This window comes from Agarivorans sp. D1326 (assembly GCF_056958115.1).
Genome location: NZ_JBTWEN010000004.1, coordinates 179,023 through 294,365, shown reverse-complemented (window position 1 = coordinate 294,365; position 115,343 = coordinate 179,023). Strand labels below are relative to the sequence as shown.

Here is a 115,343-nt window from a genome sequence, read left to right as displayed (position 1 = left end):
ACCGTCTCTCTATCTAAGCAAGAGACTTGGTTTAACGGGGCCTGCTTATTGTATTTCAACTGCCTGTTCATCAAGTGCGAAGGTATTTTCTTCAGCTAAAAACCTTTTAGCTAGTGGTTTGACCGACGCGGTTATTTTGGGAGGAGTTGATAGCTTGTGCAAATTAACCTTGAATGGTTTTTTTGCCCTAGAGTCAGTGGCTAAAAATGATGCTCAACCCTTTGGTGAAGCTAGAGATGGAATCAACATTGGTGAAGGTGCAGCATTATTCATCATGACTAAAGCAGCTGCAAAGGTGAATTTATTGGGAGTAGGAGAGAGCTCAGATGCTCATCATATGTCGGCCCCTCAGCCCGAGGGTTTTGGAGCCGAAAGCGCCATGCTGGCGGCGTTGCAAGAGGCCGAGCTTGAGCCCGCTCAAATTGATTATATTAACTTGCACGGCACAGCGACTCCGTTGAATGACCGAATGGAGTCATTAGCGGTAGAGCGAGTTTTTGGCAATGCTACATATTGCTCTTCGACTAAGCATCAAACTGGTCACACCTTGGGAGCTGCGGGCGCTATAGAAAACGCTTTATGCTGGCTGCTGTTAAATTCAACGTTTAATGGTAAATCGCAAATACCAGCAATGCATGCTGATTATGCTTTAGACCCTCAGCTGCCTTCAATTAATTTGGTTTTTGAACAAACCCTTACCGTAGAAAGCAAAAAAATAAGTACGACTCTAAGCCATTCGTTTGCGTTTGGTGGGAGCAATGCCGTGGTATGTCTAGGCCTTAAGGATATTGAAAATGAGTGAACCCTTACCAAGCATTGCTGAAGTATTACCTCACACAGCACCGATGATTCTTCTCGATAGAGTAGTAAGCTGGCAGGCAGATAAAATTTATTGTGAAGTTGAGATCGGCGAAAATAGTCACCTTTTCAATGATTTGAAGCAAGCTGTTCCTAGCTATGTATCAATAGAATATATGGCTCAAGCTGTTGCAGCGTTGGCTGGTTTAGAGGCTAAAGCTAAACAGCAAGAAGTTGAGGTTGGGTTTCTTATCGGTACTCGAAAATGTCAGCTTAAACGTAGTGAGTTTTCACTGGGCACAAAGCTGACCATATCAGCAGAAAGAATATACGCCGAAGAAGATGGATTAGCGGTCTGTGCATGTGAAGTTATTGACGAAGATGGCTCAATGTTGACCAGTGCACATTTGAATGTTTATCAACCAAAAAATGCGGTTGAGTTTGTTAAGGGAAGTTAATATGAGTGATAAACCGCGCGTATTGGTTACGGGAGCAAGCCGGGGTATAGGAAGGGCAATTGCAATTCGACTGGCTAAAGAGGGCTACCAAGTTGTTATCAACTATCGGGGCAACCATGAAGCCGCAAAGCAAGCCTTAAGCGCTGTTAGCGAGTTCTCGGCTACCAGCTACTTACTTCCTTTCGACATCAGCCAACGAGAGTTATCTAAACAATCTATCGATGAGGATATTGCGGAAAACGGCGCCTATTTTGGGGTAGTACTGAATGCGGGAATTGCTCGAGACAATGCGTTTCCAGCAATGACCGAGCAAGAGTGGGATGGTGTTATACATACCAACTTAGATGGCTTGTATAACGTGTTACACCCATTGCTTATGCCGATGATTCAAACTCGAAAAGGTGGTCGAATCATTACTTTGTCGTCACTGTCAGGCGAAGTGGGTAATCGGGGGCAGGTTAATTATAGCGCTGCTAAAGCAGGCATTATTGGAGCTACTAAAGCCTTAGCCTTAGAAGTGGCCAAAAGAAAAATCACCGTAAACTGCGTGGCTCCAGGCTTAATTGATACTGACATGATGGCCGATTTGCCACTGGACGAGCTTAAGAAGCAAATTCCTCTGCGTCGCCTAGGTGATGTGGAAGAAGTCGCCGGTACTGTGGCGTTTCTTATGTCTAAAGATGCCGCTTACATTACTCGTCAGGTCATTTCAGTAAATGGAGGCATCGCGTGAGCCATCGAGTTGTTGTTACTGGAATGGGCGGCGTTACTGCTTTTGGTGAAAGTTGGGATGACATTCAGGAGAAGCTTAAGTTAGGCGAAAATGCAGTGCGTTATATGCCCGAGTGGGAGCGCTTCTCAGATATGCATACTAAGCTAGCTGCGCCTATTGACGACTATGAGTTACCCAAATACCCAAGAAAGAAAGTTAGAAGCATGGGGCGTGTTTCGTTATTGGCAACAAGAGCGACAGAGTTAGCATTAACTCAGGCTGGCTTGCTAGATGATGAGAGGATTAAAGACGGGCGAATGGGCGTTTCTTATGGTTCGTCAATTGGCAGCACAACACCGATTATGCATTTTGGCGATATGCTTAAAAATGGTAACTGCAAGGGAATATCTTCAACAACTTACATCCAAATGATGAGTCATACAGCTCCGGTAAACTTAGGGGTGTTCTTTGAGCTAAAAGGTCGAGTTATTACTAGTTCGAGTGCTTGTACCTCAGGCAGCCAAGGAATTGGCTATGCCTACGAAGCCATTAAGTCAGGAGCTCAGCAACTTATGGTAGCTGGAGGAGCTGAAGAGTTATGCCCCTCAGAAGCAGTAGTGTTTGATACTCTTTTTGCAACTAGCACTCAAAATCAAAGCCCTAAAAACACTCCTCGCCCATTTGAAAAAAATCGTGACGGTTTAGTGATTGGCGAAGGTGCAGGAACACTAATTTTGGAGAACTTGGAACACGCTAAAGCACGTGGCGCCAAAATATATGCTGAGTTGGTGGGGTTTGGTACTAATTCTGATGGGACTCATGTTACTCAACCTCAAAGCGCGACCATGAAGATTGCGATGGAGATGGCAATGCAAGATGCTGGAGTGAGTGGTGAGCAGATTGGGTATGTAAGCGCCCATGGTACAGCAACTGATAAAGGTGATATTGCAGAGAGTTACGCAACGCATCAAGCCTTAAATAAGCAGGTGCCTATTAGTTCAATGAAAAGCTTTTTTGGACATACCTTAGGGGCTTGTGGAGCCCTTGAGGCGTGGTTTGCTATTGAAATGATGAACAGTGGCTGGTTTGCCCCCACCGTTAATCTTAATACCGTTGACCCTGAGTGCGCCAGCTTGGATTACATTACTGGCTCAGGACGAAACATAAAGACCGACTTTGTTATGAGTAATAACTTTGCTTTCGGCGGAATAAACACCTCTCTCATATTCAAGCGCTGGATGTGTTAAGAAAACATTAGGAAGTAGTACGTGGATTTTTATACAAAAGATAAGTTAAAAGCAGTGGATGCTATTGAGCAGGCGCAGCGTTTGGCTTTTGCTCCTGTCGCCTTTCACACTGCACGAAGCCTGCGAGATTTGGGAATTCTTAGTGCACTGGATGATGCTGGGGATAAAGGCTTAAATGCAGAAGATATTACTCAACTATCAGGTGTGAGTACTTACGGCGTTAAGGTTTTACTTGATATGGGCTTAAGTGCAGGCCTGGTGACCTGGAGCGCAGATAAGCAAGTTTATGCTCTGACTAAAATGGGCTACTTTATCGAGCATGACGGCATGACTAGGGCAAACATGGATTTCACAGCTGATGTATGTTATGCCGGCTTACAACACCTTACTGAAGCCATTAGCGAAGGTACTCCCGCGGGATTAAAAGAACTTGGCGAATGGGACACTATATACGAAGGCCTATCGACCTTGCCGGAGCCTGCAAAGCAGAGCTGGTTCAACTTTGATCACTTTTATTCCGATAAAGCATTCCCTAAGTTGCTTGAAATTGTGTTTGCGAATCAACCTTCAAAGATAGTAGATATCGGGGGTAATACTGGTAAGTGGGCGATTAAGTGTTGTGATTACAATGCTGATGTCTCTATGACTATTGTTGATTTACCTCAGCAATTGGCAATGGCAAAAGTAAATGCAGCTGAACACGGCTTTGCTGACCGCATAGAAGGTGTGGCGTGCAATATGCTGGATCCTAGCTGTGAATTACCTAAGCATGCGGATGTTTATTGGATGAGCCAGTTCTTAGATTGCTTCTCACCAAAGGAAATAGTATCTATTTTGAGCCGGGTTAAATCGGCGATGAGTACCTCTAGCAGTATCTATATCTTGGAATTATTTCCCGATAGACAAAGCCATGAGGCCGGTGCTCATAGTTTAAATGCAACTTCTCTTTATTTTACTTGTTTAGCCAATGGCAACAGTCGCTTCTATAGAGCACAAGATTTTGTTGAGTGTATTCACGAAGCAGGTTTAGAGATAGCCGAACAGATAGACAATATTGGCTGGGGACACAGCTTAATCAAGTGCCAGTTACCAACAGAATAACCCTAAATGATCTACAACAAGGACGAAAAATGATACGCGCAATTAGTATGTTATCTATAGTGGCAACGCTATTTCTCACCCCTCTAGCTGTCATGGCTGAATCTAACGAAAAGGCTGTTGCGCCTAAGCCTTTATTGAATCAGTCTATTCCGGATAACCTGACACAAGATGAAGTAAAATCACTTATGGTAAAGGCTGGCCTAAAACGTAATTGGGTCATTAAAGAAGAGCAAGCAGATTTAATGTTTGCAGAGATTTACGTGCGCTCGCACTACGTTGCGGTAGATATTAAGTTGCACGATGGGCAGTATGACATTTTATATCGTGATAGTGACAACATGAAATACAACCCAGCCTCTGGATATATTCATCGCAAATATAAGGGGTGGGTAAAAAACCTTAGCGGTGATATTCAAACAGAACTAGGTAAAGCCTCTATTCAAAAATAAGCCTTAGCGGGGTTGACGAATATGTCGACCCCCTTAGCTCTTCCCACAAGAGAATCATGGATGACACAGCTCTATTTTCGCGCAGTACTACTGTTAATCTTCAGTATGAAAGTGACAGCTAATGACACAAATTTCATGAGTGTTAATGTTGGCTATGGGCCTCAACCAAGTGCAGAAGTTAGTCAGCGCAACTACACGGTCGGGCTAGACTACGAGTTCTATCGTTATAAGCGTAGTGAAAAGCAATGGTTAAGCCTAGGTGTTGGATACAGCTATGTGGGGACAGACTATGAACATAATCGCTCTTTACACGCAGTCTCTTTATATCCTCAGTTAACCTTATTGGCGACCCCTTATGGTGAGTGGCAACCTTGGTTTTTTGTTAGGGCGCTAGCACCTACCTATCTTAGTGAGAAGAATTTAGGGACTAGAACTCAAGCTAAGCATTTTGCATTTCAAGCTCAGGTTGGTTTAGGGCTAAATCATCAGCCTAGTAATTGGAACTTGGCTTTGTCTTACAAGCACTTCTCCAATGCTAATCTTTATCAACCTAACGATGGAATTGATATCCCCTTAGTTTTCAATTTTGGAAAGAGATTCTAACGGGATGTTTTCATCCGATATCTCATCAAAGTAACTCAATAATAGTGGTCTGTTTGAAGCCGATTCCGGTGTAAATGTTCTAGCGTGGTTGCAGCCTTCTAACAGCTCGAATGACTTTTCTACTTTACTACCTTGATACATCTTTTCACTAAACTGCCAGGGAATTAACGCGTCGCTTTCGCAATGCACAAATAGAATCTGAGTATCACTTAATAGATGAAGTCTTGGTAATGGGTCGTGAGAGGTATCAATAACTAATGGTATTAACCAAGAGCCAAGAAACCCTAAACTGTTCTGCTCTACCACGTGTTTAGCCACCTCAGGAAAGCTGTGGAAAGATGAGTCAACAACTACGAGGTCAAACAACTCGCGTTGTTGAGAGTCCAATAAACCATCAAGCATTACTGCTCCCCCCAGAGAAGTGCCTATTGAGATAAGTTGATAATTTTGAATCGCTGAAAACTGTTGTTCTACAAAGCGGAATATAGTTTTCGCGTCTGACCTTAGGTTATCGAAGTTGGGTACTCCGCTTGAGTTGCCGTAGCCAGAGTAGTCAAACAGTAGCAAGTCGTAGTTTTGTTCGGTTACCCAAAGGTACTTTTCTACTGTTTCGCTAAGGTTGCCAGAGTTTCCGTGAAAGTGAACAACAATGCCTTGGCTGTTCAATGAGTCGGCGGAAACAAGTACTGTATGTAGCTGGTTACCCGAGTCTGACTCAATAAAGAAACTGTCATATTCTTTGCCAGGTAGATTAATTTCACCGCCTAACTTGGGGTTGTAGTACGGAGAATGGCTACAACCGATTAAGCCTAAACAAGCTGCAATTACAATCAGAAAACTTTTCATGCTCTCACCATCATCTCCGTAAGTCTCTGTATTAATTACTCGAGATACTTACGGATAGATCAGTTTGGTGAAGTAGTTAATTTGTTTCTGAGTTGTCGTCTAGCTTATTAGCGTGGTGAGTCCATGGTTAAACACCCACCGCTAAACAGGACTCCACTAAACGTGGGATAAAGGTTTTAGCTAAACCTGCTACGTTTATTCTGCCACCACTCACTATGTAAATAGCGTGCTGCTCGCGCAGTTGCTCAAGTTGTAGCTGGTTAAACCCGGTTAACGAAAACATGCCTTGATGCTGGGTTAGATAACTAAAGCGCTCGCTGCCCGATTGCAGGGCAAACTCCTGCACTAAGCATTGGCGTAAATCACGCATGCGTTGGCTCATTTGATTTAGCTCTTGCTGCCATTGTTGGCTTAGCAGAGCATCGTTTAGGATCTCGGCCACAATAGCTGCGCCCCAGTTGGGTGGCATGGTGTAGCTGCGACGTGCTAGCTCAAATAGTTTTCCGCGGGCATTGGTGGCTTGTTGTAAGGTTTCTCCCACTACTATGGCTACACCACTGCGTTCACGATACAAACCGAAGCTTTTTGAGTTTGAGCTGGCAATCAGCAGCTCCGGGACTTGTTGAGAGAGGTGTTGTAAGCCTTGGATATCTTCGATTAAACCTTGGCCAAAGCCTTGGTAAGCCAAATCAACAAAAGGCAAAAAGCCATTTTTGAGTGCAAGTTCAGCAATGCTTTGCCAAGCAGAAAAAGAGATGTCAGCGCCAGTGGGGTTGTGACAGCAACCATGTAATAACAATACGTCATCGGGCCCTAGCTTAGCGATTTGCTCTAACATCGCTGGCTCGTCAACTTGCTTGCTAACAGGGTCGAAATAGGGGTAAAAGCCCACATCCAAACCTGCTGCTTGCATTATGGGTTGGTGGTTCACATAGCTGGGGTTAGACAGCCATACTTTGGCGTTCGGTTTGGCACTGGCGATAAGATCGGCCAGTAAACGTAATGCGCCACTGGCCCCTGGGGTTTGCATGGCTATCGCCCGTGAAAAAGCGTCGGTGCCCTTAAGCAATAAGCCTAACATGGCTTGGTTGTAACTGGCGTTCCCCGCTAAGCCAATATAGGCCTGAGTGGTTTGCTGATCCAATAAACGTTGCTGAGCAATACTTACCGCTTTCATTACCGGCGTAGCGCCATGCTCGTTACGGTAAACCCCTATGCCTAGGTCAATTTTGTTGTTGCGAGGGTCATCTTTAAAGGCTAAGCCTAATGACAAAATAGGATCATCTTTTGCGGCCGGAAGATTAGCAAACATGGTTATTCCTTAAGGTGTAAAGCAAGCACTTTGCTCGGCTTATATCCACTGGCAATCACAACGCCAATGACAGTGCTTATAATACCGAATATTGTTAGTGGGTCGAGGTTTTCAGCAAACAGCCAAAAGGCCAGCAGCGATGCTAATACTGGGGTGAGTGAGCCCAAGGCCGAACTTAATTCTGCACCTAAGCGGCTAATGGCAAAGCTATAACAACAGCTTGCTAGTAGCCCAACAATAATACCTTGAATCAGCATGTGACTGAGCAACTCGGAAAAGGGAACGTGCCCTGCACCCCAGTTATGGTTTGGGTTTAGCCAAGTATAAATTATAAGTATGAGGGCATTAGGAACGGTAATTACCGCTGCTGTCTCTAGTGGGCTAAGACTACTTTGGCGGGCAGACAAAGTAAAAATTGCCCACAACAAGCTCGCGCATAAAAACATTGCTTGCCCAAGCAGCTGCTGGCTGCTGGATTGGCTAAAGCTGTTAGCTAACAGCAGCAATACTCCAACAAAGATGGCGGTTAAACCCATTTTCTTATAACGCTCAAAGGGCTGCTTAAACACCAGTACAGCAATGGCAGTAACAAAAAACGGAGCAACACCTGGCACAAGTGTGCTGCCTTGAGCCACGGGTGTATAAGACATCGCAATGGCGGAGCACAAGAAAAATGGCAGTCCAGCTCCGGCAATCATCCCCAACAAATAAGGCCAAGCTACCCCAGTAATTTTAGCCCAACGTTTTATCAACAGTGGGCATAGTAGAACTGCTGGAATGACATAACGAAATAAGCTTATTTCAAGCACGCTAAGCGGTGACAAAGCACTACTGCGCAAAGATAGAAAGTAAATGGACCAAATAACAATGGTGGCAATCGCTGCAATAAAGCCTGAGCGTCTTTGCCGGCGGGTGCATGAGAGTGGAATAACCTGCAAGTTAGCTAAGCTTGCAGTGGGGCTTATTGTTGCCATGATTCATATCCTTATGGAGATAAGGTATTGTTGCTAATGATGGCTGGTTAAAGGAGGCTTAACTCATGATTTTTGGCTTCATTGTTAGCTCAGCTTGCTAATGTTTAAATAATTTTTGGTTTTATTTGCTGGTGGTATGAGATGAATAAAGTTGATCGAGAGCTATTACATTTGATTCAGCGAGACTGTCGGCTTACTACAGCCGAGTTGGCGGAACAAGTGGGCTTGTCGGCGTCTCCGGTAGCTAGGCGTTTACGCTTACTTGAGCAGCAAGGCTATATCGAGGCTTATCGCGCTCACCTCAATAAAGCCAAGCTAGGTTTGCAAATTATTACCTTTGTTCACGTGCGTTTAAAGGAACACCAAGATGCACCGGTAATGGCCTTTGAAGCGGCAGTAAAAGACATGCCGGAAGTGGTCAGTTGCCATACTGTCTCAGGCGCCTTTGATTACTTGCTTCAAGTATTAACCGCAGACTTAGCTGCCTATGAAAAGTGGGTGAGGGAGCTACAACGCTTAACTATGGTAAGCCAGTTAGATAGTAGCTTTGCTATACGTGAAGTAAAAAATCATCAGCCTTTACCGGTTTAAAGCTCTGTAAGATGGCTGATTGCTGGTAATCCTAGATAATAACTAACACCACAAGGCTACACTATTACGCTTAAGTTTGAGCGTGACAGTTAACAGCTACTCTCAATAGCTTGTTGTGTGCTGAACAGACCTTACAAAAAAAGGCGCAGAAGGTATTAACCTTCTACGCCTTTGTATATGGTGGCCCTTCACAGACTTGAACTGTGGACCTAACGATTATGAGTCGTGTGCTCTAACCAGCTGAGCTAAAGGGCCAAATTGGGTGTTGCGAGCTTAGCTCAAACAACGAGGCTGGATTATAAAAAATCATGTCAGCCTTGTCTATGCGTTTGAAACTAAGCGCTTATTTATTCGCCGTTTAGCTCACCTATTCGTCTAAGAAGCTGCGTAGCTGCTCAGAACGAGAAGGGTGACGAAGCTTACGCAGTGCCTTGGCTTCAATCTGACGAATACGCTCACGGGTTACGTCAAACTGTTTACCAACTTCTTCAAGAGTATGGTCGGTGTTCATTCCAATACCAAAACGCATGCGTAGTACTTTAGCTTCACGTGGGGTTAAGCCTGCTAGTACTTCTTGAGTGGCAAACTTGAGGTTTTCGCCTGTTGCTGCATCTACTGGCATCGACAGGGTGGTATCCTCAATAAAGTCACCTAAGTGCGAATCTTCATCATCACCGATTGGTGTTTCCATGGAGATTGGCTCTTTAGCAATTTTAAGTACCTTACGGATCTTGTCTTCTGGCATTAACATGCGCTCCGCCAACTCTTCTGGAGTAGGCTCACGACCCATCTCCTGAAGCATTTGACGGCTAATACGGTTTAGCTTGTTAATGGTTTCGATCATGTGAACCGGAATACGAATAGTACGTGCCTGGTCCGCAATAGAACGAGTAATAGCCTGACGGATCCACCAAGTTGCGTAAGTAGAGAATTTGTAACCACGACGGTATTCAAATTTATCTACGGCCTTCATTAGGCCAATGTTACCTTCTTGGATAAGGTCTAAGAATTGCAAACCACGGTTGGTGTATTTCTTCGCAATAGAAATTACCAAACGTAGGTTAGCTTCAACCATTTCTTTCTTAGCACGGCGAGCTTTTGCTTCACCAATGCTCATACGACGGTTGATGTCTTTAATGTTGTTAATGGTTAGGCCAGTTTCTTCTTCAACACTTTTTAGTTTGAAGATACAACGGCGCACTTCTTCGTCTACTTCCATTAACGCGGGGGCGTAATCTTTAGCAGAGGTTTTGTGCTCGTTAAACCATTCTTCACTGGTTTCGTCTTTAGAGAAGGCTTTTACAAATGCTTGTTTTGGCATTTTGCCTTGCTCTACACACAGCTTAAGAATTAGACGTTCTTGAGTACGCACACGTTCCATCATGGTACGCATGCTGGCTACTAGCTTGTCGAACAGTTTTGGCACTAGGCGGAAAGTATGGAAAATTTCGCTTAGCTCAAAAATCTCTTTAGTGGCACGGGCAGACATACGGCCGTGCTTTTCGATAGCTGCGTGAGTTTTTTCGTACTGCTCACGTAAGGTGTCGAAGCGCTCTTTTACCAACTCTGGGTCAAGACCAGTGTCTTCTTCTTCCTCGTCTTCATCTTCGTCTTCGTCTTCAAGATCTTTTTCTTCAAGCTCTGAGCCGATGTGAGTCGCTGTTGGTGCGGCTTCGGCTACTTCGTCTTCGTCGATGAAGCTGTTTACAATATCGCTAATTTTTAGTTCTTCTGCTTGGTACTGGTCGTACATTTCAAGCAAGATAGAAATGGTTTCTGGATACTCAGAAACACTGCGTTGAACTTCGTTAATACCTTCTTCAATGCGCTTGGCAATGTCGATTTCGCCTTCGCGGGTAAGTAGTTCAACGGTACCCATTTCACGCATGTACATACGCACTGGGTCGGTGGTGCGGCCTAATTCTGATTCTACCGTAGCAAGTGCTTGGGCTGCCGCTTCGGCGGCGTCTTCGTCGGTAGTATTTTCGGCCAACAATAAGTCATCGGCATCAGGTGCATTTTCATGTACCTGAATACCCATGTCGTTGATCATTTGAATGATATCTTCAACTTGATCGGAATCTACGATATCAGCAGGTAAATGGTCGTTTACCTCTGCATAAGTTAAGTAGCCTTGCTCTTTACCTTTTGCGAGAAGGAGTTTGAGTTGAGACTGTGGGGTTTGTTCCATAGATGTCATCCGAAGTAGATTAAGCTAGCAAAACCATAAACGTAAGCGCTGCAAGCGCAAACGAAGAATTATATCAAGTATGGGTTAAAATTTCTATATCAAGGGCATTTAACCAAAAACTTTTTGTTTATTCCTTAAACAAGCCAATTAAGGCTTTAATTCCACTACTAATTGCTGCATTTCGTATTTCTCTTCTACGCTAAGTGTACCTTGCAGTGACTTAACATTGAGTTGCTCGTAACGCTGCAACAGCAGTTGCTCCACAAAACTGGCAATAATATCTTGCAACTCGTCTGGGTAGCCTGATTCGTCAATTTCTAAATTATAGCCTGCCAGTGCACTCAAATGTTTTTGCTCAGGCTGTTCGCGCCAGCGTTCAATTAGCTGGCCAGTGGTTATCTCGGGTTTTTTGTGTATTTCGCCAATGAGCGCTAATAACAGTGGCATGCCTTTAATGTTAACTTGCTTAAGCTGCTCTGAAGGCGGCAATTCATTAGCAATATCAGGTCGTTGCAAAATCATCGCAATAGCTTTTCGCATTGGGGTGATTTTGAGTGAGTTGGCCTGTTTGTTTTGGGGCTTGGGGTCGCTTGCGGCAAAAAACTTAGTTAAGCGGTTACTATCCCAGCGCAACCATTTGGCCAACTCGCCCTTGAGCATTTCGCGATAAAATTCAGCTTGGACCGGCTTAATTAGCTCAGAGGCGCGGGCTGCTAAATGGCTTTTGCCCGCATCTGTAGTGACGTCGATTTCTTGGCTTAAACGCTCAAACATAAAGCGTGATAAAGGCATGGCCTTGTGCATGCGTTGTTCAAAGCCGTCTTTACCTTCTTGGCGAACCAAAGTGTCTGGGTCTTCCCCGTCAGGTAAAAACATAAACTTAAGTTCTACGTTGTCGCGTAAATGCGGTAGGGCATTTTCTAGGGCGCGCCACGCTGCATCGCGGCCTGCACGGTCGCCATCGTAGCAACAAATAATTTGGTTGCTGGTTCTAAATAGCGTTTGTAGGTGCTCTGGGGTGGTAGAGGTACCTAGTGAGGCAACCGCATAGTCAATCTCAAATTGGGCTAAAGACACCACATCCATATAGCCTTCTACCACTAGTATTTGTGGTATTTGCTTATGCGCTTGGCGCACTTCGTAAAGGCCGTAGAGTTCACGCCCTTTATGAAATACGCTGGTCTCTGGTGAGTTTAGATACTTTGGTGTGCCGTCACCAAACACTCGCCCGCCAAAGCCAATATAACGACCACGTTTATCACGAATTGGAAACATCACTCTATCGCGAAAACGATCGTAGCGGCGGCCTTTGTCGTTTTCTATCGATAATCCGGCATCGACAAGTTGTTGGCTGGCCTGCTTAGAGCCACCAAGGGCTTTACCTAGCGCATCCCACTCATCGGGCGCATAACCAATGGAGAAGCGTTGTACCACCTCGCCACTTAAGCCACGGCTTTTTAGGTAGTCGATAACCTGTTGTTTGTTGGGGTTAGTACGTAGTTGCTGCTGAAAAAAGCGGCTGGCGTGGCCAATCAGTTCGTATAAGTCTTTACTGGCTTGGCGTTGTTGTTGGCTTTTTTCTTTATCAAATTTACTGTTGTTGCTGTTTTCTCGCTCTACTTCCACACCCATTTGGCTGGCCAAGTCTTCAATGGCATCTACAAACTCCAGTTTGTCGTATTCCATTAAAAAGCTGATGGCATTGCCGTGGGCACCACAACCAAAGCAGTGATAAAACTGTTTGTCTTGGCTTACGGTAAAAGAGGGGGATTTTTCATTATGAAAAGGACAGCACGCTGAGTAGTTTTTGCCGGCTTTTTTTAAACGCACACGTTGGTCGATAAGGCTTACGATATCGGTACGAGCCAATAAATCATCGATAAACTGTTGCGGTATTCTTCCAGCCATTCACTACCATCTTCAGCGAAAATTAAAAACAAACAAGCCGTGAACTCAATGAGAACACGGCTTGTTCGAGTATTCTAAGGGACGAGCTTAGGCTAGTTTACTGCGGACAGCGGCGCTAATAGCACCCATGTCTGCACGGCCTTGTACCTGAGGTTTCAGGATGCCCATCACTTTACCCATATCTTGCATTCCAGCAGCGCCTGTTTGAGCAATAGCGGCTTCGATTAACGAGGCTACTTCTTGTTCGCTAAGCGCTTGAGGAAGGAACGCTTCCAAGATTTCAATCTCGGCAAGTTCTTTATCAGCTAAGTCTTGACGTTCGGCAGCTGTAAATTGTTCAGCTGCGTCTTTACGCTGTTTTACTTGTTTAACAATGATGCTCAGGATCTGGTCATCATCTAAAGTAATGCGCTCGTCAATTTCTACCTGTTTAACAGCCGCAAGCAACATACGCAGTGTGCCAAGACGAAACTTGTCTTTGGCGCGCATTGCTGCTTTTTGCTCATCTTGTAAGGTTGCTTTTAATGACATAGGTTATTAACAGCGCTTAGTACAAGCGAACGCGACGTGCGTTTTCACGAGCCAATTTCTTAGCGTGACGTTTAACAGCAGACGCTTTAGCACGTTTACGAGCTGTAGTTGGTTTTTCATAAAACTCGCGACGGCGAACTTCAGAAAGAATACCTGCTTTCTCGCAAGAGCGCTTGAAACGACGTAGAGCTACGTCAAATGGTTCGTTTTCACGTACTTTAACGATTGGCATATGCCTATCACCTTCCGGTTTATTAACGGCCGAACAAAAATCAGCCTGAGTGTTTAAAAATGGTGCGGAATTTTAAGCCGAACTAGGGGGCAATGTAAAGCCTATTTGTAATCCTCTGGTGAAATAAGCCGCTAGCAAGTAATATAGCTGCGATTTTAAGCGGGCTTAAGCATTAAAAACACCTATTTTTAAGCCAGTAACTAAGCAGGAAAAGCAAGATTATGCGTGTACTAGGTATTGAAACGTCGTGTGATGAAACGGGCGTGGCCATTTATGATGACCAACAAGGTTTATTGGCCGACGTTCTTTACAGTCAGGTTAAATTACATGCCGATTATGGTGGAGTAGTACCAGAGTTGGCCTCGCGCGACCACATTCGTAAAACCATTCCTCTTATAAAAGAAGCGATGGCGAATGCCAAGTGCACGGCAGATGATATTGATGCAGTAACATACACCGCTGGCCCAGGTTTAGTAGGGGCTTTATTGGTTGGCTCGCTAACAGCGCGCAGTATTGCGATGGCGTGGAACAAACCTGCTGTGCCGGTTCACCATATGGAAGGGCATTTGTTAGCCCCAATGCTAGAAGACAACCCACCAGAGTTTCCTTTTTTAGCCTTGCTGGTTTCCGGTGGCCACACTCTATTAGTAGAAGTGGACGGCATTGGTGAATATCAAATTCTCGGTGAATCTATTGATGACGCAGCTGGAGAAGCCTTTGATAAAACCGCCAAGTTATTAGGTTTAGATTATCCAGGTGGCCCAGCGCTAAGCCGTTTGGCTGAAAAGGGCACACCAGGCCGCTTTACTTTTCCTAGGCCAATGACTGATCGCCCTGGTTTAGATATGAGCTTTTCCGGCCTTAAAACCTTTGCTAAAAACACCATCGATGCCGAAGGCAAAGATGAACAAACCCAAGCAGATATTGCCTTAGCATTCCAACAAGCCTTGGTTGAAACTTTAATCATTAAGTGTCGTCGCGCCTTAAAGCAAACTGGCTTAAAACGCTTAGTGATTGCCGGTGGTGTAAGCGCCAATAAATCATTGCGAGAGCAGCTGGGTGAGTTACTAGAATCGCGTGGGGGTAAAGTGTATTACCCGCGGCCAGCGTTTTGTACCGACAATGGCGCTATGATTGCTTACGCAGGTATGCAGCGTTTTAAAGCAGGCCAAACCGAAGGTTTATCAGTAAAAGCGATGCCTCGTTGGCCGCTTGATGAGTTACCGCCTGCTAAAGCGATTTAGATGTTAAAAAGCGCCTTAAATAGGCGCTTTTTTATTGGTCTTTATTGACTACTTTGCTTTCGGTGTGATTGCGCAGGCGGGTAATGTTGCCCTGGTGGCGAATAATAATAAGGCAGGCTAGCATCGCTACGGGGAGAGTGTATTCAGGTTTGATTAACCAAGTGTATAAAGGCGCTAAACTTACACTCACAATAGCAGCTAACGATGAATAGCCGCGCAGTTTTAAGGTAATAATCCAAGTTACTATCAGTAAAGCTGCTAAGTCTAAGCCAATTGGCAGTACGCCACCTAAGGCTGTTGCGACACCTTTGCCACCTTCAAAATGAAAGAAGATGGGGTACATGTGGCCTAAGCATGCAGCTATACCTACAAATCCCAATACTATTGGTGCTAGTCCCGCGTAGTAACCCATCCAAACTGGCACCATGCCTTTTAATAGGTCACATACTAATACTAATGCTGCAGGAATTTTGCCGCCGATGCGGTAAACGTTGGTGGCACCTGGGTTGTTTGAGCCGTGTTGGCGAGGGTCGGGTAAGCGGTAAATTCGACATATTAGTACGGCACTGGATATAGAACCCAGCAAATAAGCTGCCGTAATAAAAAATAAACCGAGTAAACCCATTAGCTTAGAAGCATTCCACCAATTGCCGAATTGCGGTATTATCGCGCTCTCTCAAAGGTCAAATCATACGCTGTTTTTTTAGCTAAGGCTAATAAGCACGTTTGCAGCACAGCAGCCAGAACTATGGATAAAGTATTTATTAAAGATCTCACCGTATTAGCCACCATCGGTGCTTACGAGTGGGAAAAAGAGATTAAGCAAAAGTTGCTTATCGATTTAGAAATGGCATGGGATAACAAACCTGCCGCACAAAATGATGATTTATCGCTAGCGCTCGATTACGCCTCGGTGAGTCAAGCGGTGAGTGATCTCGTTACTGGGCAAGCTCACGAGTTAGTAGAAACCGTGGCTGAAAAAGTGGCGAGCTTAGTGATTCAGCAGTTTTCTGTGCCGTGGCTTAAGGTCACTATCAATAAACCCGGAGCCGTTCCATTTGCTAGCAACGTGGGTGTGCAGATTGAACGTGAGCAAAAGGATTACGCTTCGTAATGGCCGATATTTTTGTAGGCATTGGCAGTAACATTGAACGTGAGCAATACATCAAACAGGGTGTGGCTGCATTACGCGCACAATTTGGCGAGTTAACTTTAAGCCCGGTTTATGAAAGCCCGGCCTTGGGTTTTGATGGGCCCGAGTTCTATAATTTGGTGGCTAAATTTACTAGCCCTTTATCCTTACAAGCGGTGTTTGAAGCGATTAAACGGATTGAATTTGAACACGGGCGGGCAATGGATGCGCAAAAGTACTCGTCACGCACCTTAGATATCGATATTCTTTTATATAACCACTTAGTGGTAGATTCACCCTGTGTATTACCCAGAGCCGAGATAAGTAAAAGTGCTTTTGTATTAAAGCCGCTGGCAGATATTGCTGGCGAGTTGGTACATCCAACGCTTCATCAAACTTACACGCAACTATGGCAAGATTTTGATCATAGTAGCCAAGTGCTCACTCTTGTAGAGAGTTTCAACTTTTAATTTTTTAGCAGCAAGGAACCAAGAATGAGTACATTTGAGACCATTTTTTTGGCTTTGATCCAAGGTTTGACCGAGTTTTTACCTATTTCCAGTTCTGCCCATTTAATTTTGCCCTCGCAGATTTTTGGTTGGGATGATCAGGGGATTGCCTTTGATGTAGCGGTGCACGTAGGTAGTTTGTTTGCCGTATTGGGTTACTTTAGAAAAGAAGTATGGGCCATGCTTAAAGCGTGGTTAAGCTCGTTTACTGGTAACCGCAGCCCCGAGGCTGTGCTTGCTTGGTTAATTATCTTAGCCACTATTCCTGCGGTACTGTTTGGCGGCTTGTTTAAATCGTTGATTGAAGAGTACTTGCGCTCTGCGTATGTGATTGCAACTACCACCATCGTATTTGGTGCTTTGTTATGGTGGGCCGATTCGCAAGCTAAGTTAGTGCACGACGAGTACAAAATTGGCTGGAAACAAGCGCTGTTTGTGGGTGTTGCACAAGCGATAGCGATTATTCCTGGCACTTCGCGTAGTGGTATAACAATTACTGCAGGCTTAATGTTGGGCTTAACCCGTGAAGCCGCGGCGCGTTTTTCATTTTTAATGTCTATTCCGGTAATTGTTGGCGCTTGTGTTCTTATGGGCAAAGACATGGCTGATAATCCGGTGGATATCGATTGGTCGGCGATGTCGCTGGGTATATTGGTGTCGTTTATCAGTGCTTATTCTTGTATTCACTTGTTTATTAAGTGGGTTAACAAGGTAGGTATGAAGCCGTTTGTTATCTACCGAATGCTACTGGGTATTACTTTGTTTGCCTTTTTAGCCTTAAGTTAAACGACCTTTAGTTCGAACAAAAAAAAGCACGCCAATGGGCGTGCTTTTTTATTGTAATGAATTGCTTGGCTTGGTTACTGTTCAATCAGCTTATTGCTCAAGATGCTGTAAATAACGCTGTTTTTCTTGCTTAATCAGCTTAAGCCGCGCTAGGTGCACCTGTTCGCGAATCTCTTCACCTTTATAACCTTGTTGCACAATGGCTTGAATGTTCACACTGTTGGCTACCTCGAGTTGCGATAGCAAATAGTTGTAAGCAGGGTAATCGTTTTGTTCAAAACCTAAACGACCACGAATATCGGCCACGCCAGCTTCTAATATTTGGGTAAAGCGTTCTGGCTTGCGCCAAGCATCGCAGCGGTTAAACAGCTTTAATACGGTTTCGGGACGAAGTTCCAAAGCGCTGTGAATGGTAATGTGGTGCTCAGCGACAAGTAGCGCTAAATCTCGGTACTCGTTAGGTACTTTGATGCGTTGGCAAAAGGCTTTGATTAACTTTACACCCTTAGGTCCGTGGCCTGGATGAGAAGGTAGCTTTTCTTCAGGGGTTAAGGCTTTGCCAAAGTCGTGGCACAAGGCTGCAAAGCGCACTAGGTCGCTATAGCCATGTTTAGCACTTTGCTCTATTACCATTAAGGTGTGAATACCGGTGTCTATTTCTGGGTGCCATTTGGGACTGGCTGGTACTCCAAATAAATCATCCAGTTCTGGTATCAAGGCTGCCAGAGCGTCTGCTTCTCGCAATACCGCAAAAAATACTTGTGGTGATTGGCTGCCAAGCGCTTTTTCTAGTTCTCGCCAAATACGCTCTGGAGTTAAGCTGGTTAATTCGCCCGAGTGAGCAATTTCTCGCATTAACTCGATGGTTTCATCAGCAACTTTAAATCCTAGGTGATGGAAACGCGCGGCAAAGCGGGCCACTCGTAATACTCGCAGCGGATCTTCTACAAAAGCGGGCGATACATGGCGTAGTAGCTTCGCATCTAAGTCGCGTTGGCCACCGTAAGGGTCAATTAGCTCACCATTTTCTGAGCGGGCAATGGCATTTACGGTAAGGTCGCGTCGTAAGAGGTCGTCTTCTAAGCGAATATCATCGGAAAAATCACAACTAAAGCCGGTGTAACCAATGCCTTGTTTACGCTCAGTGCGCGCCAATGCATATTCTTCTTGGCTGTGAGGATGCAAAAATACTGGGAAATCTTTGCCAACTTGGCTGTAGCCAAGTTGCAGCATTTGTTCGGGAGTGGCGCCAACCACAACGTGATCGCGGTCTTTTACCTGTAAACCTAGTAGTTGATCTCGTACTGCTCCGCCGACTAAATAGGTTTCCACTTATCACTCCTCGTTAACTAATATCCACAAACGCCTTGCGTGGGGGTATTATACACCTATCAATGCTCAATAGGGCTTGGATTGCGACTTGTAATATAAGTGGCAGCCATAATCGGTGAAAGGATAGCGGTTTAATGTATTTGGATTACTTTGGCTTAAAGGAAAGTCCCTTTTCGATAGCGCCAAACCCTGATTTCTTGTTTATGAGCGAGCGTCATAAAGAAGCCTTGGCTCACCTTACCTTTGGTTTGGGCGAGACTGGTGGCTTTGTGTTGCTTACTGGTGAGGTTGGTACCGGTAAAACCACGGTGTCGCGCGCCTTGCTTAAACAAGTGCCCGAAAACACCCAAGTGGCCTTGGTGTTAAACCCAAGTCTTACCGAACTAGAGTTGTTAGCCACAGTGTGTGACGAGCTGAGCATAGATTATGATCGTGACTCTTTTAGCGTAAAAGACTTTGGCGACGCGATTCGCCAGCGTTTGCTAGAGAACCACTTCCAAGGTGGCAACACCATGCTGCTGATTGATGAAGCGCAGCACTTGTCGGTAGAAGTCCTCGAACAATTACGGCTATTAACCAATTTTGAAACCGATACACGCAAGTTATTGCGGGTGGTATTAATTGGCCAACCCGAACTGCAACAAAAGCTTAAGCAACCTGTTTTACGCCAATTGGCTCAGCGTATTACCGCTCGCTATCACTTGCTGCCATTAACGGTAAATGAAGTAGAAGCCTACGTGCGCCATCGCTTAATGGTGGCGGGGTGTGAGCGCCCTCTATTTGCTCCCTCGGTGATTAAGCAGTTGTTTAAGGCTGCTGACGGTATTCCGCGAGTGATTAACTTGCTATGCGACCGTGCGCTGTTAGCCGCCTACGGCCGCGACCAAATGCAGGTAGACAAAAAAGCGCTTAACCAAGCGATTGAAGAAGTGGCCTTGGGCGAGCCTAAGTCTCAAGGCTTTAACCTTAACTATATATTGAGTGGTGCTTTATTAGGCTGCTTGATCGTGGCGGCTTGGTTTATCTTGCAGCAAACGCCAGCAGTTGAAATAGAAAACCAGCCGATAGCTGCGCCAGTTGTTGAGCGCCCAGCTGAGATTGTTGCTGTAGAACCTGCTCCAGTGCTTGAACAAAGCGAAGATGACATTCAAGCAATTAAACAAGAGTGGCTGCAACTACGAGCCAACAACAGTTTGCCAGCGCGCTCTTGGCAATTATTGTTGCGTACTTGGGGTTACGATGTGGCGAATGCGCAAGCAAACTGCAACCTAGTCACAAGCTTAGAACTATATTGTTTAAACCTTACTGGCGGCGAGCGGGCTTTGCGTGAAGTGAACCTTCCCGCGGTAGTTGAGCTAGAGGAAGATGGTCACTATTTTTATGCGGTGGTGCGTCATTGGGGACCTAAATTAGAACTATGGATGGGTGACCGTGCAATTATGGTTAGCCGATCTTGGTTTGGCCAACGTTGGAATGGCGAGTTTCAAGTACTCTGGAAGCAACCCCCAGGCTTTACTGGGGTGCTTAAACAGGGCAACCAAGGCGAAGCCGTTTATTGGTTGGAACAAAGCTTGTCGTTAATCCAAGGACAGCGTCCACGCAAAACCTTTAATTTTGATGCCCAGTTAAGCCGTCAAGTGCAGCAGTTCCAGCAGCAAAATCGCCTAAGTGCCGATGGCATAGCTGGTGTATTTACTTTATTACGTCTTAACCAACAGATTTACGTTGATCAACCGCGCTTGCAGGAGTTGAACTAATGTCCAGTATTTTAGACGCACAGCGCCGCAGTCAGCCAAACGAAGCGGTTGCTTTAGTTGCGCCCTCGCCAGTTAATCCAGTATTAACTGCAGTGCTAAGTTCGGTTCTCACCTTATCTTTAGGCGCTGGCGGTTTTTGGTTGTGGCAACAATCAAACAAAGATACCGCGCCGGCTAAAGTGGAGGCTGCGGTTCAGCCTGTAACTAAAGAGCTTGAAACCAAACCAATAATGCGGGTCTCTCGGGTGGTTGAACCTAAGTTAGAGATTGAGCTGTTGCCTTTGCCTCAATTAGAAGGGCTAGAAAAGGTTGATTTGCTAGCGCTACGCCAAAAGCAGTTTGAAACCTTATTAAATGCACCTATTCCGCAGTATCAAGCGCCAGAGCCAGTGGCTACGCCAAACTCCAGCTCTACTGTGGTGGCCAGTAAGCCTGCGCCAGTGCAGCAGTCAGCACCTGCCAAGCCTAGCTCGGCAGAAGAAAAGGGCTTAGAGCAACGCTTTGCAGCGGCTGTGCAAGCAACCAATACCTTAAGCTGGGACGCGGAGCTTGACCCAAGTACCTATGACGACGCCCCCATGGTTGGGGCGCTAGACCCAGAGGTGCAAAAATTGGTACCGGCCATTACTTTTAATTCGCATGTATTTTCGTCAGATCCGAACCGTCGTTATGTCACCCTTAATGATAAAGAGTTGGTAGAAGGGGATTTTGTTACCAAGAACATCGAGTTAGTGGCGATTCGTCTTGATGACATTGTGCTGCGGGTAGCAGGTAACTTATGTCGACTGAATGCTTTGTCAGATTGGGGTTAACAAAAAAGGCGCACTAAGCGCCTTTTTTAATGGGAAAAGCAACAGTGATTACATCCACTGATTATCGCGCTTTTTGCGACGTGGGATCATTGGCAGCAATATGCCTAGAATTAAACCAATACCCGCTACACCTGCGCCTCGCATAAACCACTGCATTTGCACCGCTTCATCTTTGGTGTCTAGCTCATGTTGGATGGCATTATTTTGCTGGCTAATTTGAGTAAGCTGCTCGTTTAACTGATCGTTAGTAAGCTGAAGTTGTTCTATTTGCTGTTGCTGGGCGTCAATTTGCTCAGCTTGTTCGGCAGAGGCTGCGCCGCTGTCTTGTTGTTGCTGCTTAAGCGCAGTTTGGCTTTTTTCCAACTGGCTTTTCACTTGTTCTAATTGAGCGGCTAAGCCTGGAGAGCGATTAAGGTATTTAGCTTCTACCCAGCCTTCGCGGCCATTCTCTAAAACAATTTTGGCGTATTTGTTTTCTTGGTTGAATTCAACCTGATTGATCTTAGTACCTGCGTTAACGCTACCCACAATTCGAAATTGGTTGCTAGGACCAGAATGCATGAAGACATATAAGTCGTCAGAGATGTAACGAGTTTGAGCAAGAGCAGGGAAGGCGAGGGCAAGCGATAAAAAAGCAGCAGATAATGTTCTGACAATCACGGCGTATCTCTTTATTTAGAATAGTTTCGCCGTTAGTGTACGAAACAACGTTGCTAGTCTCAACCAGCAACGTTGTTAATGTGAGTAAAGTTAACTAGTTTAGTGAGATACTAGTTAAAAATAGCCAACATAATGTAGTAGAACACGATAGATAGTGCTGCACCAGCAGGTAGTGTTACTACCCAAGATACTACAATACTACGTACTACGCCGAGGTTAAGCGCGGCAATACCACGTGCCATACCCACACCTAACACCGCACCTACTAGGGTTTGAGTGGTAGAGATTGGCAAGCCAGTACCCGAGGCAACTACTACTGTTGTTGCAGCAGCGAGTTCAGCAGCAAAACCACGGCTAGGTGTAAGGTGGGTAATACCTTTACCAATAGTGGCAATTACGCGATGACCAAACAGGGCTAAACCAGCCACAATACCTAAACCACCTAGTGGTAAAATCCACCATGCTAGTGAGGCTTTAGCGGCAATTTCACCGTTGTTATTTACTACGCTAACTACTGCCGCCAATGGACCGATAGCATTTGCTACATCGTTTGAACCGTGAGCAAAAGCCATACAACAAGCGGTGATTACCATTAGTACCGCAAATACTTTTTCTACGTTGGTGTAGTGCATTTGACGGTCGGCTTTAGGGTCGATTTTTAGGCGGCTAATAATCACCTTACCTACAATAGCAACCAATACGCCAACGGCTACTGCCCAAACGTAACCTTCAACACTGCTTAGCTCTAAACCAATGTGCTTGAGGCCCTTTTTGATGGTTACTAGCGCCATCATAAAGCCAGCTAAGAACATGTAACCTGGCACGTAGCGCTTAGCGGCTTCTAGTGGGTTATCATGTTCAAAAATAAGCTTCTGGGCGCTCACAAAGATTAAGTAAGCAAATACACCTGAAATAGCCGGAGTGATAATCCAACTACCTACAATGCCGCCCACTTTGGCCCATTCTACAGCTTCTGTGCCTACACCTACTGCGGCGAAACCAACAATGGCACCAATAATAGAGTGAGTGGTTGATACCGGCCAGCCGTTGTAAGAGGCAATTAATAGCCACGTACCAGCAGCAAGCAGCGCGGCAATCATACCGAATACTAATAGCTCGGGAGTGTTAACAAACGCGCCAGAATCAATGATGCCTTTACGTACGGTATTGGTTACCGCACCACCGGCCAAATAAGCACCGGCAAATTCAAAGATCATCGCGATAATAATCGCTTGTTTAATGGTAATAGCGTTAGAGCCTACCGATGTACCCATAGCGTTGGCTACGTCGTTGGCACCAATACCCCACGCCATAACAAAGCCAAAAACGGCCGCAATAATAATCAGCGTAGTGCCGTAAGTTGCAAGAATTTCCATTGGAGTTACCTAAGTATTTTCTTTGTTTAGCGATAGATCATCAGTTCTAAGCGAGCACCAACGCGCTGCGCTTGGTCGGCTAGTTCGCCGATAGCTTCAATGATGAAATATAGGAACATTGCGTCGATAGGGTCTAGTTTCTTCTCTAGCTTTTGTAATTTTCGACGAATTTTGATTTGCTGTGCGTCGGTATCGTCTTCGATAATATCGAGTTCGTGTACCATTTTTTTCACTAGGTCTACTTCACGGCCTTTAAAGCCTGTTTCTAGTAGATCTTCCAGTTCGTTGATTACTTCTTTAGCTTTACCGGTTGCATCTAAACAACGCGCTAAGTAAGTCATGAACATTTCAGCAAGTTTAGGTGGTAACTCCATCTTTCGGCCTAACATGCGACCTGAAATGTCTTTTGCTTTATTGGCAATTCGATCTTGGTGAGTAAGCAGCTCGAGTACGTCTGAACGTTCAACTGGCATGAAAATACCACCAGGTAGATTCAGGCGAATTTCACGCTTCATGCGATCAGCTTCTTTTTCTAAGTTTGAAATGTCTCTACGACGTTTTGCCGCAGTTTTCCAATCTTTATTAAGTACTGCTTCAAAAAAAGGTACAAGACCTTCACAGCATTCGTGTACTACATTGATATGCTCTTCTAGAGGTTTAATCGGCGATTTAGCGAACAAACCTAGAATTGTATTTCCGGACATAATCTCTGTTCCAATTAGCTATGCAAAGGATATATTTTTTGCGAGGCGCATGGTAACGTAGCGGAGCTTAAGTGCAAGCATTTATCTTACAATTTGTTGCTTTTTACTTGAGCTGAATCAAAGGTTTTGTATGAAAACTGAACAGAGGGAGCAGGTCGCTGCATCAGCCTACATGGATAAACCATGAACAATGAAATTGAAATCAAGCTCTTAGCTACACCTCAATGTGCGTCGGTGTTATTGGCTCGGCTCAATCAGTATAGTGTGCTGCAAACCGAAGTGAAAACCCTCACCAGTGTTTATTTTGATACTGATGACCGCCAACTGATGCGTTGGGGCATGGGCTTACGTATTCGCAGTGGCGATGGCGACAATGTTCAAACCATTAAAACCGATGGTTTAAGTGTAGGCGGTTTACACCAGCGTCCCGAATACAATTGTGTGCTTCAATCTAACCAACCGCAATTAGCCTTGTTTGAAGAAGTTGAATGGCCAGCCGGCGCCGAACTTTCCAGTCTTAATAATCAGCTAAGCCCTTTATTTACTACCACCTTTGATAGACAAACTTGGTTGGTTGATTTGCCTAACGATACCTTAATTGAAGTAGCTTTCGATCAAGGTTCGCTTACCGCAGGAAGCGAGCACGAAGCCATATGCGAAATTGAGCTGGAGTTTGTGAAAGGCGACATTAGCCAGCTTTTCGAACTCGCCAGCGACATTGCTTCAATAGAAGGTTTACGCTTAGCAAACATTAGCAAAGCTCAGCGTGGATATATGCTGGCTACTGCTCATATACAACAAGTTAAATCCCTAAGCGCAGTTAAACTTAGTGATGCCGATAGTACTAGTGAATGCTTCAATCGGATTTTTGCTGGTGCACTCGAACATTGGCAATACCACGAACAGCTATTTGTGGAGCAGCGAAGTTTTGCCGCTTTGGAGCAAGTCTCTCTAGCGGTGCAAATGTTGTTTCAAGCCTGCAAAATGTTTAGTGAGCGCGATTTAGTAGAATGCGCTTGGCTTAATGAATTACGTTGGTTACGCCAACAGTTTGCGTGGTTAACCCAAGCCGCCAGTTTAAATAAACTGACTGCTGAACGAGGTGCATTGATTAAGAAGTTACCTCAGCAACGCTCTTTATTGAAAACCCTGCAACAGCGTCAGCATGATTTGCCGCAACCTGATGATGTTTATCAATTAATGCATAGCGCTCGCTATTGTAGTTTGATGTTAAAAATAACCCGCTGGCTTTATCAAGCTAAATGGCAGCACAGCCAAGCTCTGCAACAAGAGAATATTCAGCATTTAGCCAAAGCTATGTTGCAAACTAGTTGGGATTACTTGCAACAATCGCCTTTGGCTGAACCTCAGCTAGATTGTAATGCTTATATGAAACAAGCCACTAAATTGCGACGTAACCTGCTGGTGGGCATGTGTGTGGGTGAGTTATTTGACCAAGAGCTGCGCCAAGAATTCCGCTTGCCTTGGGTAGATATTCTATCGGGCATTGAAGAACTGAGTTTGTTTAAACCTATGCGAGAATTATTGCCAGAGCTGGATGCAGAGTTACAGCAAGCCATTGAAAAGTGGGTGCAGCGTAAAGAGCAATCCTTACTGGATGCCTTAGAGTTTTCTCGCCAGCAAGCGCTGCAACAAGCGGTGTATTGGTAAGTCGTGGACGGTTTCGCCTTAAAGAAACTACTCACCGTGCTGGCTATGCCCAGTACTTCACTATGGCTGCTGTTGTTGTTAGCTCTCTTTTTTGGACTGCGAGGTCATAAACTACTATCCCGCAGCTGCGCCGTAATTAGTTTGTTGCTGATGTTTTGTTTAAGCCTATATCCGGTAAGTGGTGCACTTCTTTATCATTGGGAAAAGCAATACAACGGTTTACATTCTTTACCGCCAGATACGCAAATAATTGTGGTATTGGGCTGTTTGCATTATCAAGATGAAAACCAGCCGTTATCTAGTCAGGTGCTACCTTGTGGCGCAGTTAAAGTTGTTGAAGCGGTTCGTTTATGGCGCCAGCAACCGCAAGTGAAAATATTATTATCGGGTGGTGATAATGAAGGCAGTGGAGTACAGCATGCCGATATGCTTGCCAAACTGGCTTTGTCTTTAGGGGTGCCTGAGTCTCGATTAATTCGTAGTTATCAGCTTAAAGACACTGCTGAAGAAGCTGCCAACATTGCCAAGCTTTACCCGAATACCCAATTAACCTTAGTCACTCAAGCTTCTCATATGCCAAGAGCGATGCGCCTATTTGCCATGCAGGGGCTTAATCCTACTGCCGCTCCTACTTACTATCAGGTGAAAAACTGGCATGCTGGCTTTACCTGGCAAAGCTTTATTCCGCGGCTTAGTCATATAAGCAAAGCAGATAACGCGGCATACGAAGCGCTAGCCCATGCTTGGCTTAAGCTGCGAGGTAGTTAATTAAACCGCGCTTTAATGAGACTTCTTTTGTAGTTCACTCAACTGTTGCTGAATATTGCTCAATTGTTGTTTGAGTTGCTGATGTTCTTTTTGTTGCTCTACGATCAACTGCTGAATTTGATGCTCTGAATTAGATTTCCCACGAAGTAAAAAAGTAGACATCAAACCTGATATCGCACCAAAAAAGCCAACGCCGGTTAAAATCATCACTCCAGCGATAATGCGTCCGGCATCTGTAACCGGCACAAAATCACCATAACCCACGGTAGAAATTGTAACGATTGCCCACCACAAGGCTTCGCCTGCGCTGCTTATTTGGCTGCCTGCTTGGTCTTGCTCGGCCAGCAGTATGCCAATAGAACCCAGCAGAATTATCACCAGCAAGCTGAACAAAACGGTTGCCGCGGCGGATTCTACTCGACGATGTTTTAAGCTCGCTAACAAATGGCGCTGCTCGCTTAAGGCTTTAATCAGTTTTATTGCATGGAAAAAGCGCAATAGGCGTAGCGCTTCCACCATAGGAATGCTCGCGAGTAGGTCTATCCAATGATGTTTGCAATAAGCAAATGGAGATTTGCTGCGAGCGGCACTCACAATAAAGTGCACAATAAATACAACGCAAATAAGCGTATCTAGATTGATCAGTAAGGCTTTAAGTTGAGAATCTGCAGGGTAAAAGAACAAGCTGCTAACAATCACAATGGCTATTAGCGACAGAGACAGCATCACTAAATCGAAGGCATTGATGTGCGTTTTCATTTATTAATTCCGAAGGATAAGTACGGCCGATTCTACTATACGCCAATTTTATCAAACAACGGTTTTTGGTGCTTAAAAATGGCAGATGAAGTCAATTTTTGCTTGGTTTTTTGCTATCAGCTAATCACCAAGTTGATATGGCTTACACTCCCTGCGATCCAGCTTGTGCTCAAGCATGAATCATGATGATATTAAGCCAAATTTTGGATTCGGATTTTCTTCATCATGCCAAGTACTCTTCCTGTCCCTAGCGAGCTTTCTACTATTGCTGAGCAATCTTGGGAGCGCCTTATCGAGTTAGCGCCAAATTTATTAGAGCAACTAGATCCCCAACAACAGTTGCAAAGTAAAACAGCCTTTGCTTTGAGTGATTTTATCGCCCGAAGCTGCATTAGCCAGCCAAGTCTTTTAGCCGATATCTGGCAACAGCAATTATTAGAGCAGCCCTTAAACGAACAGCAAATGCGTGAGCAGCTAAGTGCCGAGTTGGCTGAGCAAATTACCGACGACGGTGCTAAAAAGGTATTGCGTCAGTTTCGCCGCATGCAAATGGTGCTTATTGCTTGGCGTGATTTGCTTCTTAAGCAAGCTGTAACAGACAGTTTTGCCCAAGTGTCGGCTGTGGCTGATAGCTGTGTAGATTGTGCTAATCAATGGTTATACAAACGCTGTTGTAGTGAGTCTAGTACACCCAGTGATGCCGAAGGAAATGCGCAGCCATTAGTGGTAATTGGCATGGGCAAGTTAGGCGGGCGAGAGCTAAATTTTTCATCCGATATCGATTTGATTTTTTGTTTTCCCGAGAACGGAGAAACCCAAGGTGGCCGCCGTAGCATTGCCAATCAGCAGTTTTTTATTCGCATGGGGCAGCGGCTTATTCAACTTATTGATCAAACCACTGTAGATGGCTTTGTATTTCGCGTAGACATGCGCTTGCGACCATTTGGAGAATCTGGTCCCTTGGCGGTTAGTTACGCAGCCTTTGAAGATTATTATCAACATCATGGCCGAGATTGGGAGCGCTACGCCATGGTTAAGGCGCGAGTGATTAACCAAGATTTGCGCTTTGACCAAGATATTCAAACCATGCTTAAACCCTATGTTTATCGTCGCTACATCGATTTTAGTGCTATTCAAGCACTGCGCTCGATGAAGGCCATGATTAACTCTGAAATCCGTCGTAAAGGCTTGCGCGACAATATCAAACTGGGCTCGGGCGGCATTCGCGAAATTGAGTTTATTGTACAAACTTTCCAGCTTATTCGTGGTGGGCGCGAGCCGGTGCTACAAACCCGTTCACTACTACAGGCTTTGTCGCAGTTAAGTGAGCACGGTGAGTTGAGTGAAGCTCAAACCAAGATGCTGCGCGAACACTATTTGTATTTACGCCAAGTGGAAAACATTCTGCAGCAAATAGATGATCAGCAAACTCAAACCCTACCAGATACAAGCGGTGACCAGCAGCGCGTTGCTTGGGTAATGGGTCATGACAATTGGGAGAGTTTCTACCAACAATTGCAGCAAGGACTTACTCAGGTAAACGCCTGCTTCCAATCTGCCATTGGTGAAGAGGAACAAGAAGAGCACCAAGCAGGCCAAGAATATGATGATTTGTGGCATTGCGGCGCTGATAGAGAAGCCCTTGCTAGCTTGATGAGTAAACATGTTTGTAGCGAGGAAGAACAAAAAGCCCGCGTAGAAACCATGTACCACTTTATGCACGCCGTAGAGAAGCGCCAAATTGGTCAGCGCGGTCGCCAAACCCTAGAGCGGATGATGCCAAGTTTACTGCAGCAACTGTTTGAGCATCCTCAAACCAGTTTGGTATTGCCGCGGGTAATGGTATTGCTTGAGCGGATTCTATCAAGAACCGCTTACCTAGAGCTGTTAGCCGAAAACCCAGCTTCGTTGCAGCAACTATTAAGGCTTTGCGCAGGCAGTGCCATGTTGGCGCAAAAGCTGGCGAGCTTTCCTATTCTTTTGGATGAATTACTCGATCCTAAGCTACTGTATAACCCGGCTAGCGAAGACAGTTACGCCCAGCAGCTCCGTGAGTTTATGTTGCGTATTCCGCCCGATGATATGGAACAGCAAATGGAGGCACTGCGTCAGTTCAAACAAATCCAGCAGCTGCGTATTACTGCGGCTGATATTGCCGGTGCATTGCCGCTAATGAAAGTGAGTGACCACTTAACCGCGGTAGCTGAAGTAATAGTAAACGCGGTGGTTGAGCAAGCCTGGAGCCAGATGGTTGAGCGCCATGGTTACCCAGAGCATTTAGGTGAACAACAACGCGGTTTTGCGGTAGTGGGTTACGGCAAAATTGGTGGCATCGAAACAGGTTATAGCTCCGATCTAGATTTAGTCTTTTTGCACAATAGCGACAGTAGCACCTATACCAATGGGCTAAAGCAAATCGACAGTAAGCAGTTTTATTTAAAGCTGGCACAGCGAATTATGCATCTGTTTAATACACGCACCGCCTCAGGTGTATTGTATGAATTAGATATGCGCTTACGTCCTTCTGGTGCTTCTGGTTTATTGGTTTCCGCCATTGAAGCTTTTGAGCAATATCAAGTGAAGGAAGCGTGGACTTGGGAGCACCAAGCGCTAGTGCGTGCCAGAGTAATTTATGGTGATGCAGAACTCGCTGAGAGTTTCGCCCAAGTTCGCCATAAAATTTTGGCCCAGCCACGCCAAGCTGCAGAGCTGGCCAAACAAGTGCAAGAGATGCGTAGCAAAATGCAGGGACACTTAAGCCGAGAAACTGAAGACGTTCTGGATCTCAAACAATCTCCTGGCGGTATGGTAGACATTGAATTCATTGCTCAATACTTGGTATTACTGCATACCCAAGAATATCCTCAGCTAAGTAAATGGACTGACAACGTAAGAATATTTGAAAGCTGTGCCGAGCTTGATTTATTAAAGCCTGAACAAGCGCAGGGGCTAAGCCAAAGCTACTTGGATATTCGCGATGAGTGTCACCGCTGTGGTTTGCAAGGTTTGCCACGTTTGGCCAACAAAGCCGAGTTTAAGCAAGATTTAAGTGTAGTGACCGATACTTGGCGGCAGTTGTTTACTTAGCACTGAACAAGGGTTTTAAGGCTTAAAAAAGGCGCTGCTTTTAAGTTAAAGCCAGCGCCTTATTGTTAATAAACGCCTTTTTCACCTTCTGGGCGAGACTTAAAGCGGCGGTGGATCCACATATATTGCTCGGGTGCGCGTAGAATGGCTTTTTCTACCACTTGGTTGATGGTGTGGGCATCTTGTTCATCATCACCTTGCGGGTAGTTATCTAGGGCTGGTTCTATCACCAAAGTAAAGCCTGAGCCATCTTCATTACGTAGTGCATAGGTTGGCAATACTTGCACGTTTTTCACTTTCGCTAAAGTGGCGGTGCCGGTAATAGTGGCAGCTTTATCTTGAGCAAAAAACGGTACAAACACCGCAGCATGGGTACCGTAGTCATGATCAGGTGCGTACCACACCGCATTGTCTTGGCGCAGAGCTTTAATCATGCCGCGCACATCGGTGCGATCTACTAAGTATTTATTAGACTTAGTGCGACCGTGATATTGATAGTACTCATAAACCGAGTTTTTGTTAGGGCGGTAGATCCCAACACCTGGATCCAACGTGCCATAAGCGCGAGCATGGCTTTCTAAGGTCCAGAAGTGGGCACTTACTAATAAAATGCCACCTTGTTGTTCACGCGCTTTTTTTAGGTGTTCAAGGCCTTCTACTTTGAAGTGTTTTGCAAAGCGCCATTGTGGCCAAAACCAAGCATTGGCGGTATCCACTACCGAATGCCCTAAATGACGAAAACAGCCTTCAACTAGTTGCTCTCGCTCTGCTTCACTTTTGTCTGGAAAACAAATTTCCAAATTGCGGCGGGTAATATGTACGCGTGATTTCATCAATGCTCGGCCTAAGCGGCCAATGCCTAAACCCAAGTAATGCTGAACGCGATAAGGCAGTAAACTGATGCTAAACATAAAGCCAATTAATACCCAGGCCCCCCAGTTCTTTGGGTGAAAAGATTGTGCGTTAAGCTTGGGTGATGAAATTTTCGCCATATTTTACTTTGTCACTGTAATAATGTGTAAAGTCTACTGGATATCAAGAGATTATGCCGCAGACCATAAGTTTAACTATGATAAACTGTTAATAATTATTTTTCGATGAGAGTGAACAATGAGAATAACCCTCCCTGAGTTTGCCCAAGCTAAGGTGTTAGTAGTTGGCGATGTAATGTTAGACCGCTATTGGCATGGACCTACCGGGCGCATCTCGCCTGAAGCCCCGGTTCCAGTGGTTAAAGTTGAACAAATTGAAGAACGCCCTGGCGGCGCGGCTAACGTAGCCTTAAACGCCGTGGCCTTAGGTGCAGGCTCTACGTTATTAGGTATGAGCGGCGAAGACGAAGCAGGCATTGCCTTAGAAAACAAGTTGGCAGCGGTTGGTGTAGAGTGCCAATTTACTAAGTTTGCTGATTACCCAACTATTACCAAACTACGGGTACTAAGCCGTCACCAGCAGTTAATTCGTTTAGATTTTGAAGAAAATTTTCATGAAGTAGATAGTAAAGACTTAAGCGCTAGCTTTGCTGAACAGGTGAAGCAACATCAAGTGGTTATTTTATCTGATTACAATAAAGGCGCATTAAACCAAGTTGGCGATTTAATTGCTCTGGCACGCGATGCCGGTGTCCCTGTTTTGGTTGATCCAAAAGGCAGTGCGTTTGATAAATATCGCGGTGCAACTTTGCTCACGCCTAACTTTTCTGAGTTTGAAGCGGTGGTTGGTCACTGTAAAGATGAAGACGAAATTATTAGCAAAGGCGAAGCTCTAATCGAGCAGTTAGACCTTGAAGCATTACTGGTGACACGCAGTGAACACGGTATGACGCTTATCCGTAAGGGCCAACCAGAGTTGCATTTAGCCGCGCTAGCACAAGAGGTTTACGATGTAACCGGTGCTGGTGATACGGTGATTTCTACTTTAGCTAGCTCTCTAGCGGCTGGCTCGAGCTTAGACGATGCTTGTGCCTTAGCCAATGCCGCTGCAGGCATTGTGGTTGGAAAACTAGGTACGTCTACGGTGTCTACCATTGAGCTTGCCAACGCAGTGTATGGGTCGCAGGAAACTGGCTTTGGCGTGCTAAGTGAACAACAGCTTAAGTTTGCTTTGGAGGCTGCTAAGCGTCGCGGCGAAACGGTGGTGATGACCAACGGTTGTTTCGATATTTTGCATGCCGGTCATGTGTCTTACCTTAATCACGCACGCACTTTGGGTGACCGTTTAATTGTTGCAGTAAACAATGATGATTCTGTTAAGCGCCTAAAAGGGGAAGGGCGCCCAGTAAATAGTGTCGATCGCCGTATGGCGGTGCTTGCTGGTTTAGGTGCGGTTGATTGGGTGGTTGATTTTAGTGAAGACACGCCACAGCGTTTAATTGCCAACTTATTGCCAGACTTATTGGTGAAAGGCGGCGATTACAAACCAGAAGAGATTGCTGGTGGGCAAGAAGTGATTGCCAATGGCGGTGAAGTGCGAGTGCTTAACTTCGAAGATGGTTGTTCAACTTCAGAAATCATTAAGTCTATTCGTCAAAATCAAATCGACTAGTTTTGTCGTTTATTCAAAAAAGGCGCCAATTGGCGCCTTTTTTATTTCAAATCTTTACCAGCGATATTACTGGGGAGGCATTAAGCCAGAGTTAACCAGTGCTACGTCTTCTTCAGTTAAGGTACCGGCTGCTTGTTTAAGCGCTAGCATGTTAAGAATGTAATCATAACGGGCGTTAGCTAAATCACTTTTTGCAGAGTACAAGTTACGTGTAGCGTCTTGTACGTCAACAATGGTACGAGTACCCACTTCAAAGCCTGCTTCGGTGGCTTCTAGCGCACTTTGTGAAGACACTACTGTTTGCTCAAAGGCTTTAACCGAACCAATACTGGCACTTACGTTATTCACTACCGAGTTAACCGTGCTTTGCACTGTGCGGAAGGTTTGCTCTAGCGCTTCCGAAGAGGCGATGTAGCTAAACTGCGCTTGTCGTACTTGTGAATCAATGCTGCCACCTAAGTAGATAGGCCAGTTGAACTCAAGACCAATATTACCGGCATTTGAACTGCCGCCTTGAAGTGAATCATAGGCGTCGTTACCGTATTGGTTATTGTCATAACCAATACCTGCAGTTAGGTCTAGGGTTGGTAAGTGACCACTTTGTGCTAATTCGATTTGCTCTTGAGCAATCTCTTTACTAATGCGCTGGGCGTTTAGCTCTAGGTTGCGGTCGGTCGCAGTAGCTAACCAAAAGTCTGAGCCTTGCTCAAGCGGGTTTGGCTCAAAACGCTGGGTATTAAGAATGTTAAGCTCGCGGTGCTCTAAACCGGTTAGCTCTCGTAAGTCTTCGTAGCTGTTAGATAGGTCGTTACGCGCTTGAATTTCTTGGGCAAGGGTACGGTCATATTCAGCTTGGGCTTCGTGTACGTCGGTAATTGCTGTAAGACCAACGTTAAAGCGTTGTTTAGTTTGCTCTAACTGACGACCAACGGCTGTTTTGTTAGCTTCTACAAAGCTTACGTTGTCCATGGCACGTAATACATTGAAGTAAGCATTACTTACACGAATAATCAGGCTCTGTACGTCATTAGCATATACGGCTTCAGAACGTGTCGCATTCTTTTCAGAGATGCTCAAACTGGTCCAGTTTGTTTTAGAGTAAAGCGACTGGCTAAGGCCAACCGATGCATTGGTGTTGGTAATGCTGTCGATGGTGTCGTTACTGGTAGTAGTGTATTTAGCACCGGCACCAAAACCAATTTGTGGAAGCAGTGATGCACGAGACTCGGTAATTTGCTCAAAGGCGATGTCACGCTGAGCTTTACTTTGCAAAATTACAGGATCTTTTTCTTGAGCGAGTTGATAAATTTGCAATAAATCATCAGCTTGGGCTTGGAATGCTAAAGAGCTCATTCCACAAGCTAATATTAACGATTTGATTTTCAGCTTCATTACGCCTTTCCTTTGGTCGCTGTGTTAGCGAGGTTATTTCGGGAATAGATATTTACTTTGTGTAGACTAAATCTTAATAGTTTAAAACTACCACAGTTTAATTAATGCTAGTCTATACCAGCTTTATTTCTAGAGTAAGACCTAGATAACAAAGAAAAAGCATAAATTTACGGTCAATCTTGTGTTTGATCAATAAGTTCTGACAATTTTTATACCAACCGTTACAAAAAGGAGTCTTGGTCAATATGACAAAGTTGCAAAATAGTAGTCAATTCTCTCATCAAGATGTGGAAATCAAAGATGTAGAAGATGTATATCAAGGCTTCTTCAAGATGCAGCGCTATACTCTGCGCCATCGTTTGTATCAAGGCGGTTGGAGTAATTGGATTCAGCGTGAAATGATGGACCGTGGTCACGCTGCCGGTATTTTGTTATTTGACCCAAAGTTAGACCAAGTTGTGTTGGTGGAGCAGTTTAGAATTGGCGCTATTGAAACTGGCGCTAGCCCTTGGTTACTGGAAATTGTTGCCGGCATGCTAGACAGCGGCCAGCCACCTTTAGAGGTGGCAGTGCGCGAAGCCGAAGAAGAGGCGGGCTTAAGCGTAAATCGGGTATTTTCTTGCAACAGTTTTTTGCCGGGCGCTGGTGGCTTAAGCGAACGTATTCATTTGTACATTGGTGAAGTGGATGCAAGCCAAGCGGGCGGTGTTCACGGCCTAGATAAAGAAAACGAAGACATATTGGTTAAAGTGGTTAGTCGTGAGCAGGCCTTCGAGTGGGTGCAGCAAGGTATTATCGATAATGCTGCAGCGGTTATTGCTATTCAGTGGTTGCAGTTGAATTTGCAGAAGGTACGCCAGCAGTGGCAAAATGATGGCGATGGTGATGCTCAGTAATACTGGCCCCACCCGTTATCGAGTCAATCTCGACGAATTGATGCAGCTTTATGCTGCCAATTACAGCTTGATGACGCGTTTATTTCCAGGGCCACTTGAAGTGGGACAAATTTTACGTTTGATCCCCAAATTGGGTGAAGATTATTTACTGGAAAGCAAAGAACTTACTCGCTACACGGCGCTTTACGAGATAAGGCAAGCCAGTGCTCAAGCCTATAATTACCTGCAGCCGCAGCTGTTGGTGCGTTTGTATCACGATGCACGGTTGGCGGAAGTGTGTGCTAGTCAGCAGATTTATAAGCTTAAACCAAGGTATGATTACCCGAATAAAAAGATGCATCATCAAGATGAAAAGCATCAAACAAATCAGTTTCTTAATGACTGGTTAGTATTTTGTTTAAAACAGCGGATTAAAGTTGAGTTTGCTTAAGCAAACTACAAGAAAAAATTGTGGCATTTAATAAATTAAACATAAACACAGCACCAGACGGAAGTGTGCACTTATTGCAGGTTACCGATACGCATTTGTTTGCCGATGAGCAAACTGGCTTGTTGGGGGTTAATACCAACGACAGTTTCAGTGCAGTCATAGAAAACATTAAAAGTGACAATATCCCCTTCGATTATATTCTTGCAACGGGTGACTTATCTCAAGATCACACCAAGCGCTCTTATCAACGTTTTGCTGAACGAATTGCCGAGTTAGAACGTCCTTGTGTCTGGTTACCGGGTAATCATGACATGCAAGAAAACATGCTGACACTTGAGCAGCATGGGGTGCTGGCTGCAAAGCAACTGGTGAGTGAGCACTGGCAAATCATTATGTTGGATACTCAGTTAGAAGGTGAGCCTCACGGAATAATGAGTCAACGCCAGTTAGACAACCTAGCTGAAGCCTTGGCTGAGTATCCCGACAAACATGTGTTGATTGCTATGCACCATCAAGCGATTCCCGTGGGCAGCAAATGGTTAGATCAACATAACCTTAAAAATGCTGATGAGTTTTTTGCGGTTATTGCTGATTTTCCAAATGTTCGTGGGGTGATCTTTGGCCATGTTCATCAAAACTATGAGTTCCAGTTCGACGGCATTGCTTTTATCGCAACGCCCAGCACTTGTATTCAGTTTCTGCCTTTATCGGCTAATTTTGCCTTAGATCATCAGCAACCTGGTTGGCGTTACTTGCAATTAACAGCTGAAGGACGCATTGCTACTCGCTTGCGGCGTCTATCTGAGCGCAGTTTTCTTCCTGATCCTAAATCGAAAGGTTATTGAGTGGAGCCACCTTCAGTATTATTGTATTTACACGGATTTAATAGCTCTCCTAATTCGGCTAAAGCGCAAGCAATGGCCCAATATCTTGAACCATATCAAGCTCAAATTCAGCTGGTATGCCCGCAACTTGCTTGTTATCCCAACGATGCTTGGCAGCAGATTGAAGATATTCTCAATCAACACCGTGGCAAAAAGCTCGGTGTAGTGGGTAGTTCTTTGGGCGGCTTTTTAGCGACCCGAGTGGCTCAGCAAACTACAGCTAAAGCGGTGCTGGTTAATCCAGCAGTTAAACCCTATGAACTGTTAAAAGACTATTTAGGCGAGCAACAAAACCCTTATACTCAGCAGCATTATCAATTAGAACAACAGCACATCGAGCAGTTAAAACAATTAGAAGTAAGCCAATTAAGTTGTCAGCAGCGACTTTGGGTGATGCTACAAACCGCAGATGAAGTGCTGGACTTTAATTTAGCAGTCACAGAATATAAGGGAGCAACTTTCACCATTGAAGAAGGCGGCGACCACAGTTTTCAAGGATTTGAAAATCACTGTGCTGCCATTCTCGACTTTTTGGCACTTAGGTAACAATTTCTATCATGGCTGATCAATATAATTCAGACTCTATTGAAGTATTAAGTGGTTTAGACCCGGTTAAACGCCGCCCTGGCATGTATACCGATACCACTCGCCCCAACCACTTAGCCCAAGAAGTTATCGACAACAGTGTCGATGAAGCCTTAGCTGGCCATGCGCGTGCTATTACCGTTACTTTATTTGAAGACCAGTCCATCGAAGTTATTGATGATGGCCGTGGTATGCCTACCGATGTTCACCCAGAAGAAAAGGTAAGCGGGGTAGAGCTTATTTTCACCCGTTTACATGCTGGTGGTAAGTTTACTAACGACAACTACCAGTTCTCTGGTGGTTTGCATGGTGTGGGTATTTCTGTGGTGAATGCCTTGTCTTCGAGAGTTGAAGTTCAAGTGCGCCGCGATAGCCAGATATTTGAAATGGCCTTTGAGAACGGCGATAAGGTTCAAGAACTAACGGTCACGGGTACGGTTGGCAAGCGCAATACCGGAACGCGAGTACGTTTTTGGCCAACAGCCAGCTACTTTGATAGCCCTAAATTTTCAGTCTCTCGTTTACGTCATTTACTGCGCGCTAAAGCGGTACTTTGTCCTGGCTTAAACATTAAGTTTGTCGACAAAGTTAACAAACAAAACGACGAGTGGTTTTTTGAAGACGGCCTAAAAGACTATTTAAGCCAATCATTTAAAGACTACATAAGCCTGCCAGAAGATCCTTTCACTGGTGCATTTTCGAGTAAGGACGAAGCTGTAGACTGGGCAGTAAGCTGGTTGCCAGAAGGTGGTGAAAGCATTACCGAAAGCTATGTAAACCTTATTCCCACAGCGCAAGGTGGTACTCATGTAAACGGCTTACGCCAAGGTTTACTTGATGCCATGCGTGAGTTCTGTGAGTTTCGCAATATCCTGCCGCGTGGCTTAAAACTAACGCCTGATGATATTTGGGATCGCTGTTGTTATGTCTTGTCGGTAAAAATGCAAGATCCGCAATTTGCCGGACAAACTAAAGAGCGCTTATCTTCGCGTCAATCAGCAGCTTTTGTTTCAGGGATTGTTAAAGATGCCTTTAGCTTGTGGCTGAATACCCATACCGATCAAGCAGAGCTATTGGCCGAAGTGTTCATTAGTAATGCCCAGCGCCGACTTCGCTCAACTAAAAAGATTGCCCGTAAAAAGGTCACTTCTGGCCCGGCATTACCCGGCAAGCTCACCGATTGTACGAGTCAAGACCCGTTAACTGGTGAACTGTTTTTAGTGGAGGGTGATTCTGCGGGTGGTAGTGCTAAGCAGGCTCGAGAACGTGAGTTTCAGGCTGTTATGCCACTGCGCGGAAAAATTCTAAACACTTGGGAAGTTGATGCGACAGAAGTATTGGGTTCACAAGAAGTTCACGATATCTCGGTTGCTATTGGTATTGACCCAGACAGTAATGACCTAAGTGGATTACGTTACGGCAAAATCTGTATTTTGGCGGATGCTGACTCCGATGGCTTACACATTGCCACACTGTTGTGCGCCTTGTTTATGATGCACTTCCGACCATTGGTTGAGCAGGGGCATATTTACGTTGCTATGCCGCCTTTGTACCGAATTGATGTGGGTAAGGAAGTTTTCTATGCACTCGATGAAGATGAGAAGCAAGGCATACTAGATCGCATTGAGGCCGAGAAAAAACGCGGTAAAGTTAATGTACAGCGCTTTAAAGGTTTGGGTGAAATGAACCCTTTGCAACTGCGTGAAACCACCATGGATCCAAATACTCGCCGCCTCGTTCAACTTACCGTTGAAGAGGAAGAAGCTACTGTGCAGCTGATGGACATGTTGTTAGCCAAGAAGCGCTCGGGCGACCGCAAGCAATGGCTGGAAACAAAAGGCGATATGGCCTCAGACTTGGTATAGGGAACAGATAGAGCATGCGCGATTTGCGATTAGGTTTAGCCAGTAAAGCATTGCTGCTGTTATGCGGTGTTTTGTTAGTGACCTTGGTGGGCTTAATCAGCTTTAACCATGACAACTTAAAAAGCTTTTTTCAGCTTGGCCGTGCGCAAGTTATCGACAACCAACAATACCAGCTGCAGAAATACTATCGCGATGTGTTTGCGCGCTTGCAAGGTGTAACCTCTAGCCAGTCTTATCGTTTTGACTCTTACCAACAAGAGAACCTCCCCGCGATATTCGATTCTTTCTGGCAAGACCTACGGGCTAATACCGAACTACCGGTGCGTAGCATTGCAGTGGTAGACCCTTTAGAGGGTTTAAAATACGAATTTGGTTATATAGCCCATAGCGAGAAAGCGCTAGAGTGGATGCTAAAAGATCCCGACGACGTGCAGGCAAAATGGATACTTGATTGTCCCCTAAGCTGTCGCATTATCATCGCAACTGACCTCGATAAAATGGAAGAGCAGGGCAGTTATCGAATTTTCTACAGTATTGATTCCTTACGTTTGCTGGAGCTTTTCCCGGCAAGCCAAGGCAGCCATCACTTTTTGGTTGAGCTTAACGACGATAATAGCCTTGAATTACTTTACGCAGAGTCGGCTTTTCGGGAAATGGTTCAAGACTTATTAGTAGGTTTAAACGCTGAAAATATAATACATGGGGTGGAGCAGTTTAATACTGAGATGGGCCTTACCGAGCTGCATGCTTTTAAGGTAAATAATACCAGTCAGCAAAAACCTGTTTACTACGCCATTGTGAACGACATTAATACTCAGCTAAATCAGCTTAAGCGTGCCGATTACAACAACTTACTGTTTGGTATTGGCGCGTTGTTTTTTGCCGGCGCGATTGTTGTATTTGCACTGAGTCCATCACTTAGGCGGATCCGCCGCACCATTGATAACCTGCCCTTATTAGCTCGCTCGTCACATAATCTGTTTCGTCGAAACCTAGAAAGCAACAGCAAGCGTTTCTTACAAGATGAATCTGATGAGCTTAATCACACCTTAATTCGTCTTTCCTACCAGCTAGAAGCTTTGGAGCAGCAGCTTAAAAGCCGCGCCGAAGAACTAGAGTGGGTAGCCAATTACGATAACTTAACCGATTTACCTAACCGCCGTAAGTTTGAGCGAGTCATTACTCAAATGGTTAAAGAGAAGCGTTACGGCTGTTTGTTGATGGTGGATCTTGATAACTTCAAATATGTAAACGACATCAGTGGTCACGGCGCGGGTGATGAGATGCTGCGCCAAGTATCTTCAAGCTTGGAGCGCTTATTGCCAAACGATACTTTATTGGCGCGTATTAGCGGTGATGAGTTTGCAATCTATTTGGAAGGTACCAGCCTTGCCTATTCTGAAGTGGTGGCTCAGCGAATCATTAGCATGTTGGCGCAGGTGAGTGTACCAGGGCATAACATTATTCATACGGCGTCAGCCTGTGTGGGCATTGTTGCCTTCCCTGAGCACGGCAACGGCTTTGAAGACTTAATGGCCAAGGCAGACATTTGTAACAACCAAGCAAAAGAGCTAGGTAAAAACTGTGTGGTTACCTTCCAAGCAGAGAACAGTGATACTGAACTGGCTAAAAAACATTATTGGTTAGACTTAGCACAAAACGCCATTGAGCGTGACCGCCTAGAACTGCACTATCAGCCAATCATGAATAACAAGCTCAACAAGGTTGAACATTACGAAGTGTTATTGCGAGTGCGTGATGAAAACGAGCAATTGCATTCGCCTTATCAGCTTATTTTGGCTGCTGAGAAAAACGGTCAAATTGATAAAATTGATTTGTGGGTAGTACAGCAAGCCCTACAACAAATGGAAACTAACCTGCGTAACGGCTTTACCGATAAACTTGCAATTAACTTGTCGGCACGCTCTTTCTGTAGCGAAAAGGTGATTGCGCGCATTGCTCGCGAGTTTGTTAGCCGCAATATCGCTGGTGATATGATTATCTTCGAAATTACCGAAACCGCCGCGCTGCCAAACATGAAGCAAGCAGAGGAGCATATTCGTCGCCTTAAAGCTTTAGGCTGCGCCATCGCGTTGGACGACTTTGGTGTAGGCTATTCATCTTTTCATTCGTTGAAACATTTGCCCTTTGATTACCTAAAAATCGACGGCTCATTTGTCCGCGAAATTCTTAATCAGAATGAAGATAAAGTATTTATTCAAGCCCTGGTTGATATTGCCAATCAACTTGGCCATAAAACGGTAGCCGAGTTTGTAGAGTCAGAAGCATTAAACAACGAACTTATCAACTTGGGAGTGGATTACTCGCAAGGCTATTACATCGGTAAACCAGCTAGCGCACGCTATTTCTGGCAATTTGACAAAGCATCAGCAGTGCTAGCTTTGCAAGGAACATAAAAGGTTATTAAAGCATGAGTGATGCCAATGAACTCAGTTTAGAAGGCGTTGAACGCCTATCAATGAGTAACTTTACTGAGCAGGCGTATTTAAACTATTCCATGTACGTCATCATGGATCGCGCCTTACCGCATATTGGTGACGGCTTAAAACCGGTGCAACGACGCATTATTTACGCTATGTCGGAGCTAGGTTTATCGGCCAATGCGAAATACAAAAAGTCGGCACGTACCGTGGGTGACGTACTGGGTAAGTATCACCCACACGGTGACTCGGCCTGTTACGAAGCCATGGTATTAATGGCTCAGCCATTCTCCTATCGCCACCCTCTGGTGGATGGGCAAGGTAACTGGGGTGCGCCAGATGACCCGAAATCCTTCGCGGCAATGCGTTATACCGAAGCCAAGCTATCTAAGTTCTCAGAAGTATTACTGAGCGAGTTAGGTCAGGGAACTTGTGATTGGATCCCCAACTTTGATGGCACAATGAATGAGCCTAAGACGCTGCCAGCGCGCTTGCCACACATTCTACTAAATGGTGTTACCGGCATTGCGGTGGGCATGGCTACTGATATTCCGCCACATAATGTGAAAGAAGTCGCTAATGCTTGTGTGCATTTGTTGGATAACCCAAAAGCGCAACTAGAAGACTTATTAGAGCACGTTCAAGCACCTGATTACCCCACCGAAGCTGAGATTATCACGCCAGCCAAAGACATTCGTAAAATCTACGAAACTGGCCGTGGTTCGGTGAAGATGCGTGCAGTATTTCATACCGAAGATGGTGAAGTAGTTATTACGGCATTGCCACACCAAGTGTCTGGTGCCAAAGTCTTGGAGCAAGTCGCCGTGCAAATGCAGGCTAAAAAGCTGCCAATGGTGGTGGACTTACGTGATGAATCAGACCACGAAAATCCTACCCGTATCGTAGTGGTTCCGCGCTCAAACCGAGTAGATGTTGATCAGCTGATGAATCACTTGTTTGCGTCAACCGATTTGGAGCGTAATTACCGAGTTAACCTCAACATGCTGGGCTTAGATAATCGCCCACAAGTGAAAGGTTTAGTGCAAATATTAAGTGAGTGGCTACGCTACCGCCGTGATGTAGTGCGCCGCCGCCTCCAGTATCGCCTTGATAAAGTGCTGGCACGCTTACATATTTTGGATGGCTTGTTGATTGCCTTCCTAAATATTGATGAAGTGATTGAAATAATTCGTACCGAAGATGAACCTAAAGCCGCCTTAATGGAACGCTTTGGTTTATCTAATAAACAAGCGGAAGCGATTCTTGAAATCAAGTTACGCCAACTTGCCAAACTTGAAGAAATCAAAATTCGCGGCGAACAAGCCGAACTTGCTGAAGAGCGCGATAAGCTTGAAAAGCTATTAGGCAGTGAGCGTCGTATGAGCACATTGCTTAAGAAAGAACTCATAGCCGATGCTGAAACCTATGGTGATGAGCGTCGTTCACCTTTAGTTGAACGCTCAGAAGCTAAAGCCTTAAGCGAAAAAGAACTCATGCCTAACGAAGCCATTACCGTGGTCTTATCGGAAAAAGGCTGGGCAAGAGCTGCTAAAGGTCACGACGTAGATGCGCAGGGCTTAAGCTACAAAGCGGGCGATAGCTTCCTTGGTAGTGCTAGTGGGCGAAGTAACCAACAGGCGGTATTCTTTGATACCGCAGGGCGAAGTTACGCACTAGACTCACATACTCTGCCGTCTGCACGTAGTCAGGGCGAGCCTTTAACTGGGCGCTTTAATCCTGCACCTGGTGAAATGTTTAGCCATGTGGTGATGGCCGACGATGAACAGCGCTATTTAATTGCCTCGGATGCTGGTTATGGCTTTATTGGCAAATATGCCGACATGCTTAGCAAAAACAAAAATGGTAAGGCTTACTTAAATCTGCCTGCCGGCAGCAAGGTACTCGCGCCGATTGAAGTGCGCAGTTACGATACCGATAGCTGCTTAGCCATTTCTAACGAAGGGCGCATGTTAGTCTTCCCACTTACTAGCCTGCCAGAGCTAGCAAAAGGTAAAGGTAATAAACTAATTAGCATTCCAACGGCGCGGGTTAAGAATCGCGAAGAATACGTCACTCTGTTGCAAGTGGTGCCCGCCGATGCATCGGTCACCTTGTTTGCCGGTAAGCGCAAACTTACCCTAAAACCAAGCGATTTAGATCATTACCGTGGCGAGCGAGGTCGTCGTGGTAATAAACTGCCGCGCGGTTTGCAACGTGTTGATGGCATTGAAATTGAGGCCACTGCCTTAGAAAATGACGAGCCAACAACAGATGACGCTTAGATTAAGTTTTTCAGCTTACACTTGTTCACCTAAATGACAGCGCGTATACTGCGGGCTGTTTTAATGGGGGTGCCATGTTAGCCGTAATTCGAATTTTGTTTATTGCCTTGGTAATGCTGACGGCATTTCCGTTTGTGATTTTGTACTGTTTAACGCGACCTCGCCATCCCGACTTAGTGCATCAAATTGGTGTACTTATCGCAAAATGTGGTCGCTTTGTGGGTATCGAAGTGGAGCTTAGATATTTAAGCGACGATATTCCCGATAAAGCAGTGTGGATCGCCAACCATCAAAACAGCTACGATATGTTCACCTTACCTTTTGCCTTGCGCAAAGGTGTGGTGTCGATAGGCAAAAAGAGTTTGGCTAAAATTCCATTTTTTGGCCAAATTTACTGGATCACCGGTAACATTCTTATTGACCGTGACCGCCGCAGCAAAGCCGCTGATACGATTAAACAAGCCGCCGAAGCTATCGATAAACGCCATCTTTCGGTATGGATGTTCCCAGAGGGGACACGTAGCTACGGCCGCGGTTTACAAGCCTTTAAAACCGGCGCTTTTCATCTTGCCATGCAAGCTAAGGTACCAATGTTACCGATTTGCTGCTCGTCTACTCATGGCCAAGTAAAGCTGAACCGTTGGAATAACGGTAAAGTGATTGTAGAAGTGGGTAAGCCGATAGATGTGAGCCAATGGAAAGACAATTTACGTGCCGAAATTAGCCAGTTGCACGATACTATGGAACAACGCATCTATGAGCTGACCATGGAAGCGCGTGGCGAAGCCGCCGATTACCAAGAAGTTCATAAAAAACAAGTCGATTTAAATCAAGCCGCGGTGGGAGAGCAAGCATGAGCATGCAGCAAATTATCAGTGATTGGCAAGAAGAAACCGATCTGATTATTCAAGAGTTGTTGGCCGATGGCAGCGATCCTGACGCCGAGTATACCATAGAGCATCACATTGCTAGTAAAGACTTTAAAGTGCTTGAAAAAGCTGCTGTAGACGTTTTTAAAGCAGGTTTTGAAGTAAGCGATGCCGAAGAAGCTGAATTAGAAGATGGCGGAAAAGTATGGTGTTTCGACGTGATTGTTGAAGCCTCTCTTGAAGCCGATGGGATTAAAGAAGATATAGAAACCTTAGCCAAAATCGCTGACAAACATAAAGTGATTTACGATGGTTGGGGCACCTACTTCGAATTTGGTGAAGAAGACGAGCAATAAGCTTTAACTATTCATTATTAAAAGGCGCATTTAGCGCCTTTTTTTTGACTACAATATTAACAACATAAGCCTAAAGGACTAGCTGTGACTTTGTTGCGCATTTTTCTGTGTTTGCTGCTTAGCTACCCAGCTTGGGCACAACAAACCCTGACTACCGCAAATGCGCATTGGCCGCCATGGCGAACCATTGAATCCGACGGCAGCTTGACTGGGATAGAAATAGAGCTGCTTAAGGTTTTAAGTGCGCGTCTGGATTTACAATTACATACCAAAGGGTGTGGCTGGAAGCGTTGCTTAAAGCACATGCTGATGGGCGAAAGCGACGTAATGACCGGGCTGTATAGAAACGCTGAGCGCGAACAATATATGACGTTCGTGGAGCCTGCTTATCGAAGCTTTCAAAGTAATTGTTTTTATTTGAAGCGTGACAGCCAATTTGATCTAAATAGCTATCAAGACTTGTACTCCTTGACTATCGCGGTACAAAGCAAGGTGGCTTACTTTAAGCGTTTCGACCAAGACCAAGGGCTAAGCAAACATGAAGTCATTGATGACCTGACGGCATTTCGTTTACTCAAAGGTCAGCGAGTTGATGCCGTAGTGATGTCTTGTGTGGAAGGGGATTACTTCTTAAAAGAGCAGGGTATTGCTTCATGGTTTAAACATGCTGATTATCGCCAGCAAACACAGCGCCCTGTTTATTTGGCTATCTCAAAGCTGTCACCCTTAGTTGAGCGTCAGCAAGAAATCTCAAACTTACTACAAGCGATGTTAGATAGCGGAGAGATAGACGCCTTGATAGCAGGAAAACAGCTAGCTGGCAGCAACTAGCTGGATGGTACACCAATCGTATTAAGTACCTGTTCATTCTATCTGGTTAAAATACTCGATAACTGCGTTAGAATTTTTGATTGTAGAGTAACTACTTATCGAAAAATCCTGCCTTATTCTCGAGTATTTTTCCTGTGTTATTTCTGGTCACTTACTTAGGGTGATTGCTATTACAACTTAGACTAGGCCATGTATTAGTCCAAACACTCCACCAAAAACACCGCCCCAAACGACCAGCCAGCCTAGGTGCTTGCGAATCATCTCTTGGATGATTTGTTTAACCAATTGCGGAGTGAGCTCAGCAAGCCGCTGTTCGATGATTAAGGTGATTTTTTGTTGCACATCGCCTAGGTGTTCAGGTTGCTCTAATTCTTCTCTGAGTGCTTCGCTAAACTGCTCATCTTGGCTAATTTCAATCACAGCATCTTTGAGTTTTTCTACAAAAGGCTGCTCAAGTGGAGTGAGTGCTTCTTTGCCACCAACCATCGCTAGCATTCCGCCAAAAGATGAGTTTTCGATAGTATCTACCAAGGCATGATAAGCGGGACTAAAGTCAGTTTTATCAATCACTGGGCGCAGATTTAATTGCACCGCTTTTCCACTCGCATCAGAAAGAAAACGGTCGATGTTTTCTGCAGTAAAAAACTGGGTCAACATTAACTGCTTGATGCCGTCTTTAAAGTCGTCAAAGCGCGCCGGAATAACCCCAGAGCCATATAAACCGGGCACTTTTTCAAACAACATATGCACCGCTATCCAGTTGGTAAATGCGCCGGATAGAGCAAACAAACCAATCGAGAAGATTAAGTCATTGGCAGTAAAATAGCCTACAGCTACCAGTAGCAAAGTGGCTAAGTTAGTGAGTAAACTCTTGTTCATTGTTTATCCTTTCACAAATAAAAAAGTCCTCCACTGGAGGACTTTGTCATAAGTTGCAAACTAAAGGGCGGCGATGGTCTCTTGCTGGGCCACCAACTTAGCCTTAGCACTTTCCATTTCGTCTAGTTTGGCACGTTCTTTAGCAATAACTTGCTCAGGTGCATTGGCGACAAACTTTTGATTTGATAGCTTGCCAGACACTTTTGCTAGCTCTTTTTCTAGTTTTTCAAGTTGCTTGCCAATACGCGCTAGCTCTGCATCTTTATCGATTAGGCCGGCCATAGGGATAAGTATCTCCATGTCGCCTAAAATTGCAGTTGCTGAGGCCGGAGCCGCTTCGCCTTCTGCCAATGCGGTGGTGCTTTCTAGTTTAGCTAGAGAAGCCAAAAACGGTGCATTATCGTTTAAGCGGCGTAAATCTTCACTTGAGGCGTTTTTCAATAGAACGTTAAGCGGTTTGTTAGGGCTAATGTCCATCTCACCGCGAATATTTCGAATTGCCAAAATAAACTGTTTAAGCCACTCTAAATCGGCTACAGCGGCTTCATCAATACGTGAGGCATCAAACTCTGGAATGCTTTGCAGCATAATGCTATCACTGGCCTGTGCTTTACCGGCCAATGGCGCAACTTGACGCCAAATAGTTTCGGTAATGTAAGGCGTGATTGGGTGCATTAAACGCAGTAAGCTTTCTAAGATGTTTAGCAAGGTATAGCGAGTACCACGTTGCTGCACTTCGTTGCCTTTAAACAGCACTGGCTTAGTTAGTTCTAAGTACCAACCACAGAACTGGTTCCAGGTGAATTCGTAGATTAGCTGGGCAGCAATGTCGAAGCGGTAAGTATCTAATGCTTCACGGTAAGCTTTGATGGTTTGCTGATATTGGCCTTCGATCCAGCGGTCTGCTAGAGAGAATTCCATTTCGCCGCCGTCTTTACCGCAGTCTTGCTCTTCGGTATTCATTAATACGTAGCGGCTGGCATTCCATAACTTGTTACAGAAGTTTCGGTAACCTTCAAGGCGGTTCATGTCCCAGTTAATATCACGACCGGTGGTCGCCATAGCAGCTAGGGTGAAACGTAAGGCGTCGGTACCGTGGGCTTCAATGCCGTTTTCGAAAGTTTTACGAGTATCTTTTTCGATTTTCTTGGCAAGTTGTGGCTGCATCATGTTGCCACAACGTTTAGTTACTAAGCTTTCTAAGTCGATACCGTCAATCATGTCTAGAGGGTCAAGTACGTTGCCCTTAGACTTCGACATCTTGTCGCCATTCTCATCACGAATAAGCCCCGTTACGTATACTGTTTTAAAAGGTACTTGAGGCTTGTTGTTTTCGTCTTTGATGAAGTACATGGTCATCATTATCATTCTGGCTACCCAGAAGAAGATGATGTCAAAACCGGTTACCAATACATCACTTGGGTGGAAGGTAGCAAGGTTTGGCGTTTTCTCTGGCCAGCCTTGAGTCGCAAATGTCCATAGACCTGAAGAGAACCAAGTATCTAGTACGTCATCATCTTGGCGTAGGCTTACTTCGTCACCTAAGCCGTGTTTGCTACGCACTTCTGCTTCGTTACGACCAACATACACTTTGCCGCTTTCATCGTACCAAGCGGGAATGCGGTGGCCCCACCAAAGTTGCCGTGAAATACACCAATCTTGAATGTCGCGCATCCATGAGAAGTACATGTTCTCGTATTGTTGAGGTACAAATTTGATGTCGCCATTTTCTACTGCTTCGGTAGCAGTTTTAGCTAGCGGCGCGGCACGTACATACCATTGGTCGGTCAGCATTGGCTCAATTACTACGCCGCCTCGGTCACCGTAAGGTACAGTGTTGTTGTGGTCGGCTACTTCTTGTAACAGGCCTAACTCGTCAAACTTAGCCACAATGGCTTTACGCGCTGCAAAGCGCTCTAAACCTTGGAACTCTGCCGGAATATCCGTAGAATAAACTTCTGATGGCTCACCATTGCTGGTGAATACTTCGGCTGCATCGCGAATGTCTGCATTCAAGGTAAGAATGTTGATCATCGGAAGTTTGTGGCGCTTGCCAACTTCACAGTCATTAAAGTCGTGAGCGGGGGTGATTTTTACACAACCAGTACCTTTTTCCATATCGGCGTGTTCGTCACCTACGATAGGAATACGGCGACCGACTAATGGTAGCTCGATGAACTTGCCAATAAGGGCGTTGTAGCGAGGATCTTCTGGGTTAACCGCAACACCCGTATCACCTAACATGGTTTCTGGACGAGTAGTGGCAACCACCAAATAATCTTTACCTTCACTGGTGGTTTCACCATCGGCTAGCGGGTAGCGCAAGTGCCACATGTGGCCTTTCTTTTCTTTGTTTTCAACTTCAAGATCAGAAATAGCTGTGTGTAGTTTTGGATCCCAGTTCACTAGGCGCTTACCGCGGTAGATAAGATCGTCTTCGTAAAGGCGTACAAAGGCTTCTTCTACGGCTTTAGACATGCCGTCGTCCATGGTGAAGCGCTCGCGCTCCCAATCGACCGAGGCACCTAAACGGCGTAGCTGCTTAGTAATTGTGCCGCCAGATTCTGCTTTCCAATCCCAAATTTTGTCGATGAAAGCCTCACGACCATAGTCATGTTTGGTTTTGTCTTCTTCAGCGGCAATTTTACGCTCTACCACCATTTGGGTTGCAATGCCGGCGTGGTCAGTACCCACTTGCCACAAGGTGTTTTTACCTTGCATGCGTTGGTAGCGGATCAAGGTATCCATAATGGTGTCTTGAAACGCATGTCCCATATGCAAGCTGCCAGTGACGTTTGGCGGTGGGATCATAATGCTGTAGGCGTCTTTAGTGGTATCGCCATGCGGCTTAAAGTGGCCTTGTTGTTCCCATTCTTGATATAGCGCTTGTTCAATTGCGCTTGGGTTGTAGGTCTTTTCCATTGGATGTACTGACTCTATATAATTTCTGGGTTTGTGTACGCTGCGGTGTCTAATTGTAGACCCTGTTGGCGATACACTCGATAACGTTCTCTAGCCGCAGCCTTGCCGGTTTCATCTGCTGGCACAAAATCGATAATATGTTGAAAATTTCTAGCAAAATCTGGTGCCGTTTCAGTGAGGTTCACTAAACACTGGCGACGTTGCCTAGGTGCCTGCCACGATATTTCGACAGGCGCCCCTCCTTGGGGGCCTTCACCACTGAGGTTGTGCGGCACAAATTGCTCGGCTTCAAATTGCCAAAGCACTTCGTCAATCCGCTCTGCATGCTGCTTGGAAGAGGTATACACCTGTATGCGCTCCCCGTTTCGATAGTATTGTGCAAGCACATCGCACACTATTTTATCGAACGCTTCGCTGTCAGTGATGACAGAATCGGGCATGATATAAAATTTCGCTTTCATACGCTAGAGACTACTTGTTTGAAATATGCACGGCAATGCTTAGTTTTAGGCCTTTGAGCAAGAAATTTTGCCCTGAAAAGAAAAGAGGGAGCAAATGCTCCCTTCTAGTGAATAAGCGGATTGGCTTATTCTTCTATTTCTTGATCAGTTTTGCTAATTAAGAATTGTGTAAGCAATGGCACTGGGCGACCAGTTGCGCCTTTTTCGCCGCCGCTCTTCCAAGCTGTACCGGCAATATCTAGGTGAGCCCAGTTGTACTTTTTAGTAAAGCGCGACAAGAAACAAGCTGCAGTAATAGAGCCTGCGGTTTTACCACCAATATTGGCCATGTCGGCAAAGTTACTGTTTAGCTGCTCTTGATACTCTTCGCCTAAAGGTAGTCGCCAGGTTTTGTCACCACTTTGCTCGGCACAGTTAAGTAAGTCGTGTGCTAGTGGGTTGTGCGGCGTCATTAAACCGGTGGTGTGATGGCCTAGCGCAATAACACAGGCACCTGTTAGGGTGGCTACATCAATCACGAGCTCTGGCTCGTAACGTTCTACATAGGTGAGCACATCACACAATACCATGCGGCCTTCAGCGTCGGTATTTAGCACTTCTACAGTAATGCCCGACATAGTGGTGATAACATCACCAGGGCGATAGGCGTTGCCGCCAGGCATGTTTTCACAACCTGCAAGAATGCCGGTAACTTTAAGCGGTAACTGTAATTCGGCCAGTGCTTTCATAGTGCCATAAACACCTGCAGCACCGCCCATGTCGTATTTCATTTCATCCATGCCAGCGCCTGGTTTTAGTGAAATACCGCCTGAGTCAAAAGTAAGCCCTTTACCTACCAATACAATTGGTTTTTGGTCTTCACAGCCTGGTGCGCAGTACTCAATCACACTCATGATTGATTCGTTATCTGAACCACGACCTACAGCCAAGTATGAGTCCATTTTAAGTGCCGCCATTTGCGCTTCACCTAAGGTGGTTACTTTTACGTTGTCGTAGTTGCTTTGTAACTCTTTAGCTTGTTCAGCTAAATAAGCAGGGTTACAAATGTTAGGTGGTAAGTTGGCTAGGTCTTTAGCGTGTTTAACCCCTTGAGCTACTGCTAAACCGTGTTGAACGGCGCTTTCACCAATGGTGAGCTCACGACGGGTAGGCACATTAAATACAATTTTACGCAGTGGGCGACGAGTTTCTTCGCGATTGCTTTTCAGCATATCAAAGCTGTAGAGCGTTTCTTGAGTGGTTTCTACTGCTTGGCGAACTTTCCAATAGGTATTGCGAGACTTAACATGCAACTCTGGTAAGAAACATACCGCTTCCATTGAACCCGTTTCGTTTAGGGTATTAATGGTTTTAGTAATGATTTGGCGGTACTGGCGCTCGTTTAGTTCGCGCTCTTTACCACAGCCAACTAATAATACCCGCTCGCTTAATACGTTAGGTACATGATGCAATAACAGTACTTGGCCAGCTTTGCCTTCTAAATCACCGCGACGTAATAAGGCGCTAATATAGCCATCGCTAATTTTGTCGAGTTGTTCGGCAACGGGCGATAAACGACGTGGTTCGTACACACCAACAACTATACACGCACTACGTTGCTTCTCCGGGCTACCGCTTTTTACGCTAAACTCCATGAATACTCCTACAATCTCCAAAACTGGGTTAAGATAGCTAACCTGCTAGAACGGGTGGCCGATTCTATCTACTGTTTAAATAAATATGAGCTATACAGGCACATATTGCTATGTGAAACTGTAAAAAATAGAAAGTTTATCTGAATTTTTTGCTATTACCAGCAAAGTTCTATGTTTGAAGTGAATGACTGAGTGCTAATATTCCGTTACTTATTTAGAGAAACAGCAAAAACCCAACTGGCGGTGTTGGCTGTTTTATTATTGATTTTTACCTCGCAAAAGTTTGTTCGAGTCTTATCTCAAGCCGCCGAAGGCAACGTTGCGGGTGAAATTATCGCCAAGGTCATGTTATTGAACATGCCTGCCTTTTTGATTCTTATCCTACCAATAAGTATGTTTATCGGCGTTTTGGTGGCTCATGGCCGTTTATACGCAGACAGTGAAATGGTGGTGCTGCAAGCCTGTGGTTATAGTACCGCTCAGTTGCTGCGCGATACTATGGTGCTGGGTTTGCTGTCTACTGCGGCCGCAGGTTTTAACACCTTGTATTTAAGCCCATATACCAACGAGTTAGAGCAACAGCTATTTGACCAAATGGATGCCGAGGCCGGCATATCGGTGTTGGTGCAAGGGCGCTTCGAGTCTTTGGGCGGCGGGGTGGTGACCTTTGTGGAGCAAATTGAAAACAAAGGCCAACATCTTGAAAAAGTATTTGTAGCGCATACGCCTGCCGAAGGCAGCGATACTCGCCCTTCTGTGGTAATGGCAGAAGAGGGTGGTATTGAGCGACGAACCGATGGCTCTCAATGGATGGTGCTAAGTAATGGTAAACGTTATGAGCAAGCACCTGAGGAACTGGATTACAGCATCTTACACTTCGAACGTTATCGAGTGTATTTACGCGAACAAGAAGGTAATCAATCGCAACGCCGCTTGTGGTCTTTGCCCACAAAACAGTTAATTGGCTCTGAGGATTTAACCCAAATTGCCGAGTTGCAATGGCGTATTTCTCTGCCGCTTACAATTCCTATTTTAACCTTAATGGTAGTGCCTTTAGCGGCAGTGAATCCACGCCAAGGCCGTTACGCCAAATTGCTGCCTGCTATTTTATTGTACCTAAGTTATTACCTGATGCTGAGCGCCGCAAGAAGTGCGCTGGAAGAAGGTAAAATACCGCCAGAAGTGGGCTTGTGGTCGGTACATGCCTTAATGTTGTTTATTTCACTTGGCTATTTGTTTATACGCAGTGAGTATTATTTGAAAGTTCGCGGAAAAGTTAAAGGAAAGGCCTGTGTTTCGGATTCTTGATTGGTATATAGGCCGCACCATTATCATGTCTAGCTTGCTAGTTCTTGTGACTTTGCAAAGCTTGAGCATGATTGTGAAATTTGTCGAGCAGCTGGGGAGCGTAGGGCAAGGCGATTATCAAATTGTCGATGCCCTTTGGTATGTATTACTTAGTGTGCCTCGTGAGCTAGAAATCTTCTTTCCCATGGCTGCGCTGCTTGGCTCGTTGATTGGCTTAGGCTCTTTAGCTAGCACTAGTGAATTAGTGGTCATGCAAAGCTCGGGTTTATCACGGTTTAATATTGCGGTAGCGGTTCTAAAAACTGCAGTACCAATGATGATTGTGATGATGTTGTTGGGTGAGTACGTGGCTCCTCGTGCAGACATGGCCGCTAAAGAGTTGCGCTCAAGTAAAATGTCGGGCGGAGCCATGGTTGCAGTGCAGCGTGGAGTGTGGGCAAAAGATGGTGAAAGCTTTGTAAATATTGGCGAAGTGCAAGAGAGTAAAGAGCTATTTAACATCACCATCTATCGCTTTAATGATGATGCAGAGTTGTACCAGCAAGTAGAAGGAGACCAGGCGGTTTATGATACCAACCGGTGGTTGATTAAAGACGCCAAAGTTATCGATTTTAGTGATGATGGGGTTATTGAGACTCGCTATGAGAACTATCCTTGGAGCAGTACGCTAACTCCCGATAAATTGAGTGTAGTAACCGTTAAACCTCACGATCTGTCTATCTCAGGCATGTACTCTTACATTGGCTACTTAAAGCAAAACCGCCAAGACCCAGCACGTTACGAGCTAGCATTAGCGCGTAAGTTAATGATGCCGATACTTACCGGTATTATGATGCTTTTAGCTTTGTCGTTTGTATTTGGCCCACTGCGTAGCTCGAGTATGGGAGCAAAAATCATGTTGGGTGTGGTGGCTGGCTTTAGCTATTACATCTTAGATCAGGTGCTTGGCTCAATGAGTCTGGTTTACGGAGTACACCCTTACATTAGTGCTTCAATACCTAGTGTACTCGTACTAGGTATTGCGTTCTTCTTGATTAATCGTAGAACCTAGCGTTACTTTTTCGGCAAAGTCACCACTTGGCATCTGCCCCAAATATCTTGGAAAGCAGTGTTGTCTTTGGTGACTATTACCATCAAATTTCCTACCCCAAGAGCCGAAGTAAATAAACGAATCAGTGCTTGGGTGTAAGAAATGTTCGAGCCGTCTTTATTTTGCACCCGTAAACGCCAAGCTCGCATTCCAATGGTTTGGCCATGGTTATGCCAAAACCAAATATAAAACATGATTATGCTGCCCCAAATTAAGCCCTGAAACCAAATTTGACCAACTAGGTAAGTAGAGTGCTCAACCCCTTCAGGGAGCGTAATAAGCCCTATGCTGGTACCTATTGCTACTGCAGCTAAACCAAGCATGGTGGCTACCATGCCAATAGCAATGGCCATTAAAGCATCGTAAATATAAGCCCCTAAACGACGAAAGAAACCTGCGGTTGGCAGTGAAGTGGTAGCGCTAGCGTTAGCCATGGTTTTGTTGCCTCTAAGAAATTTCTTGTATGGTAGCAAATCTGCGCTGGCTGAGAATTAATCTGAGCAGCAAAATCATCGACTTTCTTTCACTAACAGGCTGCTAGCACAATTCTTAAACACTTAGTGGGCTTTAAAACAAAAAGCGCTTGCCAATCTAAAAACGCAGCTTATAATGCCAATCACTCGCCAAGGCGGGTAAACAAATGCCAGAGTGATGAAATTGGTAGACATAGGGGATTCAAAATCAATTGTTAAGGTTTTGAGTTTTCAGAAAAGTATAATAATTTCAAGCGTTTGGTAGAAAAGTGCTTGCGAAAGTACAGTTGTATGATTGTGTATGAAAAACTTCGATGGTATCATACGCAATTAGTTAGCCGAACTAACTGGCTAACATAAAAATAATGGCGATGTGGTGAAATTGGTATACACGCTAGATTCAAAATCTGGTGCCTTCGGGCGTAGCGGTTCGACCCCGCTCATCGCTACCATCTTTCTGTACTTGTATTATTCCTCTTAGCTAATCAGCTATTATCTCATGAAATTCGCATATCGACACAACTACCGCCGAATCGAATTCGATGAAGACGGCCCCGTTGGCAAATCTGGAATTTCAGGCTCTTCTCTCCCTGCTAGACTCAAAAACGGCGAGCATAAGTTTTTCCCTTTTACAGGCTATATTACTAAGCTCGATGCAAAAGGGATGGGGTTAAGTTGGTGTAAGATAATGCACATCGAAGCTCAGCGATCAGCGGATGATCAACCCTGGATTGACCTCGATAAAGAAGGCTGGATTTTGGGCGCAACTGATACAGTTCTACTTTGGATTGTGCTGAACGATACGAAGACGGGACTGGTTACTTCATCAGAACTCTAATCAGAAGCATCCAAATCGTAAAAGAATTTATTCCTTTCTATCAAGTCATCTTCATCAATATCAGCAAAGCGCAACTTAACCAGCTCTAACTTAAGCTTCTCCATCGCAGCTTGCTTGTTTAAGTGCTGACTTCGATGCTCTGTAATTTTGACCACAATCCCACTTTCTATGTGTTCAATTTGAACACCGACATGTGCGCCCAAGTGTCTAGTATTCTCAGAAGGGCACACACTTACGATTATGTCTTTCTCGCTTAAGCTCATGTTGATTACTCTTTGTGCACAAAAGATGATCGGGTTTCTTAATTAGAATAAAAAGTGATCGATTGAAGCTATAGTTTTATTGCTTTCAACTCTTTAATTGCACGCTTAAAATGCTTCTTGTTGTCTTCAATTTTTTTCTTCTCTTTTCTCATCTCATAAATTTCAATATTCGACTGTAGAGTATAGATATTCAACTTCAGCGATTTTGCTAACTCCCCCTCATTTAGCTCGCTTTTTAAAAAATGGCGAAACCCGAATTTTTTAGCAAAAGCTAATGAGTTGTCGTTGTATGACTCAATAGCAATATTACGAATGCCGTACTGCTCCGCTTCTTCAGTGAGAAATCTAAGAAACTCTGTGCCATAACCTTTTTTTTGATGCTTTTCTTTGAAGAATAATCGAGCAATAACCAAGGTGTTCTCAGGCCAATCTCCTGCTGGTTTCCAGCGCAAGTAAATGTCGTACCGCCTGTTTTTTCCGCTGGCGTCTATAGTTAGCCCGTCTGAGAATATGTTCTCAGATTTTTTGCGCCCAAATCTACTTTGTAGCCAATTTGCTAACTGCCAGCCAAACTCTTCAATTTCAGTTTCTTGCTGCTGAGCAAGCTCTTCGTCTAACATGACTGCTACTCCTTGCTCTGTTTTTCTAGTGCGTATTGATTGCGTTGCTGTTGAATACGCTTCACTGCTAGAAGCGAATTATCGTTTTCTAATGTAGCGAATGGGGTATAAAGACATCTGGGGGTTGAGACAAGCCTTTCCAGCTCTAATTGCGTAATGTTACTAACGTCATAGTTGATGGGGTCGAAGTTGAAGTTGTATTTTACTCCAAAAACATGATCTCCAATTACCGCTGTAAGCTCTTCTATGTATGAATCAAGCCCATCTTTTGCATAGATAAGCCTGATAACTCTGTTGTCTGCTCTTAAATCTAAGAAAGCAATTTCTACAGGCGAGATTTCTATCATTACTCAAAATCCCCTGGCTTGAGCTTAACTACACGAGCCAATTTGCCGTGCTTCTTAATTTCGGCATCAGAGAGGCTCTGATCTTTGTGCTTTTGCATTGACGCTGACTTGCTGCCTTTAACCTCAAAAGAGACAATATCACCTAGCTTCAGGCCAGCTAATTTCATCGCTTCATCTGACAAAGGAAAAGCACCGTTTTTGCCAATTTTTGCGTGCAACACAGCTCTGTAAGGTTCCCATTTGTCTAAATAGTGTTCTCTTTGCTTTCTAGACATTCTGCGAAAATTGGTCGCATCTTCTCTCATCCACCCAATATTGTTCGAGCCTCGCCTAAGAAATGCTTTCTCTCTGCGTATTGCGCCCTTTATCCAGCCGTTTGACCACAAAATTTTCAGCCAGATATCGAAGGGATGGCGCTCAGGCTTTGACTTCAAAAGCTTGGTTAGGCTTTGTTTGTTACGCTTTGCTAGCTTTCTTTTCACAGCTTTATCCACCGTTTCTGTGAGTAATTGCCTCAGTTGGCAGTTCAGGTGCCACAAATGGCAGTTACTAAAATAGGTGTCCCAGATTAAATTCTAGCAACACATACGCCGCAGTTAATCCTAATATTTAAATACAGCCGCATTTTTGACAAATAAATATTTTTTACGTTGGGAGATTTTGTTCAATACGCTACAACAAGGCATATTAATCTACCCTTTTGAAGCACATAAAAGCAATACCACACAATGGCTAATTTCCGCGCCTGCGCGGGTGAAAAATAAACACATGAACACACAACTGTAGTTACACTTGTACACACAAATGAGAGCACAAAATAATAGCTAGACTTCATGCTGGGTCAGAGTAATTGAGTAACATTTCAGTACTTGCTTAGTCACATTTTCACACTTCATATTTAATTTAACGCCTGTTTCTTTAGGCTGGCAGCTAGCACTTCACAGTTATACATTTGAGATTCAACACTTGACGTAGAAAGCGCTTCAATTAGGGTTAAAAAGTTAGCAAAAAAATATTAAATATCAGGTATATAACAATAAAATTCACTTGGTCAAAAATGATACAGGTTAGTTGATATAAACATTTAAATAATGAGATAATTAAGATGTAGAAAGGATATTTAAATTCACTTTCACAGTTTGCGAATGATTCGTTATATTATTTTAAATAATAAGATAGCAAGCAGGAGTCTCCAAGAAATTTCGAGTTCCTCTAAATTATCTCTCCGACAGCTTGCCCCTAACTCGCTTCCGCGAATCGGGGAAAAGAAAAAATATATATCGCTTCCGCGAATACATTTTAAAAAGAATAAAAACACATTAATAACTAAAATAATAAAGGTGTCAAATTATGGCTAGATTAGCAAAAGAAAGAAGGGAGAAACTCCAGAAGCAATATTTAGGAAAAAAAGCAGGCAGAAAAGAGCTTGCCGAGGGTGTAAAGCGCGAAATTAAAATAGGCGTAATGTTTAATGATGCGGAATACGCACTACTACTTAAGAAAATTGCTCAGTCTAATCAAGAAAAACCAGCTGTCTACTGTCGTGACATTCTACTGGGTCATCAAGTAGCTACTCCTATCCGCATTCCTAGCGTTAACAGAGAAGCATTAAAGGCCACGCAAAGCCTAACTTCAAACATCAACCAGCTTATTAAACACATGCACGAAAGTCTTGAGGGTGTTGCAAGACCTGGCGAAATCAGAAGCGCCCTGAACGATTGCAGAGACCTTAGTTTAACTTTGGGCGCGATGCGTGAAGATGTGCAAGGCAAGATGACTAAAGCTCGCATAGCTGAGTTCGCATACTCTCGCTTGCGTCTTGAAGACTTAGAACTCTTAGTGGCTCGTAAGAAAATGGAGCGCATGCAATGATCGGAGAAATCTTAGAGTGTGGTAACACAGCTGGTAACAGAAAAGATGCACTAGAAATGGTTTCGTATGCGTTCGGCTACTCAAAGCATGAGCACCCTGCGGACAAAGCTGAGTTCGTCACTTCACAAAACATGCGTAACCTTAACCCGCTTTTCTTCATCGAGCCTGGTAGTGGCAAAAGCAATAAAGGAGACATTCCCACAGAGCTTCATGAGTACGCAGCCGAGTTTCAGGAGATGATTGATTTAAACCCGAACGCAAGCATTCCTTTAAAACACTTTATGATTTCCCTCGCTGATAGCGAGAAATTGACCACTTCTCAATGGTCTTCGCTTGCAACAGACTTTATGACAAATATGGGCTACGAACATTGCAGATGGTTTTGCGTAAGACATACAAACACTAACAATGATCACATCCACATCTTCGCTTGTTCTATCCAAGACTTACCTAAAAATCCCGTGGTAAGCCAGTGGCGTGACAAAGAGAACATGACAAATCTTATGCGCAAGTACGAGAAAGAGTACGTACTCCAAGAGCTTCCAAACCCTTTCAACCCTGAGGCTGAGACTCAATTTATCAACAATGCCCCAAAGCAACCAAGCAGAGCCAAGGCCATCAGAGCAATTAGAGACAGAGTCGATTACATCATCGAGCACTCCAATCGCACTGGCACTCAGGTAAACATGAAGCAGTTTGTGCACAAACTAAGAAACCTGGGCGTATCAACACACGTGCAGTTTCAAAAAGGTAAAGCACGAGGCGCGGCGTTCTCTGCGCTTGGCTACAAAGTGAGCGGCTCAAAACTTCATGCTTCTAAGCGCTATAGCATAGTTAATTTAATGAATCGCAATGCTAACTTTAACTTCGACTTAGAAGACTCTGACACTCACAATTTCTTAGAGAGGAATAATAGGGTTGAAGCGGATCACTTCGAGCATGGCCGCTATTGGGAACTTGAAGATGTGCCTGAACTTCCGCCCCTACCAGCTCCAGTTGTTAACAAACCAGAAGGTCAAGAAGAGCAAAAACCACTTGATGGCATGAAACTAGGCGAGCGAAGCATTGCGCCCAAGCAGGCCGATTTCGCATTAATGATCAAGTTCAACGTCAAGAGTCTTAAGCTTATTAGACGCATTGTTCCCCGCAGACCAACTTACTACTTCCGCAACAAGGCTCATATCCACATGTGCTGGAAGGGTAAAACCAAGGCTGAAATCGAGATATTGAAGTCTGCGAAGCTTGGCATTGAGCTTGTAAACAAAATGATAGAGAGATGCAAGAGGAATAAAGAAGCACTGCAAGAAGCGGTTCTAGACTATCAAATCATGAAACTGGAAGAGTGGGAAAAGCATATTCAAGAAGAAAATCAGAGACTATCAAGCTCATGGAACATGAGGACTTATGGTCAGCTAGAGCCTATGAAATTCAAAAAAGGCATTGAGCTGAGGATGAGCAACAATCCAAATAAAGATGCTTACGACCATTTCACTGAGCAGTTAATCTCTGAAATGACGCATAATCCAGACGGAGGTGATAGTAACTTAGAGAATTCTGCTTCGCTCGATTGCGATTATTAAGCGGTAAATTAATGTTGATTCACTATTTGCTCAATGTTATTGTATAAGATAAGAACAATTAGTGGGCAACATGAACTCAGTAAACAATCTAGACAGCTACTTTGAAGAGAGAAAGAAAAAAGAAGAAGCAAAACTTAATTTCACAAATTCGGGGAACAAAATTTACGCTCGTCGACGAGTGAATAGAAAGTATGTAACGCTTCTGAGTATTCACAAAGATCACCCTGCACTTCCCAAATTTTCATCTTCAGAACTCATTGAAATGTGTAATCCAGACCTGGAGCCGATGACTAAGAACGAGTATGAGCAAGTTATCGCATTTTGGATGCCTTGGCAGCTTCATCGTGATGAGAAGAAGCTTATACAGGAGCGAGGGTACACTGAAATAAAAAAACCAGATAGTGGTAAATTGGAAGATTGGAGTCTTACTGGCATTGAGCGTTATATTCATAAAGTTGCTTATTTATTCGATGTTTTAGAGCAGACTGATAAACCAGTTGATGCCACGGAAGCTCAAAAGCTATATCAAGCGTGGAATAGAGTTGTTACTAGGTTAAGAAGAGCTGGTTATGAGCAAAAATACTTCGAATACGCCATTTTTGAAGAAGCTGATGAAAGTGCTTTAGAGTCAATAGTTAGAAGAGTTTTCAATGCAGCTGACCTGACTAGTTTTGCAGAGCGACTGACTCGCAAACGCTCTGGCAAAGATGGTAAGGTAAAGTACTCTGAACACAACGTGCATGCACTGTTGGAAGTGTACGAATAACATGACCCAGAAACAAATGCTTTCTGATTGTCTCTGTTCAGTCCACTTGATTAGCGTCTATTGATTGTAGAAATTTAGCTCTTGTGTATGAGTTTCAGTGTTCTGTTGGTAGAGATTAGATTAATAGCAAAGCAGGGAGGCTTATTTATGGATGATATTTTCGTAGGAAAGACTAGAGGCAAATTAGTTAATAGCCTAATCACTGAATATAAAGTTTCTAGTCTAAGTGATAATGCCATACCTAAAATGCAGATTCTATCAGCACCAATGGGTTGGGGAAAGACTGCGGTAATTCAGGAGTTTTATAGGGTTTTAGCGCGGGATTTCCAAGTTAAAGGTAAGGAATATTGGCCAGAACAAATAACATCTAGCCGATTGACTTCAGGAATTGTTACGAAGCGAAAAGTGCTATATCCAAGCATTGTTGATATAAAAAAATCAACTGAAATCAAATGGATGTGGTTGGGGTTGAGTTGTGGCACTAGGAGTGATGGATATCCTATTAATGCTTTGAATGAGGCTTCTTCTCAAGTAGTTGCTCATTCAATAGCTTTAGAGTCAGTAAGGAACAAATCTCTAAAAGATCACTTAAATGATGTGGGATTAGGTAGTGTAAACGAAGTATATCAGAGTGGCAGCCCTGTTCTGGGTTTGATTGCAGGGTTAAGCTCAATTGCAAACCCTGTATTTGGGGCTGTGGCGTTGACACCTACCTTGATTGACTTGGCTAAAAGGACTATTCACCATACAAGACAAATATATAACTCTCGTAACAGATTAGATTATTCTAAAGGTATAGATGGGCTAATTACTCAAGAGGAAGTTGATGTACAGAAAGGTATAGAGTCAGCTAAGAAAATTATAGATATATCAAACTCTTACACCCCTGTTGTCATCGCAATTGAAGATATTCATCTGGCGGACACATCCTTGTACAGTTTTTTGTCCCATATTATGAAATCTGTATGTAAAATACTTATTGTATCTACAGCACATCCAGAGTGTTTTGACTCTGAACTAACTAAGTATTCAAATTTTAATTTATTTATTAAAAATATTAACGGGGGGTATAGGGCACACAGCTTGCCGCCATTAGATATTTCTGATTTCAAAAAAATAATTCTCGATGAAGCTCCAAATACGGAAAGCAACGTGTTAGATAAATATGCCAGCCGCTTTCACCCCAACCCTTTAGCTTTAAAACAAAGTTTTGAATTTTTGAAAGTAAAGAGATCAATAAAGAATAAAGCCATCACCTTGTCTATACAAGAAATAGAAAGTTTAGAGGCTGATTTAGAATCGCAATATAAAGTAAAATGGAAAGAGTTTCCTAGTAATATTAAATACGTATTAACTATTTCAGCTTTTTTAGGGCGAGAATTCTTACAAGGCCTGTCGATTGAGCTGGCAACTTTAGCGGGAGTTGATAAGGCTGGTGAAGCTATAAGAAAGGTTCAAAGTCCCTTGTCTTGGATTTTTCCACAAGATGAAAATGTATTGATTTTTTTGGAAAAAGATATATTTAATACTGTGCGAACTGAGCTAAATAACGTATTTACTGAAGTCGAACTTGAAAAGTTAGCTGAAAACCTAAAAAGCATAACTCTATCAGAAAATGATTACATTAGTAATCTAAATGGTTGTGCTCGATACACGCTTTCTAAATGTTTATACAGTTTCTTGATGAAAGAAAGTATAGATGTATCTGATAAACAGGCCGTCTTAATTGCTCTTGAGTTATCGCAAGGTTATTTTTTAATTGGTGAGTACGAGCTAGCAATAAGAGTCATTGACTCTATTTATTGTCGGGTCCCTGCTGTTTTACACCCTCAACTCTTGTTAAGCAAAATGAAAATATTATTCTACTTGGGACGTTATGAAGAGGTATTAATAGAGTATGCCAAGTGCTTCAGAAATTCAGCTCTAAATACTCTGCAAAAAATTGAGTTAGAATATATCGCAGCTGAAACTGAAGCTAACCAAGGAGATTATGAATTAGCTAGACTCAGGCTGGAAGAAATTGGTGTTTTCGATGAAATGACTGGATTAGGGCAACAAATAGCCATTTTAGATTGCAGGTTAGATGCTGAGAATGGTCAATTTACCGACGCAAGAGATAAAGCGCTGCTACTTTTAAAACGGGGAATAGTTAACACTTCCGATGAGCTAGATTTAAAAATGTCTCTTAGTTGGTACTTTAGTCGCACTGGAGATAACGTCGGCGCATTGGCACTAGCTAAAGATAATATGGAACAGGTTATATATTACTTTGGCAGTAATTCAAAGCATTCGCTTGAAGCCACAAATAACTATCTGAGGTTTCTCGATCGGTGTGGTGAACATAAGAAGGCAGCTTTAGAAGGTCGCGAGCTTTTAGTTAAGTATGACCATGTGCTTGGTGAAACCCATTTAGATACATTGAAAGCACTGAATAACCAAATACGATATGAGAGGCTGGCTGGATCTTTAGAGCAATCCTTGGGCGTTGCTGAGTTGATGTACAGAAGGTGGAGCAATCTAGATGATTTGAAACATCCAAAGGCTCTAGATGGGCGATTAGAGAGATTGTTGACTTTAAGTCAGTGTGCTCGGAACCCTCCAGAAAAAGAAATTGCCCAATTAATAACTGACTTTGACAGTACCTTAGGGAAAGCACACCCAAATTGTGCGAGAGCAAAAAAAGCAGTAGATAATATGAGAGCTAATTATGAATAAAAACATTTGTCTTTTTGGTTTGCGAAAAATAACCCTTGTAAGGCATGGCGAAGCGGAGAAGTTTGCTCAGGATTTACACATGCATCATTCTCAACCTCCTTTAACTAAAAATGGTATTCATCAAGCCAAAAACTTGGGAGACCACCTATCAAAAATGTATACAGATGGCTTTGATGTCTATGCTTGTTCTGAATTTTTGAGAGCAAGGCAAACCGCTGCTAACATGGGGCTAAATAGTGCTCAATGGATAGTTGATACTCATTTAGTTGAGGGGAGCAGAGGGTGTATTGATAGCCCTGATAACAACTATGACCCAGAAATATCTAAATTGTATCGAGGCCCAACTGGTTGGTGGGAGCAGCTTCCAATGATTGAAAGAAAAATCGATGTTGCTATTCGAGCTGAACTTGCGCTAAGAAGGTTAGCTGAAATTTCACCAGGAGGACACGCTCTTATTGTCGCTCATGCTGCGATGATTTGGCGCTTGCGAATGCGAATAGAAGGTTGGTCAATTAGTAAATACAATGAAAAAACCTCTACTAAATGCGAGCAGATTGGTAATTGCGATACCTTAGAGTATGAAATAAGAAGTGACAACAGTTCATATTTTAAACACAGCTGCTATTTATCGGAACATCAGGCATACATTGGCGATTGGGAAAAATGTAAACTTTCTACAGTCTCAAACGATGAACTACTCAAACTAAAATGAGTATTCCGAGTTTATTTCTCCACCTTCTATATAGCACTTTAGCTGTAGTAATTCAGAGCTAATCTTACGCTCAAGAGGTGGGAGAAAATGTTCAATTTAATCGCAAAAGGATCTTTATCAAGCAGTGCGTTTCCGTATTTTAGGATTCAAATGTTATCCGTGAATAGCTAAAATTTATGTTTGAGTCAATGACGTGAACCGACAGCCGAGGTTAAGCAAGCCTTAGCCATTACATTATTTACATTTCCTTGAATATTTTCGATCCGCTTGGCTCTTAAACACTCCCATGTGGAAGCTGGGTACATTTTATCCCAGGCCTCCATTAACTGAAGTTGGGCTTTGCTCATCTGATAATTTGAATAAGTCTGGTGCATATAGAGATATGTCCGCGCTATGCGCCCTCTAGCCTCAACTGGCGGCTCAACTTTTCTGTTATCTATCTTAACCTCACAAGCACCAAAGGATGAGTCAGTGGCTGGTAGCATACTGAAATTATAATTGCTGCGCATAGCATTAACAGCACCGATTGTTGGAAATAAGTTATACAAATCTGACTGCATAAACCGATAGCTTTGATTTGTCTTTTCTGCGCACCTTCGGCCTTTATAAGCCTTTCCTTTTGATGTCACACAAGCTTCATTTCCCTCACGCCATGATAGGTATGTTCGCCCAAAATTTTCGGCAGGCACGACATGCTCCCATTCAACTCGCTTTGCGCGCTTTTTATGCTTTTGGGTTTCAAAACCAAGAGGCAAGGAAACTAATTTTTTTTCAGTAAATGCAGCACCACAATACAAGGTTTTTCTATGGTCATAGTATACTTTCTGTTCAAGCAGCTTCTTTGCTTTACTGAAAGATTCAATGGATTCATTCCCTTGCGCATGAGCAAGGGGAACAACCACGCAATAAACAATCGAAAATATGAATAATTTAATTGTCTTTTGACACATCCTAATCCTATTTACATTGAATTCGAGGGGACTTAACAAGTAAACACTTTTGTTATTACAGATATAGCCTACATTGATAATGTACATCTATAGCTGCATCAAATTGTGAGCTTCTCAACTATCACTTCGTCTGTTCGAACTAATCAAGAACTACAAGTCTATGCGTAAAATCGCATATGGCTTAGTACATTTACCAAAGCTAAACAGGCAACGTATCGAAAAGTGGGTGACTGTCAACCAAGACCAGAGCTGTACAGGCCCAAAAACCTGCTCTAGAACAACATAATTGCGAATTAGTCAACAATATCGGTTGCTATAGGTTCACATTGTGAACATACTATGTTCATCAACTTAAGCAACACTCTCAATGATGAACGTTAAAGATATTGGTTTTTCCCAAAAGCAAAGGCTTGCATATATAGACTTTAAACTCCTATTTGTTGGCTACATAACAAGAGCTGAAATTGTCTCATATTTTGAAAAGGGTCTGACTTCTGCTACACGCGATATCAACTTTTATAAGGAGTTGTGTCCAAATAACATGGAGTATGATGCGAAAGAGCGAAAGTACTTCCAAGTTACTACTTTCAAACCCTTATTCACCCATGACCCTCGTAAAACTCTTGTAAAGCTGTCAAACCAAATCACAGATGGCTTTGATGCAATAGGGGATATAACCTTTCCTGTTGAAGCACCTAGTCAACTGAATATTCCCGATATTTTCATAGTTGCGAAGCTTGTACAGGCCATTATCAATAAAAAAAGTGTAAGCATCATCTACACGTCATTAAGCAGTGGCTCTTCCGCGAGAGAGATTGTACCCCATAGTATTGTTGATAATGGTTTACGCTGGCACGTTAGAGCTTATGACCGAAAAACTAACGCTTTTAGAGACTTTGTCTTAACGAGGATCACAAAAGTCTCGCTAGCAAGCACAGAAATTGCTGTTGAAGAAAAAAAATTAGAAGACCACCAATGGATGCGAATGATGCCGTTGCAGCTTGTTCCTCACCCGCATAATGTTAAACATCCCACTGCAATCGCATTGGATTACGGGATGGATAATGACGTACTTTCCTTGAATATTCGAGCTGCTATGGCTGGATATTTATTACGGTGTTGGAACGTGGATTGTACCGCCGATGCTGAACTCGTAGGTGCTGAATACCAATTGTGGCTCAAGAATCGTCAAACCTTATTTGGTGCAGAAAACCTGGCAATAGCACCTGGCTATGTACCTGAGCTGGAAGAATTATAAATGACAAGTTCAAATACCACCCAAATCAAATCACACAAAGATTACCTAGGCGACCTAATCGGTGGCAGCTTAATGATCAAAGAAAGCCAAATAGTCGCACAACTACTATTAAACAAGCCAACTAATGAGCAGTGGCTAGAAGCTATCGTAAATCAAAATATATTACAAAAACGCTCAGATGCTTCGGCAAAACGAAACGGTGCAACGATTAAAAAACGATTAGCTGGTGTGTCTGATGAGTTTCTTGAGCAAATAGCATTCGGTAGTACCGAGTTATCTACACAGTTAATGTTTGCCGCAACCCTTATAAATAGCACTCTACTAGCCGATTTTATGCGAATCATTGTGTTAGACGCTAAACGCATGTTTCGTGAAAGCTTGGAAGTTGGGGATTGGGAAGCTTTTTGGGATGAAAGGTGCAGACTATTTCCTGAGCTGGGGCGAATGTCAGCTTCATCGACTTATAAAATATCTCAAGTAGCTTTCAAAGTTATTGCAGACGCTGGCTACATAGATTCAACACGAAGTAAAAAACTACAAAACATTTATCTACTGCCTGAGATCCGAAATCTGCTTTTGCAAATGGAACGTGAAGATATTATTTCAGCAATGGAGTTGAACTAATGGCAGAGGTAAGCACAAAGCAACAGAAAATGTTGAACGAAAGGCTCGATCAGATTCTCACAAAAATAGAAAGTGAAGACTTTCTAGATAACCAGGGCTTGGGGAATGAAATTGGCTTTTATGTTTTTGATTATCCAGCTGAGTGTGAGTTAGTTGTTAGAGAGCATTTAGCGTTTATTATCGATAAGCTGGCTAAGCGAGGTCGTAACTTTGTAAGCATAAACTTATTTGAAGCTGTGATTGAACTACTTGACTCAAGGAAGCTGACAGAACGAGCGTTCAAGGTCCAGAAGGAGCGAGGTGATGCAGCTCTGTTTAATGCACTTAAAGGCCCTTTAGAACAAAACCGTGTGGCCGAGTTTATCGCTTCAAAAATTGATCAAGGCTCTGATAAAAACAAGCAAACAGAGTTCATTTTACTCCATGGCTTAGGAAGTGCTTGGCCGATCATTAGAGGTCATGGCTTGCTAAATGCGTTACACGCCAAGGTTGGAAGTGTTCCAACAGTACTGTTTTACCCAGGTGAGTACGATGGCACAGCCTTAAAGCCTTTTGGCCGTATTGAATCAAATAATTATTACCGCGCATTTAAATTAGTTCCGTAAATGAACTTGCAACCAAACAGCAAGGATAACAAGAGTATGCAGATTAAAGATTTATTTATTAAAGACATTAACCGCCCAATTAACGGTGTGGTTAAAGCAGATCAACTAGAAGATAACACTGTATTCACTGAGCTAGACGAATATGTAATCACCACTGAACTAGCAAAGCACTTTGAAGAGTTTTTCGATGCTTATATGCCATCGGTACGCGACCCAAAGGCTAAAGCTGCATCTGGTAAGCTAGGTATATGGGTGAGTGGATTCTTTGGTTCTGGTAAGTCGCACTTCATTAAAATACTCTCGTACTTACTACAAAACATTCGGGCGACTGATGGTCAAATTGATAAGTCGGCGATTGAGTTTTTCAAAGATAAAAATTTAGATGGTTTCTTACTTGGCGAAATTGATACCGCTGTAACCAAAGAAAACACAGTTATCCTGTTCAACATTGACGCAAAAGCAAATACTGATGATGGCGATGATGCAGTATTAAAAGTCTTTCTGAAAGTCTTCAATGAGCAAATGGGCTTTAGTGGTGATCATCCACATATTGCGCACCTTGAAAGAGAACTTGCCAGTAAAGGTTTGCTTGAAGAGTTTCATAAAGAGTTTTTCAGCTTAACTGAGATGGATTGGGTAGAGAACCGAGATTCATACGATTTTTACCGTGATGATATGGCTGATGCCTTAGGCAAAGTTACTGAGCAATCAACAGAGTCAGCACGTCAGTGGGTTGAGCAGTTAGAAAATAATTTTTCTTTAGATGTATCTAATTTCTGTAAGTGGGTGAAAGAATACCTCGATGGTAATCAGGAACGCCGCGTGTTGTTCTTTGTCGATGAGGTTGGGCAGTTCATTGGCAACAACACTCAGATGATGTTGAAGTTGCAAACCATCACAGAAAACTTAGGCACTGTTTGTGAAGGGCGTGCATGGGTTGTTGTTACCTCGCAAGAAGATATCGATGCCGTTATCGGCCAGATGGCAGGTTCTAAGGGCCACGATTTTTCTAAAATTCAGGGCCGTTTTGAGCGTTTGTCTCTCTCAAGTTCAAACACTAGTGAAGTAATCGAAAAGCGACTTCTTTCCAAAGAAGACGCTGCCCGTGATGAGCTACAAAGCTTGTACGATCAAAAAGGCGATATTCTACGCAACCAATTAGCTTTTGATAGCACAACAACGGCTGAGCTTGCTAATTACAAAGATGCAACGAGCTTTGTTCATAGCTACCCCTTTGTGCCATATCACTACACTCTGGTACAAAAAATCTTCGAAGCGATCCGCAAAGCGGGTGCAACTGGTTTACATTTAAGTCGTGGTGAACGCTCGTTACTTGATGCTTTCCAAAGTGCAGCGAAACAAGTGCGAGACCAAGAAGTGGGTGTGCTTATTCCGCTTTACTACTTTTATCCTGCAATTGAGAGTTTCTTAGATACCTCGGTTAAAAAAGATATCGACCAAGCTTCAGATAAAGAATCCATATCACCATTTGCACTTAACATTCTAAAAAGCTTGTTCTTGATCCGATACGTAGATGTCATTAAATCAACTTTAGATAACATGGTTACTCTTTGTGTAAGCAAAGTAGATGAAGATCGTTTAGCCCTTCGCCGTGATATTGAACAAGCGTTAAATGCACTAGAGCAAAATTTACTTATCGCACGCCAAGGCGACGAATACATCTTCTTAACCAACGAAGAAAAAGAGATTGAGAATGAAATCAGAGAGACAGAAATTGAACTCTCAGATGAAACCAAAAAGCTAAGTGAGCTAATCTTTGATGATGTCCTGCGTCGCGATAACATTTATCGTTATCCCGAAAACAAACAAGATTTCCCTATTAGTCGTTTTTGTAACGGCATGCCAAAAGATGGTTCGCAAGAAAATGACCTTGTTCTTAAGGTCATTTCGCCTATCGATGCTAACTATGCAGAATACGATTCAACGGTATGTGCCAATCTATCTCAAGAAGGAAGCTCTTCGGGCGGTGGGGGGGCAATCATCATCAAGCTTGCCGACAGCGGCAAAACTTTTGACGAGATCCGCACCTTCATCAGGACCGAAAAGTTTCTACGCCGCAACACTGGCAACCGCCCTGAACAGCAGCAGTTACTCAATCAAAAAGGTATGGAAAACCAAGAACGTAATCGTCGAGTTAAAAATGAACTAGAGGATCTTTTAAAAGATGCAGAGTTTTATGCGCTAGGTTCACAGCAAAACCCTAAAGGTGGTGCTATTAGCTCAATTTTGCAAGAGCTATATCGTTATGTCATTGAAAATACGTTCAGTAAGCTCAAGTTAGTCAAACCATTTCCTGGTGACATTCGCCGAGAAATCCAAAATACGCTAATTGCCGATGATGTTGGGCAAATTGGTCTTGATTTGAATGCAGCAGAAGTAAACCCTCACGCATCATTAGAAGTTGAAAAATACATTTCATTGAGTGACGATTCTGGTCGTCCAATTACTGCTGATGACATTGTAAAGCGCTTTTCTAAACGCCCCTTTGGTTGGAATGACGATGAAATTGTTTTAATTATTTCACGCTTGGCATTAGCAAATAAAATTTGTTTCCAAATGCGCCAGCAAGAGGTTCAGCTCAAAGGCGCATACGACAATCTAATGCAAGTTAGAAAACGTGCTGAGCTACGTATACGTCGTATAAAGCAACAGTCAGAAGCTAATCTAAAACGAGCAGCTAAGTTATTCAAAGATGTATTTGGTAAAAATGCACCTGATAGTGAAAAAGAGCTGTTCAACGTTGCTCAAGCCAACTTAGTTAAGATGAAGGCAAAGTTAGATGCTTTTGCCAACAGGGCATCTACAGGGCATTACCCTGGTACTAAAGAGATTGAAATCGGGCAAGTATTACTTGCTGGCTTAACAGAAGCACAATCAAGTTATCAGTTTATCGAAGCCTTCCTTTCAAGTGATAACGACTTACTTGATTTTGAAGAAGACTATCAAGACTTAGAAAACTTCTACGAGTCACAATTCACAACCTGGCAAAAACTCAATAAAGCTTTAACGATAGACTTTGATCGTAACCGTATCGTGTTAGAAAAAGATGCAGATGCATTGACGGCATTACAACAGCTAGAAGCTATTTACAACGAATCAAGACCTTACCGTAAAATTCGAGATGTAGAGCCGTTAATTGAAAAAGTATCCAAAGTAAATGAAAAGCTATTAGCAGACAAACGTGCTCATGCTAAATCGCGTATTGAACATCGTATCGAGCAAGTCCAACAGCAAATCAAGGTGGCTCATGTTCCAAGTGAACTCAGCAACAAAGCGTTAAGACCTCTTCAACTCGCACTGCAAAGGCTAGATAACTTGTCAGGCATTGCTGAAATTCTTCAAGAGCAAGCTGATTCTCTCAACTTAGAAGAGGATGCTTATGACTTAATAAACAAGTTTATTGAAGAGCAACAAGCGATAGCTGATAAAAAAGCAAAAGAAGCTGCTAAAGCAGCAAGTACGGGGGCAAACTCAGAGAATAGTGTAGGTAGCGAACCGACTAATCCCCAGCCCACAGAAGTTGCTGAGCCTGCACCGAAAAAGCCAATTCCGAAGAAGATAGTGTCTATCGATACATCCAGTGTCATGCTCGAAGTAAACAAAGCAGGTGTAATTGAAACTGAACAAGACATTGAAGACTATTTATCAGCGTTGAAAGAACAGCTAACAATGTTAGTGAAAAGTAATAATAAGGTGCGGATAAAGTAAGGGGGATTTAATTATGTATCAAAATGGTGGAACGATTAAATCACTTTTAAGTAAAGTCTCTGAAAAAAACTTAGTTTTGCCAGCTATACAACGTGAGTTTGTATGGAAGCCAGAACAAATTTGCAGGTTATTCGATAGCTTGTTACAAGGTTATCCTATCGGTACTTTTTTATATTGGAAAATTAAACCAGAAAATCGGACCTCATATCAATTTTATGAATTTGTACAAAGCTATCATCAAAGGGATGCAAGCCATTGTCCGAGGTTAACCGAAATTCCAGAGCATGAATTTGTTGCCGTACTTGATGGTCAACAAAGGGTTAGCTCTTTAAATATTGGTTTGCAAGGCTGCTATCATCACAAAATTTCTGGAAAATGGTGGTCAAGCAACGATGCTTTCCCTAAGAAGTTCCTTTATTTGAACCTGCTTGGCAAACCAAGTAACGAAGATGAAACCGAATTCGAGTTCCAATTTTTAACCGAAGAAAGAGCTGCTACACAATCAGAAAGCGAGTTATGGTTTCTAGTCCCGCGCATCATGTCTGAAGATCTTGATGACCTAACTGATGAGCTTGACGAGCTATTGGAAGATAAGTCGTTAATAAAGATGGCTCGAGGTAATATTCGCTTACTTTTCAGAACCATCCATGACAAACAACTGATTTCTTATTATGAAGAAGAAAATCAAAGTTTAGAGCGTGTATTAAGTATATTCATCAGAATGAATAGTGGTGGTACGCCTCTATCATACAGTGACTTGTTGTTATCTATTGCAGTTGCCCAATGGTCTAATCTTGATGCTAGAGAAGAGATACATAAGTTAGTTGATGAATTAAATTCAATTGGGGATGAATTTTCATATAGTAAAGATTTAGTTCTCAAAGCTGGTTTGATGCTATCAGACATTGGTAGCGTAGGTTTTAAAGTTGAGAACTTTAATAAGTCTAATATGGAAAAGTTAGAGTCTAAGTGGGACTCGATTAAAGAGTCATTAAGGTTGGCAACAAGTTTACTTGCCAGTTTCGGCTTTAATGGCCAAAACCTCAGAGCTGATAGTGCTATTTTACCTGTCGCCTATTTTCTTCACTATCACAATCATACCAATGAATACCTATCAAAAAGTGAATTTTCAGCAGATAGAGAAAACTTAAGACTATGGCTAGTTAAGTCTTTGTTAAAAGCTTCTGGGATTTGGGGCAGCGGCTTAGATACCTTACTCACTGGAATTCGTTCGATTATTCAAAAATCAGAAAATGCATTTTTTCCTGTGACGCAAGTAGAAACCTTAATGACTTCTCGCGGTAAATCTCTGAAGTTTGAAGAGGAAGAGATTGAGGAGCTGGCAGATCTTGATTACGGTAACAAACGCACCTTCGCTTTACTGTCAGTCTTGTTTAGCGGATTTGATTTCTCTCATCACTTTCATGTTGATCATATTTATCCAAAAGGCCTATTTACCAGAACGAATTTGCGTAAAGAAGGCTTAGATGAAGAGCAAATAGAACTCTATCAACAACTGGTCAATAAACTCTGCAACCTTCAATTACTAGAAGGTTCTATAAACAACGAAAAACGCCAAAAGCTGCCTACAGATTGGTACAAAGTGATGTGGCCTGATGAGAATGCCAGGCAGCTTCATTTAGATCGCCAAGCAATAGGTTACTTACCTGAATCTTTATCTGATTTTGAACAGTTTTGTTCTAAGCGAAGAGAGGTTTTGAAATCGCGAATCAAGCAGGTACTGAATCAAAGTTAGGGAAATAGATTATGAACACTAAGAACTTAAAAGCCTACGCACCTAAAGCGCGTACTCAGTTTATTGAAGCGGTAAAAAAACGTGCTGCACATTTTGGTATCTATGAAGATCGCATAGAAGATGTGCGTATTGAAGGTGGGGCAGCCATTATTGAGGGACGAGCCTTTACCCGTAAAGAAGGTGAACAGCGCAAACGTTTAGAGCAAAAGATAGCTGAGCGAGCGTCTGCGAGCTACGCAGAACAATATGATGTGTTCCTTCGAGAAATGGCCTACACCTGGTTTAACCGTTTAGCCGCACTTCGTTATATGGAATTACATGATTATTTTGATCACGGTTTCCGTGTGCTGTCTCACCCAACTAACCCTGATAGCCTGCCTGAAATCTTAAGTCATGCTTCAGATGTCGCTGACAGCATAGATTTAGATAAAAGCCACATCATTGAATTGCAACTTGCAGGTGATAAAGAGGAGGAGCTTTACCGTGAGTTGCTATTAGGCCAGTGTCATCACCTCTACAAGATCATGCCATTCATGTTTGAGGCAATTGATGATGCAACCGAACTATTACTACCAAGCAACTTAACAAAAACAGACTCAATCCTTAAAGGACTAATTAACGATATCCCTGAAGAAGACTGGCAAGAAATTGAAGTTATAGGGTGGCTTTATCAGTTTTATATTTCAGAACATAAAGATGCTGTTATCGGCAAGGTAGTTAAATCAGAAGATATTCCTGCTGCTACTCAGCTATTCACCCCTAACTGGATTGTTAAGTACCTAGTGCAAAACTCTGTTGGTAGACAATGGCTAGCCACTTACCCAGATTCAGAGCTTAAAGGCAAAATGGAGTATTACATTGAGCCTGCTGAGCAATCTGAAGAAGTGACCGAGCAGTTAAAAGCGATCACGCCAAGCAGCATTGACCCTGAAGAAATCAAAGTGCTCGATCCAGCATGTGGTTCGGGCCATATTTTGGTTGAAGTGTATGAAGTATTGCGCGAAATCTACCTAGAGCGTGGCTATCGTCTACGCGAAATTCCAGAATTAATACTCACCAAGAACATTTATGGTTTAGATATTGATGATCGTGCGGCTCAACTTGCTGGCTTCGCCTTAATGATGAAAGCTCGTGAGGATGACAGGCGCATTTTCCAACGTGTTGAAGATGGTGAAGTATCGCTGAACGTATTTGCTCTACAATCTACAGAGCACCTTGATATTCCGAAACTGTGGATGGCACTTGATTTAGAGGGTAATCAGCAAGCTGGATCTACTGGGGGGCTATTTGACGTAATGGGTGATGAAGCTAATAGCTTTGTTAAGTCAACAGGCATTTACAAAAATTATTTAGAATTACTACAAACCCTTAAATCAGCATTTTTACAAGCGAAAACACTGGGGTCATTGATTCAAATTGAACATCAATATATAGACAACTTGATCTCTTTAAAAAAACAGCTTGAAGAAAAGCAACAGGGGACTGACCCTGCAGCTTCTGGTGCAGCGTATAAATTGCTCCCTATCGTGAGTCAATCAATAATATTAGCTCGGCAATATGACTCTGTTGTTGCTAACCCTCCTTATATGGGGGTCAAAGGCATGAACGATTCAATAAAGGCATATGCAAAGCCTACTTATTCATCAACAAAAAATGATCTCTTTGCCATGTTTATTGAACAAGGTTTTAATTTATTAAAAGTAGGAGGGTATAACTCAATAGTAGCAATGCAGTCTTGGATGTTCTTATCGAATTTTGAGCAGTTTAGGCGAAAGGTACTAAAAAAGTACACAATATCATCAATGCTACATATAGGATTTAATAGTTTTCCTGAGTTAAACTCAAAAGTCGTCCAATGCAATGCATTTATTATTAAGAAAGTCAGCGTGGATGGTTATCTATCAAGTTTTAGAGATTTGAACTCAGCTCCTCAATCAGCGGATAAGAAAAAAGTATTTTTTGACGAGTGTCTTAGATGTGATTATAGGTTAGATCAAAAACTATTATTTAATATCCCTAGCAGCCCTATAGCTTTTTGGACTAAGCCAGATGTTCTAGGGTTATTCAATAAAAATAAGTTATTGTCCGACTATTCTGCTCCACGGCAAGGACTTATCACTGGTGACAATGAAAAGTTTCTTAAACTATGGTTTGAAGTTTCTTCTGATAAAGTATCATTTACTTATGATCCAAGTAAAACTTACTACCCACATAATAAAGGGGGAGATTACAGGAAGTGGTATGGTAATAACGAGTACGTCATAGAGTGGAAAAATGATGGGTATAATATAAAAAACTTTAAAGACAGTAAGGGGAAGTTGAGGTCTAGGCCTCAGAATTTAGAATTTAATTTTAAAGAGCATATCAGTTGGTCACTCATTACATCAGGGGATTTCGCAGCTAGATATTACGATTCTTCTTTTAGTTTTAATGTTGCGGGAATTTCTTGCTTCCCTGAACAATCTGATATTTACAACTTATTAGGTTTTCTCAACACAAAAGTTGCAAATTATCTTGCTAATGTTATCAATCCAACCTTAAATTCAAATGTCGGTGATGTAGGGAATTTGCCTATTGTATCTGGTGGAAGTGAAATATCTAGACTAGCTAAGGAGTGCTTAGATATAACGAAAAGTGACTGGGATCAGTACGAACGTTCGTGGAATTTCATTTCTAATCCTTTAATAAAAATCAGATGTGGCATTTTAAGTGAAGCCGTAGCAATTCACTATGATAATAGTAAATTGCTAGCCTTAAAATTAAAAAGCAATGAAGAAAAAATCAACCATCTATTTTTGAAATTGTATGGATTGGAAAGTGACTTCACTGAAGTGGTCGAATTGTCAAACATCACATTAACCAGTAATCCTAAGTTTAGATACAAAACCAACAAAGGGACTGACGATATATATAATGCTTTCAGTGCAGACTCTATTTTAGAACTTTTGAGCTATTCAATTGGTTGTATGATGGGAAGGTATTCACTAAGCCGTGATGGTTTTGTCTATGCAAATGCCAATAATGAAGGTTTCAAAGAGCTTGAAGCTGATAATGCATATAAATCTTTCCCTGCAGATGACGATGGAATTATTCCATTAGCTTCAGAAGAATGGTTATTTGATGATGATGCAACAACTCGTTTTAAAGAGTTTGTTAAAACCGTATGGGGCGATGAGCACTTAGGCGAAAATCTAGAATTTGTTGCTGAAAGCTTATGCTTACATGCACTTAAGCCCCTCTCTACCAAAAAGGGCGGGGGTGAAAGTGCCATGGATACTGTACGTCGTTACTTCTCCACTCAACTCTTTAAAGACCACTGTAAGACTTATAAAAAGCGCCCTATCTACTGGCTATTTAGCTCAGGAAAACAAAAAGCTTTTGAATGTTTAGTGTATCTGCACCGTTATAACGAGGGCACATTGTCGCGTATGCGTACAGAGTACGTCACCCCGCTCATGGGCAAATACGATGCCCAATTAACAAGGCTTTCAGAAGAAAAAGTGGGAGCAACAGGCGCTGAAGCCCGTCGCATCGAAAAAGAGTTAAAAACGCTAGATAAAAAACAAGCCGAACTACGCACTTTTGATGAGCAACTAAAACACTACGCTGAAAAACGCATCACCCTCGACTTAGACGATGGCGTAAAATCCAACTACGGCAAATTCGGCAACCTATTAGCCGACGTTAAAGCTATTCACGGTAAGAAACCAGAGGCAACATTATGATTACCAAGATAAAAATTGATAACTTCAAGTCACTGGTAGACTTTGAAATGGAACTAGCTCAATTCAATTGCATTATAGGCTTAAATGGTTCAGGGAAATCGACTACTCTGCAAGCAATGGATTTTGTGTCACAACTGATGATTGGAGACATTGATGGCTGGCTGTCAATGCGAAATTGGGAAAGCTCCGACCTAAACTCTAAGTTAACCAACAAAAGTAATATTGACTACACCATTGAACTTAATCTTGATGGTAGGAAAGTTGTGTGGTCTGGAAGTTTTAATAGAAAGACTAAAAGCTGTACAAAAGAAGCGATTACTAAAAATGAAGAAAAGATCCTTTTAGTTGAGTCTGGTAGTTACACAGTAAATGGTGCTAAGCGTCGAGAAATCGAATTTGAATATCAAGGGTCAATTTTATCCCGCCTTAAAGAAAACCCTAGTGAGGTTACATTAAAAAAAGTTAAAGACTCTATCCTTCATATCCGCTCTTTAGATCTGATAAGCCCTGAACTATTAAGGAGTCAAAATAGAACTTCCGACGGGCGTATAGGCTTAGGAGGTGAAAAGCTATCAGCCTATATCCATGAAGCTGGCTCAGAAGCCAAAGCTCGGTTAACAAGGTTGCTGAGGACTGTTTATCCACAACTTTTAGATATCAACACGAAGTCTCTTCGCTCTGGTTGGAAACAATTGGAAGTGAGTGAAAGCTTTAACACTAAGAGTCTCATATCTACAGCACGTCATGTTAACGATGGAATGCTTCGGTTGATGGCTATTTTACTCCAGCTAGATATCGGTAAAGCTTTTTTACTGTTTGATGAAATTGAAAATGGAATCAACCCTGAATTAGTGGAGTTTTTAGTTGATGAGCTTGTGCAATCAAATGACCAGGTGATGGTGACAACTCATAGCCCCATGATTCTCAACTTTTTGGAAGATGATATTGCTAGGTCTGGCGTTACATACCTTTACAAAGCTAAATCTGGTGCCACTAAAGCAATTCGATTTTTTGACATCCCTTCAATTGCTAGCAAACTCGAATTTATGGGGCCTGGAGAGGCATTTATTGATACTCAATTGTCTGAGCTATACAAAGAGATTGAGCAAATAAAACAGTCAGAGAGTTAGTCATGCATTTATTGTTAAGTGGTGAAGGAAAGGGTGATATTGGATGTTGCCAAAATAGCCAAAGCGAATGCGTGACTCCTGACTATCAGCCTGGTGCGATGGCATATATAGTCGATAAGCTAGTTGAAGTGTTCATAAGATACGAGTATTCACACCTTGAATACGATGGTGCGACATACGTTTCGAAGAAATATCTTGTGGATAACAAATTACCACCTATAAGAAGAGCAATGGCGCTGCCTGGAAAGAAGAAAGCTGTAGAAACACAATACTACTACCAGAACGCAAGAGCATTAGCTGCAAAAGCAAAAGAAATGGCTGAAACACTTAATGACAATGTTGTTGCCGTTTTATTTCGGGATGCTGATGGCACTGCCTCTGCGGGTCGGGGGCATTGGCTAAATAAAATAAGATCAATGGAAAAAGGGTTTGCTGAGCAAAATTATGAGGAGTTAGGTGTACCAATGATCCCTATGCCTAAGTCTGAAGCTTGGCTGCTATGCGCGTTAAAAGCCAACCCTTATCAATCGTGCAATAATTTAGAGCAGGAATCAGGCAATGATAATGCTCCTAACTCTTTAAAGCTGCAATTAGACGATGCTCTAAATGGTGAAAGTACAGTTGCAAGGCATATTGAGCTAATTCAGGAAGGGGACGTGGATGTAAATCAAATTGATATGGATTCTTTTAATTATTTTAAAGCAAAGCTCGAATCCGCAGTGCAAAGTGCCCAACAGAATTAAATTATGAATCTAGAACAAATCAAACAGGGCATCTTAGCTAAATTCGAAAAATGTCGATTGGTATTTTGGCAAGATGAAGACCTTGAGTTTCAAGAGCAACTGCCAACAATTGCAGAGCAATTGGTTGGCGATGACATCGAACTTGTGGATCTCGACAGTGTTTCACATTTTGAAATTAAACAACGTATTGAATTGTTGGAGCCAGAGGTTAAATTTTTACTCTATTCCAATAAGCCACTTGGTGAGCCTACTCGTGATTGGCTGTATGATATTAGGTTATATGCACAAGAGTTCTATGCCGACTCTAGCTCAATAATTTTAAATGAGCTGGGGATGCGCATGGAATTTCGCCAAGACATCAATCACTACAAGAAGTTTTTTGCTAACCAACAGCGCTATAACAAACTTAAGAAATTACTTTCGCAAGGCGCTGATAAGCTGAGCTTAGAGTTAGCAATGATTACTGTGTTAGCTCAAGTTGAGACCGTTAGTTTTTCGGCAGTACTACAGCATTTAATTACTCTGTATAGCGAACAACCTGAGAGCGCAAATGAATTAATTGAAAAGCTTTCCCTGTACAATTTAAGTGACATCTTTTGGCAACAAGCAGCTTATGAGTTTGGTTATGTTGCCGTTGGAACTTGGCTTGAAAAACAGCCAGAGCCGTCCATTAAGGATTTATGTACCAAATTACTGATCACTGATTGTTATCAAGGTTTGCATTCCTCAGGTGCGTCAGTAGCAAAATCTAACTTTTCTGAGAGTATATCATCACACCTTTTGCCATCTACGGTAGATTCTGAATTGATAGAGCAACTTCCAAAAGAGGTTTCAGAGTTACTGGGGAACATGGCTTCAAAAAGAGCTTCTGTTGTTAACTTTGTATCTAACTGGCGTGAGAGTAGAACCTTATCAGCTTCATATAATGCTGTCTCAGAAGAAGTAGCCAGTGAGTTGGAAGTGAAAGATAAGCTGGTAGAGTTTGATCACCCATCATTACTGATTAATGTTGAAACCTTTGTTGCTGCTGAACAGCAAATTATGAAGCAGGTAGCCAATCGCTTAACGACCTACAACACCATTGAGATAAATGATTGGGTATCAATGAGATTGAGAAAACATTGGTGTGCAGATTCCTCTTTTAAAGATAGCCAAAACTATTCGTCAATATACAGAGCGTTGAGGGCTGCTAAAGAGTTTTTCGACTTGAAAGAGAAGTACATTGATGGTTTTGGAAACGACTCTGGATTCGACACTGCTACAAAGTTGTATAAAGCCTATGAAAAAGAGCTTTATAAGTTTGATCATGCTTATCGGATCTTCAGTGAAAGCTCAATTGCTATTAGTAAGAATGGTTCAGATATATTAAAAGCTACAGGGCTAGTTGATGATATTGAGCAACTATATGTCGATTGGTTCTTACATGACTTGGCCATTGCCTGGGGGCAACTAGTCGATAAAGATAAGTTACTAGATAGCTGGAAACTATTGGGTATTAAAAACCAACAAAACTTCTACAGTGAGAAGGTTAGAGGGGTATTAAGAAACACTAAAGCTAAGCGAGTTTTCGTAATCATTTCTGATGCACTGCGCTACGAAGTTGCTCATGATATTCATCAGCAACTGAATGATGAGAAGCGCTTTAAATCTGAGATCAGTTCTCAGCTGGGTGTAGTACCTTCTTACACACAACTGGGTATGGGAAGTTTACTGCCCCATCAACAACTGACTGCTCACTTAAACAGTAAACCAGAATATAAAGCTGATGGTTTATCTGTTCACGGTCATGACAATAGAAATAAAGTGTTAGAAAAGCACAAGGGCATTGCTTTTAAAGCGGGCGAAGTGCTTAGCTGGACCAATAAAGAGGGGCGGGAAAAAGTTAGAGATGCTGAGGTGGTATACATCTATCATGATGAAATTGATGCCATTGGTGATAAACAAGCAACAGAAGATCAAACCTTTGGAGCAGCCCGTGATGCGGTGAATGAAATTAAGCAGCTGATTAGTCGGATTATTAATCGCTTAAATGGTAGCCGAGTTTTGGTCACTGCTGATCATGGTTTCTTATTTAAGATGACTGACGTGACCGATTCAGACAAAACCGCATTAAAATCGAAACCTACGGGCACAACTGAAGCTAAAAAACGCTATGTGATTGGAACTAACCTTCCAACGGATGATTATTACTGGACGGGTAAATTAGCCAATACAGCTGGTATCAATATTGAAAACGGTGATGATGCAGAGTTCATGATCCCTCGAGGTAGCAATAGATTTAACTTTGTGGGTGGAGCTAAATTTATACATGGCGGCATTATGCCTCAAGAAATATGTGTTCCCGTCTTAAGTATTAGAGAGCTTGATACTAAAGCTCAGACTAAGCACGCTAAACAAAAGGTAAATGCTGTACCTCTAAACAACCCAGTGAGAATTGCGATGAATATAGATCATATTCAATTCTTACAAACTGATCCTTTGGGCGACAAGTTTAAATCACGCGAGTTGGAGGTTTGGATAGAAGATCCTGATGGCCACACTGTAAGCTCAAAAGAAACAGTGCTTTTTGACTCTACTTCGCCAAATATGGAAGAGCGAAAACGCAAGGTACCCATTAAGCTAGAAGGCAGCGGCTTTGAGCGTACTGTAAGTTATAAACTGGTTATGGAAGATACTGAGAGCAAGACTAAGACGACTCACTCTGTAATCATAGATCTAGCATTTGAAGATGATTTTTTCTAAGGGAAAGCACAAATGACTTTTGAGCAGGAAAATAAAATAGCGGAAGAAGCAAGTGATATTAGAAGTGCTGACCTTGATGAATTGATGACTACAGAGTTTAAAGGTCGTGTTGTCCGTAAAGACTTAACTAAGCAGTTAAAAGAAGGGGCTAATGTACCCGTTTATGTCCTTGAGTATTTGCTGGGAATGTATTGTTCATCTGCGGAAGATGAACTCATCGACGAAGGCCTTAAGAACGTAAAGAAAATTTTAACAGAGAATTATGTTCGCCCTGATGAAGCTGAAAAAGCTAAGTCATTAATTCGTGAAAAGGGCACTCACAAAGTAATTGATAAAGTAACTGTAAAGCTTAACCAGAAAAAAGACGTGTATGAGGCAAGTCTTTCCAACCTGGGTATTAAAGACGCAGTAGTACCCAACAAGATCGTTAAGGAAAACGAAAAGCTACTTACTGGCGGCATTTGGTGCATTATTACGGTTAGTTATTTCTATGAAGAAGGGCAAAAAATATCTCCATTTAGTGTATTTAGCCTAAAGCCAATTCAGATGCCATCGATGAATATGGATGAGGTATATCAAGCTCGCCGTAAATTCACAATGGATCAGTGGATTGATGTTTTATTACGTTCTATTGGGATGGAGCCAGCTAATCTTGAGCAACGTTGCAAGTGGCACTTAATAGCACGCATGATCCCATTTGTTGAAAATAATTATAACGTTTGTGAGTTAGGCCCTCGTGGTACTGGTAAATCACATGTCTACAAAGAGTGCTCACCTAATTCACTGTTAGTTTCTGGTGGACAAACAACGGTTGCTAACTTGTTTTACAACATGTCTTCTCGACAAATTGGTTTGGTAGGCATGTGGGATGTTGTGGCTTTTGATGAGGTTGCTGGAATACGTTTTAAAGATAAAGACGGCATTCAAATCATGAAAGATTATATGGCATCAGGCTCCTTCTCTCGTGGCCGTGACTCAATTGAAGCTAAGGCCTCAATGGTATTTGTAGGTAATATTGATCACAGCGTTGAGACACTTGTTAAAACAAGTCACCTATTAGCTCCTTTCCCTGATGAAATGATTGATTCAGCCTACTTTGACCGTTTTCATGCTTATATTCCTGGCTGGGAAATACCTAAAATGCGTCCTGAGTTCTTCACAGATCGTTTTGGTCTAATCACAGACTACTTAGCCGAATATATGCGAGAAATGCGTAAAACCACTTTCTCTGACGCTATAGATAAGTTTTTTAAGCTTGGGAATAACTTAAATCAGCGAGATGTTATAGGTGTTCGTAGAACGACCTCTGGTTTACTTAAACTACTACTCCCTCATGGAGAGTACAGCAAGGACGATGTTAGAACCTGTTTAACTTATGCGCTTGAAGTTCGTCGTCGTGTAAAAGAGCAACTTAAGAAAATTGGTGGCATGGAGTTCTTCGATGTGAATTTCAGTTACATCGATAATGAGTCGTTAGAAGAGTTTTTTGTTAATGTACCTGAGCAAGGTGGAGCCAATATTATTCCTGCTGGCATTCCCAATCCTGGGGTTGTTCATTTTATTGATGAAGGAGCGGTAGGCAAACTAGGTGTCTATCGTATTGAGTCGCAAATGACTCCAGGTAATGGTAAACACTCAACTTCAGGCTTTGGGCCTGATACTTCGGCAAAAGAGCAAGTACGGGTAGGTTTTGAATACTTCAAAGGAAATCTGAATCGTATTGCAGCAAACTCTCGCTTCTCTGAGCATGAGTTCCACCTGCATTTTGTTGATTTACAAACGTCTGGAAATTGCTACGGCTCTAGTTTGGCGACATTGGTAGCTTCCTGTTCAATTTTGCTAAATAAACCTATTCAAGAACAGATGGTAGTGCTGGGTAGTATTACTTTAGGCGGCGTAGTAAACCCTGTTCAGGACTTAGCTTCTAGCATGCAAATAGCTTTAGAAGCGGGCGCGACAAAGATATTACTCCCAATGGCTTCAGCGGGTGATATTCCATCTGTTCCCGCAGAAACATTCACCAAATTTCAGGTAAGTTTTTATAGTGATCCCGTAGATGCCGTATACAAGGCATTAGGGGTTCAATGATTTTGGTATTGAGGTAGGCGGTTTTTTCGGGGGGGATTCCCCCGCATCCCGTTCATTTGAGAAACTGGCAAAGCTACTACGTACTTTTCTTTCTCTCTTTTTGCAGTGACTTCATTTCTACTTCGAGAGCTTTCATTTTTGCTAATAGCTCAGCTTCTTTCTTAGCTCTAGCTTCTTCAGAAATACGCTCAGCTTCTTCTTTTTCAGCCAAAGCTTTTCTCTGCATCTCCAATTCAGTCTTGATAGAGACATCCCTCATCCCTTGAATTCGCTCAATCCCGCCCAAGCCATCATATTTGCCAACAATCTCAAAAGTACCCAGCTTCTTATAGTTCTCAATAAGCTCTTCTTGTTTATCAAGAACGTGCTGATGAATGATAAAATCGCAAACAGCAATATCCTTATCTAGCTCACCAGGCTTAGTCTCATTCGCTAAGTGTCTTTCAACCAACTCAACCTGCTCTATGCTTAACTCAGCGCGGCGCTCCTTCTGACTCCTACGAAAGCGGCGCAACCTGACATATTCCAATTTTTCTTTAGGGAGCTTATCTTCCTCTTCTTTAATCTCTTCTTTCAGTTTTTTAATTCGAAGCTCAATACCTTCAATCTTCTCTTCATCAGTCATGCCTTTGCGGCCAAACGCCTTGCCATGCACTGATTGCTTTCTATCTTTTTCGTCAGTATTAATTTCTTCACCATCTAAGATGCGCTTGATACGTGCTTTATGTCGGCGAATTTTGTTCTCAAGGTTTTGGATGGTATCGGCTTTGGGCATACCTACGCGCTTATCTCCATCAACAGCAGGATCGCGCCACGCTTTAATTTCATCTATATCAGACTGCTTGTCGCTTGCGATTTCCTGAACTTGATGCAGAGCCGCGATAGCTTTATCCATCTCTTTCTTAGTTCTTTGCTCAAAGCCTTCAAGACTTAAGGATGGGCGGCCACGCTTAACCAATCCTTCTACTTCGGGCTGCTCAGGCTCGCCTTTCTTCAATGCTTCCACAGCATTATCATGCTTCAAGATTGCACGCTTCGCCGCACGACCAGCTTTATCTAACGCAGAAACTGGCTGACGGCCACGCTTCTTAAACTCTTCTACTTTTTTGCCACGCCCTTTTCCGTTGAGCGCAATTAGGAATGAATCACTATCTTGATACACAACATAATCAATACCAATTAAATCACGAACTTCCTTGCACTTAGCCTTAGCTTCTTCTTTGTCTACAAGCTCAGGCCAATTTGCCATTTTAAGTTTAAGAATGAGTGCTTTTAGCACTTCTGGTTGTGTGCTCATTTGTGCGCCTAATGAAGTTAATATAATTTTCCATATACTAACGCAAAAAACGGGCTTGACAATAAATATTTACCGTTTATAAAAGCGTCTCAGTTAAGAGCTAGGTGGCTTGTTCTGATAAAAAACACTCAATATGAGATTTCTGGATTTACTGAGATTGCCCTATGGCTCGTGTGGTTTTTCCGTGATGAACCGAACCTCCCTCTGTGATAATACCCATCATCGACAACGTTTCAATCTTCAAGGGAATTGTCGTCTACCCACTTAGCGATATCATCGTTAGGGGCTGTCAGCTATTGGCATAAAGGGGCCGAGAAATGACGAACGTTAATTGCATAATGTAAGGAGCGTTTGTGCAAAATATATACACCCACCTGAAATCTACCAAGTCTCAGCAGTAATATTTTCATTGCTACAGAATGAAATATAATTGCAAAAATAGACTTCTCATGGATTTTCCCTGCCCCAGCGGGCAGGAAGATTAATCCATTGAGTTCTCTTGGCCTTGGTTCTTTTCTCTGTTTCTAACCAACTCTCTGTTAATAAGCTTTGCTAGTCTTTTTTTGTTATCTTCTCCTCTGGCAAAATTCGCATCCAAGTCCTCGCCTTCAGCTTCCTCTCTAAGCACGTGCTTCAAGTCATCCCTTCTTGCTTTTAGCGTGTAGCGCTTGAGTTCACCTTGCTCGTTTACTCCTGTCATTGACTCCCAGACAATCTCTTTTCCCATTTCAAAGTGAATGACACTGAGCGAACATAGGGTTTTTAAAGCTTCTTTTGACGTACCCCAGTCATCATTAACTGCGTGAGGCGAGGGCGCTTCTTTGATTTCAATATTCAATTTAAGCATTTTCAAACTCCCTCTTTAGCTTTCTCATCTTCAAGCGCTTCAGCTCTTTGTACTTAGCATCTTCTTTAGCCTGAGCAGCTGCTTCAACTTCTGCATCTTCAGCCGCTTCTCTTGCCTCAAGCTCAGCTTCAGTTACTTTTTCGAAGATGCCTTTGCTAATCATCCATTCTAGCTTGCCGCGATTAAATACTTGCTCTTCACCTGTATCGCTGTTTCTGCACTTTGCTCTTTTTGCATTACAAGTAGTAACAGTGATTTCGAAGTTTTCAGTAGAGTGTCTGTAAGTGTTTGCTATCAATTTCATTTTCTTTGCCTTTGTAGTTTTTTGTTAGTAGTTAAGTAAATGCATTTATTTACTACCTATTAATGATCTGGCTGCTCCAATCTTAAACGCTGGGTATAATTAACCGCCTAATAGATGATGGCTAATGCCAAGTTAGAGTGGTTTTGAGCGCAAACTAGTGCGGTTTATCCAAATTTAATTTATCAAGTTCAGCATCAAGAGCAGCAGAGCCGTGTTTCATAATCAAGACTCTGCGTATGTCGCAAACCTGGCGCGTTGCTATCAAAGAAGTGCCTGACAAGACCACGTTATCCAGCAGGATTTCACCTTGGGGATTGTCAGGTCGAAACTTAGCGCGTATGGCACTTCTCCCGACTTTAAACGTCACATCCACATCCTCTGGATGCTCATCACTACCAATCATGATGCTGATGTTGCGATCTGGTACGTTGCTTTCAAATCGTTCAATGAATTTATCCACGGTCAATGGCATCCTCTATCTCCTTTGCGCTCAAACCTAAGAGTGCTCTGCCAACTTTTAGCAGCTCACCGTTTTCAAACTTAGTGCCTGTCAAGCCACCCACATCAAGGCCCACAAGACGAACATCTTCAATGTATTCAAAACCTTCTTCGCCTTCGCCATCTCGGAAATCGAAATTGACGATGACTTGGTGCGCTTGAGGTCTGTCAGAGAAGCAGAAGATAATAGTTCCTCGCCACTTACTCTTCATCATCATGCTCGCGTGGCGGTTGTTTTTCTGTTCTTTAAACTGTTTGTAGAAATCAAATGCGTGCAAAACTAGTCCTTTGTTGTTCAAAACTGGGGTAAAACTGTGCCTTTTTTATGGGGGCAGGGAATTAAGCCAGCGAGGCGTAGCTAACCTTTAAGAGTGCTTCCCATTCCTCCACTTCATCTTCTGTGTAGCCCTGGATGCCTCGAAGTTCTATATGTTCTGCTAGCTCTTTCTCGCTCACTAGCATTGCAGTCATGAAGCATGTGAAGTGACGCTGATCCATTTCTTTCTGTTTATTGTTTGAGGTCATCTGAATTACTTCGCCCATTTAATCAAACCTATATTATTTACTCTTTAATATTATAGCAAAGGAGTAGCGGAATAGCAATTACAAAGCAAGCTTTTCCTTGATTTATTTACCGTTTATTTGGTATTAAAAATGTTCGGTTAATTAACTCGCAATTTGTAGATTGTAAGTAGGCTCAACCAAGCCTGAATTTAGTAGAAAGTTATTCCAGAAGCGACTAGGAACAAGGTGGCCAACCATCAGGGCTTTAATCGCATAGTGTTTTGACAACAACGCAATCTCAGCAAGTTTTTTGACATCAATGCGTTGCTCATCCATAGCAAAATACTGATTACTACGGGAAGAAGTGGTAGTGATACCAAGGCGCTCAGCCAGCTCTCTCATCTGCTCGCCAGTAGGCGGCTGGTCGGGAGTAATCCCAATTTCTCTAAATAGCTGTTCAAACTCTTGTTTCACTTTCATCCTCTTCTCTCTTTTGATCTTTTACCATTTAATATGATTCTGCAGTGAATTTTATACAGGTACAATAAAAAACGGTAAATAAACTTAGCGATATTGATTTTAAATTTAGTGTATAGAGAGGGTGTTACCCCTCTGCTACAAAGTATGCTTCCACTTGTTCAATGCTCATCACTTCTTCAGCCATCAAGGTCTTTTCAGGCTGAGCAGCAGGCGCTTCCATCTCAATGCTTTCCCCAAGAAGCTCTTCTTTGCTGTCAAACTTCATCGGACCAACAACTTCGGGCTTAAAGCAGAATGCGCCTCTTTGAGTTAGCTGTCTTCTAGCCAGAATCTCCGCAATCTCTTTCAAGTTAGTTACATTGCGTCCTTTCTTGCCGCCGTGCTCTTTACGCTTAGTTGGTTTGGTAACAAGACCTAGCATCTTGAAGAATCTATTAACCCAAAGGCCTGCTGAGTGCAGGGTGTACTCTTTGTTCTCAATATCTACACCAAGGCCGAGCATGTTCCATCTCGCCGCGTTCTTTCTCTCACGTAGATAGCTAACTACGTTTAGAGCATCTTCACTAACATACGCACAACCACTCATTGAGAAGTTAAGAAGCTCAAATACATTTGATAGCAACTCGTTCTTAATACTCCAGTGTCTGCTGCTTCTGCCATTGGCCTCGACATATTCATCCAGTCTTCTTGCTTTAAAAGCATCAGCAAGACCGCACTCAATTAGAGGCAGGAAGCGTTTTGCTTGGCCTTCTTTCCAGATTGCTGCTAACTTAGGTGTCAGCTCGTTTGCGCACAACTCTTTTTTGGCATCAAACTTATCTAGCGCGTAGCGGTCTGCAAATGTCATTTTCTGAGAAGTTCTTAAGCTGTCAGCTTCTTCTTTGTCGATCACTCTAGCTTCGCTGATGCCCTGTTGGTACGCCTGGGTGCTAGCTCTAGCTGTTTGCGCCTTGTTTTTCTTAGCTTCAGCTCTTACTTCGGAGTCAGCTACATTGTGCGCAATGCAGACCTCAAACCCAGCATCTTCAAGCGCTATCACCATACTGCTTTGAATGCTTTTTGCTGCGAAAGCATTTGCTTGATTGACATCAAACTTGAAGCTCTCGTAATCGCGCATGTGCGGTGCTGTAGCAGCTAGCAACGCGTCCTTGCTAGGAGTTCTTGGTTGCTCATTCTTATCCGCGATACCAACGAAGATCTCCTTGGCTGGGCGGTATCTTCTTAGCATTTGGATGGCGTTGCTAGGAGTGGTTACACCGTAGAACAAGCCAAATACTGCATCCAAGTGCTTGGCTGTGATGCTCACGCTTGAACCCATAGCTGGGGTCCACGCAATCACCCTGTAATTCTTAATTTCTTTATCTGGATTAGCTAGGAACTTATCCTGTCTGTCTGAGCTTTTGTTGTCTGACTCGATGTAAAGCACATCCTCTGCTGTATCAACATCAATACCAAGCTGTTTCATTAATCCTCTGAACTGCTTCTTGTTGTCGATAGCGATGCCAACCTTCTTGCCGTCTACGACTGCTTGCTTGAATTGCTCAGAAGTGGCTGCAACATGGTCGAGATGTGCTTTTATGCCATTCTTGCGCTCAGCTTTAACCTCTAGGATTTGCGGAGTGCGACCACAACTCAACATGAACTGAACAGTTGCATCATTGATGTCGGCGTCAGTTCCTACGATTAGGTCTGTTGTCTCGCACAATCCTTTGAAGTTCTCGTAAACACGAAGAGCGCCAAACATGTTGTCACCAGCCAGGGCTTCGATGGTTTTGGTTACTTCTTCAAGAAGGAGTGCTTTGCTGTCGTCTGCAAACTCTTTTAAATGCATTTTATTAAGGCTGTTAATAACTACATTAAGCGCCTCGCCCGACTCGATGTCAGTAAGCGAATCCTCAAGGTAGTGGGTCATTTTTTTGCCTTTCTTGCAGCTCTGAACAAAGTAGCTGATAGCCCTGAGATGCGAGACAAACACTGGCTTACTGCCATCTTTCATCTTACGAGCAGCAGTTGGAAGCATTACTTTTGAAGTCTTGCCTGAGCCGTGAGGAGTTTTAATTAGATATACGCCGCTGTTCTGATTGCTGATGTAGCGACCAAGCTTAGACATAGATGCAAACTGCTTAGTTTCTAGCTGGCCGCGTAGAGATGGACTGATGTCGTATGTCTTGCGAACTTTTGCCACATTGGCTTCATGAGACTTGGTTAGTAGCTCGATCACCTGGTTCTCGATCACAGGGCTGCGAAGAGATTCTGGGATTACTTCGCTGATAAGCTTCGCCGCATCTTGAACACTGCGTAAAAATGGCACTTCTTTAGAAAGAGCAAAAGCAGCTCCATTTACATCTTCCACCAAAAAGTACTTGCAAGATAATTTACAGTTTAATAGCTGTCTTTCGGTGAAAGATAGAGAACCTGTGCTGTGCAACTCCTCTGTATCAGTGTTAAGTAAATCAACCCTAGTGCTTGTCGCAATGCGTACAAGTTTTGACTGGTTTGCATTTGTGCATACAAGCGTAGGTACGATGCGTGCATCTGTATAGTAGTCAACCACATTCTTTATTTTGCCAGGCGCAATTGCCAAGGGTTCTAAGCCGCCTGCGTCTTGCTCATCAACACATACATAAACACTCTCTTCAATAGTGCCTTTCAGATAGTGCTGTGCGTTTCTCTTTGCCTTTAGTTCGTATTTCATTTTCACTTCTATTGTCTATTTATATACATGATAGCACTGTAAAAAATAAAAAGCAAGAAATAATAAACCGTTTTTTAAAGTACTTGCAAAGGTACTCGCACGAGATTTATGTGTGTTTTGTTTTTTTGATTGCTGGCGCAATCGACTATCCAGTGTGGCTTCCTCACCTGGTTGAGTAATACTGCTCGATCTCTTTTACTTATAAGAAAGGTCGAGCACTTTTTTGAATTAAGATAGTATTTAGCAATGTTGTTCGAATTAAGATTAAATAAAAAACGGTAAATAAATTGCAATTTGGCGAGGTTTTGCTACTATATAAATGTGGCTGGCTCTTCACTTTGCCTTTGCGTTAGTCGCCACTTCTTCACTCAGCCCCGCCACGTGCGGGGTATTTTTTGTCTATTTCATCCCGAATGCTTTGTCAAAGTCTTGCTGTTCAGCTGTCATCTTTTCATCAGCAACAACATCATATGACCAGAACCACTTCGCTTGCTTAGTTCTATCGTCTTTGACATCGTTGATAATTACTTTAATCGCAAAGCCAGCAGCCTCGCTTCGTGCTTGAGCTTCTTTAGCCACTCTTGCAACTGTCTCCAATTGCTCGGATGTCATCTCATCAGGAGAGACGCGGGTATGCATATATTTGGTGTGTTCCAAAAATCTAGTAATCATCGCCTTTGCCAATTTCGCTTTTATCCGCCTCGCCAACCATACCGCCAGCGCAAATCTCTTGGTTAAATACCGCTAGTTGCTCTTCAGTCAAGTACGCTGCTGCACGGTTCTCAGCTCGATATGCTTTGTAGAATTTATGGATCGTGTTGACGCTGTTACCCACCTGGTCTGCAACCATGTGGGCCGCCACACCTTTGTCTAGTTTCTGGTTAATGTACTCATGTCTAAAATCATAAAGGATGTACTCTTGAGAGAGCTTGCTGCCGAGATACTCTTGATACTGCTTAAAAGAGTTTGCGAAATTAGGCTTTCTGTTTGACTCGGTGCGAAAAATGTAGTCATTAGCTTTGCTTTCATCTGCAATGATTTCGCTAATAGTCACGCGAATGCCGTAGCGGAGGTAATATAAGCCCTCGATTGTCGTGACAGCTTCGGGTTCAAGAAGGATTTCACGCCCACCCTTGATTGTTGTGCCTCCGCCCCTAGCATTTTCTTTTCGCACCATCTTGCCGCGAGTGATCGAGGCTTGATAATGAATCTTGCCTGTTTCTCTGTTCTTGATTTTGGTGAGGTGGCCCCATTTAATCCCTAGCGGCTCTTCACCTGTCCGCACGCCTGTTGTACACAAGAAGTTAATATAAAAAGGGAGTTGGGCGCGGATATGGCGGCTGATGTGTTTTGGCGCGTTGGGAACAAATGCCTCCAAGTTTGTAAAAATTACTTTTCGGTCAGCTGGGGCAAGCGGCTTGCCGCTGATGGTTTCATTGTAAGGAAAAACGGGCACTTTAGGGGAAGCTCCTGTGTATCGCTCTACTAATGCACGCTTAAAGATTAGCTCGAGACAGCGCTTTAGATTGGTAGCAAATGTTTTCTTTTTTGGCACAAAGTCGTAATCCGCCCACTTTAACAGCGCTGGCTCATCTACTGCCCCAATGCGTTGACCTTCAAATCTTGGTCTGATGTGGTTTTTAATGATTCCCAAGTGGGTTTTTTCTTGGCAATCGAACTTACCCGTATGTCCGTCTGCCTTAGCAGCACTCAGTTTCTGGTTGCAGACGATCCTTAACTGCTGAGAAACTTCATCACAGACTTTTTGCCACATGATGTCTCGGTCTGTTCCGCCCCTCGGCTTGTAAGTCCCTGCATCTAGCTCAGCTCGAACTCTGCCAGCAATTACGCCAGCCTTGATTTTTGCTCTCTCAACATCCTTCTCTCCCGTGCTTTCTTTATGATAGTCACCGAACGGAAGAGGGCGCTTAACTCTAACCCACCACTTCGAGCTTGTTTGCCGATAAATCACCACACCTTCAGTGATTTTGTAGCTCTTCGGTTCACCGTCACCTTCGGCTTTTTCAACAGTGACTTTTTCAGCTGCATCGAGAGCGGCGCGCAGTGCATCGACATCATGGATGCTTGCCAATTTGCTTATTAAATCTCCGAACTCGCTACTCACCTACAACTCCATTTTGAGCACAAAAAGCAATAGTGTTAGAATAGCACGTACACTGTGCAAATGTATGATTCATGTATGCAAGTACTTTGAACGTAGATAAATACACTTAAAAATCAGTTGTTTGGTTGAAATTGTAACGGATTCAAAATCCCCCGCTAGTGATAGCGTGCCGGTTCAAGTCCGGCCTCTGGTACCATATTTAGAAAAAGCCGTCCTAGTGACGGCTTTTTTGCGTTTTGATGCCGGCGTTTTCCCTATGTGTGCCATCATTTAGCCCAATCGGACTTCAATCAAATAGCTTGAACAAGCAATCTTGTTTCAAGTGCTTATTCGTGAGCGTTGTCAATCAATGGCTTTGAAGTAAGCTCTGACTTCGCTTATTGTTCTTGTCTAGCATAGGTTGTTAAGAGGGCGCGATTTGTTGGTTAATACCTTAGACAAGGTTTTGTTTGCGGTTCTGTTGTTGGGCTTTATGCAGTTGCCGCTGTTAAGCAATCATTACTTACAGTTTGTCAGTGGCCAACATGATGTATTGCAACAGCAAGTGGACAACTTTCAACAGAATGCTGAGTTGCACCAATACTCAAGCATTGACGCGATGATTGATGACTTTAAGAATAACTCTAACTTGGCGGTGCGCACAGACGCCGAGCAAAAACAGCAAACCATGTATGAATACGAGGAGCTGAACCAAGCCATTATCGTTTTTGAGCAAGGCACTTATTATCAGAAAGCCAAATACATGTTTAGCCCTCAGAGATGGGAAACGCTTGAAAAAGTACTCGCTAACTTCAAACCTGGTATATCTTTAGAGCCATTATTCTTAGCCTATAGTGGATTGGCCGCTTTGTTGTTTGGCGGCCTGCTGATGTGGCCGATTAGAAGGGCGGGGCGGACACTGAAGTCTTAATACTAATCGTACTAAGTAACTGTTCATTCTATCTGGTTTATATACTCGATAACTGCGTTATTTCTGATCACTTACTTAGTGTGATTGGTATAAGTGAGAAGCCGTTACCAGACGAAAGCAAAAAGGCTGCATTAAGCAGCCTGTGGATTAGCTAAGTCTGATTATCTCTTTATAGTTTTGCTGCTGCTTCGAATACTGCATGAGTGTAGGCGCCTTCCGGCTTCTTGGTGATTACCGGCGTTGAATCACTATCCAGTAAAACATTCACAGTACGGTCAAAGGCTGCTGGGTCCAAGTAGCCGATACCTTTATCACTGCTGGCCAGCAATTTGGCTACTTCGTTAGCCATGCGAATTTGGTGCTCCTCTGTTTGAGCGCCAGTATCATCGTAATCCAATACTATTAGGCCTGCTTCTTTAGGATTAGCTGCCGCCCATTCCCAGCCTTGAATCGTTGCTTTTAAAAACTTGGCATAGGTAGCTAGTTTTTTACTGTCTTTTAAGCTGTCTTCTAGTACATACAAGCCGTCTTCTAAAGTAGCTACGCCTTCTTCTTCATACTTAAACAGCATCAGTTCTTCATTGCTTAAACCGCCATCTAACACTTGGCCATATTCGTTGTAAGTCATGGTTGAAACACAATCTGCTTGGCCTTGGAAGATGGGGTCTACATTAAATCCTTGTTTTAGAACTGTAACTCCATTTTCGCCACCTGTTGTGTCATAGCCTAGTTTAGACATCCAGCTCAAGAACGGGTATTCGTTACCAAAAAACCACACTCCTAAAGTTTTGCCTTTAAAGTCGGCAGGGCTAGAAATTCCGCTAGATTTCAAACAGGTTAACATCATGCCCGATTTGCCATAAATCTGCCCTATGTTAACTAGTGGTAAGCCTTTTTCTCGTGTTGCTAATGCAGAGGGTAGCCAGTCGACAACTACGTCGGCTCCGCCACCGGCAAGTACTTGCGCTGGGGCTATATCGGGTCCACCTGGTTTAATGGTTAAATCAATTCCCTGGTCTTGGTAAAAACCCTTGTTTAGCGCTACGTAGTATCCAGCAAACTGAGCTTGAGTTACCCACTTTAGCTGTAAAGTCAGCTTCTCTGCTGCAGATGTCCCAAAACTAGCTGCAAGTAATGCAGCGCCTGATGCCAATGAAATCAGTTTCTTATTCATAGTTAATTCCCTTTATTGCAACAATGCCTGAGTGTGTAAATTAGCGCTTATGGCTTCCTCTAAAAGCGGGATGCCAAAACAGTAATGACCTTTCTAAAAGAGCCAAGGCTCCGTAACTTAAGGACCCCGCAATTGCCGCAACAACAATCGTGGCCCAAACCATATCCATGTTCATTCGGCCTACTTCAGTAGAAATCCGAAAGCCCATACCTACGATAGGTGTGCCAAAAAACTCAGCCACAATTGCGCCAATAAGTGCCAGCGTAGAGTTGAGTTTTAAGGCGTTAAAAATGAAGGGCAAAGCCTGTGGTAGTTGGCTTTTTATAAAAATCTGTGACTTGTTAGCAGCGTAGGTATGCATGAGGTCGTTATGAATGGCGTCGGTTGACTGTAAACCCGCAAGCGTATTAATAAACATTGGGAAAAATGTCATAACTACAATCACTGCCGCTTTTGATTGCCAGTCAAAGCCAAACCACATAACCATGATAGGCGCGATACCAACAATTGGGATCGCCGACATAAAGTTCCCCAATGGCACTAAACCTGCTCGCAAAAACCGGCTTTTTACTGCCACTTGAGCGACTATGAATCCAGCGCTGCAACCTAGGAAGTAACCCGCCAATACTGCCTTTAAATAAGTTTGTTTAAAGTCGGCCCAAAACATCGGTAAGTTGTTAGTTAAACTATAAAAAATATCGCTAGGTGCTGGCAGCAACACTGCAGAGACGGCAAAACCTACCACTATGCTTTGCCAAGTAAGCAGTAGCATAAAGGCAAACAAGCTAGGCACTAGTACCTTAGTAACGGCAGCGTAGCTAGGGCGAGTTTCGGCCAGTTGTGTCAGCTGACTGAGTAAGGCCGCAACAGCATAAGCAGATACCGCAAGCAGCATTAGCAAGGCTGGCGATTGTTGATAGAAGCCTTGTTCACTTGAGCTTACTAAGGCTAGTTGGCCTGCCAATAGGCTGAGGTAAACGATGGTTAAAACATACTTAGGCATTGCTCAGCCCTCCGCGACGTTTTAGCAAGGCTGTTTCTGCTAGGTTAACTATCCATACCAGTAATGAGCCAAGGAGTGCTGCCATGATCAGCGCTGCCCAAATTTGTTGCGTTTGGCCATAGTAAGAGCCACTTAACAAGCGAGAGCCCAAACCACCTTGGGCACCTGTTGGTAGTTCGGCAACAATGGCCCCCACTAATGCGGCCGCAATGGCAACTTTTAAACTGGCAAATAAGTAGGGCTGCGCCGAATACCATCTAAGTTTCCAAAACGTTTGTAAAGCGCTGGCATTATAGGTGTGCATAAGTTCTACATGCAGAGTGTCTGAGGCGCGCAATCCCTTTACCATGCCAATGGTGACTGGGAAGAAAGACAAGTACATAGAAATAACCGCTTTAGGTAATACCCCGGTGATATTAAGCGCGCCTAATACCACCACAATAATCGGGGCAATAGCGAGTATTGGAATGGTTTGGGAAGCGATAATCCAGGGCATTAAACTCGCTTCTAAGGTCTTGTTATGAACGATGCCAATGGCAATCACAATGCCTACAACAGAGCCCAATAAGAAACCAAGCATGGTGGAGTTTAAGGTGATTAAGCTATGGTGAACTAAGGAGCGCTTAGAGCTAATTGCCGTATCAAAAACCGACTTTTTTAACTCTAAGGCTACTTGATGTGGGGCCGGCAGCATGGGGCGTTTTACTTGATAGGCTTGGCTAATAACTTGGCTGTATGTCCACTGTTGTTTTTTCCGTTCTAGCTGGTTGATTAACTGGTTACCATTCATCAGCAAGGCAGCGATATACCAAATGCCAATAATGGCCAAAATCATACTGACGACTGGTAGCCAACTGGCGCGGAAGTTGAGGTTTTTCATATCACTACTCTCCCATGAATCTAATCAATGGCATGGTCGTTGGCTAGGGCGCTACGAATTTCGGCAGCCAATTGATGAAAAGCCGCTTGGTCGCGTAGTGCCAGTGTTTTTAACCTAGGCAAGGGGCTCTCAATCACTTTTACTATTCGCCCTGGTCGCGGGGACATCACCACGATATGGGTGGAGAGAAGCACCGCTTCGTCGATAGAGTGAGTAACAAATACCACGGTTTTCTGTGTTTCCTGCCAGATGCGTAGTAACTCCATGTTCATGTGGTCACGGGTAATTTCATCTAGAGCTCCAAAGGGCTCATCCATTAGCAGTAATTGCGGATTAATGCATAAAGCACGGGCTATTGAGGCGCGTTGTTGCATGCCTCCAGATAGCTGCCAAGGAAACTTGTTGTGAAAGTCTTGTAGGCCAACCATTTTCAGGTTTTTATCAATCTGCTTTTGTTGATGAGCACCAGACTGACCCGATATCTCCATTGGCAGGGCGCAATTTTGTTGAATAGTGCGCCATGGCAGCAGGCCTGGCGCTTGAAATACGTAGCCATAAAGTCGATTAAGTCGGGCGTCTTTAGGAGAAGTGCCGTCTACTTTGATACTGCCAGAAGTGGCTTGTTCTAAGTCGGCAATTACCCGCAATAGGGTGGTTTTACCGCAGCCCGATGGGCCAATAAATGAAACGAAGTCGCCTTCGTTAATGTTCAAGTTAATGTTTGAAAGCGCATTAACTGGGCCATCGTTAGTCTCGAATACCAGCGAAAGGTCTTCTACCGATATCATCGAACGTTTGAGTTCAGCAGCTTGGTCTATTGTCTGTTCATCCATGACTTGTTTAATTGCTAGCATTGTTGTCCCTCTATCTTGCGATTAACTCGGTAAATAATTAGCGCTGTACTGGCACTGGAGTATTTGCCTTATTAAATTTTTCCACGGCATCAAAAATAGAAGGGAAAGCGGGTCGTTTTATGTAGCGCCCGGCTCCTTCCTCTACAAACAACTGACCATCTTTAAATACCACCTTACCTTGGCTAATAGTGATGTGAGGTGCGCCGGTAACAGTGCGCCCTTCAAAGATATTAAAATCAATTTTCTGGTTATGGGTGGCGGCCGAGAGGGTATGTTTTTTCTGAGGATCCCAGATAACGATGTCGGCATCTGAGCCCGCAGCAATGCTACCTTTTTGTGGGTAAATATTGAATATTTGGGCCGAGTTAGTCGATGTAACCGCGACAAATTCTTGCTCGCTTAAACGACCTTGATTGACGCCCGAATCCCAAAGCACCATCATTCGGTCTTCTACGCCGGCAGTGCCATTGGGGATTTTGCTAAAGTCATCTTTCCCAGCCGCTTTTTGCTCAGCGCAAAAACAGCAGTGGTCAGTAGCGGTAGTTTGTAATGTGCCACCTTGTAGTGCTTTCCATAATACCTCTTGGTGACCTTTAGGTCGGAAAGGCGGGCTCATAACATGAGCTGCGGCAGTCGCCCAATCAGTGCTTTGATAAACGCTGTCATCTAACTCTAAATGTCCGGCTAAACACTCGCCGTAAACCCGCTGGCCTTCATGGCGAGCTCTGGCTATTTCATCTACCGCTTCTTTACATGAAACGTGCACTAAATACAGTGGTACGCCCAGTGACTGTGCGATACGGATCGCCCTGTTGGCGGCTTCGCCTTCTACTTCGGTAGGCCGAGAGAGTGGGTGAGCTTCTGGGCCAGTCATGCCAGCTTCAAGCAGCTTTTGTTGCAGGTGATAGACAAGCTCGCCATTTTCCGCATGAACCGTAGGCATAGCGCCTAACTCTAAGCAGCGATTGAAGCTGTTCACCAAGGTTTCGTCTTCCGCCATAATGGCATTTTTATATGCCATAAAGTGTTTAAAGCTGTTCACTCCATGTTCGTTAACTAACAGGCCCATATCTTGGTATACGCTGTCGTCCCACCAGGTTACCGCTACGTGGAAAGAGTAGTCAGCTACCGAGCGCGAAGCCCAATCTCTCCAAGTATTAAATGCTTCCATCAAGGGTTGCTGAGGATTGGGGATCACAAAGTCGATAATCATGGTGGTGCCGCCGGCCAAGCCAGCAGCAGTGCCGCTATAGAAGTCTTCGCTTGCCACTGTTCCCATAAACGGAAGCTGCATGTGAGTGTGCGGATCGATACCTCCAGGCATCACCAGCTTGCCTTTGGCGTCGATGACTTCGGCATCGTCGGGAACGCTTAGGTTCTCGCCTACTGCTTTAATCAAACCGTGTTCACAGTAAACGTCGGCAAATATGCTTTGATCAGCGTTTACTACCTTTCCACCTTTTATTAATAAACTCATGGCTCACAAACTCCATTTCGACTTGCTTAAAGACAACACCATGCTTGAGGTGTTTGTCTATCTCTTTTGAGGTATTTATGCTTATGCAATCTGCTGACCATGTGGACAGAAGTTGTATTTGAGTATGCTGTAAGCCGCGTACTTACTTGGCTTGAGTGCTTAAAGTGGCAGTGTTTGTAGAGCTTGGCAAAGAAGGCTAACGCCTCAAGGCTGGGCGGTTAAGCCCAATATTAGTGCATAAAAACTGAGCGATTTACTCGGGAATTAACTGTTTTTACTGATGTTATTTGTATGTGGTTTAATTATATCTAAATAAATCAATGGCTTATGTGTTTGTGGTTTATATCCTGTCCGCGTGGTCAGTAGTTTGCATGTGTCCACCTCGTATAGAACTGATTTGTTACTTCACTGCTTAGTACTAGGCATAGTTTGGTTATTGGAGGCCATGATGAGTAGCTTTAAAATTAATAGTGACCGCTTGTGGGACAGTTTAATGGAAATGGCAAAAATAGGTGCCACAGCCAAAGGGGGGTGCAAGCGCTTAGCCTTAACTGATCTCGATAAGCAAGGTCGCGAGCTTTACATTAAGTGGGCTGAAGAAGCCGGGTGTACGGTAAGTGTTGATCAGGTTGGCAACATATTTTGTGTACGCCCCGGTGAGGATATGAGTTTAGCGCCTGTTGGAACAGGCAGTCACTTAGATACTCAACCTTCGGGTGGTAAATTTGATGGGGTTTTCGGCGTACTATCCGGCTTAGAAGTGGTGCGCTCACTCAATGATCTTGGTATTAAAACCAAACATCCTATTGAAATATCGGTGTGGACTAATGAAGAAGGCTCGCGATTCGCACCAGCAATGATGGGGTCTGGGGTGGTGTCTGGCCGCTTTAGTCTGCAAGAGATATTGGACAGTCGTGATGTTGATGGTTTGCGTTTAGGTGACGAGCTGCAGAGAATTGGCTTTGCCGGAGATGTTCCAGTAACCGGCAGACAGTTCCATGCCTTTTTCGAAACGCATATTGAACAAGGCCCCTATTTAGAGGCGGAAGAAAAACAGATTGGCGTGGTGACCGGAGGTCAGGGGCAGCGCTGGTTTAATGCTACGTTAACGGGTCGAGAGTCACACGCTGGTACTACTCCAATGCACTTGCGTAAGGATGCGCTGTTGGCCAGTACTCAGCTCATTCAAAAGGTAGAAGACATTGCTAAAGCTCACCCTCCGGGGTGTGGAACCGTAGGCTTTGTTAATGTTACGCCCAACTCTAGAAATACCATTCCCGGTAAAATTGAAATGAGTATTGATTTACGCCACCCCTTGGATGAAGAGCTAAGTGCTATGGATAAAGAGCTGAGTGATTTTGTTGCTGAGTTAGCCGCGCAAACTGAAGTAGCAATTGAGCTTGATCCGTTTTGGTATTATGAGCCTATTCACTTTGACAAAGCGTGTGTCGAAGCAGTAAGAAATGCGACGGCCAAACTAGGGTACAGCCATATGGATATTATCGCTGGTGCCGGACACGACGCCTGTTATGTCTCCGACTTTGCGCCTACTGGAATGATTTTTACCCCTTGTCTAGGTGGGATTAGTCATAACGAAATTGAGAGCACGACCCAAGAAGAATGTGAAGCAGGCTGCTCGGTATTATTAAATGCCATGCTGACAATGGCTGAACAAGTTAGTGAAGATAGTACGATGCTGGCAAGTGATTTGGCTTGAACTTAAATTAACGAAAAAAGCTAGCCAGAGTACTGAGTAATATTGCTTGCTCTGTTGGTTTCGCGTGGTGTTAAGCTATTGTTTTATTAGAATAGTTTAACGCCACAACCTTTAAGTACCATGCGTGTGAGAAACTCAACGCCTTCCTCGTAGTCGCTTTCTTCCAACTTCTCTTTATCCATCATCATACTGCTTTGCATTGCATAATCGGCGTAAGCCTGAGTAGACGACCAAATCATAAATAGCAGGTGCTCTGGGTTGATGGGATCCATCCACTGCTTGGCGATCCATTCCCTAAATACCTGACAGGTTTTATCAAACTGTTGTTTTAGCTCGGTGGCTAATTGCTCACGCAAGTAAGGCGCACCATGCAGGATTTCGGCAGCAAATATTCGAGAGGCATTTGGGTGATCTTTAGATAGCGTCATTTTTTGCAATATGTATTGGCGTAGCGCCAGCTTGGGGTGGTTATCGGCTGTCATCTCATCCATGTGGCTCATCCAAACCACCAACAGTTGGCTTAAAACACCCTTATATAAGGCTTCTTTAGTTTTGAAGTAATAGAGCACATTTGCTTTGGGTAAGTTAGCTTCGGCTGCGATGGCTGCAATGGTAGTAGCGCTATAGCCATTTTGAGCAAATAGCTTTTCTGCTACCTCTAAGATTTGCTTCAAGTTGTCTTTGCGAATATCGGCGAGCTTACGGCGTTTTGCTTTGCCTGGCGGCGGAGTTTTCATACTAATTAGTTTCTCAATGTAAGAGCACTTATTGCACTATTATGTAGCTGTTTGCCTTTAAAGTGAGCAAGTAGCCTAACTAAAGCATACCGTGTAATTGCAGCAGTTGTAATAGTGCTAAGTTATTTTTAGCTGGAAAGTGACTTAATTATCCATAAAAAACAAATGGATATGATGATATTGATTGTTTCAAAGTAATCTTCTGACCGGGCGGTCAGGAGGTGGCATGGGCTTTGCCTTATTTTTATACAACTAGAGATGCACGTCTCAGTAATAAAAAAGATAAGGAGATCCCATGGTGATGAGTATGGAGAAGCCGCAAGGCTATTCGCAACAGCAGCTAGCGCTTGATCAAATGTTCAAGGACATCAACCCTGCGTTAAGTGCCCGCCAAGCCGGAATAGAAAGTTCGCGTTGTTATTATTGCTACGACGCGCCTTGCATAACCGCTTGCCCTTCAAAAATTAACATTCCTAGTTTTATTGCCAGTATTCATGCTGATGACTTAACTGGCGCAGCCAAAACCATTTACCAAGAAAACATTATGGGTGGCAGCTGTGCGCGGGTGTGTCCAACGGAAATACTGTGTGAACAAGCATGTGTTCGAAACAAAGAACAAGAACAGGCTCCGGTGAAGATTGGCCTATTGCAACGTCATGCGACAGACAATGCAGTATTTGTTGGTCATCCCTTTAAGCGTGAAGCTGCCACTGGAAAAACCGTAGCTGTTGTAGGGGCTGGGCCAGCCGGTTTAAGTTGTGCTCACCGTTTAGCGATGTTGGGTAATGATGTGGAAATTTTCGAAGCTGCATCCAAAGCGGGTGGCTTAAATGAGTATGGCATTGCCAAATATAAGCTCACCGATAACTTTGCCCAAAAAGAAGTGGATTTTATATTAAGCATCGGCGGTATTACCTTACATACCGAAACAGCTTTAGGAAAAGACATCAGCCTAGAGCAACTAAAAGACAAGTTTGATGCGGTGTTCTTGGCCTTGGGCCTACAAGATGTGCAGTCATTAATGTTGGTGAACGAAGTACATCCTCAAGTGATTAATGCTGTTGATTTTATTAGAGAGTTGCGCCAAGCCAGTGACCTAAATCAACTCGATATCCCGCCGGAAAGCGCAGTGGTTATTGGGGCGGGCAATACCGCAATAGACATGGCATGCCAGCTTAAACGTTTAGGCACCGAAGAAGTTACCTTAGTTTATCGCCGTGGTGAAGAGCAAATGAGCGCCACCAAACATGAACAACAAATTGCTAAAATTCATCAGGTGAGAATAAAAACCTGGGCCAAACCCGAGAAGATTAACCTCGACCATGATGGCGTGCTACGCAGTATGACCTTTAGGAAAACCTATAGCGAAGACGGGCAATTAAAAGATAGCGAGCAAACCTTTGATATTGCTTGCTCTGCTGTGTTCAAAGCGGTGGGGCAAAAATTTGCTTACCCCGAAAAAGAGCAGCTAATTCCCACTCTAAGTAACGGCAAAATCACTACCGTAGGCCAGCATGTTACCAGCCTAGATGGCGTGTTTGCTGGTGGCGACTGCACCGCAGAGGGACAAGATCTTACTGTTGAAGCTGTTCAGCAAGGCAAGTTAGCTGCCTTAGCGATCCATCAACATATTAATTCGGTAGAGGTGTGAAATTATGGCTGACTTATCAATAGAATTTGCAGGAATTAAATCTCCAAACCCATTTTGGCTAGCGTCTGCTCCGCCAACAGACAAGGCTTACAATGTGGAACGAGCCTATGAAGCTGGCTGGGGTGGAGTGGTGTGGAAAACACTAGGTGAAGACCCAGCAGCGGTAAATGTTTCCTCTCGTTATTCGGCGATTTATGACCACAATGGCGAAGTGGCAGGCTTTAACAACATCGAGTTAATTACCGATCGCAGCTTAGAGGTTAACTTACGCGAAATTGAAGCGGTTAAAAAAAGCTGGCCAGATAGAGCGCTAGTAGTATCGCTGATGGTGCCTTGTGAAGAAGAAGCCTGGAAGAAAATTGTAAAACAAGTTGAGCAAACAGGAGCCGATGGTTTAGAGCTTAACTTTGGTTGTCCTCATGGGATGCCCGAGCGAGGCATGGGCGCAGCGGTAGGACAAGTGCCAGAGTACGTAGAAATGGTGACTCGCTGGTGCAAAATCTACAGTAGCATGCCGGTTATCGTAAAACTCACACCTAACATTACCGATATTCGTTTTTCTGCTCAGGCGGCAAAACGAGGTGGCGCCGACGCGGTATCGCTGATTAACACCATTAATTCAATTACTGGTATCGATTTGGACCAAATGGCCGCCAGACCGATTGTAGATGGTAAGAGTACTCATGGTGGCTATTGTGGCCCAGCTGTTAAACCGATTGCCTTAAACATGGTGAGCGAGATTGCTCGAGATCCGGAAACCGCGGGCTTACCCATCTCGGGGATTGGTGGTATCGGTAATTGGCGCGATGCCGCAGAGTTTATTTCTTTGGGGTCGGGCTCGGTGCAAGTGTGTACCGCCGCGATGATCTACGGATTTAGAATTGTTGAAGAGATGAAGTCGGGCTTATCTAATTGGATGGACAGCAAGGGTTATGAAAAAATCACTGACTTTCAAGGCCTAGCAGTTCCTAATACTACCGATTGGAAGTACCTCAATATGAACTACAAGGTTGTAGCCGATATTGACAAAGACAAATGTATTGGCTGCGGTCGCTGCTATATTGCCTGTGAAGATACCTCTCACCAAGCCATCAATAAAACAGAACGCGCCGATGGCAGTGTTGCGTTTGAAGTAATTGAAGATAAATGTGTTGGCTGTAACCTTTGCCAAATCACCTGCCCAGTTGAGCAGTGTATTAAGATGGAGCAAAAGGAGGCCGAGAAGCCTTACATGAACTGGACGCAAGACCCGCGTAACCCTTATAAAGATGCTTCATAACGGCCTTAGTTTCTGCGCATAAATACTAGCCTCCAGAACTTTTGGAGGCTTGTTTCTAGATAGCTAACTTGAGGGCTGCTGAAGGGAAATAAAGCGGCCGAAGCCGCAATTAATTACTATGAACCTAATGCAGCTAAACGCTGGTCGGTTTGCTCTATAGCATTTAATCCCCAGTCAACTACCGCCTCGGCGGGCTCAATATCGTAGAGATTTTGGCCGCTGGCGTGGTTAAGTATTTTGGCCGCACGCCAAGTGGCCAAGCTTAGTTGTGGCTCGGCAATACCGTGGCTGTGAATGCCAGCGTTAACCATGTAAATGTGGTTGCGACTCGCACCAGGCCATTTCACGCTAAAGTCTGGGCATAGCTCGGGCAGGCCTTGTGGATTAAGTGGGATTTGCTTGGCAAGTTCACTTAAGCACGCCGGTAGAGCACGGCTATAACCGGTGCACAGAATCACTACATCGGCGTTTATTTGAGTATTGTCGTGGGTAAGACCGTGTTCCAAATGCAGCTTATAACCAAGCTCTGAATGTGCCATAGACATAAGGGTACGATTCGGTTGAATAGACCACCAACTCGGTTTATTAAGTACAAAACGGTCGTGATATAAGCGTTGATAAATGCCTTGTAGGCAATCATTGGTGATGCCATCGCTGGTTAGCTTCTGTCGCGATACTTCACTGTTCTTGGTTTGCTGTGCCAGTTGGTAAAAACCATCTACGTAATCTGGCATGAAGTACTGGTCAGTAAAGCAGCTTTCATCTAAGGCCTCTATGTTAGAGCGGCGCGATATCCAGTTAATCTCTTTTACCTCACCAAAGGTATTGTCGAAGAGGTGTTGGAATACGTCTGCACCGGTTTGCCCGCCACCAATAATAGCTACTCGTTTACCGCTTAAATTGGGTTTTCTTAGCGCTAATTCACTGGCATGAAAACAGCTATTGCTTATGTGTGGTTCGCAAAACGCAGGTACTTGCGGTTGCATGCCAGTGCCTACAACCAAATGCTTACTTTGATAACTCTGATTGTCGGTCTCGATGCTAAAAAGGTCACCATCAAACTCGATTGACTGAACGTTTTGGTCAAATCGGGTATTAGCCAAGCTGTGGGCCGCCCAGCTTAAGTAGTGGGAAAATTCTAAACGCGATATTACCGATTGGCCGGAAGCAATAAATGGATAGAGTTTATGCTGCTCCACCAAGTAGTTTAAAAAACTATAGGGGTTGGTTGGGTCTATACCAGTGACTAAATCTTTTAAGTAAGAGGTTTGCATTTTAGCGTCGTTAAGCAACAAGCCAGGGTGCCACGCAAACTCCTTTTTTCTCTCTAGAAACAAGGTGGAAAGGGCCGATTTAGTGCTGGCGAGCGCGGCAATACTAAGGTTAAAGGGACCAATACCAACGCCTAATAGATCTACTTTTTGAGTGTTCATATTACTATCCCTAAATCGCATATTGAGTGAAAAAATGCTCGCGGTCGCACTGTAATAGCGCCGCTCGCTTGTGAGGAAAATCAAACTCGAATTGCTTTTCTAAACCTAGTCTTTCGGTAATGCTAACTACGCGGTGATTATCGGCACGCGGCTCGCCCATGATTCGTTGGGTATTGGGCTCATCTAAAAAGCAGTACTGCAAAATGGCCGAGCCCCAAGTATCAAAATACACGCCGCCTCTAAAGCTAAAATTGCCTACCAGTATGTGTACTCCTCGGTCGTAATCTTGGCATTGATAATGCGGACCTAACCTGTCTTCTGGCGTCCAATACACCTCAAAATAACCAAAGGGAATGCCGTCAAATTCACCAATTACGGCATATTGATGGGCGTCCTCTTCCATTTTACTTAGGTACTCAGTGTGACTTTGAAGGCTGCCTTCTAACTCCCACACCGGTGAGATAATGGGGTGGTTGTGCCAGCGGTTAAAGCAGCTTAAATCTCGCTGTTTGTCTATCACCCTAAAGGTGACTTGTCGCTTAAGGTGATAAAAATAGCGGGTAAATACTTGCCCGGTTGGTTTGTTGGGGCGAGTAGGATGCTTTATGCCGTTAGTGGCCACTAAGGTTTTTGGCTGATGCGCTGCTTGCGGCTCTCGCCATAGTGGCGCTGTTTGTAAAAACTGGCTTAAACTCAAAGCCTTATATTGTGATTCCGCAACTAATGCTTTGGCTGCTTTGGGGTAGTAGTTACTTTGCAAGGCAGCTACGTTAAGTTGGAACAAGCCATGTTCAGCGGCACTCCACCATAGTAAGTCATCGGTTTTATGAATCGCATTTAACTGCGCATCATCTTCTTCAAAACTAAGTTGGCACCAATCACCTACTTTTTCTATTAATCCCCGGCTTAGGCTAGTCCCGCTCTCTCGAATCTCGAACTTAATGGCATTATCGGAGATGCGTTCATCTGCGAAACACAGGGTTCGGCCTCCGGCTAAGCTTTTAAAGCTTAATTGCTCAGCTTTTTGCTGTTGAAAAGGATTTGAAATAGAGCAATAAATCTGGCTCGGGTCGGCTAATGTTGCCTCGTTATGGTCGGCTAAAAAGCAATAGAAATTGCGCTTCCAGTGAAGGCTTGGTGAGTTGAGTAAGTAGCTGTAAAAAGAGTTATCTTTCGGGTTTCTGGCGCTAAGCTCACTCATTTTGTCGCGACATAAATCCCACAGTTTGGTTTCGTTAATTAGCTCGCCTGCTCCGATGGCAGCGATGGTGTTGAGTAAGGTATTTCCTATCAAATAGTAAGCGTGATAAGGATTAACCTGCTCAGCTTCCATAAAGTACTCAGGTACGCCATCGCTAAGTTGCTCTTTGAATAATGCTAATGCTTGGCTGGTTAAGCCGATACCTTGGCAATCTCTAAAGGCTGAGCCTGTAGGTAAATTATCTTCAATTTTGACTAAGATATTTTGCTGGTGGGCCAGCAAAACAAAGCCATAATCTGAACGTGCGATACACAGTGGCTTGATTATATTATCCCAAAAAGTCGACATCCAACGCAGTGCAGCGTGCTCAAAACACAGTTGCTGTTGCTGGGCATAGCGCTTAATCCAGCTAACTATTTGCGGCTCGGTTTGGCTGGCGTTTACTTGGTTTATGCTGGCTAAACAATACACATTGGCTGCGTTTAACTGGCTTTTCTCTTGATTGGATTTATGGAAGGGGTTTTCTCTAAAACTAATGAGTGGAAGATCTAACACCTCTCCATCTATGTCGTTAATGCTGGCCCAAAGCGGCTCTTCGATAAAGTAGCTGTTTGGTAAGCGTTGGCGTAACTCTGCTCCGTTCTCACTATTAAGTAGCTGAGAAAATTGAATGCCTCGTTTGGCTTCTTTACTGCTTAATAAGCGTAAAGAGTTGGTGAGCTTAACCGGTAATGACACCTTTAACATCCAAGCTTGTTGTGGATGGTAAATAGCACGGCTAGACGAGGTGGCTGTCCAGCCTGGTGAGCTTAGTGCTAAGTCTTTTACCACTTCGTTCAGGCTTAAAGCTTGCTGGCTTTCTCGCCAAGCTTTAGCTTGCAAGGGGTGCATAGGAAACGGCACCCATTGTTTATCGATAAATTGAATCTCGCTCGGCTCTTTGGCGATCTTAACGCTGTTGCTATACAGCTGCTTGAGCTTGTCACTCAAGTCGCCAACTTCACTTTCGCCTGCTAAGTGCGAGCTATGTACCGCAAACCATTCTATCGAGAATTGGCCAGCAAACTCTGGTAAATATTGGGTCTTCTCTTGCTGGTTAAGCGGCTCGCAGCTTTTACCTGCAGGGTGCATGCTGTGGCCACCAGTTAAACTTTGCTCCGATAAAATAAACTGGTCTAGCGTAAGCGTAGAGCGCTCCGCCAGCGCCTGCTCGGAGCTGTTTATGTAGCAATTAGAGTCTTGCACCCGCTGTAAGAATAAGGCTTTTTTGTCTTCGCTTAACTCAGGGTAAAGTGCATTTACAACCAGCGTAGTAGCTTGCTTAAAGCTTATTGGGCTTTGGCTTTGCGCCTCATGCAAAATGATTTCGCCGCTATAACGGTGGCGCCAGCTGGGCGATACGTAACGTAGCTTTAACTCCAAGCTGGCCTTAGTAGAAAGAGGAAGAAAGACCGACTCTCCCTCAAGATGTTTGTTGGCGGTTTCAGCCAAAAGGCTATTGAAAAAGGCCTGCTGACAAAGTGCATGGGTACTCATTTTAGTCGCTCCTGATTGGCTGATTTAGTTTCTCCCCAAGGGCTTACGTTTGCCGCGCCAAGCCACTCGAAGCTGTGGTCGCTCACATTCGCGCGGGCTTTTTCTCTTTTACTTATTGGGCTGCCTAATACCAAAAAACCTACTGGTTGGTGCTTATTTTGTAAGCCCAATAATTGGCGCACATTAGGTAGCTCGACCGCATCAGTGCTATACCAAACCCCGCCAAACCCTAAAGCGTCTGCAGCTAACAAAATCATTTGGCATGCGGCTGCTGCAGAGAACACTTGGTCTTGTTTGGAGATGGGGCTGGGCTCGTTTATTTCGGCTGATACCAACACGATGCTGGGGGCTTGTTTTAAGTAGCTAGCAAGGCGTTTCGCTCGCTGTGGATCTAGCTCACTATTGCTTTGTTGCCATGCGGTTTGTAGCAAGCTGATTAGCTCTTCAATGCGAGTTTGCTTAATCACTAAAAAGTGCCATGGCTTTAGCTTTCCGTGGTCGGGAGTGCTCATGGCCGCTTGTAATATATCGGTCATTTGCTGGGTATTAGGCGCCGGCAAAGACAGCTCATGAACGTGGTAAGACACACGTTGATTGAGAAATTGTTGGAGTGTATTCACACGCGATTCCTGTAGCTAAGAAGCAAGAGTAAAATGAAGTAGATGGAGCCGATAACCGATACCATAAGACCTGCGGGTATTTCGTTAGGCGCCATTAATTCGCGGCCTAAGCTGTCGGCCCATATCAATAAAATGGCACCAGTAATGCCCGACGCGGGTAATAGATGTTTGTGGCGATATAAACCTAAAAGCCGCGCACAGTGCGGTGCTAATAAGCCGATAAAGCTAATCGCCCCAATACTGGATACACAAATAGCAGTGAGAACCGCCGAAATAGCCAATAACAAGTAACGTTGGCGCTGTAATGCCAGGCCTAAGGTTTTAGGAATAACTTCGCCAAGCGGCATTAAATCTAACTGCCTTAACAGCGGGATGATGGCAACCAAGCAAAGTGCGATAACCGAAGCTATTGGGATAATTCGATCAAAGGTTGCCCCGTAGGTGGTACCCGCTAACCACATCATGGTGACCGAGGCGGTGGAGCTGCCAAAGGTGAGTAAAATCTGGGTGGCGGTGCCAGCAAAGGCAGTAATTACAATGCCAAATAAGGCTAACTGGGCAACACTGAGTTGCTGCTTTAAGCCCCAAGACAATAAGCCAATCACCAAGCTTCCACCGACCAACGCGGCGAGGGTTAACTGCCATTGATTTGCAGCTGGAAAGTACACCAATACCACGGCAATCAGTAATACTGCCACCGCACTTACACCAGATATATCTGGGCTGGCCATGGGGTTTTTAAATAAGGTTTGCAGCAACGTACCTGCGCAGGCTAAGCCAAAACCACCTAAACCTGCCAGCAGCACCCGCTGATTCACCCATATTGCGCCTACATCTTGTGGGCTGCGCAAACAAAAAAACAAACTTAAACCAAGCAGAGCACAAAGCGAAGCCAGTACCACGCGAGGTCGGGCATGAATGATTGGTGTTAAGCCGATGTTTTGGCTTTCCACGGCTGCAAGCGCTTTACCCGAGCGTTGAAAGAGCAGGAATACAAAGTAAGGCGCGCCAAGCAAGGCAGTAAAAGCGCCAGTTGGTAAGCGATACCCTAGAAACAGTAAGCTGCGCGAGCACCACTCTGCGGCTAATACTAAGGCTGCACCAATAATAACGGTGACTAGCCATTGTAAAGCGACATGATTGTTTTCGCCCTTAGCGAGTCTTAATACTAAGCGAGTAAGGTGAGGCGCCATTAAGCCCACAAAGCCAATCATGCCAACGATTGAAGTGGCTAAGGCAGCTTGGCCAATGGCGAGCAGCAAAATAGTCCAGCGCCAGGGTTTAACCGCTAACCCCAAGGCTGCGGCATTGGTATCGCCTAATAAAAATAGCGCTAACTTAGGCAAGACCAAGAGGCTTAAGGCCAAAAATGCCAGCATGGGGAGCGCTGTTTGTTTTAGTACTTCTGGGTTGGTTTGCAGTACTTGCCCGCTGCCCCACAAAAACAAGCCATCGGTTTGGTTTTCGAAGTACAGCATAAACAGCGAAGATAGCGCGCCAGCGCTTAAACCCAGCGCCATGCCAATTAAAACTACTGGCAGTTTGCCGCCTCCAATTAGCTGGCTAACCGCTAATACCGCAAAAGACAGCAACAGGCCACCAACTAAGGCTCCCACCCATACCAGTTGTAGGTTGGCCTCTGGCACAATGACTCGTACTAGCACTGCTCCAAGCAGCGCACCAGCGGCAATTCCTAAGGTAGATGGGGAGGCAAAGTCGTTATCTAAGCTGTTTTGAATTAAGAAGCCAGAGCTTGCTAGCAGTGCGCCAGTGCATAAAGCCATCAGCGCAGTTGGTAGCCAAATGTTAGTCAGCATTGCGTCTGCCAAACCAACCGGTGCAATGGCGGGGCGGCTAAAATAGTATGCGCTTAGCAATAACAGCAGCAAACCTAGGCTTGAAGAAAGAGATTTAACCACCTTGTTGCTCCTGCCAATCTAGTAGTGAATTAGCAAAGGATTCAGCCATTTTTATCGACGACAGTGGCCCACCAAAACTAAATAAAGGTTCAACTTCCGATAACTGGTTCTGCTCAACAAAAGGCAATAAAGGCCACACCGGTGAATGCATCATGCGCTCGCCATCTACTTGGTTGCCCGCAAGCAGCAAATGGCTGTTGCTTAGCTTTGGCAGCTGCTCAAGTTGCAGGTGGATAAAATCTTTACCCGGCAAACCTTGCTGCCAAACATAATTGAGCCCTAGCTGCTGGCTTATCGCACCGGCCAGGCTTTTATCGGTGAACACTCTTAAGCCGTAACCCATGCCAACAAACTTGGCGTAAGCAATTGGTTTATCGCTTAAACCTTGGTCTGCAAGTTGCTGTTTTAGCTCGGCTAAGCGCAGGCTTAAACGCTGTAAAGTTGCATCAGCGAGTTCAATTTTATTCACTAACTTAGCAATGCCACTAAATACCTGTTGCGACTGCTCAAAGTAACTAAAGTCAGTTTGCTTAGCTGAGGGAAATTGCTGGTAAAGCAAAGTAGGAGCTATGTGCTCTAAGGCGTCTAAAATTCGGCGATGGCGAAATTCATAACCAATAATTAAGTCGGGCTTTAACCTCGCGATAGTGGCCAGATCTGGCTCTTGGCGACGACCTATTTCGGTGACCGAGTCGGGCAGTGCAGGGTGGTTGGTTTGCCACTTCTTGTAGCCTTTAGTTAAGGTTACTCCTACGGGCACAATATCTAGGCTCAGCAGCATTTCCGTTGCAGACCAATTCAGTGCTACTACCCGCACAGCAGGCTGCTCGAGGCTAACGCAATTGCTTAAACATACTTGCTGGCCGGCGGCATGAGCCGCTGTTGTGCCTAGTAAGGTTATGGCTAAAAACATCAGGCGAGTTGCTAGCAGGATCATTGCTGCTCCTCTGGCCATAGTATTTGTTGTTGCCCTAGTTGGTGGCTGGTAACCGGAGTTTGGTAAACTTCGCTTACGTCCTTGGCGTTAATCACCTGTTTGGCCTCACCACTATTCACAATGAGGCCATGATTTATCAAAATTGCTTGGTCGCTAAACTGCGCGGCTTGGTTTAAATCGTGGAGTACCCATACTATGGTTTTGTGGTATTTCTGGTTCAGGCGTCGAACAATTTTAAGCAGGCTCAATTGGTGAGAGATATCTAGCCAAGAGGTCGGTTCATCCAACATTAATACTTCGGTATCTTGGGCAAGTACCATCGCTAACCAAACACGCTGTAATTCGCCACCCGATAAATCGGTAAGCAATTGCCGAGCATAATGTTTAACCCCAGTTTCTTGCATCGCCCAATCAATGATTTCCTTATCTTTGCTAGAGATATTTTTGTACCAAGGGCGGTGAGGGTGACGACCAAAACACACTAAGTCGGCCACATTTAAAGTGGCAGGCACGGGGTTGCGTTGTGGTAACAAGGCTAGCTTTTTAGCTAGCTGAGCACGGCTATAGCTTGGTAAAGCTTGGCCAGCAAATTCCACTTGCCCACTGGAAGGGGCTTGCAAGCCACAAAGTACCGACAATAGAGTGCTCTTGCCTGAGCCGTTAGGACCAATCAGCGCGGTAACCGCGCCTTGCTGTATCGTTCCACTCATATTTTTGAGAATGGTATTTCCCCCCAGTTGGAGGGAAATATTATTAAAAGTAAACAAGCGCTATCCCCTAGAATTCAGCGTTGTAGCTAAGTGCGTAGGTTCTGCCTTGGCCTTTAAAGCTAAACAATTCTGGTGCCGAAATGCTGCTGTAAAGGATCTGCGCGCGTTGTGACCAAAGGGTTTCGTAGTCTTTGTTGAAGAGGTTTTGAATACCAAAGTTAAGTTGGCCAATCGGCAAGGCGTAGTAGGCACTTAAGTTAGCTAACGAATAACCCTTAAGCTCTCCGCCGTTGTCATCGCTGTAGTCAGCCAGAGTTTGCCATTGCAGCTCGGCGCCATAGTTAAAGTTGTCGTAACCACCGCGCAGTACGGCATTAGATGGGCTGGTTTCTTCGGCTGCTAGTGCGCTCCAAGAACCATCTGATTTAGTTTGGCTTTTGATTAAATGCGCTTGTACACCGCCGTACCAATTTTCGGTGAACAGGTAGTTGGCTTGTCCTTCTAGTCCGTAGATGCGTCGTTCATCATCGTTCACGACTACTGCTAGGTTGCTACGATCGTAAGAGGTGGTTTTATCCGACAATGAATAGTAAGCCGCTAGTTGCACATCGTAGTTTTGTTGGGCGGTACGCCAACCTAGTTCGAGTGAGTTAGTTTTAACCCCTTCAAGGCGGTTATCGGCAACGTTGATGCTGTCAACCAAGCTTGGACCGTCTCCATAGGTGCCACTGTAAGTGCCATTGCCGTAGTATTTAGCCGGGTCTGGTAAGTTGAAACCTTGGCTAAAGTTGGCCCAAAGTTGCTGTTGGTCGTTAATGCGATAAATTGCACCTAGGTTAAACAGCAGCTCGTTGTAGTCGGTTTTTCCGCCTTTAATGGCATCAGGTGAAATCGGGCCGTAAGCGCCAATGCCTGCTAAGTGTTGTTGCAATACGCCTACGTTGTCGCCTACTTCATGTTCAATGTATTGGTAACGTAGGCCGCCAGATACACTCCAATCTTGGTTGATATCCCAGTTTGCTTGGCCAAAAGCCGACAGCTTTTGGGTATCAATATCTGGGTAGCGCTGCAGGGTTTGTACTTGCTTAAAGTTCATGCCGCCAGAGGCTAGCGCGGTGTTGGTATCAAAGATTTTTTGCTTGGCAGAAAAAGACTCAGACTCGGCATCAATACCGTAGCTAATTTCCAGACTATCAAAGTCTTTAGTGAACAGTAGTTTTGCGCCAAGTACATCGGTTTCTTGTAATGACGCGCCGTATAAGGGGTAACTATTACCGGGTAACGGCGAGCCAGTTACTTGATAAATCGATGGGAAGGGATAAAACTGCATCGACTCGCTGCGGTAATACGCCTGGGCCAGCATGGTTTGATTTAGCAAGTTATTGTGGCGGTATTGCGCATTAACTAGCACACGCTCGGTAGCGGGTTGCTCCTCTAGTTGCAGGCCTTTTTGTATGCTAATTAGTTCTGGTGCACCAAAAATACCGGCTAAGTTAGGGCCCAAATAAGTGCCGTACTCTGTATCTTGTTCGCTGTTGTAGTATTGGCCTGTAAGCGATAATAGCTGATCGCTGGTGGGTTCAAATTCAAGATTACCCATGATGTCGATGCTTTGATTAAATTGCAGATCGGTTTGGGTGATGTCTGGCAAAATCATTTGGCCATTGGCGTCGTAGGATGCGCCGCGCCCTTCGTAGGCTGCAGACAGTCTTCCTCGTAGCTTTTCGCTACCCCCAGATACTGCTAATGCTAGGTTCTTGTTGAGATCCTCGCTGCTATTAAAACCAGAAGAACCACCAACTCTTAGCTCAACTTTTGTTTCATCTGGTGTCGCTTTTTTGGTGATGATGTTGATAATACCGCCGGCTGCGCCTGCGCCATATATCGATGTAGCGCCCGATAGTACTTCTACGTGAGCAATATTGAATGGGTCTATGCTGTCTAACTGGCGGCTAATTGCGCGGGTTGAGTTAAGCGATACGCCATCAATCATTACCAGCGCAGAGCGACCACGTAAGTTTTGGCCAAAGTTGGTGCGCCCTTCGTTACCAAAATCAAAGCTAGGGATAAGACGACCTAAGGCTGTTTTTAAGTCGGCACCGGTGTTTATTTCGCGGTTTAACTGGTCTTGCTCAATCACCCACATGGTGGCTGCGATATCTGAGATTGAGGTATCCACCCGGTTGGCGGTGACTACCACCGTTTCCAAGGTATTGGCTGCATGGCCACAACTGGCAAACAGCACGAGTGCTAGTGGTGTTAATTTGGTGCTTAAAGTGTTTAGTTTGTTCATTATCTTCCTTGAACCTTAGTTATTGTTGTTACGTAAGAGTTGCTTGCAGTTGAGCTTGTCGGTTTAGGTGAACGATCAATCCGATCATTGCCAAACTGAACAACCAAATTGGGGTGAGCAGGGGGATGCTCAGCAATAAACTGATACTCGCTACCGCGGTACCTAGCAGGTAGCCAGCGGTGTGAGCCCTGGCTAAATAGGCACTTCGTTTTGCTCTAAACGAAAGTGATGGATTGGTTTGGTAAGCTTGTTGGCTATACCAACTTGGCAGGCCTGAAATGGCAAAAGCCAACAGGGCTAATGCCAGTAATAACAGCCACCAAGTGGCAACCGAGAGGCTAAGTAGCATGGCGCCGCTACCAAGAAAAAGTAAAAATATGCCGGGAATAAGCCGCGCGTAGCGGGAGATTACAGGCAGTAAGAAGAACTGATAAACAATCAGTGCCACGCTTAAATACAGCAGTAGAGAGGCATATACTTTGCTGGCTTGTTCACCCTGATAACCAA

99 protein-coding genes and 2 tRNA genes (2 of these 101 only partly in view) are annotated in these 115,343 nt (G+C 43.9%); 51 read left to right on the top strand and 50 right to left on the bottom strand.

The features are described from left to right. The 7 genes in view from ACYFDN_RS10070 to ACYFDN_RS10040 are tightly spaced (at most 60 nt apart) and all read left to right on the top strand, a layout consistent with a single transcriptional unit that may run on beyond the window. On the top strand, window positions 1–802 hold the 3' portion of the coding sequence (locus tag ACYFDN_RS10070) for a beta-ketoacyl-[acyl-carrier-protein] synthase family protein (protein ID WP_483510972.1). The gene continues 407 nt to the left of window position 1, outside the view; 802 of the gene's 1,209 nt are visible here — the last part of the coding sequence; its start codon lies off the left edge, out of view; the stop codon is at window positions 800–802. Next, the gene (locus ACYFDN_RS10065; protein WP_483510971.1) at window positions 795–1,256 is read left to right on the top strand and encodes a hotdog family protein; all 462 of its coding nucleotides are present in this window, start codon (window positions 795–797) and stop codon (window positions 1,254–1,256) included. The genes ACYFDN_RS10070 and ACYFDN_RS10065 overlap by 8 nt, the downstream gene beginning before the upstream one ends. A 1-nt stretch (window position 1,257) precedes the next feature. Further along, a complete protein-coding gene (gene fabG, locus ACYFDN_RS10060; protein WP_483510970.1) occupies window positions 1,258–1,989 on the top strand; it encodes a 3-oxoacyl-ACP reductase FabG in 732 nt (243 codons plus the stop codon). Beyond that, window positions 1,986–3,215, top strand: coding sequence for a beta-ketoacyl-ACP synthase (locus ACYFDN_RS10055; protein WP_483510969.1), 1,230 nt, complete (start codon window positions 1,986–1,988; stop codon window positions 3,213–3,215). The genes fabG and ACYFDN_RS10055 overlap by 4 nt, the downstream gene beginning before the upstream one ends. A 21-nt stretch (window positions 3,216–3,236) precedes the next feature. Continuing rightward, window positions 3,237–4,316 (top strand): methyltransferase, encoded by a 1,080-nt coding sequence (locus ACYFDN_RS10050; protein WP_483510968.1) that lies wholly within the window; start codon window positions 3,237–3,239, stop codon window positions 4,314–4,316. A gap of 29 nt (window positions 4,317–4,345) precedes the next feature. Then, window positions 4,346–4,765, top strand: coding sequence for a hypothetical protein (locus tag ACYFDN_RS10045; RefSeq protein ID WP_483510967.1), 420 nt, complete (start codon window positions 4,346–4,348; stop codon window positions 4,763–4,765). Between the two features lie 60 nt (window positions 4,766–4,825). Then, window positions 4,826–5,368 carry an acyloxyacyl hydrolase gene (locus ACYFDN_RS10040; protein WP_483510966.1) on the top strand — a complete coding sequence of 181 codons (543 nt, stop codon included), beginning with the start codon at window positions 4,826–4,828 and terminating at the stop codon, window positions 5,366–5,368. Here ACYFDN_RS10040 and ACYFDN_RS10035 read toward each other — a convergent pair. The 3 genes from ACYFDN_RS10035 to ACYFDN_RS10025 all read right to left on the bottom strand — a co-directional run bounded on the left by ACYFDN_RS10035 (window position 5,339) and on the right by ACYFDN_RS10025 (window position 8,500). After that, on the bottom strand, window positions 5,339–6,214 hold the full coding sequence (locus ACYFDN_RS10035) for an alpha/beta hydrolase (RefSeq protein ID WP_483510964.1): 876 nt from the start codon (window positions 6,212–6,214) through the stop codon (window positions 5,339–5,341). The two genes, ACYFDN_RS10040 and ACYFDN_RS10035, sit on opposite strands and share 30 nt — an antisense overlap. A 127-nt stretch (window positions 6,215–6,341) precedes the next feature. Then, window positions 6,342–7,526: an amino acid aminotransferase gene (locus ACYFDN_RS10030; RefSeq protein WP_483510963.1), complete on the bottom strand. Its 1,185-nt coding sequence runs from the start codon at window positions 7,524–7,526 to the stop codon at window positions 6,342–6,344. Window positions 7,527–7,528: 2 nt separating this feature from the next. Further along, on the bottom strand, window positions 7,529–8,500 hold the full coding sequence (locus ACYFDN_RS10025) for a DMT family transporter (RefSeq protein ID WP_483510962.1): 972 nt from the start codon (window positions 8,498–8,500) through the stop codon (window positions 7,529–7,531). A 141-nt stretch (window positions 8,501–8,641) separates the two neighbouring features. Here ACYFDN_RS10025 and ACYFDN_RS10020 point away from each other — a divergent pair, with 141 nt between their 5' ends. Further along, the gene (locus tag ACYFDN_RS10020) at window positions 8,642–9,091 is read left to right on the top strand and encodes an Lrp/AsnC family transcriptional regulator (protein WP_483510960.1); all 450 of its coding nucleotides are present in this window, start codon (window positions 8,642–8,644) and stop codon (window positions 9,089–9,091) included. A gap of 178 nt (window positions 9,092–9,269) precedes the next feature. Here ACYFDN_RS10020 and ACYFDN_RS10015 read toward each other — a convergent pair. From ACYFDN_RS10015 to rpsU, 5 genes are all read right to left on the bottom strand, one after another. Continuing rightward, window positions 9,270–9,346: transfer RNA gene (locus tag ACYFDN_RS10015), tRNA-Ile, on the bottom strand. Window positions 9,347–9,458: 112 nt separating this feature from the next. Next, window positions 9,459–11,282 (bottom strand): RNA polymerase sigma factor RpoD, encoded by a 1,824-nt coding sequence (gene rpoD / locus ACYFDN_RS10010; RefSeq protein WP_016403356.1) that lies wholly within the window; start codon window positions 11,280–11,282, stop codon window positions 9,459–9,461. A 147-nt stretch (window positions 11,283–11,429) separates the two neighbouring features. Beyond that, entirely contained in the window at window positions 11,430–13,190 is a 1,761-nt protein-coding gene (gene dnaG / locus ACYFDN_RS10005; protein WP_152784246.1) for a DNA primase, read from the bottom strand. An 87-nt stretch (window positions 13,191–13,277) separates the two neighbouring features. After that, on the bottom strand, window positions 13,278–13,721 hold the full coding sequence (locus tag ACYFDN_RS10000) for a GatB/YqeY domain-containing protein (RefSeq protein ID WP_016403354.1): 444 nt from the start codon (window positions 13,719–13,721) through the stop codon (window positions 13,278–13,280). A gap of 16 nt (window positions 13,722–13,737) precedes the next feature. Continuing rightward, complete coding sequence (gene rpsU / locus ACYFDN_RS09995) at window positions 13,738–13,953, bottom strand: 30S ribosomal protein S21 (protein WP_016403353.1); 216 nt, start codon at window positions 13,951–13,953, stop codon at window positions 13,738–13,740. Window positions 13,954–14,174: 221 nt separating this feature from the next. Here rpsU and tsaD point away from each other — a divergent pair, with 221 nt between their 5' ends. Next, on the top strand, window positions 14,175–15,197 hold the full coding sequence (gene tsaD / locus ACYFDN_RS09990; RefSeq protein WP_016403352.1) for a tRNA (adenosine(37)-N6)-threonylcarbamoyltransferase complex transferase subunit TsaD: 1,023 nt from the start codon (window positions 14,175–14,177) through the stop codon (window positions 15,195–15,197). A gap of 31 nt (window positions 15,198–15,228) precedes the next feature. On the opposite strand, the gene plsY is transcribed toward tsaD, so the two are convergent. Further along, entirely contained in the window at window positions 15,229–15,822 is a 594-nt protein-coding gene (plsY, locus tag ACYFDN_RS09985; RefSeq protein ID WP_016403351.1) for a glycerol-3-phosphate 1-O-acyltransferase PlsY, read from the bottom strand. Window positions 15,823–15,945: 123 nt separating this feature from the next. Here plsY and folB point away from each other — a divergent pair, with 123 nt between their 5' ends. From folB to ACYFDN_RS09970, 3 genes are read left to right on the top strand one after another with little or no spacing between them, the layout of a single operon-like run. Then, window positions 15,946–16,311: a dihydroneopterin aldolase gene (gene folB, locus ACYFDN_RS09980; protein ID WP_016403350.1), complete on the top strand. Its 366-nt coding sequence runs from the start codon at window positions 15,946–15,948 to the stop codon at window positions 16,309–16,311. After that, window positions 16,311–16,799 carry a 2-amino-4-hydroxy-6-hydroxymethyldihydropteridine diphosphokinase gene (gene folK, locus ACYFDN_RS09975; protein WP_483510957.1) on the top strand — a complete coding sequence of 163 codons (489 nt, stop codon included), beginning with the start codon at window positions 16,311–16,313 and terminating at the stop codon, window positions 16,797–16,799. The genes folB and folK overlap by 1 nt, the downstream gene beginning before the upstream one ends. Before the next feature lie 24 nt (window positions 16,800–16,823). Continuing rightward, window positions 16,824–17,624, top strand: coding sequence for an undecaprenyl-diphosphate phosphatase (locus ACYFDN_RS09970; RefSeq protein ID WP_338624054.1), 801 nt, complete (start codon window positions 16,824–16,826; stop codon window positions 17,622–17,624). Between the two features lie 90 nt (window positions 17,625–17,714). Here the strand turns inward: ACYFDN_RS09970 and ACYFDN_RS09965 are convergent, their stop codons facing one another. Further along, on the bottom strand, window positions 17,715–18,956 hold the full coding sequence (locus ACYFDN_RS09965) for a multifunctional CCA addition/repair protein (protein WP_483510956.1): 1,242 nt from the start codon (window positions 18,954–18,956) through the stop codon (window positions 17,715–17,717). 134 nt (window positions 18,957–19,090) lie between these two features. Here ACYFDN_RS09965 and ACYFDN_RS09960 point away from each other — a divergent pair, with 134 nt between their 5' ends. Next, window positions 19,091–20,713 (top strand): ExeA family protein, encoded by a 1,623-nt coding sequence (locus ACYFDN_RS09960; protein ID WP_483510955.1) that lies wholly within the window; start codon window positions 19,091–19,093, stop codon window positions 20,711–20,713. After that, the gene (locus tag ACYFDN_RS09955; RefSeq protein WP_483510953.1) at window positions 20,713–21,525 is read left to right on the top strand and encodes a general secretion pathway protein GspB; all 813 of its coding nucleotides are present in this window, start codon (window positions 20,713–20,715) and stop codon (window positions 21,523–21,525) included. Before ACYFDN_RS09960 ends, ACYFDN_RS09955 begins: the two co-directional genes overlap by 1 nt. 48 nt (window positions 21,526–21,573) lie before the next feature. Here the strand turns inward: ACYFDN_RS09955 and ACYFDN_RS09950 are convergent, their stop codons facing one another. The 3 genes from ACYFDN_RS09950 to ACYFDN_RS09940 form a co-directional block, all read right to left on the bottom strand. Further along, window positions 21,574–22,185 carry a TIGR04211 family SH3 domain-containing protein gene (locus ACYFDN_RS09950; RefSeq protein ID WP_338624064.1) on the bottom strand — a complete coding sequence of 204 codons (612 nt, stop codon included), beginning with the start codon at window positions 22,183–22,185 and terminating at the stop codon, window positions 21,574–21,576. Window positions 22,186–22,295: 110 nt separating this feature from the next. Further along, a complete protein-coding gene (locus ACYFDN_RS09945; protein ID WP_016401669.1) occupies window positions 22,296–23,561 on the bottom strand; it encodes an inorganic phosphate transporter in 1,266 nt (421 codons plus the stop codon). Window positions 23,562–23,587: 26 nt separating this feature from the next. Next, on the bottom strand, window positions 23,588–24,265 hold the full coding sequence (locus ACYFDN_RS09940; protein ID WP_016401668.1) for a TIGR00153 family protein: 678 nt from the start codon (window positions 24,263–24,265) through the stop codon (window positions 23,588–23,590). Window positions 24,266–24,448: 183 nt separating this feature from the next. Between ACYFDN_RS09940 and ACYFDN_RS09935 the strand changes: the two genes are divergently transcribed. Together ACYFDN_RS09935 and ACYFDN_RS09930 are read left to right on the top strand one after the other, a co-directional pair. Beyond that, window positions 24,449–25,936, top strand: coding sequence for a CYTH and CHAD domain-containing protein (locus tag ACYFDN_RS09935; protein WP_483510952.1), 1,488 nt, complete (start codon window positions 24,449–24,451; stop codon window positions 25,934–25,936). 3 nt (window positions 25,937–25,939) lie between these two features. Further along, entirely contained in the window at window positions 25,940–26,704 is a 765-nt protein-coding gene (locus ACYFDN_RS09930) for a YdcF family protein (protein ID WP_483510951.1), read from the top strand. 12 nt (window positions 26,705–26,716) lie between these two features. Here the strand turns inward: ACYFDN_RS09930 and ACYFDN_RS09925 are convergent, their stop codons facing one another. Continuing rightward, complete coding sequence (locus ACYFDN_RS09925; RefSeq protein ID WP_483510950.1) at window positions 26,717–27,463, bottom strand: potassium channel family protein; 747 nt, start codon at window positions 27,461–27,463, stop codon at window positions 26,717–26,719. 225 nt (window positions 27,464–27,688) lie between these two features. Here ACYFDN_RS09925 and glnE point away from each other — a divergent pair, with 225 nt between their 5' ends. Continuing rightward, complete coding sequence (gene glnE, locus ACYFDN_RS09920) at window positions 27,689–30,550, top strand: bifunctional [glutamate--ammonia ligase]-adenylyl-L-tyrosine phosphorylase/[glutamate--ammonia-ligase] adenylyltransferase (protein WP_483510949.1); 2,862 nt, start codon at window positions 27,689–27,691, stop codon at window positions 30,548–30,550. A gap of 65 nt (window positions 30,551–30,615) precedes the next feature. On the opposite strand, the gene lpxL is transcribed toward glnE, so the two are convergent. Further along, window positions 30,616–31,542, bottom strand: a complete 927-nt coding sequence (gene lpxL / locus ACYFDN_RS09915) for an LpxL/LpxP family Kdo(2)-lipid IV(A) lauroyl/palmitoleoyl acyltransferase (protein ID WP_472589178.1) — start codon at window positions 31,540–31,542, stop codon at window positions 30,616–30,618. A 118-nt stretch (window positions 31,543–31,660) separates the two neighbouring features. Here lpxL and hldE point away from each other — a divergent pair, with 118 nt between their 5' ends. Then, window positions 31,661–33,094 carry a bifunctional D-glycero-beta-D-manno-heptose-7-phosphate kinase/D-glycero-beta-D-manno-heptose 1-phosphate adenylyltransferase HldE gene (hldE, locus tag ACYFDN_RS09910; RefSeq protein ID WP_221074736.1) on the top strand — a complete coding sequence of 478 codons (1,434 nt, stop codon included), beginning with the start codon at window positions 31,661–31,663 and terminating at the stop codon, window positions 33,092–33,094. Window positions 33,095–33,160: 66 nt separating this feature from the next. Here hldE and tolC read toward each other — a convergent pair whose 3' ends face one another. After that, window positions 33,161–34,486, bottom strand: coding sequence for an outer membrane channel protein TolC (gene tolC, locus ACYFDN_RS09905; RefSeq protein ID WP_483510947.1), 1,326 nt, complete (start codon window positions 34,484–34,486; stop codon window positions 33,161–33,163). A gap of 245 nt (window positions 34,487–34,731) precedes the next feature. Here tolC and nudF point away from each other — a divergent pair, with 245 nt between their 5' ends. From nudF to ACYFDN_RS09855, 10 genes are all read left to right on the top strand, one after another. Beyond that, window positions 34,732–35,382, top strand: coding sequence for an ADP-ribose diphosphatase (nudF, locus tag ACYFDN_RS09900; RefSeq protein ID WP_016401660.1), 651 nt, complete (start codon window positions 34,732–34,734; stop codon window positions 35,380–35,382). Then, window positions 35,372–35,812, top strand: a complete 441-nt coding sequence (locus ACYFDN_RS09895; RefSeq protein WP_483510945.1) for a DUF1249 domain-containing protein — start codon at window positions 35,372–35,374, stop codon at window positions 35,810–35,812. The genes nudF and ACYFDN_RS09895 overlap by 11 nt, the downstream gene beginning before the upstream one ends. Window positions 35,813–35,832: 20 nt before the next feature. After that, the gene (gene cpdA, locus ACYFDN_RS09890; RefSeq protein WP_246612298.1) at window positions 35,833–36,657 is read left to right on the top strand and encodes a 3',5'-cyclic-AMP phosphodiesterase; all 825 of its coding nucleotides are present in this window, start codon (window positions 35,833–35,835) and stop codon (window positions 36,655–36,657) included. Further along, window positions 36,658–37,242, top strand: coding sequence for an esterase YqiA (yqiA, locus tag ACYFDN_RS09885; RefSeq protein ID WP_483510943.1), 585 nt, complete (start codon window positions 36,658–36,660; stop codon window positions 37,240–37,242). It begins immediately after the preceding gene. An 11-nt stretch (window positions 37,243–37,253) separates the two neighbouring features. Then, the gene (parE, locus tag ACYFDN_RS09880; RefSeq protein ID WP_483510942.1) at window positions 37,254–39,146 is read left to right on the top strand and encodes a DNA topoisomerase IV subunit B; all 1,893 of its coding nucleotides are present in this window, start codon (window positions 37,254–37,256) and stop codon (window positions 39,144–39,146) included. A gap of 14 nt (window positions 39,147–39,160) precedes the next feature. Next, window positions 39,161–41,563, top strand: a complete 2,403-nt coding sequence (locus ACYFDN_RS09875; RefSeq protein WP_016401655.1) for a putative bifunctional diguanylate cyclase/phosphodiesterase — start codon at window positions 39,161–39,163, stop codon at window positions 41,561–41,563. Between the two features lie 14 nt (window positions 41,564–41,577). Beyond that, on the top strand, window positions 41,578–43,869 hold the full coding sequence (gene parC / locus ACYFDN_RS09870; protein ID WP_483510941.1) for a DNA topoisomerase IV subunit A: 2,292 nt from the start codon (window positions 41,578–41,580) through the stop codon (window positions 43,867–43,869). Window positions 43,870–43,943: 74 nt separating this feature from the next. Then, a complete protein-coding gene (locus ACYFDN_RS09865) occupies window positions 43,944–44,726 on the top strand; it encodes a 1-acylglycerol-3-phosphate O-acyltransferase (RefSeq protein ID WP_152784281.1) in 783 nt (260 codons plus the stop codon). Next, window positions 44,723–45,094, top strand: coding sequence for a ribonuclease E inhibitor RraB (gene rraB, locus ACYFDN_RS09860; RefSeq protein ID WP_483510940.1), 372 nt, complete (start codon window positions 44,723–44,725; stop codon window positions 45,092–45,094). The genes ACYFDN_RS09865 and rraB overlap by 4 nt, the downstream gene beginning before the upstream one ends. An 84-nt stretch (window positions 45,095–45,178) precedes the next feature. After that, window positions 45,179–45,925, top strand: coding sequence for a substrate-binding periplasmic protein (locus ACYFDN_RS09855; RefSeq protein WP_483510939.1), 747 nt, complete (start codon window positions 45,179–45,181; stop codon window positions 45,923–45,925). A 177-nt stretch (window positions 45,926–46,102) separates the two neighbouring features. Here the strand turns inward: ACYFDN_RS09855 and ACYFDN_RS09850 are convergent, their stop codons facing one another. The 4 genes from ACYFDN_RS09850 to pepA all read right to left on the bottom strand — a co-directional run bounded on the left by ACYFDN_RS09850 (window position 46,103) and on the right by pepA (window position 51,821). Continuing rightward, window positions 46,103–46,804 (bottom strand): DUF445 domain-containing protein, encoded by a 702-nt coding sequence (locus ACYFDN_RS09850; RefSeq protein WP_483510937.1) that lies wholly within the window; start codon window positions 46,802–46,804, stop codon window positions 46,103–46,105. A gap of 60 nt (window positions 46,805–46,864) precedes the next feature. Next, entirely contained in the window at window positions 46,865–49,726 is a 2,862-nt protein-coding gene (locus ACYFDN_RS09845; RefSeq protein ID WP_483510935.1) for a valine--tRNA ligase, read from the bottom strand. Between the two features lie 14 nt (window positions 49,727–49,740). Next, window positions 49,741–50,187, bottom strand: a complete 447-nt coding sequence (locus ACYFDN_RS09840; protein WP_040307119.1) for a DNA polymerase III subunit chi — start codon at window positions 50,185–50,187, stop codon at window positions 49,741–49,743. A 125-nt stretch (window positions 50,188–50,312) separates the two neighbouring features. Further along, entirely contained in the window at window positions 50,313–51,821 is a 1,509-nt protein-coding gene (gene pepA / locus ACYFDN_RS09835; protein ID WP_016401647.1) for a leucyl aminopeptidase, read from the bottom strand. Between the two features lie 192 nt (window positions 51,822–52,013). Here pepA and lptF point away from each other — a divergent pair, with 192 nt between their 5' ends. Both lptF and lptG read left to right on the top strand, forming a co-directional pair. After that, window positions 52,014–53,129, top strand: coding sequence for an LPS export ABC transporter permease LptF (gene lptF, locus ACYFDN_RS09830; RefSeq protein ID WP_483510933.1), 1,116 nt, complete (start codon window positions 52,014–52,016; stop codon window positions 53,127–53,129). Then, the gene (gene lptG / locus ACYFDN_RS09825) at window positions 53,113–54,180 is read left to right on the top strand and encodes an LPS export ABC transporter permease LptG (protein WP_483510932.1); all 1,068 of its coding nucleotides are present in this window, start codon (window positions 53,113–53,115) and stop codon (window positions 54,178–54,180) included. The genes lptF and lptG overlap by 17 nt, the downstream gene beginning before the upstream one ends. Window positions 54,181–54,182: 2 nt before the next feature. On the opposite strand, the gene ACYFDN_RS09820 is transcribed toward lptG, so the two are convergent. Further along, window positions 54,183–54,653: an RDD family protein gene (locus ACYFDN_RS09820; protein WP_016401644.1), complete on the bottom strand. Its 471-nt coding sequence runs from the start codon at window positions 54,651–54,653 to the stop codon at window positions 54,183–54,185. 406 nt (window positions 54,654–55,059) lie between these two features. Here ACYFDN_RS09820 and ACYFDN_RS09815 point away from each other — a divergent pair. After that, a tRNA-Leu gene (locus ACYFDN_RS09815) sits at window positions 55,060–55,144 on the top strand. Window positions 55,145–55,191: 47 nt separating this feature from the next. Beyond that, window positions 55,192–55,530, top strand: coding sequence for a hypothetical protein (locus ACYFDN_RS09810; RefSeq protein WP_483510931.1), 339 nt, complete (start codon window positions 55,192–55,194; stop codon window positions 55,528–55,530). Here ACYFDN_RS09810 and ACYFDN_RS09805 read toward each other — a convergent pair. The 4 genes from ACYFDN_RS09805 to ACYFDN_RS09790 form a co-directional block, all read right to left on the bottom strand. Then, window positions 55,527–55,793: a peptide chain release factor family protein gene (locus tag ACYFDN_RS09805; protein WP_483510930.1), complete on the bottom strand. Its 267-nt coding sequence runs from the start codon at window positions 55,791–55,793 to the stop codon at window positions 55,527–55,529. The two genes, ACYFDN_RS09810 and ACYFDN_RS09805, sit on opposite strands and share 4 nt — an antisense overlap. A 68-nt stretch (window positions 55,794–55,861) precedes the next feature. Continuing rightward, window positions 55,862–56,413 (bottom strand): GNAT family N-acetyltransferase, encoded by a 552-nt coding sequence (locus ACYFDN_RS09800; RefSeq protein ID WP_483510929.1) that lies wholly within the window; start codon window positions 56,411–56,413, stop codon window positions 55,862–55,864. A 5-nt stretch (window positions 56,414–56,418) separates the two neighbouring features. Continuing rightward, window positions 56,419–56,760 carry a hypothetical protein gene (locus tag ACYFDN_RS09795; RefSeq protein WP_483510928.1) on the bottom strand — a complete coding sequence of 114 codons (342 nt, stop codon included), beginning with the start codon at window positions 56,758–56,760 and terminating at the stop codon, window positions 56,419–56,421. Continuing rightward, entirely contained in the window at window positions 56,760–57,242 is a 483-nt protein-coding gene (locus ACYFDN_RS09790; RefSeq protein WP_483510927.1) for a hypothetical protein, read from the bottom strand. Before ACYFDN_RS09790 ends, ACYFDN_RS09795 begins: the two co-directional genes overlap by 1 nt. An 868-nt stretch (window positions 57,243–58,110) precedes the next feature. Between ACYFDN_RS09790 and ACYFDN_RS09785 the strand changes: the two genes are divergently transcribed. The 5 genes from ACYFDN_RS09785 (at window position 58,111) to ACYFDN_RS09765 (ending at window position 64,405) form a co-directional block, all read left to right on the top strand. Continuing rightward, a complete protein-coding gene (locus tag ACYFDN_RS09785) occupies window positions 58,111–58,632 on the top strand; it encodes a plasmid mobilization protein (protein ID WP_483510926.1) in 522 nt (173 codons plus the stop codon). Further along, window positions 58,629–60,212, top strand: a complete 1,584-nt coding sequence (locus tag ACYFDN_RS09780; protein WP_483510925.1) for a relaxase/mobilization nuclease domain-containing protein — start codon at window positions 58,629–58,631, stop codon at window positions 60,210–60,212. Before ACYFDN_RS09785 ends, ACYFDN_RS09780 begins: the two co-directional genes overlap by 4 nt. 70 nt (window positions 60,213–60,282) lie before the next feature. Further along, window positions 60,283–60,978, top strand: coding sequence for a hypothetical protein (locus tag ACYFDN_RS09775; protein ID WP_483510923.1), 696 nt, complete (start codon window positions 60,283–60,285; stop codon window positions 60,976–60,978). A 147-nt stretch (window positions 60,979–61,125) separates the two neighbouring features. Next, window positions 61,126–63,693 carry a tetratricopeptide repeat protein gene (locus ACYFDN_RS09770; protein ID WP_483510922.1) on the top strand — a complete coding sequence of 856 codons (2,568 nt, stop codon included), beginning with the start codon at window positions 61,126–61,128 and terminating at the stop codon, window positions 63,691–63,693. Next, complete coding sequence (locus tag ACYFDN_RS09765; protein ID WP_483510921.1) at window positions 63,686–64,405, top strand: histidine phosphatase family protein; 720 nt, start codon at window positions 63,686–63,688, stop codon at window positions 64,403–64,405. Before ACYFDN_RS09770 ends, ACYFDN_RS09765 begins: the two co-directional genes overlap by 8 nt. Before the next feature lie 185 nt (window positions 64,406–64,590). Here the strand turns inward: ACYFDN_RS09765 and ACYFDN_RS09760 are convergent, their stop codons facing one another. Beyond that, the gene (locus ACYFDN_RS09760; RefSeq protein WP_483510920.1) at window positions 64,591–65,355 is read right to left on the bottom strand and encodes an endonuclease; all 765 of its coding nucleotides are present in this window, start codon (window positions 65,353–65,355) and stop codon (window positions 64,591–64,593) included. 367 nt (window positions 65,356–65,722) lie between these two features. Between ACYFDN_RS09760 and ACYFDN_RS09755 the strand changes: the two genes are divergently transcribed. The 10 genes from ACYFDN_RS09755 to brxL are packed head-to-tail and all read left to right on the top strand — an operon-like array spanning window position 65,723 to window position 83,755. Continuing rightward, complete coding sequence (locus ACYFDN_RS09755) at window positions 65,723–66,613, top strand: WYL domain-containing protein (RefSeq protein ID WP_483510919.1); 891 nt, start codon at window positions 65,723–65,725, stop codon at window positions 66,611–66,613. After that, window positions 66,614–67,237, top strand: a complete 624-nt coding sequence (locus ACYFDN_RS09750) for a DUF1819 family protein (protein ID WP_483510918.1) — start codon at window positions 66,614–66,616, stop codon at window positions 67,235–67,237. It abuts the gene before it with no gap. Next, window positions 67,237–67,842 carry a DUF1788 domain-containing protein gene (locus ACYFDN_RS09745; RefSeq protein ID WP_483510917.1) on the top strand — a complete coding sequence of 202 codons (606 nt, stop codon included), beginning with the start codon at window positions 67,237–67,239 and terminating at the stop codon, window positions 67,840–67,842. Before ACYFDN_RS09750 ends, ACYFDN_RS09745 begins: the two co-directional genes overlap by 1 nt. 36 nt (window positions 67,843–67,878) lie before the next feature. Further along, the gene (brxC, locus tag ACYFDN_RS09740; RefSeq protein WP_483510916.1) at window positions 67,879–71,571 is read left to right on the top strand and encodes a BREX system P-loop protein BrxC; all 3,693 of its coding nucleotides are present in this window, start codon (window positions 67,879–67,881) and stop codon (window positions 71,569–71,571) included. A 13-nt stretch (window positions 71,572–71,584) separates the two neighbouring features. Beyond that, window positions 71,585–73,327 (top strand): DUF262 domain-containing protein, encoded by a 1,743-nt coding sequence (locus ACYFDN_RS09735; RefSeq protein WP_483510915.1) that lies wholly within the window; start codon window positions 71,585–71,587, stop codon window positions 73,325–73,327. 11 nt (window positions 73,328–73,338) lie between these two features. After that, window positions 73,339–77,052 carry a BREX-1 system adenine-specific DNA-methyltransferase PglX gene (gene pglX / locus ACYFDN_RS09730; protein WP_483510914.1) on the top strand — a complete coding sequence of 1,238 codons (3,714 nt, stop codon included), beginning with the start codon at window positions 73,339–73,341 and terminating at the stop codon, window positions 77,050–77,052. Beyond that, window positions 77,049–78,182, top strand: coding sequence for an AAA family ATPase (locus ACYFDN_RS09725; RefSeq protein ID WP_483510913.1), 1,134 nt, complete (start codon window positions 77,049–77,051; stop codon window positions 78,180–78,182). The genes pglX and ACYFDN_RS09725 overlap by 4 nt, the downstream gene beginning before the upstream one ends. A 2-nt stretch (window positions 78,183–78,184) precedes the next feature. Further along, window positions 78,185–78,925, top strand: coding sequence for a hypothetical protein (locus ACYFDN_RS09720; RefSeq protein WP_483510912.1), 741 nt, complete (start codon window positions 78,185–78,187; stop codon window positions 78,923–78,925). 3 nt (window positions 78,926–78,928) lie between these two features. Beyond that, window positions 78,929–81,667 carry a BREX-1 system phosphatase PglZ type A gene (gene pglZ, locus ACYFDN_RS09715; protein ID WP_483510911.1) on the top strand — a complete coding sequence of 913 codons (2,739 nt, stop codon included), beginning with the start codon at window positions 78,929–78,931 and terminating at the stop codon, window positions 81,665–81,667. 12 nt (window positions 81,668–81,679) lie between these two features. Further along, window positions 81,680–83,755: a protease Lon-related BREX system protein BrxL gene (gene brxL / locus ACYFDN_RS09710; RefSeq protein WP_483510910.1), complete on the top strand. Its 2,076-nt coding sequence runs from the start codon at window positions 81,680–81,682 to the stop codon at window positions 83,753–83,755. Window positions 83,756–83,831: 76 nt separating this feature from the next. Here brxL and ACYFDN_RS09705 read toward each other — a convergent pair whose 3' ends face one another. From ACYFDN_RS09705 to ACYFDN_RS09660, 10 genes are all read right to left on the bottom strand, one after another. Continuing rightward, window positions 83,832–85,052: a hypothetical protein gene (locus tag ACYFDN_RS09705; protein ID WP_483510909.1), complete on the bottom strand. Its 1,221-nt coding sequence runs from the start codon at window positions 85,050–85,052 to the stop codon at window positions 83,832–83,834. A 481-nt stretch (window positions 85,053–85,533) separates the two neighbouring features. Beyond that, a complete protein-coding gene (locus ACYFDN_RS09700; protein WP_483510907.1) occupies window positions 85,534–85,899 on the bottom strand; it encodes a hypothetical protein in 366 nt (121 codons plus the stop codon). Continuing rightward, entirely contained in the window at window positions 85,892–86,203 is a 312-nt protein-coding gene (locus ACYFDN_RS09695; RefSeq protein WP_483510906.1) for a hypothetical protein, read from the bottom strand. Before ACYFDN_RS09695 ends, ACYFDN_RS09700 begins: the two co-directional genes overlap by 8 nt. Before the next feature lie 154 nt (window positions 86,204–86,357). Then, window positions 86,358–86,675 (bottom strand): hypothetical protein, encoded by a 318-nt coding sequence (locus ACYFDN_RS09690; protein WP_483510905.1) that lies wholly within the window; start codon window positions 86,673–86,675, stop codon window positions 86,358–86,360. Next, the gene (locus ACYFDN_RS09685; RefSeq protein ID WP_483510903.1) at window positions 86,656–86,979 is read right to left on the bottom strand and encodes a hypothetical protein; all 324 of its coding nucleotides are present in this window, start codon (window positions 86,977–86,979) and stop codon (window positions 86,656–86,658) included. Before ACYFDN_RS09685 ends, ACYFDN_RS09690 begins: the two co-directional genes overlap by 20 nt. A gap of 61 nt (window positions 86,980–87,040) precedes the next feature. Further along, window positions 87,041–87,244 carry a hypothetical protein gene (locus tag ACYFDN_RS09680; protein ID WP_483510902.1) on the bottom strand — a complete coding sequence of 68 codons (204 nt, stop codon included), beginning with the start codon at window positions 87,242–87,244 and terminating at the stop codon, window positions 87,041–87,043. A gap of 123 nt (window positions 87,245–87,367) precedes the next feature. After that, entirely contained in the window at window positions 87,368–87,685 is a 318-nt protein-coding gene (locus ACYFDN_RS09675) for a hypothetical protein (RefSeq protein ID WP_483510900.1), read from the bottom strand. Window positions 87,686–87,809: 124 nt separating this feature from the next. Then, entirely contained in the window at window positions 87,810–90,380 is a 2,571-nt protein-coding gene (locus tag ACYFDN_RS09670; RefSeq protein WP_483510899.1) for a hypothetical protein, read from the bottom strand. Window positions 90,381–90,779: 399 nt separating this feature from the next. Beyond that, on the bottom strand, window positions 90,780–91,052 hold the full coding sequence (locus ACYFDN_RS09665) for a hypothetical protein (protein WP_483510898.1): 273 nt from the start codon (window positions 91,050–91,052) through the stop codon (window positions 90,780–90,782). Further along, a complete protein-coding gene (locus tag ACYFDN_RS09660; protein WP_483510896.1) occupies window positions 91,042–92,505 on the bottom strand; it encodes a hypothetical protein in 1,464 nt (487 codons plus the stop codon). The genes ACYFDN_RS09665 and ACYFDN_RS09660 overlap by 11 nt, the downstream gene beginning before the upstream one ends. A 421-nt stretch (window positions 92,506–92,926) precedes the next feature. Between ACYFDN_RS09660 and ACYFDN_RS09655 the strand changes: the two genes are divergently transcribed. Next, complete coding sequence (locus tag ACYFDN_RS09655) at window positions 92,927–93,415, top strand: DUF2937 family protein (protein WP_483510894.1); 489 nt, start codon at window positions 92,927–92,929, stop codon at window positions 93,413–93,415. Window positions 93,416–93,584: 169 nt separating this feature from the next. Here ACYFDN_RS09655 and ACYFDN_RS09650 read toward each other — a convergent pair whose 3' ends face one another. The 5 genes from ACYFDN_RS09650 to hydA are packed head-to-tail and all read right to left on the bottom strand — an operon-like array spanning window position 93,585 to window position 98,803. Continuing rightward, complete coding sequence (locus tag ACYFDN_RS09650) at window positions 93,585–94,589, bottom strand: ABC transporter substrate-binding protein (RefSeq protein ID WP_483510892.1); 1,005 nt, start codon at window positions 94,587–94,589, stop codon at window positions 93,585–93,587. Window positions 94,590–94,629: 40 nt separating this feature from the next. Then, the gene (locus ACYFDN_RS09645; protein WP_152784297.1) at window positions 94,630–95,592 is read right to left on the bottom strand and encodes an ABC transporter permease; all 963 of its coding nucleotides are present in this window, start codon (window positions 95,590–95,592) and stop codon (window positions 94,630–94,632) included. Continuing rightward, on the bottom strand, window positions 95,585–96,472 hold the full coding sequence (locus ACYFDN_RS09640) for an ABC transporter permease (RefSeq protein WP_483510890.1): 888 nt from the start codon (window positions 96,470–96,472) through the stop codon (window positions 95,585–95,587). Before ACYFDN_RS09640 ends, ACYFDN_RS09645 begins: the two co-directional genes overlap by 8 nt. Before the next feature lie 20 nt (window positions 96,473–96,492). Beyond that, complete coding sequence (locus ACYFDN_RS09635; protein ID WP_483510888.1) at window positions 96,493–97,326, bottom strand: ABC transporter ATP-binding protein; 834 nt, start codon at window positions 97,324–97,326, stop codon at window positions 96,493–96,495. A 37-nt stretch (window positions 97,327–97,363) separates the two neighbouring features. Further along, complete coding sequence (gene hydA / locus ACYFDN_RS09630; protein ID WP_152784302.1) at window positions 97,364–98,803, bottom strand: dihydropyrimidinase; 1,440 nt, start codon at window positions 98,801–98,803, stop codon at window positions 97,364–97,366. 448 nt (window positions 98,804–99,251) lie between these two features. On the opposite strand from hydA, the gene ACYFDN_RS09625 reads away from it, so the two are divergent. After that, on the top strand, window positions 99,252–100,520 hold the full coding sequence (locus ACYFDN_RS09625; RefSeq protein WP_483510887.1) for a Zn-dependent hydrolase: 1,269 nt from the start codon (window positions 99,252–99,254) through the stop codon (window positions 100,518–100,520). Between the two features lie 86 nt (window positions 100,521–100,606). Here the strand turns inward: ACYFDN_RS09625 and ACYFDN_RS09620 are convergent, their stop codons facing one another. Further along, the gene (locus ACYFDN_RS09620) at window positions 100,607–101,257 is read right to left on the bottom strand and encodes a TetR family transcriptional regulator C-terminal domain-containing protein (RefSeq protein ID WP_483510886.1); all 651 of its coding nucleotides are present in this window, start codon (window positions 101,255–101,257) and stop codon (window positions 100,607–100,609) included. A gap of 295 nt (window positions 101,258–101,552) precedes the next feature. On the opposite strand from ACYFDN_RS09620, the gene ACYFDN_RS09615 reads away from it, so the two are divergent. Further along, the gene (locus ACYFDN_RS09615; RefSeq protein ID WP_483510885.1) at window positions 101,553–102,908 is read left to right on the top strand and encodes an NAD(P)-dependent oxidoreductase; all 1,356 of its coding nucleotides are present in this window, start codon (window positions 101,553–101,555) and stop codon (window positions 102,906–102,908) included. Window positions 102,909–102,912: 4 nt separating this feature from the next. Further along, window positions 102,913–104,187, top strand: a complete 1,275-nt coding sequence (gene preA, locus ACYFDN_RS09610; protein WP_483510884.1) for an NAD-dependent dihydropyrimidine dehydrogenase subunit PreA — start codon at window positions 102,913–102,915, stop codon at window positions 104,185–104,187. Window positions 104,188–104,303: 116 nt separating this feature from the next. On the opposite strand, the gene ACYFDN_RS09605 is transcribed toward preA, so the two are convergent. The 8 genes in view from ACYFDN_RS09605 to ACYFDN_RS09570 are tightly spaced (at most 28 nt apart) and all read right to left on the bottom strand, a layout consistent with a single transcriptional unit that may run on beyond the window. Beyond that, window positions 104,304–105,620, bottom strand: coding sequence for a lysine N(6)-hydroxylase/L-ornithine N(5)-oxygenase family protein (locus ACYFDN_RS09605; RefSeq protein ID WP_483510882.1), 1,317 nt, complete (start codon window positions 105,618–105,620; stop codon window positions 104,304–104,306). A 10-nt stretch (window positions 105,621–105,630) separates the two neighbouring features. Continuing rightward, window positions 105,631–108,357 carry a GNAT family N-acetyltransferase gene (locus tag ACYFDN_RS09600; RefSeq protein ID WP_483510881.1) on the bottom strand — a complete coding sequence of 909 codons (2,727 nt, stop codon included), beginning with the start codon at window positions 108,355–108,357 and terminating at the stop codon, window positions 105,631–105,633. Continuing rightward, window positions 108,354–108,977, bottom strand: a complete 624-nt coding sequence (locus ACYFDN_RS09595) for a nitroreductase family protein (protein WP_016401606.1) — start codon at window positions 108,975–108,977, stop codon at window positions 108,354–108,356. Before ACYFDN_RS09595 ends, ACYFDN_RS09600 begins: the two co-directional genes overlap by 4 nt. Further along, complete coding sequence (locus tag ACYFDN_RS09590) at window positions 108,974–110,896, bottom strand: iron ABC transporter permease (protein ID WP_483510880.1); 1,923 nt, start codon at window positions 110,894–110,896, stop codon at window positions 108,974–108,976. Before ACYFDN_RS09590 ends, ACYFDN_RS09595 begins: the two co-directional genes overlap by 4 nt. Continuing rightward, window positions 110,889–111,833 (bottom strand): ABC transporter substrate-binding protein, encoded by a 945-nt coding sequence (locus tag ACYFDN_RS09585; protein WP_483510879.1) that lies wholly within the window; start codon window positions 111,831–111,833, stop codon window positions 110,889–110,891. Before ACYFDN_RS09585 ends, ACYFDN_RS09590 begins: the two co-directional genes overlap by 8 nt. Next, complete coding sequence (locus ACYFDN_RS09580) at window positions 111,830–112,600, bottom strand: ABC transporter ATP-binding protein (protein WP_483510878.1); 771 nt, start codon at window positions 112,598–112,600, stop codon at window positions 111,830–111,832. Before ACYFDN_RS09580 ends, ACYFDN_RS09585 begins: the two co-directional genes overlap by 4 nt. A gap of 10 nt (window positions 112,601–112,610) precedes the next feature. Next, window positions 112,611–114,836 (bottom strand): TonB-dependent receptor, encoded by a 2,226-nt coding sequence (locus tag ACYFDN_RS09575; protein WP_483510876.1) that lies wholly within the window; start codon window positions 114,834–114,836, stop codon window positions 112,611–112,613. 28 nt (window positions 114,837–114,864) lie between these two features. Beyond that, window positions 114,865–115,343 carry the 3' portion of a hypothetical protein gene (locus tag ACYFDN_RS09570; RefSeq protein WP_483510875.1) on the bottom strand. The gene runs 631 nt beyond the window's last position, so the window shows 479 of its 1,110 coding nt (coding positions 632–1,110); its start codon lies off the right edge, out of view — the gene reads right to left on this strand; the stop codon is at window positions 114,865–114,867.

Coding starts and splice junctions, on each gene's coding strand:
- ACYFDN_RS09865 (WP_152784281.1), top strand. CDS start 43,944: ATGTTAGCCGTAATTCGAATTTTGTTTATTGCCTTGGTAATGCTGACG.
- ACYFDN_RS09840 (WP_040307119.1), bottom strand. CDS start 50,187: ATGAAAGCGAAATTTTATATCATGCCCGATTCTGTCATCACTGACAGC.
- ACYFDN_RS09680 (WP_483510902.1), bottom strand. CDS start 87,244: ATGGGCGAAGTAATTCAGATGACCTCAAACAATAAACAGAAAGAAATG.
- preA (WP_483510884.1), top strand. CDS start 102,913: ATGGCTGACTTATCAATAGAATTTGCAGGAATTAAATCTCCAAACCCA.
- tsaD (WP_016403352.1), top strand. CDS start 14,175: ATGCGTGTACTAGGTATTGAAACGTCGTGTGATGAAACGGGCGTGGCC.
- ACYFDN_RS09665 (WP_483510898.1), bottom strand. CDS start 91,052: ATGATTACTAGATTTTTGGAACACACCAAATATATGCATACCCGCGTC.
- fabG (WP_483510970.1), top strand. CDS start 1,258: ATGAGTGATAAACCGCGCGTATTGGTTACGGGAGCAAGCCGGGGTATA.
- ACYFDN_RS09770 (WP_483510922.1), top strand. CDS start 61,126: ATGGATGATATTTTCGTAGGAAAGACTAGAGGCAAATTAGTTAATAGC.
- ACYFDN_RS09765 (WP_483510921.1), top strand. CDS start 63,686: ATGAATAAAAACATTTGTCTTTTTGGTTTGCGAAAAATAACCCTTGTA.
- ACYFDN_RS09605 (WP_483510882.1), bottom strand. CDS start 105,620: ATGAACACTCAAAAAGTAGATCTATTAGGCGTTGGTATTGGTCCCTTT.
- ACYFDN_RS09780 (WP_483510925.1), top strand. CDS start 58,629: ATGATCGGAGAAATCTTAGAGTGTGGTAACACAGCTGGTAACAGAAAA.
- ACYFDN_RS10025 (WP_483510962.1), bottom strand. CDS start 8,500: ATGGCAACAATAAGCCCCACTGCAAGCTTAGCTAACTTGCAGGTTATT.
- ACYFDN_RS10030 (WP_483510963.1), bottom strand. CDS start 7,526: ATGTTTGCTAATCTTCCGGCCGCAAAAGATGATCCTATTTTGTCATTA.
- ACYFDN_RS09775 (WP_483510923.1), top strand. CDS start 60,283: ATGAACTCAGTAAACAATCTAGACAGCTACTTTGAAGAGAGAAAGAAA.
- ACYFDN_RS10065 (WP_483510971.1), top strand. CDS start 795: ATGAGTGAACCCTTACCAAGCATTGCTGAAGTATTACCTCACACAGCA.
- rpoD (WP_016403356.1), bottom strand. CDS start 11,282: ATGGAACAAACCCCACAGTCTCAACTCAAACTCCTTCTCGCAAAAGGT.
- ACYFDN_RS09705 (WP_483510909.1), bottom strand. CDS start 85,052: ATGAGCACACAACCAGAAGTGCTAAAAGCACTCATTCTTAAACTTAAA.
- rpsU (WP_016403353.1), bottom strand. CDS start 13,953: ATGCCAATCGTTAAAGTACGTGAAAACGAACCATTTGACGTAGCTCTA.
- ACYFDN_RS10035 (WP_483510964.1), bottom strand. CDS start 6,214: ATGAAAAGTTTTCTGATTGTAATTGCAGCTTGTTTAGGCTTAATCGGT.
- ACYFDN_RS09935 (WP_483510952.1), top strand. CDS start 24,449: ATGAACAATGAAATTGAAATCAAGCTCTTAGCTACACCTCAATGTGCG.
- tolC (WP_483510947.1), bottom strand. CDS start 34,486: ATGAAGCTGAAAATCAAATCGTTAATATTAGCTTGTGGAATGAGCTCT.
- ACYFDN_RS10020 (WP_483510960.1), top strand. CDS start 8,642: ATGAATAAAGTTGATCGAGAGCTATTACATTTGATTCAGCGAGACTGT.
- pglZ (WP_483510911.1), top strand. CDS start 78,929: ATGAATCTAGAACAAATCAAACAGGGCATCTTAGCTAAATTCGAAAAA.
- ACYFDN_RS09945 (WP_016401669.1), bottom strand. CDS start 23,561: ATGGAAATTCTTGCAACTTACGGCACTACGCTGATTATTATTGCGGCC.
- ACYFDN_RS09805 (WP_483510930.1), bottom strand. CDS start 55,793: ATGAGCTTAAGCGAGAAAGACATAATCGTAAGTGTGTGCCCTTCTGAG.
- ACYFDN_RS09650 (WP_483510892.1), bottom strand. CDS start 94,589: ATGAATAAGAAACTGATTTCATTGGCATCAGGCGCTGCATTACTTGCA.
- ACYFDN_RS09755 (WP_483510919.1), top strand. CDS start 65,723: ATGATGAACGTTAAAGATATTGGTTTTTCCCAAAAGCAAAGGCTTGCA.
- ACYFDN_RS09700 (WP_483510907.1), bottom strand. CDS start 85,899: ATGCTTAAATTGAATATTGAAATCAAAGAAGCGCCCTCGCCTCACGCA.
- ACYFDN_RS09895 (WP_483510945.1), top strand. CDS start 35,372: ATGCTCAGTAATACTGGCCCCACCCGTTATCGAGTCAATCTCGACGAA.
- ACYFDN_RS09750 (WP_483510918.1), top strand. CDS start 66,614: ATGACAAGTTCAAATACCACCCAAATCAAATCACACAAAGATTACCTA.
- ACYFDN_RS09820 (WP_016401644.1), bottom strand. CDS start 54,653: ATGGCTAACGCTAGCGCTACCACTTCACTGCCAACCGCAGGTTTCTTT.
- ACYFDN_RS09620 (WP_483510886.1), bottom strand. CDS start 101,257: ATGAAAACTCCGCCGCCAGGCAAAGCAAAACGCCGTAAGCTCGCCGAT.
- ACYFDN_RS09645 (WP_152784297.1), bottom strand. CDS start 95,592: ATGCCTAAGTATGTTTTAACCATCGTTTACCTCAGCCTATTGGCAGGC.
- ACYFDN_RS09970 (WP_338624054.1), top strand. CDS start 16,824: ATGAGTACATTTGAGACCATTTTTTTGGCTTTGATCCAAGGTTTGACC.
- brxC (WP_483510916.1), top strand. CDS start 67,879: ATGCAGATTAAAGATTTATTTATTAAAGACATTAACCGCCCAATTAAC.
- ACYFDN_RS09695 (WP_483510906.1), bottom strand. CDS start 86,203: ATGAAATTGATAGCAAACACTTACAGACACTCTACTGAAAACTTCGAA.
- ACYFDN_RS09640 (WP_483510890.1), bottom strand. CDS start 96,472: ATGAAAAACCTCAACTTCCGCGCCAGTTGGCTACCAGTCGTCAGTATG.
- ACYFDN_RS09875 (WP_016401655.1), top strand. CDS start 39,161: ATGCGCGATTTGCGATTAGGTTTAGCCAGTAAAGCATTGCTGCTGTTA.
- pglX (WP_483510914.1), top strand. CDS start 73,339: ATGAACACTAAGAACTTAAAAGCCTACGCACCTAAAGCGCGTACTCAG.
- ACYFDN_RS09960 (WP_483510955.1), top strand. CDS start 19,091: ATGTATTTGGATTACTTTGGCTTAAAGGAAAGTCCCTTTTCGATAGCG.
- ACYFDN_RS09720 (WP_483510912.1), top strand. CDS start 78,185: ATGCATTTATTGTTAAGTGGTGAAGGAAAGGGTGATATTGGATGTTGC.
- rraB (WP_483510940.1), top strand. CDS start 44,723: ATGAGCATGCAGCAAATTATCAGTGATTGGCAAGAAGAAACCGATCTG.
- parC (WP_483510941.1), top strand. CDS start 41,578: ATGAGTGATGCCAATGAACTCAGTTTAGAAGGCGTTGAACGCCTATCA.
- brxL (WP_483510910.1), top strand. CDS start 81,680: ATGACTTTTGAGCAGGAAAATAAAATAGCGGAAGAAGCAAGTGATATT.
- ACYFDN_RS09760 (WP_483510920.1), bottom strand. CDS start 65,355: ATGTGTCAAAAGACAATTAAATTATTCATATTTTCGATTGTTTATTGC.
- ACYFDN_RS10000 (WP_016403354.1), bottom strand. CDS start 13,721: ATGTCATTAAAAGCAACCTTACAAGATGAGCAAAAAGCAGCAATGCGC.
- folB (WP_016403350.1), top strand. CDS start 15,946: ATGGATAAAGTATTTATTAAAGATCTCACCGTATTAGCCACCATCGGT.
- ACYFDN_RS09670 (WP_483510899.1), bottom strand. CDS start 90,380: ATGAAATACGAACTAAAGGCAAAGAGAAACGCACAGCACTATCTGAAA.
- lpxL (WP_472589178.1), bottom strand. CDS start 31,542: ATGGCGAAAATTTCATCACCCAAGCTTAACGCACAATCTTTTCACCCA.
- ACYFDN_RS09845 (WP_483510935.1), bottom strand. CDS start 49,726: ATGGAAAAGACCTACAACCCAAGCGCAATTGAACAAGCGCTATATCAA.
- ACYFDN_RS09795 (WP_483510928.1), bottom strand. CDS start 56,760: ATGATAGAAATCTCGCCTGTAGAAATTGCTTTCTTAGATTTAAGAGCA.
- pepA (WP_016401647.1), bottom strand. CDS start 51,821: ATGGAGTTTAGCGTAAAAAGCGGTAGCCCGGAGAAGCAACGTAGTGCG.
- ACYFDN_RS09600 (WP_483510881.1), bottom strand. CDS start 108,357: ATGAGTACCCATGCACTTTGTCAGCAGGCCTTTTTCAATAGCCTTTTG.
- ACYFDN_RS09940 (WP_016401668.1), bottom strand. CDS start 24,265: ATGTCCGGAAATACAATTCTAGGTTTGTTCGCTAAATCGCCGATTAAA.
- ACYFDN_RS09725 (WP_483510913.1), top strand. CDS start 77,049: ATGATTACCAAGATAAAAATTGATAACTTCAAGTCACTGGTAGACTTT.
- ACYFDN_RS09955 (WP_483510953.1), top strand. CDS start 20,713: ATGTCCAGTATTTTAGACGCACAGCGCCGCAGTCAGCCAAACGAAGCG.
- ACYFDN_RS09800 (WP_483510929.1), bottom strand. CDS start 56,413: ATGTTAGACGAAGAGCTTGCTCAGCAGCAAGAAACTGAAATTGAAGAG.
- ACYFDN_RS09625 (WP_483510887.1), top strand. CDS start 99,252: ATGAGTAGCTTTAAAATTAATAGTGACCGCTTGTGGGACAGTTTAATG.
- plsY (WP_016403351.1), bottom strand. CDS start 15,822: ATGGGTTTACTCGGTTTATTTTTTATTACGGCAGCTTATTTGCTGGGT.
- ACYFDN_RS09810 (WP_483510931.1), top strand. CDS start 55,192: ATGAAATTCGCATATCGACACAACTACCGCCGAATCGAATTCGATGAA.
- ACYFDN_RS09925 (WP_483510950.1), bottom strand. CDS start 27,463: ATGAAAACGCACATCAATGCCTTCGATTTAGTGATGCTGTCTCTGTCG.
- ACYFDN_RS09735 (WP_483510915.1), top strand. CDS start 71,585: ATGTATCAAAATGGTGGAACGATTAAATCACTTTTAAGTAAAGTCTCT.
- ACYFDN_RS09675 (WP_483510900.1), bottom strand. CDS start 87,685: ATGAAAGTGAAACAAGAGTTTGAACAGCTATTTAGAGAAATTGGGATT.
- ACYFDN_RS10045 (WP_483510967.1), top strand. CDS start 4,346: ATGATACGCGCAATTAGTATGTTATCTATAGTGGCAACGCTATTTCTC.
- glnE (WP_483510949.1), top strand. CDS start 27,689: ATGCCAAGTACTCTTCCTGTCCCTAGCGAGCTTTCTACTATTGCTGAG.
- ACYFDN_RS09850 (WP_483510937.1), bottom strand. CDS start 46,804: ATGAACAAGAGTTTACTCACTAACTTAGCCACTTTGCTACTGGTAGCT.
- folK (WP_483510957.1), top strand. CDS start 16,311: ATGGCCGATATTTTTGTAGGCATTGGCAGTAACATTGAACGTGAGCAA.
- ACYFDN_RS09745 (WP_483510917.1), top strand. CDS start 67,237: ATGGCAGAGGTAAGCACAAAGCAACAGAAAATGTTGAACGAAAGGCTC.
- ACYFDN_RS09575 (WP_483510876.1), bottom strand. CDS start 114,836: ATGAACAAACTAAACACTTTAAGCACCAAATTAACACCACTAGCACTC.
- ACYFDN_RS09615 (WP_483510885.1), top strand. CDS start 101,553: ATGGTGATGAGTATGGAGAAGCCGCAAGGCTATTCGCAACAGCAGCTA.
- dnaG (WP_152784246.1), bottom strand. CDS start 13,190: ATGGCTGGAAGAATACCGCAACAGTTTATCGATGATTTATTGGCTCGT.
- ACYFDN_RS09690 (WP_483510905.1), bottom strand. CDS start 86,675: ATGCCATTGACCGTGGATAAATTCATTGAACGATTTGAAAGCAACGTA.
- ACYFDN_RS10040 (WP_483510966.1), top strand. CDS start 4,826: ATGACACAGCTCTATTTTCGCGCAGTACTACTGTTAATCTTCAGTATG.
- nudF (WP_016401660.1), top strand. CDS start 34,732: ATGACAAAGTTGCAAAATAGTAGTCAATTCTCTCATCAAGATGTGGAA.
- parE (WP_483510942.1), top strand. CDS start 37,254: ATGGCTGATCAATATAATTCAGACTCTATTGAAGTATTAAGTGGTTTA.
- ACYFDN_RS09635 (WP_483510888.1), bottom strand. CDS start 97,326: ATGCTAGCAATTAAACAAGTCATGGATGAACAGACAATAGACCAAGCT.
- ACYFDN_RS09585 (WP_483510879.1), bottom strand. CDS start 111,833: ATGATCCTGCTAGCAACTCGCCTGATGTTTTTAGCCATAACCTTACTA.
- hldE (WP_221074736.1), top strand. CDS start 31,661: ATGAGAATAACCCTCCCTGAGTTTGCCCAAGCTAAGGTGTTAGTAGTT.
- hydA (WP_152784302.1), bottom strand. CDS start 98,803: ATGAGTTTATTAATAAAAGGTGGAAAGGTAGTAAACGCTGATCAAAGC.
- ACYFDN_RS09785 (WP_483510926.1), top strand. CDS start 58,111: ATGGCTAGATTAGCAAAAGAAAGAAGGGAGAAACTCCAGAAGCAATAT.